This window comes from Kosakonia sp. H02 (genome assembly GCA_030704225.1).
Taxonomy (GTDB): Bacteria; Pseudomonadota; Gammaproteobacteria; order Enterobacterales; family Enterobacteriaceae; genus Kosakonia.
Map to the genome: position 1 here is coordinate 575,236 of CP131915.1, position 113,765 is coordinate 689,000.

The 113,765-nt window shown below is 52.9% G+C and carries 115 protein-coding genes, 5 tRNA genes, 7 pseudogenes and 1 other annotated feature (2 of these 128 only partly in view); of the genes and pseudogenes, 66 read left to right on the forward strand and 61 right to left on the reverse strand.

Features of this window, described 5'->3' with window-relative positions; all coding sequences use genetic code 11:
* From acnA to topA, 5 genes are all read right to left on the reverse strand, one after another.
* A protein-coding gene (gene acnA / locus Q5705_02740) for an aconitate hydratase AcnA (protein WLI77502.1) crosses the window boundary here: on the reverse strand, positions 1-2,406 show its 5' portion. The gene continues 270 nt to the left of window position 1, outside the view; the window shows 2,406 of its 2,676 coding nt (coding positions 1-2,406); it begins with the start codon at positions 2,404-2,406; its stop codon lies beyond the left edge, outside the window.
* 173 nt (positions 2,407-2,579) lie between these two features.
* Positions 2,580-2,660, reverse strand: a complete 81-nt coding sequence (gene ymiC / locus Q5705_02745) for a small membrane protein YmiC (protein WLI78952.1) — start codon at positions 2,658-2,660, stop codon at positions 2,580-2,582.
* 327 nt (positions 2,661-2,987) lie between these two features.
* Positions 2,988-3,149 (reverse strand): YmiA family putative membrane protein, encoded by a 162-nt coding sequence (locus Q5705_02750; protein WLI77503.1) that lies wholly within the window; start codon positions 3,147-3,149, stop codon positions 2,988-2,990.
* Positions 3,150-3,465: 316 nt separating this feature from the next.
* Positions 3,466-4,440, reverse strand: coding sequence for an HTH-type transcriptional regulator CysB (gene cysB / locus Q5705_02755; protein WLI77504.1), 975 nt, complete (start codon positions 4,438-4,440; stop codon positions 3,466-3,468).
* Positions 4,441-4,621: 181 nt separating this feature from the next.
* The gene (gene topA, locus Q5705_02760) at positions 4,622-7,219 is read right to left on the reverse strand and encodes a type I DNA topoisomerase (GenBank protein ID WLI77505.1); all 2,598 of its coding nucleotides are present in this window, start codon (positions 7,217-7,219) and stop codon (positions 4,622-4,624) included.
* A gap of 395 nt (positions 7,220-7,614) precedes the next feature.
* On the opposite strand from topA, the gene Q5705_02765 reads away from it, so the two are divergent.
* Positions 7,615-7,866: a YciN family protein gene (locus Q5705_02765; GenBank protein ID WLI77506.1), complete on the forward strand. Its 252-nt coding sequence runs from the start codon at positions 7,615-7,617 to the stop codon at positions 7,864-7,866.
* Positions 7,867-7,899: 33 nt separating this feature from the next.
* Here Q5705_02765 and sohB read toward each other — a convergent pair whose 3' ends face one another.
* A complete protein-coding gene (gene sohB, locus Q5705_02770; protein WLI77507.1) occupies positions 7,900-8,946 on the reverse strand; it encodes a protease SohB in 1,047 nt (348 codons plus the stop codon).
* 226 nt (positions 8,947-9,172) lie between these two features.
* On the opposite strand from sohB, the gene Q5705_02775 reads away from it, so the two are divergent.
* Together Q5705_02775 and cobO are read left to right on the forward strand one after the other, a co-directional pair.
* Entirely contained in the window at positions 9,173-9,928 is a 756-nt protein-coding gene (locus Q5705_02775) for a YciK family oxidoreductase (GenBank protein ID WLI77508.1), read from the forward strand.
* Positions 9,925-10,515 carry a cob(I)yrinic acid a,c-diamide adenosyltransferase gene (gene cobO, locus Q5705_02780; protein WLI77509.1) on the forward strand — a complete coding sequence of 197 codons (591 nt, stop codon included), beginning with the start codon at positions 9,925-9,927 and terminating at the stop codon, positions 10,513-10,515. The genes Q5705_02775 and cobO overlap by 4 nt, the downstream gene beginning before the upstream one ends.
* Before the next feature lie 30 nt (positions 10,516-10,545).
* Here cobO and rluB read toward each other — a convergent pair whose 3' ends face one another.
* The 3 genes from rluB to rnm form a co-directional block, all read right to left on the reverse strand.
* Entirely contained in the window at positions 10,546-11,424 is an 879-nt protein-coding gene (gene rluB / locus Q5705_02785) for a 23S rRNA pseudouridine(2605) synthase RluB (protein WLI77510.1), read from the reverse strand.
* Between the two features lie 98 nt (positions 11,425-11,522).
* Positions 11,523-12,143, reverse strand: coding sequence for an L-threonylcarbamoyladenylate synthase (locus Q5705_02790; GenBank protein ID WLI77511.1), 621 nt, complete (start codon positions 12,141-12,143; stop codon positions 11,523-11,525).
* Positions 12,140-13,024 (reverse strand): RNase AM, encoded by an 885-nt coding sequence (gene rnm, locus Q5705_02795; protein WLI77512.1) that lies wholly within the window; start codon positions 13,022-13,024, stop codon positions 12,140-12,142. The genes Q5705_02790 and rnm overlap by 4 nt, the downstream gene beginning before the upstream one ends.
* Positions 13,025-13,185: 161 nt before the next feature.
* Positions 13,186-13,280, forward strand: a sequence feature (Trp leader region).
* Positions 13,281-13,302: 22 nt separating this feature from the next.
* On the opposite strand from rnm, the gene Q5705_02800 reads away from it, so the two are divergent.
* From Q5705_02800 to trpA, 5 genes are read left to right on the forward strand one after another with little or no spacing between them, the layout of a single operon-like run.
* Complete coding sequence (locus tag Q5705_02800; protein ID WLI78953.1) at positions 13,303-14,865, forward strand: anthranilate synthase component 1; 1,563 nt, start codon at positions 13,303-13,305, stop codon at positions 14,863-14,865.
* Positions 14,865-16,460, forward strand: coding sequence for a bifunctional anthranilate synthase glutamate amidotransferase component TrpG/anthranilate phosphoribosyltransferase TrpD (trpD, locus tag Q5705_02805; GenBank protein WLI77513.1), 1,596 nt, complete (start codon positions 14,865-14,867; stop codon positions 16,458-16,460). Before Q5705_02800 ends, trpD begins: the two co-directional genes overlap by 1 nt.
* A 3-nt stretch (positions 16,461-16,463) precedes the next feature.
* The gene (gene trpCF, locus Q5705_02810) at positions 16,464-17,822 is read left to right on the forward strand and encodes a bifunctional indole-3-glycerol-phosphate synthase TrpC/phosphoribosylanthranilate isomerase TrpF (protein ID WLI77514.1); all 1,359 of its coding nucleotides are present in this window, start codon (positions 16,464-16,466) and stop codon (positions 17,820-17,822) included.
* A gap of 10 nt (positions 17,823-17,832) precedes the next feature.
* Positions 17,833-19,026 (forward strand): tryptophan synthase subunit beta, encoded by a 1,194-nt coding sequence (trpB, locus tag Q5705_02815; protein ID WLI77515.1) that lies wholly within the window; start codon positions 17,833-17,835, stop codon positions 19,024-19,026.
* Positions 19,026-19,835 carry a tryptophan synthase subunit alpha gene (trpA, locus tag Q5705_02820; GenBank protein WLI77516.1) on the forward strand — a complete coding sequence of 270 codons (810 nt, stop codon included), beginning with the start codon at positions 19,026-19,028 and terminating at the stop codon, positions 19,833-19,835. Before trpB ends, trpA begins: the two co-directional genes overlap by 1 nt.
* A 52-nt stretch (positions 19,836-19,887) precedes the next feature.
* Here the strand turns inward: trpA and ompW are convergent, their stop codons facing one another.
* Entirely contained in the window at positions 19,888-20,523 is a 636-nt protein-coding gene (gene ompW, locus Q5705_02825; GenBank protein WLI77517.1) for an outer membrane protein OmpW, read from the reverse strand.
* Between the two features lie 280 nt (positions 20,524-20,803).
* Here ompW and Q5705_02830 point away from each other — a divergent pair, with 280 nt between their 5' ends.
* The 4 genes from Q5705_02830 to yciA all read left to right on the forward strand — a co-directional run bounded on the left by Q5705_02830 (position 20,804) and on the right by yciA (position 23,071).
* Entirely contained in the window at positions 20,804-21,208 is a 405-nt protein-coding gene (locus tag Q5705_02830) for a YkgJ family cysteine cluster protein (protein ID WLI77518.1), read from the forward strand.
* 24 nt (positions 21,209-21,232) lie between these two features.
* Positions 21,233-21,976, forward strand: a complete 744-nt coding sequence (locus Q5705_02835; GenBank protein ID WLI77519.1) for a YciC family protein — start codon at positions 21,233-21,235, stop codon at positions 21,974-21,976.
* Between the two features lie 51 nt (positions 21,977-22,027).
* Positions 22,028-22,570: a septation protein A gene (locus tag Q5705_02840; GenBank protein WLI77520.1), complete on the forward strand. Its 543-nt coding sequence runs from the start codon at positions 22,028-22,030 to the stop codon at positions 22,568-22,570.
* A 99-nt stretch (positions 22,571-22,669) separates the two neighbouring features.
* The gene (gene yciA, locus Q5705_02845) at positions 22,670-23,071 is read left to right on the forward strand and encodes an acyl-CoA thioester hydrolase YciA (GenBank protein WLI77521.1); all 402 of its coding nucleotides are present in this window, start codon (positions 22,670-22,672) and stop codon (positions 23,069-23,071) included.
* A gap of 26 nt (positions 23,072-23,097) precedes the next feature.
* Here yciA and tonB read toward each other — a convergent pair whose 3' ends face one another.
* Positions 23,098-23,820, reverse strand: coding sequence for a TonB system transport protein TonB (gene tonB, locus Q5705_02850; protein ID WLI77522.1), 723 nt, complete (start codon positions 23,818-23,820; stop codon positions 23,098-23,100).
* Positions 23,821-24,029: 209 nt separating this feature from the next.
* Between tonB and Q5705_02855 the strand changes: the two genes are divergently transcribed.
* Entirely contained in the window at positions 24,030-24,326 is a 297-nt protein-coding gene (locus Q5705_02855; GenBank protein ID WLI77523.1) for a YciI family protein, read from the forward strand.
* Positions 24,327-24,369: 43 nt separating this feature from the next.
* Here Q5705_02855 and Q5705_02860 read toward each other — a convergent pair whose 3' ends face one another.
* Positions 24,370-24,708 (reverse strand): SMR family transporter, encoded by a 339-nt coding sequence (locus tag Q5705_02860; GenBank protein ID WLI77524.1) that lies wholly within the window; start codon positions 24,706-24,708, stop codon positions 24,370-24,372.
* Between the two features lie 52 nt (positions 24,709-24,760).
* On the reverse strand, positions 24,761-24,934 hold the full coding sequence (locus tag Q5705_02865) for a YciY family protein (protein WLI77525.1): 174 nt from the start codon (positions 24,932-24,934) through the stop codon (positions 24,761-24,763).
* Between the two features lie 141 nt (positions 24,935-25,075).
* On the opposite strand from Q5705_02865, the pseudogene clsA reads away from it, so the two are divergent.
* Positions 25,076-25,693, forward strand: a pseudogene (gene clsA / locus Q5705_02870) (cardiolipin synthase ClsA).
* Here clsA and Q5705_02875 read toward each other — a convergent pair.
* Positions 25,693-25,818, reverse strand: a pseudogene (locus Q5705_02875) (flagellin FliC). The pseudogenes clsA and Q5705_02875 sit on opposite strands and share 1 nt — an antisense overlap.
* A 244-nt stretch (positions 25,819-26,062) precedes the next feature.
* Here Q5705_02875 and fliD point away from each other — a divergent pair.
* Genes fliD through fliT form a run of 3 tightly spaced genes read left to right on the forward strand, consistent with a single transcriptional unit; the run spans position 26,063 to position 28,265 of the window.
* A complete protein-coding gene (gene fliD, locus Q5705_02880) occupies positions 26,063-27,472 on the forward strand; it encodes a flagellar filament capping protein FliD (protein WLI77526.1) in 1,410 nt (469 codons plus the stop codon).
* A gap of 23 nt (positions 27,473-27,495) precedes the next feature.
* On the forward strand, positions 27,496-27,906 hold the full coding sequence (gene fliS / locus Q5705_02885; GenBank protein WLI77527.1) for a flagellar export chaperone FliS: 411 nt from the start codon (positions 27,496-27,498) through the stop codon (positions 27,904-27,906).
* Entirely contained in the window at positions 27,906-28,265 is a 360-nt protein-coding gene (fliT, locus tag Q5705_02890) for a flagella biosynthesis regulatory protein FliT (protein WLI77528.1), read from the forward strand. Before fliS ends, fliT begins: the two co-directional genes overlap by 1 nt.
* 62 nt (positions 28,266-28,327) lie before the next feature.
* Here fliT and yedD read toward each other — a convergent pair whose 3' ends face one another.
* A complete protein-coding gene (gene yedD / locus Q5705_02895; protein ID WLI77529.1) occupies positions 28,328-28,756 on the reverse strand; it encodes a lipoprotein YedD in 429 nt (142 codons plus the stop codon).
* Between the two features lie 191 nt (positions 28,757-28,947).
* Between yedD and yedE the strand changes: the two genes are divergently transcribed.
* Positions 28,948-30,156, forward strand: a complete 1,209-nt coding sequence (gene yedE / locus Q5705_02900) for a selenium metabolism membrane protein YedE/FdhT (GenBank protein WLI77530.1) — start codon at positions 28,948-28,950, stop codon at positions 30,154-30,156.
* A complete protein-coding gene (yedF, locus tag Q5705_02905; protein WLI77531.1) occupies positions 30,153-30,383 on the forward strand; it encodes a sulfurtransferase-like selenium metabolism protein YedF in 231 nt (76 codons plus the stop codon). The genes yedE and yedF overlap by 4 nt, the downstream gene beginning before the upstream one ends.
* A 74-nt stretch (positions 30,384-30,457) precedes the next feature.
* On the opposite strand, the gene fliE is transcribed toward yedF, so the two are convergent.
* Positions 30,458-30,772 (reverse strand): flagellar hook-basal body complex protein FliE, encoded by a 315-nt coding sequence (gene fliE, locus Q5705_02910; protein WLI78954.1) that lies wholly within the window; start codon positions 30,770-30,772, stop codon positions 30,458-30,460.
* Positions 30,773-30,995: 223 nt separating this feature from the next.
* Here fliE and fliF point away from each other — a divergent pair, with 223 nt between their 5' ends.
* The 14 genes from fliF (at position 30,996) to rcsA (ending at position 42,599) form a co-directional block, all read left to right on the forward strand.
* Positions 30,996-32,705 carry a flagellar basal-body MS-ring/collar protein FliF gene (fliF, locus tag Q5705_02915; GenBank protein ID WLI77532.1) on the forward strand — a complete coding sequence of 570 codons (1,710 nt, stop codon included), beginning with the start codon at positions 30,996-30,998 and terminating at the stop codon, positions 32,703-32,705.
* Positions 32,695-33,693, forward strand: coding sequence for a flagellar motor switch protein FliG (gene fliG / locus Q5705_02920; protein ID WLI77533.1), 999 nt, complete (start codon positions 32,695-32,697; stop codon positions 33,691-33,693). Before fliF ends, fliG begins: the two co-directional genes overlap by 11 nt.
* Positions 33,686-34,408: a flagellar assembly protein FliH gene (gene fliH / locus Q5705_02925; GenBank protein WLI77534.1), complete on the forward strand. Its 723-nt coding sequence runs from the start codon at positions 33,686-33,688 to the stop codon at positions 34,406-34,408. Before fliG ends, fliH begins: the two co-directional genes overlap by 8 nt.
* Positions 34,408-35,778: a flagellar protein export ATPase FliI gene (gene fliI / locus Q5705_02930; GenBank protein ID WLI77535.1), complete on the forward strand. Its 1,371-nt coding sequence runs from the start codon at positions 34,408-34,410 to the stop codon at positions 35,776-35,778. The genes fliH and fliI overlap by 1 nt, the downstream gene beginning before the upstream one ends.
* 20 nt (positions 35,779-35,798) lie before the next feature.
* Positions 35,799-36,242, forward strand: a complete 444-nt coding sequence (gene fliJ, locus Q5705_02935; GenBank protein ID WLI77536.1) for a flagellar export protein FliJ — start codon at positions 35,799-35,801, stop codon at positions 36,240-36,242.
* A complete protein-coding gene (gene fliK, locus Q5705_02940; GenBank protein ID WLI77537.1) occupies positions 36,239-37,501 on the forward strand; it encodes a flagellar hook length control protein FliK in 1,263 nt (420 codons plus the stop codon). Before fliJ ends, fliK begins: the two co-directional genes overlap by 4 nt.
* Before the next feature lie 101 nt (positions 37,502-37,602).
* On the forward strand, positions 37,603-38,070 hold the full coding sequence (gene fliL, locus Q5705_02945; GenBank protein ID WLI77538.1) for a flagellar basal body-associated protein FliL: 468 nt from the start codon (positions 37,603-37,605) through the stop codon (positions 38,068-38,070).
* Between the two features lie 4 nt (positions 38,071-38,074).
* Positions 38,075-39,079 carry a flagellar motor switch protein FliM gene (gene fliM, locus Q5705_02950; GenBank protein WLI77539.1) on the forward strand — a complete coding sequence of 335 codons (1,005 nt, stop codon included), beginning with the start codon at positions 38,075-38,077 and terminating at the stop codon, positions 39,077-39,079.
* Positions 39,076-39,492 carry a flagellar motor switch protein FliN gene (gene fliN, locus Q5705_02955; protein WLI77540.1) on the forward strand — a complete coding sequence of 139 codons (417 nt, stop codon included), beginning with the start codon at positions 39,076-39,078 and terminating at the stop codon, positions 39,490-39,492. Before fliM ends, fliN begins: the two co-directional genes overlap by 4 nt.
* A gap of 7 nt (positions 39,493-39,499) precedes the next feature.
* Complete coding sequence (fliO, locus tag Q5705_02960) at positions 39,500-39,874, forward strand: flagellar biosynthetic protein FliO (protein WLI77541.1); 375 nt, start codon at positions 39,500-39,502, stop codon at positions 39,872-39,874.
* A complete protein-coding gene (gene fliP, locus Q5705_02965) occupies positions 39,874-40,611 on the forward strand; it encodes a flagellar type III secretion system pore protein FliP (GenBank protein ID WLI77542.1) in 738 nt (245 codons plus the stop codon). Before fliO ends, fliP begins: the two co-directional genes overlap by 1 nt.
* 9 nt (positions 40,612-40,620) lie before the next feature.
* A complete protein-coding gene (gene fliQ, locus Q5705_02970) occupies positions 40,621-40,890 on the forward strand; it encodes a flagellar biosynthesis protein FliQ (protein ID WLI77543.1) in 270 nt (89 codons plus the stop codon).
* Between the two features lie 8 nt (positions 40,891-40,898).
* Positions 40,899-41,696 carry a flagellar biosynthetic protein FliR gene (fliR, locus tag Q5705_02975; protein ID WLI77544.1) on the forward strand — a complete coding sequence of 266 codons (798 nt, stop codon included), beginning with the start codon at positions 40,899-40,901 and terminating at the stop codon, positions 41,694-41,696.
* 279 nt (positions 41,697-41,975) lie between these two features.
* A complete protein-coding gene (rcsA, locus tag Q5705_02980; GenBank protein ID WLI77545.1) occupies positions 41,976-42,599 on the forward strand; it encodes a transcriptional regulator RcsA in 624 nt (207 codons plus the stop codon).
* A 42-nt stretch (positions 42,600-42,641) separates the two neighbouring features.
* Here the strand turns inward: rcsA and dsrB are convergent, their stop codons facing one another.
* Positions 42,642-42,830: a protein DsrB gene (gene dsrB / locus Q5705_02985; GenBank protein WLI77546.1), complete on the reverse strand. Its 189-nt coding sequence runs from the start codon at positions 42,828-42,830 to the stop codon at positions 42,642-42,644.
* 128 nt (positions 42,831-42,958) lie between these two features.
* On the opposite strand from dsrB, the gene yodD reads away from it, so the two are divergent.
* Both yodD and Q5705_02995 read left to right on the forward strand, forming a co-directional pair.
* Complete coding sequence (gene yodD / locus Q5705_02990; protein ID WLI77547.1) at positions 42,959-43,189, forward strand: YodD family peroxide/acid resistance protein; 231 nt, start codon at positions 42,959-42,961, stop codon at positions 43,187-43,189.
* Between the two features lie 218 nt (positions 43,190-43,407).
* Entirely contained in the window at positions 43,408-44,238 is an 831-nt protein-coding gene (locus Q5705_02995; protein WLI77548.1) for a mannosyl-3-phosphoglycerate phosphatase-related protein, read from the forward strand.
* On the opposite strand, the gene dgcQ is transcribed toward Q5705_02995, so the two are convergent.
* The 3 genes from dgcQ to Q5705_03010 all read right to left on the reverse strand — a co-directional run bounded on the left by dgcQ (position 44,202) and on the right by Q5705_03010 (position 47,189).
* Entirely contained in the window at positions 44,202-45,911 is a 1,710-nt protein-coding gene (gene dgcQ, locus Q5705_03000; protein ID WLI77549.1) for a cellulose biosynthesis regulator diguanylate cyclase DgcQ, read from the reverse strand. The two genes, Q5705_02995 and dgcQ, sit on opposite strands and share 37 nt — an antisense overlap.
* Positions 45,912-46,016: 105 nt before the next feature.
* Entirely contained in the window at positions 46,017-46,199 is a 183-nt protein-coding gene (locus tag Q5705_03005; protein ID WLI77550.1) for a DUF2158 domain-containing protein, read from the reverse strand.
* Between the two features lie 78 nt (positions 46,200-46,277).
* Positions 46,278-47,189, reverse strand: coding sequence for a DUF808 domain-containing protein (locus Q5705_03010; protein WLI77551.1), 912 nt, complete (start codon positions 47,187-47,189; stop codon positions 46,278-46,280).
* Positions 47,190-47,401: 212 nt separating this feature from the next.
* On the opposite strand from Q5705_03010, the gene yedA reads away from it, so the two are divergent.
* Positions 47,402-48,313: a drug/metabolite exporter YedA gene (gene yedA / locus Q5705_03015; protein ID WLI77552.1), complete on the forward strand. Its 912-nt coding sequence runs from the start codon at positions 47,402-47,404 to the stop codon at positions 48,311-48,313.
* Here yedA and Q5705_03020 read toward each other — a convergent pair.
* The 4 genes from Q5705_03020 to Q5705_03035 all read right to left on the reverse strand — a co-directional run bounded on the left by Q5705_03020 (position 48,288) and on the right by Q5705_03035 (position 50,123).
* Positions 48,288-48,782, reverse strand: coding sequence for a very short patch repair endonuclease (locus tag Q5705_03020; GenBank protein WLI77553.1), 495 nt, complete (start codon positions 48,780-48,782; stop codon positions 48,288-48,290). The genes yedA and Q5705_03020 overlap by 26 nt on opposite strands.
* Before the next feature lie 12 nt (positions 48,783-48,794).
* On the reverse strand, positions 48,795-49,493 hold the full coding sequence (locus Q5705_03025; GenBank protein ID WLI77554.1) for a phosphohydrolase: 699 nt from the start codon (positions 49,491-49,493) through the stop codon (positions 48,795-48,797).
* A 34-nt stretch (positions 49,494-49,527) separates the two neighbouring features.
* On the reverse strand, positions 49,528-49,791 hold the full coding sequence (gene drpB, locus Q5705_03030) for a cell division protein DrpB (protein ID WLI77555.1): 264 nt from the start codon (positions 49,789-49,791) through the stop codon (positions 49,528-49,530).
* Between the two features lie 242 nt (positions 49,792-50,033).
* Positions 50,034-50,123 (reverse strand) — tRNA-Ser (locus Q5705_03035).
* Positions 50,124-50,216: 93 nt separating this feature from the next.
* Between Q5705_03035 and mtfA the strand changes: the two genes are divergently transcribed.
* Together mtfA and Q5705_03045 are read left to right on the forward strand one after the other, a co-directional pair.
* A complete protein-coding gene (gene mtfA, locus Q5705_03040; GenBank protein WLI77556.1) occupies positions 50,217-51,014 on the forward strand; it encodes a DgsA anti-repressor MtfA in 798 nt (265 codons plus the stop codon).
* 100 nt (positions 51,015-51,114) lie between these two features.
* Positions 51,115-51,190, forward strand: a tRNA-Asn gene (locus Q5705_03045).
* Between the two features lie 155 nt (positions 51,191-51,345).
* On the opposite strand, the gene Q5705_03050 is transcribed toward Q5705_03045, so the two are convergent.
* The 4 genes from Q5705_03050 to Q5705_03065 are packed head-to-tail and all read right to left on the reverse strand — an operon-like array spanning position 51,346 to position 54,379.
* Positions 51,346-52,122 (reverse strand): SDR family oxidoreductase, encoded by a 777-nt coding sequence (locus Q5705_03050; protein WLI77557.1) that lies wholly within the window; start codon positions 52,120-52,122, stop codon positions 51,346-51,348.
* A 39-nt stretch (positions 52,123-52,161) separates the two neighbouring features.
* The gene (locus Q5705_03055; protein ID WLI77558.1) at positions 52,162-52,950 is read right to left on the reverse strand and encodes an inositol monophosphatase family protein; all 789 of its coding nucleotides are present in this window, start codon (positions 52,948-52,950) and stop codon (positions 52,162-52,164) included.
* 27 nt (positions 52,951-52,977) lie between these two features.
* Positions 52,978-53,397, reverse strand: coding sequence for an RbsD/FucU domain-containing protein (locus Q5705_03060; GenBank protein WLI77559.1), 420 nt, complete (start codon positions 53,395-53,397; stop codon positions 52,978-52,980).
* 52 nt (positions 53,398-53,449) lie between these two features.
* The gene (locus Q5705_03065) at positions 53,450-54,379 is read right to left on the reverse strand and encodes an ROK family protein (GenBank protein WLI77560.1); all 930 of its coding nucleotides are present in this window, start codon (positions 54,377-54,379) and stop codon (positions 53,450-53,452) included.
* A gap of 212 nt (positions 54,380-54,591) precedes the next feature.
* Here Q5705_03065 and Q5705_03070 point away from each other — a divergent pair, with 212 nt between their 5' ends.
* Positions 54,592-56,061: an ROK family transcriptional regulator gene (locus Q5705_03070; GenBank protein WLI77561.1), complete on the forward strand. Its 1,470-nt coding sequence runs from the start codon at positions 54,592-54,594 to the stop codon at positions 56,059-56,061.
* A 31-nt stretch (positions 56,062-56,092) separates the two neighbouring features.
* Here Q5705_03070 and Q5705_03075 read toward each other — a convergent pair whose 3' ends face one another.
* Positions 56,093-57,772 (reverse strand): SgrR family transcriptional regulator, encoded by a 1,680-nt coding sequence (locus Q5705_03075; GenBank protein WLI77562.1) that lies wholly within the window; start codon positions 57,770-57,772, stop codon positions 56,093-56,095.
* 280 nt (positions 57,773-58,052) lie between these two features.
* Here Q5705_03075 and ptsG point away from each other — a divergent pair.
* The 4 genes and pseudogenes from ptsG to Q5705_03095 all read left to right on the forward strand — a co-directional run bounded on the left by ptsG (position 58,053) and on the right by Q5705_03095 (position 62,356).
* A pseudogene (gene ptsG, locus Q5705_03080) lies at positions 58,053-59,578 on the forward strand (glucose-specific PTS transporter subunit IIBC).
* Between the two features lie 77 nt (positions 59,579-59,655).
* Complete coding sequence (locus Q5705_03085; protein ID WLI77563.1) at positions 59,656-60,729, forward strand: Gfo/Idh/MocA family oxidoreductase; 1,074 nt, start codon at positions 59,656-59,658, stop codon at positions 60,727-60,729.
* A complete protein-coding gene (locus tag Q5705_03090) occupies positions 60,726-61,556 on the forward strand; it encodes a sugar phosphate isomerase/epimerase family protein (protein ID WLI77564.1) in 831 nt (276 codons plus the stop codon). The genes Q5705_03085 and Q5705_03090 overlap by 4 nt, the downstream gene beginning before the upstream one ends.
* A gap of 8 nt (positions 61,557-61,564) precedes the next feature.
* The gene (locus Q5705_03095) at positions 61,565-62,356 is read left to right on the forward strand and encodes an alpha/beta hydrolase (protein WLI77565.1); all 792 of its coding nucleotides are present in this window, start codon (positions 61,565-61,567) and stop codon (positions 62,354-62,356) included.
* A 108-nt stretch (positions 62,357-62,464) separates the two neighbouring features.
* Here Q5705_03095 and Q5705_03100 read toward each other — a convergent pair whose 3' ends face one another.
* Complete coding sequence (locus Q5705_03100; protein WLI77566.1) at positions 62,465-62,893, reverse strand: hypothetical protein; 429 nt, start codon at positions 62,891-62,893, stop codon at positions 62,465-62,467.
* An 11-nt stretch (positions 62,894-62,904) separates the two neighbouring features.
* On the reverse strand, positions 62,905-63,135 hold the full coding sequence (locus tag Q5705_03105) for a hypothetical protein (GenBank protein WLI77567.1): 231 nt from the start codon (positions 63,133-63,135) through the stop codon (positions 62,905-62,907).
* Between the two features lie 408 nt (positions 63,136-63,543).
* On the opposite strand from Q5705_03105, the gene Q5705_03110 reads away from it, so the two are divergent.
* From Q5705_03110 to Q5705_03120, 3 genes are read left to right on the forward strand one after another with little or no spacing between them, the layout of a single operon-like run.
* Positions 63,544-64,308: an alpha/beta hydrolase gene (locus Q5705_03110; GenBank protein ID WLI77568.1), complete on the forward strand. Its 765-nt coding sequence runs from the start codon at positions 63,544-63,546 to the stop codon at positions 64,306-64,308.
* Between the two features lie 40 nt (positions 64,309-64,348).
* On the forward strand, positions 64,349-65,023 hold the full coding sequence (locus Q5705_03115) for a heavy metal response regulator transcription factor (protein WLI77569.1): 675 nt from the start codon (positions 64,349-64,351) through the stop codon (positions 65,021-65,023).
* Positions 65,020-66,450, forward strand: coding sequence for a heavy metal sensor histidine kinase (locus tag Q5705_03120; protein WLI77570.1), 1,431 nt, complete (start codon positions 65,020-65,022; stop codon positions 66,448-66,450). The genes Q5705_03115 and Q5705_03120 overlap by 4 nt, the downstream gene beginning before the upstream one ends.
* On the opposite strand, the pseudogene Q5705_03125 reads toward Q5705_03120, so the two are convergent.
* Positions 66,437-66,721: pseudogene (locus tag Q5705_03125) on the reverse strand (zinc-binding dehydrogenase). The gene Q5705_03120 and the pseudogene Q5705_03125 overlap by 14 nt on opposite strands.
* A gap of 387 nt (positions 66,722-67,108) precedes the next feature.
* On the opposite strand from Q5705_03125, the gene Q5705_03130 reads away from it, so the two are divergent.
* Together Q5705_03130 and shiA are read left to right on the forward strand one after the other, a co-directional pair.
* Positions 67,109-69,796, forward strand: a complete 2,688-nt coding sequence (locus tag Q5705_03130) for an AAA domain-containing protein (GenBank protein WLI77571.1) — start codon at positions 67,109-67,111, stop codon at positions 69,794-69,796.
* 180 nt (positions 69,797-69,976) lie between these two features.
* Positions 69,977-71,293 (forward strand): shikimate transporter, encoded by a 1,317-nt coding sequence (gene shiA / locus Q5705_03135; protein ID WLI77572.1) that lies wholly within the window; start codon positions 69,977-69,979, stop codon positions 71,291-71,293.
* A gap of 43 nt (positions 71,294-71,336) precedes the next feature.
* Here shiA and cbl read toward each other — a convergent pair whose 3' ends face one another.
* Together cbl and nac are read right to left on the reverse strand one after the other, a co-directional pair.
* Positions 71,337-72,287, reverse strand: a complete 951-nt coding sequence (gene cbl, locus Q5705_03140; GenBank protein WLI77573.1) for an HTH-type transcriptional regulator Cbl — start codon at positions 72,285-72,287, stop codon at positions 71,337-71,339.
* A gap of 100 nt (positions 72,288-72,387) precedes the next feature.
* Positions 72,388-73,305: a nitrogen assimilation transcriptional regulator NAC gene (gene nac, locus Q5705_03145; protein ID WLI77574.1), complete on the reverse strand. Its 918-nt coding sequence runs from the start codon at positions 73,303-73,305 to the stop codon at positions 72,388-72,390.
* A 329-nt stretch (positions 73,306-73,634) separates the two neighbouring features.
* On the opposite strand from nac, the gene Q5705_03150 reads away from it, so the two are divergent.
* From Q5705_03150 to aztD, 7 genes and pseudogenes are all read left to right on the forward strand, one after another.
* A tRNA-Asn gene (locus Q5705_03150) sits at positions 73,635-73,710 on the forward strand.
* Positions 73,711-73,763: 53 nt separating this feature from the next.
* Positions 73,764-74,250 (forward strand): annotated as a pseudogene (locus Q5705_03155) (hypothetical protein).
* A gap of 204 nt (positions 74,251-74,454) precedes the next feature.
* Positions 74,455-76,428, forward strand: a complete 1,974-nt coding sequence (locus Q5705_03160) for a PhoX family phosphatase (GenBank protein WLI77575.1) — start codon at positions 74,455-74,457, stop codon at positions 76,426-76,428.
* A gap of 278 nt (positions 76,429-76,706) precedes the next feature.
* Positions 76,707-77,444 (forward strand): zinc ABC transporter ATP-binding protein AztA, encoded by a 738-nt coding sequence (gene aztA / locus Q5705_03165; protein WLI77576.1) that lies wholly within the window; start codon positions 76,707-76,709, stop codon positions 77,442-77,444.
* Complete coding sequence (gene aztB / locus Q5705_03170; protein ID WLI77577.1) at positions 77,441-78,298, forward strand: zinc ABC transporter permease AztB; 858 nt, start codon at positions 77,441-77,443, stop codon at positions 78,296-78,298. Before aztA ends, aztB begins: the two co-directional genes overlap by 4 nt.
* Before the next feature lie 31 nt (positions 78,299-78,329).
* Positions 78,330-79,280, forward strand: a complete 951-nt coding sequence (gene aztC, locus Q5705_03175; GenBank protein WLI77578.1) for a zinc ABC transporter substrate-binding protein AztC — start codon at positions 78,330-78,332, stop codon at positions 79,278-79,280.
* Between the two features lie 38 nt (positions 79,281-79,318).
* Positions 79,319-80,572 (forward strand): zinc metallochaperone AztD, encoded by a 1,254-nt coding sequence (aztD, locus tag Q5705_03180; protein ID WLI77579.1) that lies wholly within the window; start codon positions 79,319-79,321, stop codon positions 80,570-80,572.
* A 223-nt stretch (positions 80,573-80,795) separates the two neighbouring features.
* Here aztD and Q5705_03185 read toward each other — a convergent pair whose 3' ends face one another.
* The 6 genes and pseudogenes from Q5705_03185 to hisI all read right to left on the reverse strand — a co-directional run bounded on the left by Q5705_03185 (position 80,796) and on the right by hisI (position 85,031).
* Positions 80,796-81,050: a hypothetical protein gene (locus Q5705_03185; GenBank protein ID WLI77580.1), complete on the reverse strand. Its 255-nt coding sequence runs from the start codon at positions 81,048-81,050 to the stop codon at positions 80,796-80,798.
* Between the two features lie 363 nt (positions 81,051-81,413).
* Positions 81,414-82,598 (reverse strand): FAD-binding oxidoreductase, encoded by a 1,185-nt coding sequence (locus Q5705_03190; protein WLI77581.1) that lies wholly within the window; start codon positions 82,596-82,598, stop codon positions 81,414-81,416.
* 17 nt (positions 82,599-82,615) lie between these two features.
* Positions 82,616-82,975 (reverse strand): hypothetical protein, encoded by a 360-nt coding sequence (locus tag Q5705_03195; protein ID WLI77582.1) that lies wholly within the window; start codon positions 82,973-82,975, stop codon positions 82,616-82,618.
* A gap of 152 nt (positions 82,976-83,127) precedes the next feature.
* Positions 83,128-83,337, reverse strand: a pseudogene (locus Q5705_03200) (porphobilinogen synthase).
* A gap of 32 nt (positions 83,338-83,369) precedes the next feature.
* The gene (gene zigA / locus Q5705_03205) at positions 83,370-84,593 is read right to left on the reverse strand and encodes a zinc metallochaperone GTPase ZigA (protein ID WLI77583.1); all 1,224 of its coding nucleotides are present in this window, start codon (positions 84,591-84,593) and stop codon (positions 83,370-83,372) included.
* Between the two features lie 36 nt (positions 84,594-84,629).
* Entirely contained in the window at positions 84,630-85,031 is a 402-nt protein-coding gene (gene hisI / locus Q5705_03210) for a phosphoribosyl-AMP cyclohydrolase (protein ID WLI77584.1), read from the reverse strand.
* A 140-nt stretch (positions 85,032-85,171) separates the two neighbouring features.
* Between hisI and Q5705_03215 the strand changes: the two genes are divergently transcribed.
* Entirely contained in the window at positions 85,172-85,654 is a 483-nt protein-coding gene (locus Q5705_03215) for a transcriptional repressor (protein WLI77585.1), read from the forward strand.
* 212 nt (positions 85,655-85,866) lie between these two features.
* On the opposite strand, the gene Q5705_03220 is transcribed toward Q5705_03215, so the two are convergent.
* The 5 genes from Q5705_03220 to Q5705_03240 all read right to left on the reverse strand — a co-directional run bounded on the left by Q5705_03220 (position 85,867) and on the right by Q5705_03240 (position 91,248).
* Positions 85,867-86,886 (reverse strand): iron ABC transporter permease, encoded by a 1,020-nt coding sequence (locus tag Q5705_03220; protein WLI77586.1) that lies wholly within the window; start codon positions 86,884-86,886, stop codon positions 85,867-85,869.
* Positions 86,886-87,842: an ABC transporter substrate-binding protein gene (locus Q5705_03225; GenBank protein WLI77587.1), complete on the reverse strand. Its 957-nt coding sequence runs from the start codon at positions 87,840-87,842 to the stop codon at positions 86,886-86,888. The genes Q5705_03220 and Q5705_03225 overlap by 1 nt, the downstream gene beginning before the upstream one ends.
* A 21-nt stretch (positions 87,843-87,863) precedes the next feature.
* A complete protein-coding gene (locus Q5705_03230; GenBank protein ID WLI77588.1) occupies positions 87,864-88,691 on the reverse strand; it encodes an ABC transporter ATP-binding protein in 828 nt (275 codons plus the stop codon).
* Positions 88,692-88,873: 182 nt separating this feature from the next.
* Positions 88,874-89,911: a WD40 repeat domain-containing protein gene (locus Q5705_03235; GenBank protein WLI77589.1), complete on the reverse strand. Its 1,038-nt coding sequence runs from the start codon at positions 89,909-89,911 to the stop codon at positions 88,874-88,876.
* Entirely contained in the window at positions 89,899-91,248 is a 1,350-nt protein-coding gene (locus Q5705_03240; GenBank protein WLI77590.1) for a GTP-binding protein, read from the reverse strand. Before Q5705_03240 ends, Q5705_03235 begins: the two co-directional genes overlap by 13 nt.
* A gap of 327 nt (positions 91,249-91,575) precedes the next feature.
* Here Q5705_03240 and Q5705_03245 point away from each other — a divergent pair, with 327 nt between their 5' ends.
* The 7 genes and pseudogenes from Q5705_03245 (at position 91,576) to Q5705_03275 (ending at position 98,381) form a co-directional block, all read left to right on the forward strand.
* Complete coding sequence (locus Q5705_03245) at positions 91,576-91,764, forward strand: YjfB family protein (GenBank protein WLI77591.1); 189 nt, start codon at positions 91,576-91,578, stop codon at positions 91,762-91,764.
* 103 nt (positions 91,765-91,867) lie between these two features.
* Positions 91,868-92,571, forward strand: a pseudogene (locus Q5705_03250) (TetR/AcrR family transcriptional regulator).
* Positions 92,568-93,545 (forward strand): MDR family oxidoreductase, encoded by a 978-nt coding sequence (locus Q5705_03255; GenBank protein ID WLI77592.1) that lies wholly within the window; start codon positions 92,568-92,570, stop codon positions 93,543-93,545. The pseudogene Q5705_03250 and the gene Q5705_03255 overlap by 4 nt, the downstream one beginning before the upstream one ends.
* Positions 93,546-93,677: 132 nt before the next feature.
* Positions 93,678-95,132 (forward strand): AMP nucleosidase, encoded by a 1,455-nt coding sequence (locus tag Q5705_03260; protein ID WLI77593.1) that lies wholly within the window; start codon positions 93,678-93,680, stop codon positions 95,130-95,132.
* 143 nt (positions 95,133-95,275) lie between these two features.
* Positions 95,276-97,537 (forward strand): type VI secretion system tip protein TssI/VgrG, encoded by a 2,262-nt coding sequence (gene tssI / locus Q5705_03265; GenBank protein WLI77594.1) that lies wholly within the window; start codon positions 95,276-95,278, stop codon positions 97,535-97,537.
* Between the two features lie 7 nt (positions 97,538-97,544).
* The gene (locus Q5705_03270) at positions 97,545-97,964 is read left to right on the forward strand and encodes a hypothetical protein (protein ID WLI77595.1); all 420 of its coding nucleotides are present in this window, start codon (positions 97,545-97,547) and stop codon (positions 97,962-97,964) included.
* Positions 97,965-98,015: 51 nt separating this feature from the next.
* Complete coding sequence (locus Q5705_03275; protein ID WLI77596.1) at positions 98,016-98,381, forward strand: hypothetical protein; 366 nt, start codon at positions 98,016-98,018, stop codon at positions 98,379-98,381.
* Between the two features lie 61 nt (positions 98,382-98,442).
* On the opposite strand, the gene Q5705_03280 is transcribed toward Q5705_03275, so the two are convergent.
* Together Q5705_03280 and Q5705_03285 are read right to left on the reverse strand one after the other, a co-directional pair.
* Positions 98,443-98,518 (reverse strand) — tRNA-Asn (locus Q5705_03280).
* 80 nt (positions 98,519-98,598) lie between these two features.
* Positions 98,599-100,014 carry an EmmdR/YeeO family multidrug/toxin efflux MATE transporter gene (locus Q5705_03285; protein WLI78955.1) on the reverse strand — a complete coding sequence of 472 codons (1,416 nt, stop codon included), beginning with the start codon at positions 100,012-100,014 and terminating at the stop codon, positions 98,599-98,601.
* A gap of 224 nt (positions 100,015-100,238) precedes the next feature.
* Between Q5705_03285 and Q5705_03290 the strand changes: the two genes are divergently transcribed.
* Positions 100,239-100,314 (forward strand) — tRNA-Asn (locus Q5705_03290).
* A 445-nt stretch (positions 100,315-100,759) separates the two neighbouring features.
* Here the strand turns inward: Q5705_03290 and Q5705_03295 are convergent.
* Entirely contained in the window at positions 100,760-101,149 is a 390-nt protein-coding gene (locus Q5705_03295) for a RidA family protein (GenBank protein ID WLI77597.1), read from the reverse strand.
* 141 nt (positions 101,150-101,290) lie between these two features.
* Here Q5705_03295 and Q5705_03300 point away from each other — a divergent pair, with 141 nt between their 5' ends.
* Positions 101,291-102,211, forward strand: coding sequence for a LysR family transcriptional regulator (locus Q5705_03300; protein ID WLI77598.1), 921 nt, complete (start codon positions 101,291-101,293; stop codon positions 102,209-102,211).
* Between the two features lie 103 nt (positions 102,212-102,314).
* Here the strand turns inward: Q5705_03300 and Q5705_03305 are convergent, their stop codons facing one another.
* From Q5705_03305 to fusA, 5 genes are all read right to left on the reverse strand, one after another.
* Positions 102,315-103,340 carry an LLM class flavin-dependent oxidoreductase gene (locus Q5705_03305; GenBank protein WLI77599.1) on the reverse strand — a complete coding sequence of 342 codons (1,026 nt, stop codon included), beginning with the start codon at positions 103,338-103,340 and terminating at the stop codon, positions 102,315-102,317.
* A 99-nt stretch (positions 103,341-103,439) separates the two neighbouring features.
* Positions 103,440-104,420 carry a L,D-transpeptidase gene (gene ldtA / locus Q5705_03310; GenBank protein ID WLI77600.1) on the reverse strand — a complete coding sequence of 327 codons (981 nt, stop codon included), beginning with the start codon at positions 104,418-104,420 and terminating at the stop codon, positions 103,440-103,442.
* Positions 104,421-104,484: 64 nt separating this feature from the next.
* On the reverse strand, positions 104,485-104,787 hold the full coding sequence (locus Q5705_03315) for an XRE family transcriptional regulator (GenBank protein WLI77601.1): 303 nt from the start codon (positions 104,785-104,787) through the stop codon (positions 104,485-104,487).
* 4 nt (positions 104,788-104,791) lie between these two features.
* Positions 104,792-105,145: a type II toxin-antitoxin system RelE/ParE family toxin gene (locus tag Q5705_03320; protein WLI77602.1), complete on the reverse strand. Its 354-nt coding sequence runs from the start codon at positions 105,143-105,145 to the stop codon at positions 104,792-104,794.
* Positions 105,146-105,384: 239 nt separating this feature from the next.
* Positions 105,385-107,487, reverse strand: coding sequence for an elongation factor G (gene fusA, locus Q5705_03325; GenBank protein WLI77603.1), 2,103 nt, complete (start codon positions 107,485-107,487; stop codon positions 105,385-105,387).
* 235 nt (positions 107,488-107,722) lie between these two features.
* Between fusA and Q5705_03330 the strand changes: the two genes are divergently transcribed.
* Positions 107,723-108,034 (forward strand): helix-turn-helix domain-containing protein, encoded by a 312-nt coding sequence (locus Q5705_03330; protein WLI77604.1) that lies wholly within the window; start codon positions 107,723-107,725, stop codon positions 108,032-108,034.
* Positions 108,035-108,053: 19 nt separating this feature from the next.
* Here Q5705_03330 and cobT read toward each other — a convergent pair whose 3' ends face one another.
* The 8 genes in view from cobT to cbiM are tightly spaced (at most 27 nt apart) and all read right to left on the reverse strand, a layout consistent with a single transcriptional unit that may run on beyond the window.
* Entirely contained in the window at positions 108,054-109,112 is a 1,059-nt protein-coding gene (gene cobT / locus Q5705_03335; GenBank protein WLI77605.1) for a nicotinate-nucleotide--dimethylbenzimidazole phosphoribosyltransferase, read from the reverse strand.
* A gap of 27 nt (positions 109,113-109,139) precedes the next feature.
* Positions 109,140-109,880, reverse strand: coding sequence for an adenosylcobinamide-GDP ribazoletransferase (gene cobS / locus Q5705_03340; protein ID WLI77606.1), 741 nt, complete (start codon positions 109,878-109,880; stop codon positions 109,140-109,142).
* Complete coding sequence (gene cobU / locus Q5705_03345) at positions 109,877-110,422, reverse strand: bifunctional adenosylcobinamide kinase/adenosylcobinamide-phosphate guanylyltransferase (protein WLI77607.1); 546 nt, start codon at positions 110,420-110,422, stop codon at positions 109,877-109,879. Before cobU ends, cobS begins: the two co-directional genes overlap by 4 nt.
* Positions 110,416-111,939, reverse strand: a complete 1,524-nt coding sequence (locus Q5705_03350) for a cobyric acid synthase (protein ID WLI77608.1) — start codon at positions 111,937-111,939, stop codon at positions 110,416-110,418. The genes cobU and Q5705_03350 overlap by 7 nt, the downstream gene beginning before the upstream one ends.
* Positions 111,936-112,751, reverse strand: a complete 816-nt coding sequence (locus tag Q5705_03355) for an energy-coupling factor ABC transporter ATP-binding protein (GenBank protein WLI77609.1) — start codon at positions 112,749-112,751, stop codon at positions 111,936-111,938. The genes Q5705_03350 and Q5705_03355 overlap by 4 nt, the downstream gene beginning before the upstream one ends.
* 9 nt (positions 112,752-112,760) lie before the next feature.
* Positions 112,761-113,441: an energy-coupling factor ABC transporter transmembrane protein gene (locus Q5705_03360; GenBank protein ID WLI78956.1), complete on the reverse strand. Its 681-nt coding sequence runs from the start codon at positions 113,439-113,441 to the stop codon at positions 112,761-112,763.
* A complete protein-coding gene (locus Q5705_03365; GenBank protein ID WLI77610.1) occupies positions 113,425-113,706 on the reverse strand; it encodes an energy-coupling factor ABC transporter substrate-binding protein in 282 nt (93 codons plus the stop codon). The genes Q5705_03360 and Q5705_03365 overlap by 17 nt, the downstream gene beginning before the upstream one ends.
* A 1-nt stretch (position 113,707) precedes the next feature.
* A protein-coding gene (cbiM, locus tag Q5705_03370; GenBank protein WLI77611.1) for a cobalt ECF transporter S component CbiM crosses the window boundary here: on the reverse strand, positions 113,708-113,765 show its 3' portion. It continues 677 nt past the right edge of the window; only the last 58 of its 735 coding nucleotides appear in the window; the start codon falls outside the window, past its right edge; the stop codon is at positions 113,708-113,710.

Genomic DNA, 113,765 nt, shown 5'->3' on the forward strand with positions numbered 1-113,765 from the left:
GTGAATACGTTCGAAGGATTCGGCAATGACCACGCGGATCCCCAGCAAACGCGGCCCTTTCGCTGCCCAGTCACGGCTGGAGCCAGAACCATACTCTTTACCCGCAATGACCGCCAGCGGCGTGCCTTCCTGCTGATAGCGCATGGCGGCGTCGTAGATGGATACTACTTCGCTGCCCGGCAGATGCCGCGTCATGCCGCCTTCTATGCCCGGCACCATTTCGTTACGAATGCGGATATTGGCAAACGTGCCGCGCATCATCACTTCATGGTTACCGCGTCGCGAGCCATACGAGTTAAAATCGCGCCGCTCGACGCCATGGCTTTGCAGATAACGGCCTGCCGGGCTATCGGCTTTAATGCTGCCTGCCGGGGAGATATGGTCAGTCGTTACCGAATCGCCCAGCATGGCAAGGATCCGCGCACCGTGAATGTCTTCTACCGGTTTCGGCTCAGCCAGCATCTCATCAAAGAACGGCGACAGGCGGATATAGGTGGAGTCATTCTGCCAGCCATACGTGTCCGAACGTTCAACCTGAATGGATTTCCACTCCTCCGTGCCTTCAAACACTTCGGCGTACTCTTTGCGGAACATATCCGTCGAAACTTGCTCAACGGCACGGGCAATCTCTGCGCTGGAGGGCCAGATATCTTTCAGATAAACCGGGTCGCCTTTGCGATCGTGTCCCAGTGGATCGGTAGCAAGGTTGATGTTCATATTCCCCGCCAGCGCATAAGCGACAACCAGCGGCGGCGATGCCAGCCAGTTGGTTTTGACCAGCGGATGGATACGCCCTTCAAAGTTACGGTTACCGGAAAGCACCGCCCCAACGGTAAGATCCCCCTGGCGAATCGCCTGTTCAATAGGCTCTGGCAGCGGGCCAGAGTTACCAATGCAGGTCGTGCAACCATAACCGACCAGGTTAAAACCCAGCTCATCGAGATACGGCGTCAGTCGGGCCTGCGCCAGGTAGTCAGAGACCACTTTCGAACCGGGCGCTAACGAAGCTTTTACCCACGGCTGGCGTTTCAGGCCAAGTGTGACGGCTTTTTTCGCCAGCAGCCCGGCGGCCATCAGCACGCTGGGGTTGGACGTATTGGTACAGGATGTAATCGCAGCAATCACCACCGCGCCGTCCGGAAGCTGGTATTGGTGGCCCTTCAGTACATAATCAACCGGCTTGCGATCTTTCTGAGCGGTATTGAGTTCGAGTTCAGTGCTCGCCGCAAACGCTTTTGGTACTTCGCCAAGGGCGACACGATCCTGCGGGCGTTTCGGCCCGGCGATGCTGGCCTCAACATCATTCATGTTCAGCTCGAGCGTACTGGTAAAGACCGGCTCGTCGCCCGGGTTACGCCACATGCCCTGTGCTTTGGCGTAAGCTTCGACCAGCGCCACCTGCTCTTCACTGCGCCCGCTCAGGCGCATATATCCCAGCGTGACGTCATCAATGGGGAAAAAACCACAGGTTGCGCCATATTCCGGTGCCATGTTTGCAATGGTGGCACGGTCAGCGAGCGGCAGCGAATCTAACCCGTCGCCGTAGAACTCGACAAATTTACCGACCACGCCATGTTTACGCAGCATTTGCGTTACGGTCAGCACCAGGTCAGTTGCGGTGATGCCCTCACCCAGCTTGCCGGTCAGTTTAAACCCGACCACATCGGGGATCAGCATCGATACAGGCTGGCCGAGCATCGCGGCTTCCGCTTCGATACCGCCAACGCCCCAGCCCAGCACGCCCAGCCCGTTAATCATGGTGGTGTGCGAATCAGTGCCGACCAGCGTGTCCGGGTAGGCCACCCACTCTTTATTCTGTAATTCGCTCCAGACAGCTTTACCGAGGTATTCCAGGTTGACCTGGTGGCAAATCCCGGTTCCGGGCGGAACGACACTAAAGCGGCTAAAGGCTTGCTGTCCCCAGCGCAGGAAAACATAACGTTCGTGATTGCGCTCCATCTCGAGGCGCACGTTTTCTTCGAACGCGTCATCATCGCCGAAATGATCAACAGTAACAGAGTGGTCGATAACCAGATCGACCGGGGATAAAGGATTTACTTTCGCGGTATCGCCGCCAAGACGTTTTACCGCCTCGCGCATTGCCGCTAAATCAACGACGGCAGGAACGCCGGTAAAGTCCTGCATTAATACCCTTGCCGGGCGGTAGGCGATTTCACGATCGGCATGAGCGGTTTTAAGCCAACCGGCCAGGGCGTGGATATCGTCTTCGGTAACGGATTCGTCATCCTGCCAGCGCAGGAGATTCTCAAGTAACACTTTGAGGGACTTGGGTAAACGTGCAATATCCCCAAGTTGTTTTGCAGCCAGCGGCAAGCTGTAGTAATGGTACGTTTTATTCTCAGCCTGCAACGTGTCCTTACTGGCTTCACGTAGGGTCAACGACATGTGCTCCTCCTTAATAACAGGGATTGCTTTACCCTGATGCTCGTCAGGGTCTGTATTAAAGATAACACAAACATATCGTAACGTTTTGATAACAACCCAAATTGCTACAAAAGGCAAAAACAGCTGAGAGGGAGAAAATAAAAAACCCCGCTGATGCGAGGTTTTTCAATTCATTACTGAAGGGCCAGCCAAACGATTTCGCCCCAGATAAGCGCAGAAACGGAAAACGCTGTAAGCCATGACCAATATTTCATTCCGCAATCATTATCCATAAATTTATTACCAGAAAATCTATTCATTTAAACTGAGTCTTTACTCAATTCATTTATGCTGTGTATTAATTAAAGAGTACAAAAGATCGTATCAATGAATAGCGGGATAATTTCCCACATTGATTCTGATGATAAATTTATTGTTTTTTGATGTCGTTTTCAGAGAAGGCGTCAATAAAAGCTTTCTGCTGTGGCGTCAACTTCCAGGAGGCCGGGAGAGTGGTCACAGGTTTGTTTTTCGCTTTCGGTGGCGTGTCATGAAGCTGACATACTTGCTTAACTGGTTCGTATCGACCCGCTATAGCCATTTTAACCCCAAAATTTCCAGACCAGGAACGCGACGACTGCCCAAAACACGGCAGAGCCGAGAAATACCGCCAGCCAGGCTTTACGCTTCAGCTCGGGGTCCCTTTGCGGTTCTTCACTTCCTGTTGGCATTGCTAACCTCGTACAATCGACATCACTTATCATTTTGGACACCAACAATCGGTAGAATTAATCATGAGATGAGACAAATCCTAAAAGAACTTTAGCCGAAAATCCAGTGAATTTACTCACTATGTCCAAAGAAATATTTAATCTTTTGACCAGAAATAAATTATTGAAGTAATAAATTTGCACAGTTGCAATTTAGTTTCTATTTTTGTCACTTAATTGAGACGGTGTCGCTTTAGAATTGTGAAGTCAATCACCCGGAAAGATGATTGTATCAAAGATGATGATAATTCTAATTTGGCTTTAGGGAGCATTATGGGTATCTTTTCGGGCGATAAGATACCCTTCGGCATTATTTCTGCGGCAACTTAATATCTTTAAACATCGCTTCGATATCATCGTTAGAACGTAATGCCACGGCGGCATCAACCACATCACGCGTTAAATGCGGCGCAAAGCGTTGAATAAAATCATACATATAGCTACGTAAGAAGGTGCTACGGCGAAAACCGATTTTCGTGGTGCTGTGGCTGAAAATTTCATGGGCATCCAGCTTCACCAGGTCCGGATCGGACACCGGATCGACCGCCATACTGGCAATCACCCCCACGCCCAGCCCCAGTCGTACATAGGTTTTAATCACATCAGCATCGGTCGCGGTAAAGACAATGCGTGGCGTCAACCCGGCGCGATTGAACGCAGTATCCAGCTCAGAACGCCCCGTAAAACCAAAGGTATACGTCACCAGTGGATATTGCGCTAACTCATCAATACTCACAGATTGCTTCGCCGCCAGCGGGTGATCTGGCGTGACAACGATAGAACGGTTCCAGTGATAGCATGGCAGCATGACCAGATCGTCGTACAGATGCAGCGCTTCAGTCGCGATGGCGAAATCAGCATTGCCTTTCGACACCGCCTCAGCAATTTGCGTCGGTGATCCTTGATGCATATGCAACGAGACGCGCGGGTAACGCTCAATAAAGCCTTTAATCACGTTAGGCAGCGCATAACGAGCCTGAGTGTGGGTGGTGGCAACGTACAGCGACCCTTTATCCGGCCAGGTATGCTCCCCCGCCACGGATTTTATCGCCTCAACTTTCGATAAAACTTCCCGGGCGATACGGATGATTTCCTGCCCGGCCGGTGTCACCTGGGTAAGATGTTTACCACTGCGGGCAAAAATTTGTATACCGAGTTCATCTTCAAGCATACGGACTTGCTTACTGATGCCAGGCTGCGAAGTGTAAAGCCCCTCCGCCGTGGAGGAGACATTGAGGTTGTGATTCACCACCTCAACAATATAGCGAAGCTGCTGTAGTTTCATGACAGACCATCCGAATTGCGCAAACGGGTTATCGCTTAAGACGATTTCATAATAAAAAAGTGAATAGCTATAACAACTATATCATTTATAGCTTCTGTGTATAGCGAGGAACTAAGAATAATAACGCATGAATGAAAAGGGCCGGAAAGACCGGCCCTTAAAGGTAGGTAACTGAAGTCGCTTATTTTTTCGCTTCAACCCACTTGCTGTCGATAAAGAACGCAGACCAGCCGGTGGCTTTGCCGTCCTTCTCAGAAGCGACGTACTGTTGCTTCGTTTTACGGCTAAAGCGGACAATGGTTTTGTTACCCTGCGGATCTTCCTGCGGTGCATCGGCCAGATAACGCAATTTTTCCGGCAGACGATCGCGGAAGCGATACAGCTCTTCCACCAGCGGCGCGCGCGTTTCGCGAGATTTCGGGAACGTGTTGGCGGCAAGGAACACGCCCGCAGCACCGTCACGCAGCACAAAATAAGCGTCTGATTTCTCGCATTTCAGCTCCGGCAACGGCACCGGATCTTCCTTCGGCGGCGCAACTTCACCATTGCGCAGGATTTTACGCGTGTTCTTACAGTCGTCGTTGGTGCAGGCCATGTACTTACCAAAGCGCCCCATTTTCAGGTGCATTTCAGAACCGCATTTTTCACACTCAACGATCGGACCATCGTAGCCTTTGATGCGGAACTCGCCCTCTTCGATTTCGTAACCGTCACAAGTTGGGTTATTGCCGCACACATGCAACTTGCGTTTCGGATCGATCAGATAGCTGTCCATCGCCGTGCCGCACTTCTGGCAGCGACGTTTCGCACGCAGCGCGTTGGTTTCGGCGTCATCGCCTTCCAGCACGTTGAGCACTTCATTTTCCGGCACCAGGTTAATGGTGGTTTTGCAGCGCTCTTTTGGCGGCAGAGCATAGCCAGAACAGCCGAGGAACACACCGGTACTGGCGGTACGAATACCCATTTTACGACCACAGGTCGGGCAATCGATGCTGGTGAGCACCATCTGGTTTGGACGCATGCCGCCCGCTTCCGGATCTTGCTCAGCCTGTTCCAGTTGACGCGAGAAATCGCCAAAGAAACTGTCCAGCACTTTTCGCCACTCGGCCTCGTGGTTCGCCACGCGGTCAAGGCTATCTTCCATCTGTGCAGTGAAATCGTAGTTCATCAGTTCACGGAAGTTCTCTTCCAGACGATCGGTAACGATTTCACCCATTTTTTCCGCATAGAAGCGGCGGTTTTCAACGCGAACATAACCCCTGTCCTGAATGGTCGAAATGATCGACGCATAGGTAGACGGGCGGCCAATACCGCGTTTTTCCAGTTCCTTAACCAGCGATGCTTCGCTAAAACGTGCGGGTGGTTTGGTAAAGTGCTGCGCCGGCGTCAGTTCAATAAGGGAGAGTTCATCGCCCTTATTCACTGCCGGGAGAGTGCGATCTTCATCACCCTTACGCAGCGCAGGCATGACCTTTGTCCAGCCATCGAAGCGCAAAATACGCCCACGCGCTTTCAGGCGGAAATCACCGGCACCGACGGTCAATGTAGTGGAGTCATACTTAGCAGGCGTCATCTGGCAGGCCACAAACTGACGCCAGATCAGCTGATACAGTTTCTGCGCATCCACTTCCATGTCTTTTAACGATTCCGCTAACACGCCAACATCAGAAGGACGAATCGCTTCGTGCGCTTCTTGTGAGTTCTCTTTGCTGGCGTACTGGTTGGCGCTTTCTGGCAGGTATTTTTTGCCAAAATTATCTGCGATATAGCCGCGAACCATGCTTATTGCATCCTGACTCAGGTTAGTTGAGTCGGTACGCATATAAGTGATATAGCCCGCTTCATACAGACGCTGCGCCATCATCATGGTTTTCTTCACGCCATAACCCAGGCGCGTACTGGCAGCCTGTTGCAGCGTGGAGGTAATAAAAGGTGCGCCAGGCTTACTGCTCGTCGGCTTATCTTCGCGATCGAGCACGGTATAACGCGCTTTTTCCAGCAGGCTGACGGCCGCCATGGTCTGTTCGCGGTTAACCGGGCGGAAAGCTTTATCGCCCTCGTGGGTCACCTGCAATGGCAGTGAATCACCGCCTGGCGTTGCCGTTACAGCATCGATTTCCCAGAACTCTTCCGGAACGAAGGCTTTGATTTCGCGTTCGCGCTCAACCACCAGGCGAACCGCCACGGACTGCACGCGTCCGGCGGATAAACCACGGGCGATTTTCTTCCACAGCAGAGGGGAAACCATATAGCCCACAACGCGGTCCATAAAACGACGCGCCTGTTGAGCATTAACACGGTCAATATTCAGTTCGCCCGGCGTTTCAAAAGCCTGACGAATCGCATTCTTGGTAATTTCGTTGAACACTACACGGCTGTAGCGTTTTTCGTCGCCGCCGATCACTTCCCGCAGGTGCCATGCAATGGCTTCCCCTTCGCGGTCAAGGTCGGTTGCGAGATAGATGTGGTCGGCTTTTTCTGCCAGCGATTTCAGCTCGGAAACCACCTTCTCTTTGCCTGGCAGCACTTCATAATGTGCGTCCCAGTTGTGCCATGGGTCGATCCCCATGCGGTTAACAAGCGCGCCCCGCTCATCCTTTTTAGGCTTCTTAGCCGGTTTGGTGGCGGTGGATTCTGCGCTCTTTTTAGGTGCTGAACCACTGGTCGGCAAATCGCGGATATGACCTACGCTGGATTTCACCACGTAGTCATTGCCCAGATATTTATTGATCGTTTTGGCTTTTGCCGGGGACTCAACGATAACGAGAGCTTTACCCATATTCACCTTTACCTAATTAAATTCTTCCAGAAATGCGCCGCCCGTTGCGTCACACCCACTGACAAACAGTCACTATTGCGGCGGCGTCAATGGATATCAACCCCTCAATATTGCCCGTCCCGTAAAAAAGAAGCGTTCAGATGACTGAGATCTCAGGCTTTTTCGCGGCGAAGAGGTGTAGCAAGACGATATTACGGTCGAATGTCAAGCAAATCTGTTGCCAGATTGACGAAAGCGTCACACTGTACCTGATAAAATTTGTTACGCAACTTTATTAGCATGCAATAGCCAATCGCGCCAGCTTGACGGTGACGTAAACCCTTTACAAAGAAAGGGAAAATTTGCCCCTGGACGCCACCGGCGGTAAACTTCGCCAAATTTTGAGGAGGATGAAAATGAACACGACATCTCAACCTATCGATCGGCAGTCTTTGCTTGACCTGGCCAACCAACTCATTCGCGACCATGAAGATACCCTTGCAGGGATTGCGGCGACCGACGTGACCCAACGCAACGGCGTGCTGGTTTTTAGCGGGGAGTTTTATCTTGATGAACAAGGGTTGCCGACAGCAAAAAGCACGGCGGTGTTCAATATGTTCAAGTACTTAGCGCATGAACTGTCCGAAAAATACCATTTAATCGATTAAACAAAAACGCGAGGCACAGGCCTCGCGTTTTGCTTACATCATCGGTTTTTGCCCGCGCTGCCACCAGCGCATTAGCAAGCGATCGATACTTTCGGTCGCACTGCCGGTAAACCGCTCCATCAGTTTTTTACGATGCTGATAGCGAACGCCGATCACTTCGTGATTTTCGATAAGCCCCAGCAGCAGTTCATCACTGGTGCCGACGGCATCGACAAGCCCTTTTTCCAGCGCTTGCGTGCCGTACCAGTGCTCACCGGTCGCCACACTTTCAATATCAAGTTGCGGGCGCATCTGGCTGACGAAGCCTTTAAACAGATCGTGAGTTTCATTCAGGCTTTCGCGGAATTTCTGTCGCCCTTCTTCCGTGTTCTCACCCAACAAGGTCAGGGTGCGCTTAAACTGCCCGGCGGTATGCAGTTCAATATCAATATCTTTACTTTTGAGGAAGCGGTTGAAGTTGGGGATCTGCGCGACCACGCCAATCGAACCGATAATGGAGAACGGGGCCGCGACAATTTTATCGCCGACGCAGGCCATCATATAACCGCCGCTCGCTGCGACTTTATCAACGGCAATGGTCAACGGAATATGTTTATCGCGCAGGCGCTGCAATTGTGAAGCGGCAAGCCCATAACCATGAACCACGCCGCCAGGGCTTTCGAGACGTAAAAGCACCTGATCCTGCGGCTTCGCCACGCTAAGCACGGCGGTTATCTCTTCGCGCAATGAATTGACTTCTGCGGCATCCATACTGCCTTTAAAATCGAGGACATAAACGCGTGATTTGCCACTCTCTTGCGACTCACCCGTTTTCGCTTTGCCTTTTGCGACCTTCGCTTCCGCCTTCAGTTTTTTCTTCTGTGCTTTGTGCCAGAATTTCTGTTGGTGGTGGCCCAGTAAGGCGACGGACATCTCCTCCTGCATCTCTTTATAGTGTTCGCTCAAGCGGGTGATTTTAAGCTCCCCCCGCTGGCGTTTGCGCTGCGTCAAATTAATGACCAGCGTCGCGATAAACGCAATCGCCACCACAACGGTTGCAATTTTGGCTAAAAATAAACCATATTCCGACAGTAATTCCATGCGTACCACCTTGGTTACTTCACTCGACAATCGCACCAGTGTACATGAGCCATACGGGCGCGTCTCGCGCCAGCAAAACATCCAGCCCGCCATGTTGCTGAATTTTTTAACACTCCTGGGTGTAAAGGTTGCGCAACTCTCCCCTTGACTGATTGAAATAGGCGGACGTTTAAGGCATAAAGCCAACACATGAAGGTGATTACAGGCTCCGGCCTGAGGAGACAGTGTGCATTATCAGCCACAACGCGACCTGTTGAATGGCCGCATCATTCTTATCACCGGTGCCAGCGACGGTATTGGAAAAGAAGCGGCTCTGACTTATGCCCGCCACGGCGCCAACCTGATTTTGCTGGGCCGTAACGAAGAAAAATTGCGCCAGGTCTCACAATTAATCAATGACGAAGGGCAGACGGCGCAGTGGTTCACCCTTGATATGGCAACCTGCACGCCCGAAGCCTGCCAGCAACTGGCGGATAATATTGCCGCCATTACGCCGCACCTTGATGGCGTACTACACAACGCGGGTTTGCTGGGAGATATTTGCCCGATGAGCGAGCAAGTTCCGGCGATGTGGGACGAGGTCATGCAGGTGAATATCAACGCGACCTTTTATCTGACTCAGGCGCTTCTTCCTTTATTACTCAACGCGGAAAGTGGTTCTCTGGTGTTCACTTCCTCCAGCGTGGGCCGCCAGGGGCGCGCTAACTGGGGAGCCTACGCGGTTTCCAAGTTTGCCACCGAGGGGATGATGCAAGTGCTGGCAGAAGAGTATCAGAACCGTCTGCGCGTCAACTGTATCAACCCTGGCGGAACCCGCACTAAAATGCGCGCCAGCGCGTTCCCGACGGAAGATCCGCAAAAACTGAAAACCCCCGCCGATATTATGCCGCTCTATTTATGGCTGATGGGCGATGACAGCCGCCGTAAAACCGGGATGAGCTTTGACGCGCAACCCGGACGTAAACCAGGAATTTCACAATGAGCGAAGAACGTTACCAGCAACGCCAGCAGCGTGTAAAAGAACGCGTGGATGCACGCGTTGCCGCTGCGCAGGATGAACGTGGGGTAATTATTGTTTTTACCGGCAACGGCAAAGGCAAAACCACGGCGGCATTTGGTACCGCCACCCGCGCCGTCGGTCATGGCAAAAAAGTGGGCGCGATCCAGTTTATTAAAGGCACCTGGCCGAACGGCGAGCGTAACTTACTGGAACCGTTGGGTGTGGAATTTCAGGTGATGGCCACTGGCTTCACGTGGGATACACAGAACCGCGAAAGCGACACTGCCGCCTGTCTTGCGGTCTGGCAGCATGCCGAACGTATGCTGGCCGATCCCTGTCTGGATATGGTGCTGCTGGATGAGCTGACGTATATGGTGGCGTACGATTATCTGCCGCTGGGAACGGTGCTGAACGCATTGAAAAACCGCCCGACGACACAGACAGTGATCATCACCGGTCGCGGTTGCCATCGCGATATTCTGGAACTGGCGGATACGGTCAGCGAGTTACGACCGGTGAAACATGCGTTCGAAGCGGGCGTAAAAGCGCAAATCGGGATTGATTACTGAGCATTAAAAAGGGGCTTTCGCCCCTTTTTGTTAATCGTTTTTACTACGACCACCACCAGAGCGGCGGTTACCGGCCGGTTGGTTGTGGCGTTTAACAGCGCGACGGATCTGGTTTGCTTTCATGCGACGGCGATCTTTTTCCACCGCCACTTTTGACTGCGTTTCCGCGTCCAGACCTACCAGCTCACGTAGGTAGTTGGTTTGCGCCAGATCCAGCTCCGTCCAGCCGCCGCGTGGCAGACCTTTCGGCAGGGGAATATCGCCATAACGCACACGAATCAGGCGGCTGACCTGGACACCCACCGCTTCCCACAGGCGACGCACTTCGCGGTTACGCCCTTCGGTCAGCGTTACGTTGTACCACTGGTTAATGCCTTCGCCGCCGCTGAATTTGATGGTTTTGAAGGCCGCCGGGCCATCTTCCAGTTGCACGCCGCGAGCCAGATCGCGCAATTTTGCGTCGTCGACTTCACCAAACACGCGCACGGCATATTCACGTTCAACTTCACGGCTTGGGTGCATCAGGCGGTTCGCCAGCTCACCGTCGGTCGTAAACAGCAACAGCCCGCAGGTATTGACATCAAGGCGTCCAACCGCAATCCAGCGCGCCCCACGCAATTTTGGCAGACGGTCGAACACCGTCGGGCGACCTTCAGGATCGTTGCGTGTGCACAGCTCGCCTTCCGGTTTGTAGTACGCCAGCACGCGACAGATCTGCTCGACGGACTCTTTCACCGAAATGAGATGACCATCAATACGGATTTTTAGCCCCGGCGTCACGTCAACACGATCACCAAGCGTAGCGACTTTACCGTCAACGCTGACACGACCGGCTTCAATAATAGATTCGATTTCACGGCGGGAGCCGTGGCCAGCCCGCGCCAGCACTTTCTGTAGTTTCTCGCTCATAGAGCATCCTTAGATGTCGCCTTCACAGGCGTCGAATAGGGTCATCAGTTCGGCGAAGCCGTTGCTGAAATGGCCGCGTAGTATAGCGGCTTGCGCCACTATAAGAAAGGCCTAACATCGCCAACACCTTCACGAACCACCACCGGAGAATCATCTGTCAAATCTATAACCGTTGTCGGCTGTTGACCGAGATAACCGCCATGAATAATCAAATCCACCTCTTTCGCCAACCGCTCTTTGATTTCATCGGGATCTGACTCGGTAAATTCGTTGCCTGGCAACATTAACGAGGTCGACAGCATTGGTTCGTTGAGGTTTTCCAATAGCGCCAGCGCAATCGGGTTCGACGGCACACGCAAGCCGATGGTTTTCCGTTTTTCCTGTAACAAACGGCGCGGCACCTCTTTCGTCCCTTTCAGGATGAACGTGTAATTGCCCGGCGTGTTGTTTTTGATCAGGCGAAACGCCACGTTATCGACGAACGAATATGTTGATAGTTCCGACAGATCGCGACACATCAACGTGAAGTTGTGGCCGTCCGGCAGGTGACGAATGCGGCAAATACGCTCCATCGCCCCTTTATCTTCAAGCTTGCAGCCCAGCGCATAGCCGGAATCTGTGGGATAGACGATAACTCCGCCTTTACGCACGATATCTACCGCCTGGTTAATCAAACGCGGCTGGGGATTATCCGGGTGAATATAAAAAAACTGACTCATACTTCCCTCTTCTCTATAGGGTTCTGCGGCTGCTCCCATTTAAGCCAGACGCCGTCAACACCGGCCGGAAGCCAGAGCTTACGCCCCAATTCGATCCACGGGCAGGGCTGGTGGAAATCCGATCCTTGCGACGCCAGTAAACCGAACTGACGGGCATAAACCGCGAGCTGCGCTCTTTCATTGGGAGCCTGCTGGCATTGGGCAACTTCTATCGCCTCGCCGCCGCTTTGAGCAAAATGCGCCAGCAGTCTTTTCAACCACTTAGCGGACAGATTATAACGCCCTGGATGGGCTATTACCGCCGTTCCGCCAGAATGATGAATCACATCAATGGCTTGTTCTATTGTACACCACTGAGGCGGGACATAACCCGTTTTCCCCCTAGCAAGGTATTTTTTGAAGACATCGGCCATATTGCTCGCCTTGCCCTGCTCCACCAGAAAGCGGGCAAAATGACCGCGCGTCACATTCGCGCCCTGCGCCAGACGCTGCGCGCCTTCCCATGCGCCGGGGATATGAGCCTTCTCCAGCCGTTCGGCAATAAGCTGCGCGCGATCGGTACGACGTTGCGATTGTGCCTGTAAAAAGTCACGCATCGCCGGGTGGGCAATATCAATATTCAGCCCAACAATATGAATTTCGTGATTTTCCCAAACCGTGGAAATTTCCACACCACTGATTAACTGCAAATTCAGCCCGGCGCGGGCAATTTCGGCGCGCGCGGCGGGAATGGCATCCGTGGTGTCATGATCGGTAATCGCCAGCGTTCCGATACGCATCTCAACCGCGCGATGCACCAGTTGTTCGGGGGAAAGAAGGCCATCGGAGGCGCGGGTATGGCTATGAAGATCGTAAATAATGGCGTAATTCGTGTCGCTCAAAGCGGCTCCGTTAATTCATCAGGACATCTGTTTGTGCACTATCATAACGCTCATGCATTATTTTCTAAAATCGCGGCTTGACTTTCTTTCCATGAACCAGTTAACTAGTACGCAAGTTCACTCAACAAGGTATCACGAAAATGAATGCACATTTCTCTTCCAACCGCTGGTGGCGCACTCCCTGACCAGGGCTGTGAAATCACGTGCGCATTCAGCATACCGATACCAGGCCCGCTCACTTAGCGGGCTTTTTTTTGAACAAATTTATGAGAGCGACACTGCAAATGCAAAAACCGGCACTCGAACTTTTAACCAGTCAAGCCAGCTACCGTGGCAATCCAACGGCGCTGTTCCACCAACTCTGCGCCGATCGCCCGGCAACGTTGTTGCTCGAATCAGCGGATATCGACAGTAAAAATGATTTAAAAAGCCTGCTACTGGTAGACAGCGCATTGCGCATTACCGCATTAGGTGACACCGTCACGATTCGCGCATTAACCGCCAATGGCGCAGCCCTGCTCGCTTTGCTTGATAAGGCGCTTCCCGCAGGCGTGGAAAACACCGTTTTGGCAGATGGCCGCGAGCTGCGCTTTCCTGCGGTGAGCAATCTGCTTGATGAAGACGCCCGTCTCTGCTCGCTCTCGGTTTTCGATGCATTTCGCTTATTACAGAGCCTGGTTGATGTTCCCGTTGAAGAGCGCGAAGCGATGTTTTTCGGCGGTCTGTTCGCCTATGACCTGGTGGCCGGTTTTGAAGAGCTGCCCAGTCTGAATCATGACCGCCGCTGCCCGGATTACTGCTTTTATCTCGCCGAAACCTTACTGGTGATCGACCACCAGAAACAGCAGACGCGCATTCAGGCGAGCCTGTTTACCGACGCCGCCAGCGAAAAAGATCGCCTGCTGCAACGCATCAATATGCTGCGCCAGCAGATTGACACCCCCGCCGCGCCGCTGCCGGTTGAGACCGTTGAACATATGCGTTGTGACTGCAACCAGAGCGATGAAGAGTACGGCAATATTGTGCGTAAAATGCAAAAAGCGATCCGCGCCGGGGAAATTTTCCAGGTCGTGCCCTCACGCCGTTTCACCTTGCCCTGCCCGTCACCGCTTGCGGCTTATGAAGTGCTGAAAAAGAGTAACCCAAGCCCCTATATGTTCTTTATGCAGGATGAAGATTTCACCCTGTTTGGCGCTTCCCCGGAAAGCTCGCTGAAATACGATGCCAGCAACCGTCAGATTGAAATTTACCCTATCGCCGGTACGCGCCCGCGCGGTCGCCGCCCGGATGGTTCACTCGATCGCGACCTCGATAGCCGCATCGAGCTGGACATGCGAACCGATCATAAAGAGCTCTCCGAACATTTGATGCTGGTTGACCTGGCGCGTAACGATTTAGCGCGTATCTGTACCCCTGGCAGCCGCTACGTTGCCGATCTGACAAAAGTCGATCGCTATTCTTACGTGATGCATCTGGTCTCCCGTGTGGTTGGCGAGCTACGCCAGGATTTAGATGTCCTGCATGCTTATCGTGCCTGCATGAATATGGGCACGCTGAGCGGCGCACCGAAAGTACGCGCCATGCAGCTGATTGCCGAGGCGGAAGGTTCACGTCGGGGCAGCTACGGTGGCGCAGTCGGTTATTTTACCGCCCATGGCGATCTGGATACCTGCATTGTTATCCGCTCCGCCTGGGTTGAGGACGGTGTGGCAACGATACAGGCCGGTGCAGGCGTGGTACTGGACTCCGTACCGCAATCTGAAGCCGACGAAACACGCAATAAAGCCCGCGCGGTTCTGCGCGCTATCGCCACCGCACACCACGCACAGGAGACGTTCTGATGGCTGATATTCTGCTGCTCGATAATATCGACTCTTTTACTTACAACCTGGCGGATCAGCTGCGTGCAAGCGGGCACAATGTGGTGATTTATCGCAACCATGTTCCGGCCCAAACCTTAATCGACCGGCTGGCGACCATGCAAAACCCGGTACTGATGCTCTCGCCAGGCCCTGGTGCGCCGTCCGAAGCGGGTTGTATGCCGGAATTACTGACGCGCATGCGCGGAAAATTGCCGATTATCGGCATCTGTCTGGGTCATCAGGCGATTGTTGAAGCGTATGGCGGTTATGTGGGTCAGGCGGGGGAAATCCTGCACGGTAAAGCGTCCAGTATCGAACATGATGGCCAGGCGATGTTTGCTGGTTTAAGCAACCCGCTGCCCGTTGCGCGTTACCACTCGCTTGTCGGCAGCAACATTCCGGCCGGGTTGACCATTAATGCGCATTTTAATGGCATGGTGATGGCAGTTCGCCACGACGCCGATCGCGTTTGCGGTTTCCAGTTCCATCCTGAATCCATCCTGACGACGCAGGGCGCGCGTTTGCTGGAACAGACGCTGGCCTGGGCGCTGCAAAAGCTGGAACAGACCAATACATTGCAACCGATTCTGGAAAAACTCTACCAGGCGCAAACCTTGAGCCAGCAAGAGAGCCACCAGCTTTTCTCTGCCGTGGTTCGCGGAGAATTGAAGCCAGAGCAACTGGCAGCGGCGCTGGTCAGTATGAAAATCCGCGGCGAGCATCCGCAGGAAATTGCCGGTGCGGCAACCGCGCTGCTGGAAAATGCAGCGCCTTTCCCACGCCCTGACTATGCTTTTGCTGATATCGTCGGTACCGGCGGCGACGGCAGCAACAGTATTAATATTTCCACTGCCAGCGCGTTTGTCGCTGCGGCGTGCGGGCTGAAAGTCGCGAAACACGGCAACCGCAGCGTTTCCAGCCGCTCGGGTTCATCGGACTTGCTGGCCGCTTTTGGCATCAATCTGGATATGAATGCCGATAAATCCCGCGCGGCGCTGGATGAGCTGGGAGTCTGCTTCCTGTTCGCGCCGAAATACCACACCGGTTTTCGCCACGCGATGCCCGTGCGTCAGCAGTTGAAAACGCGCACCCTGTTTAATGTGCTTGGGCCGTTGATCAACCCGGCGCATCCGCCACTGGCGCTGATTGGCGTTTATAGCGCAGAACTGGTGTTGCCGATTGCCGAAACCCTGCGCGTTCTCGGTTATCAACGTGCAGCGGTGGTACACAGCGGCGGCATGGATGAAGTGTCACTTCATGCACCAACCGTGGTGGCAGAGCTTAATGATGGAGAGATCAAAAGCTATCAGTTGACGGCCGCAGACTTCGGCCTGACGCCTTATCATCAGGACGCGCTGGCTGGCGGCATGCCGGAAGAAAACCGTGACATTCTGACACGCTTATTACAAGGTAAAGGCGAGCCCGCGCATGAAGCCGCCGTGGCCGCCAACGTGGCGATGCTGATGCGTTTACACGGTGAAGAAGATTTACAGGTTAACGCGCAAAAAGTACTGGATGTGCTGCACAGCGGGGCAGCCTACGACAAAGTCACCGCACTTGCGGCAAGAGGGTAAAAAATGCAGACCGTTTTAGCGAAAATCGTCGCCGACAAAGCCGTATGGGTTGCGGCGCGCAAGGAGCAACAACCGCTGGTCAGTTTTCAAAATGAAGTGGAGCCCAGTTCGCGCCGTTTTTACGATGCCCTGCGCGGTACGCATACCGCGTTTATCCTTGAGTGCAAAAAGGCTTCGCCATCGAAAGGCGTGATCCGCGATGACTTCGATCCGGCGCGGATCGCCAGCGTTTACCAGCATCACGCGTCGGCCATTTCCGTGCTAACCGACGAGAAATATTTTCAGGGCAGTTTCGATTTTCTGCGCATCGTCAGCGGCATCGCCCCGCAACCGATTCTGTGCAAAGACTTTATTATCGACGCGTATCAAATTTACCTGGCGCGTTATTACCAGGCGGATGCCTGCCTGCTGATGCTCTCGGTGCTGAATGACGAGCAATATCGCCAGCTTTCAGCGGTAGCACACAGCCTCAATATGGGTGTGCTCACCGAAGTGAGCAACGAAGAAGAACTGGAGCGCGCCATTGCGCTGGACGCCAAAGTGGTCGGCATTAATAACCGCGACCTGCGCGATCTTTCCATTGATTTGAACCGCACGCGCCAGCTTGCGCCGCGTCTCGGTGCAGGTGTTACGGTTATCAGCGAATCCGGGATCAATACCTACGCCCAGGTGCGCGAATTGAGCCATTTTGCCAACGGGTTTCTGATTGGTTCCGCCTTAATGTCCCAGGACGATCTCGATGCCGCCGTCAAACGCGTATTATTAGGTGAAAACAAAGTCTGTGGCCTGACCCGCCCGCAGGATGCACAAGCTGCGTATCAAGCTGGAGCCATTTATGGCGGGCTGATTTTCGTTCCCTCTTCACCCCGTGCTGTCAATGACGAGCAGGCTCGCGAGGTCATGCAAGGCGCGCCGCTCCACTATGTCGGCGTGTTTCGTAACGCGCCAGTTGAAGACGTGGCCGCTAAAGCCGAAAAACACGGTCTGTTCGCCGTGCAGTTACACGGCCAGGAAGATCAGGCTTATGTCGATGCCTTGCGCGCCGTGCTTGCGGCAAAGACACAAATCTGGAAAGCGCTCAGCGTCGGCGACACGCTCCCGCCGCGTAACTTGCAACAGGTGGATAAATACCTGTTCGACAACGGCCAGGGCGGTAGCGGCAAAAGCTTCGACTGGTCTCTGCTGGCTGGCGAATCCCTCGATAATGTGTTGCTGGCAGGCGGTTTAGGTGCAGACAATTGCGTACAGGCGGCAAAAGCTGGCTGTGCCGGACTTGATTTTAATTCAGGCGTGGAGTCGGAACCGGGTATTAAAGATGCCAGCAAACTGGCCTCGGTTTTCCGCACACTGCGCGCTTATTAAGGAATAAGAGATGACGACATTACTGAATCCGTACTTTGGCGAGTTTGGCGGGATGTATGTCCCCCAGATCCTGATGCCTGCCCTGCGCCAGCTTGAAGAGGCGTTTGTCAGCGCCCAGAGCGATGCTGAGTTCCAGCAACAATTTACCGATTTGCTGAAAAACTATGCCGGGCGTCCGACAGCGCTGACCAAATGCCAGAATATCACCGCCGGTACGCGCACTACGCTCTATCTCAAACGGGAAGATTTACTGCACGGCGGCGCGCACAAAACCAACCAGGTGTTAGGCCAGGCTCTGCTGGCAAAACGGATGGGCAAAACCGAAATTATCGCCGAGACCGGCGCGGGACAGCACGGTGTAGCCTCGGCGCTTGCCAGTGCCCTGCTCGGCCTGAAGTGCCGCATCTATATGGGCGCAAAAGATGTTGAGCGCCAGTCGCCGAACGTCTTTCGTATGCGTCTGATGGGTGCAGAAGTGATCCCGGTACACAGCGGCTCTGCAACGCTGAAAGATGCCTGTAACGAAGCGCTGCGCGACTGGTCTGGCAGCTATGAAAAAGCGCATTACATGCTGGGAACCGCGGCAGGCCCGCACCCGTTCCCGACTATCGTGCGTGAATTCCAGCGGATGATTGGTGAAGAGACCAAAGCACAGATCCTTGAAAAAGAAGGGCGGCTGCCGGATGCAGTCATCGCCTGTGTGGGCGGCGGCTCTAACGCCATTGGCATGTTCGCAGACTTTATCGACGAAGCGTCCGTTGGGTTAATCGGTGTCGAACCGGCGGGTCATGGCATTGAAACAGGCGAACACGGGGCACCGCTGAAGCACGGTCGCGTGGGTATCTATTTCGGTATGAAATCGCCGATGATGCAGACCGAAGAGGGGCAGATTGAAGAATCTTACTCTATTTCCGCCGGGCTCGATTTCCCGTCGGTTGGGCCGCAGCATGCCTATTTAAACAGTACCGGTCGCGCCGATTATGTCTCGATCACGGATGATGAAGCGCTTGATGCCTTTAAAACGCTGTGCCGTCATGAAGGGATTATCCCGGCGCTGGAGTCCTCCCACGCACTGGCCCATGCACTGAAAATGATGCGCGAAGATCCGCAAAAAGAGCAGCTACTGGTGGTTAACCTTTCCGGGCGCGGCGACAAAGATATTTTCACCGTTCATGACATTCTGAAAGCGCGAGGCGAAATCTGATGGAACGCTATGACAACCTGTTTAAGCAGCTTAACGCGCGCCGGGAAGGTGCCTTTGTTCCCTTCGTTACGCTGGGCGATCCCTCGCCGGAACAGTCGCTGAATATTGTAGATACATTGATTGAGGCGGGTGCAGATGCGCTGGAATTAGGCATTCCATTCTCCGACCCGCTGGCCGACGGCCCAACTATCCAGAGTGCTACCCTGCGCGCTTTTGCTTCCGGCGTTACCGTCAGCCAGTGCTTTGAAATGCTGGCGGCGATTCGCCAGAAACACCCTGCCATTCCCATTGGTCTGCTGATGTATGCCAACCTGGTATTCAGCCGCGGTATTGATGAGTTTTATGCCCAGTGCGAGAAAGTCGGGGTCGATTCGGTGCTGGTCGCTGATGTGCCGATTGAAGAGTCTGCACCGTTCCGCCAGGCAGCACTGCGCCATAATATTGCGCCGATTTTTATCTGCCCGCCGAATGCGGACGATGATTTGCTGCGCCAGATAGCCTCTTACGGTCGCGGTTATACCTATCTGCTGTCTCGTGCAGGCGTAACGGGTGCGGAAAACCGCGCCGCGCTGCCGCTGCATCATCTGGTGGAAAAACTGACTGAGTACCATGCGGCGCCGGCATTGCAGGGCTTTGGTATTTCAGCGCCGGATCAGGTGTCGTCGGCCATCGAAGCCGGTGCAGCGGGCGCAATTTCCGGTTCTGCGATTGTGAAAATTATCGAGAAGAATCTGGACAACCCAACAGCCATGCTGGGTGAGCTGAAAGCATTTGTGCAGAGCCTGAAAGCGGCAACTCTGGCACGTTAATCGTGAATGAAAGTGGAAACTGGTCTTATCACGGCCAGTTTCCGCTGTTGCTTTAAAAACGGTAACCCGCCGAGAACATAAATACCCACGGATCGAGACGCGTATGGACGGTTTGCTGCTCGCCACCCGCTTTAAAGCGCACATCGGTATCGATATCCATCCACCACACCGACATGTTAATCAGCCAGTCGCGGTTGATTAAGTAATCCACACCCGCTTGCCCGGCGACGCCCCACGAATCTTTCAGGCTCAAATCAGAGAGACCCGCCTCTTTGCCGGTATCGTTAAATTTCTCATCAAAGAAGGTGGTGTAGTTCACACCGGCCCCGATGTACGGGCGCACTTTGCTCTGGGAATCAAAGAAATACCACTGTGCCATCAGCGAAGGTGGCAGATGTCGCACGGTTGCAATATCACCGGTTGGCCCGGTACCCACGCGGTGGCGGAACGGCGTTGCGGCCAGCAACTCAACACCCACATTATCGGTCGCCATCCATGTCATGGTGATACCAAGCTGGGTGTTATTACTGACATTAAAACTGCCCAGACTGCCTAATACGTTATCGGAACCTTCTGTTGGGCGAACGGTGGCCGAACCGGCTCGAATGAAAAACTCGCCTGCTTCGTGCGCGTATGCGCCCCCGGAGATACTGCTCAGGATCAATGCTGCCACGGCTAACTTCTTCATATCCACTCCATGTTTGAGGTTTTATCGCGCCGTGAATATACCCACTATTGAGTACAAAGTGATCTAATGCAGATCACACTTGACCCTGTAATTTAACATTCATTGATCTGGGTTAATTTTCGCTAACCCATACACTCATTAACTTTTGTTATTGCATCAATTTTTGCTTTGTGAAGGGGTTAAAAATATACCTCTGCAACCCTCTTGTGCCCGCTATGCGCCAGCGCTAATTTAACGGCCTGACTAACAATGTTGATGCGTCGTTAAGTGCAGGTGTGCCATGAGCGATCTCAATCCGTGCATGTCGTGCGGAGCCTGTTGTGCGTATTTTCGTGTCTCTTTCTACTGGGCTGAAGCGGATGACGCTGGCGGCCCTGTCCCGGCTCAATTCACTGAGCCACTCACGCCTTTTTTGCGCTGTATGCGCGGAACGAATCAGAAGCAAAGCCGTTGCGTGGCGCTGGAAGGCACGCCGGGCGTGTCGGCCCGTTGCAGCATTTATGAAGGAAGGCCTTCACCGTGCCGTGAATTTCCCCTGTCCGGAGAAGGCGGCAAGGTGAATGAAGCCTGTGATCGCGCCCGCGCCCGCTATGGTTTGCCGCCTCTTTACAAAGATATGCTTATCCATACAAGCAGTGATGCTGCCACTGAGGGTGTATTCGGGGTACAATTGCCCGCCAATTAACACCGCTATACTCAAGGAGAGTGCATGTCTATCACGGCGAAGTCCGTTTACCGTGACACGGGGAATTTTTTTCGTAATCAGTTCATTACGATTTTACTGATCGCATTATTGTGTGCCTTTATCACCGCGATGCTTGGGCATGCGTTTTCGCCCAGCGAAGAGCAACTCTCCATTCTGTCTGAAGGTGATAACCTGGCGGGCAGCGTCGGCCTGTTTGATCTGGTGCAGAATATGACACCGGAACAACAGCAGGTGCTGCTGCGTGCGTCGGCGGCATCGACTTTTTCCGGCCTTATTGGCAATGCGATTCTGGCAGGCGGCGTGTTGTTGCTTATTCAGATGATCTCTGCCGGCCAGCCAGTCAGTGCGCTGCGAGCCATCGGTGCCAGCGCGCCAGTGTTGCCAAAGTTATTCCTGTTGATCATGCTTACCACCTTTATCGTGCAGATCGGCATTATGTTTATCATCGTGCCTGGCGTGATTCTGGCGATTTTGCTGTCTTTCGCTCCGGTGATGCTTGTCCAGGATAAGATGGGTATTTTCGCGGCAATGCGTAACAGCATGCGGCTGGGCTGGGCCAATATGCGCCTGGTCGCACCGGCGGTGATGGGCTGGTTGCTGGCTAAAACCGTGTTATTGATGTTCGCCCATCACCTGGCGGTCTTTACGCCGGAAGTCGGCGCGGTTATCGCCAATACCGTCAGTAACCTGATTTCGGCGGCGCTGCTCATTTACCTGTTCCGCCTCTATATGTTGATGCGTGCATGATTGTCCCGGTTGCCCGCACGCGCGGGTAGCCCCTTATGATGGAATCGTAGAATGAAGCAGTTTCTTGATTTTCTCCCGCTGGCGCTCTTTTTCGTGGTGTATAAGCTTTACGATATTTTTGCCGCGACCAAAGTGCTGATCGTTGCGTCAGCGATCGTGCTGATCTATTGCTGGATCCGCTATCGCAAAGTGGAAAAAGTAGCGCTGATTACGTTTGTGCTGGTCGCCATTTTTGGTGGCCTGACGATTAAATTCCACGATGTGGAGTTTATTAAATGGAAAGTGACGGTGATTTACGGTCTGTTCGCTGTCGCGCTGCTTTTTAGCCAGCTGGTGATGAAAAAAACGCTGATTCAGCGCATGCTCGGTAAAGAGTTATCCCTACCGGACGCTGTATGGGCAAAACTGAATATCGCCTGGGCGCTGTTCTTTATTGCATGTGGACTGGCGAATATCTATATCGCTTTCTGGCTGCCGTTCGACGTGTGGGTCAATTTTAAAGTCTTTGGCCTTACCATCATGACGCTGGTATTTACCGTGCTGAGCGGTGTTTATATTTACCGGCATATGCCCGCACAGGATGACAAATCCTGACCCGCTAAGCCAGGCTAAACGCCTGGCTTTTTTCTTTCCGAACGCCCCGCATTCGTAGTAGCATCCCGCCAGAAATCCCTCATCACAGAAGAGATAACAATGACTACTCCGTCAGTTGCGCCTCAGGGCGAACTTGTTTTACGCACATTAGCAATGCCAGCAGATACCAACGCCAACGGTGATATTTTCGGCGGCTGGTTAATGTCTCAAATGGATATGGGCGGTGCTATTCAGGCCAAAGAAATCGCCCATGGTCGGGTGGTCACGGTTCGGGTGGATGGCATGACGTTTCACCGCCCGGTCGCCGTCGGCGACGTGGTGTGCTGCTACGCCAGCTGTGTGAAGCGCGGGAATACTTCCATTACTATCAATGTCGAAGTGTGGGTGAAAAAAGTCATGTCTGAGCCGATTGGTCAACGCTATAAGGCCACAGAAGCACTCTTTATTTATGTAGCCGTGGATAACGACGGGAAACCGCGTCCGCTGCCATCGCAGCCGTAAAAAAAGCCTCCGGACGGAGGCTTCTCTTATTCCATTGTCGTGCCGCCATTCAGGCGGAAGACCACGTTCACTATCAGCCCTGAGCCCGGCTTGCCGGGTTCGTAGCGCCATTTGCGCATGGCGGCTTTCACTTCACGCTCAAACATGTTCGACGGTTGCGCGGAGAGGATCTCGACGTTTTCCACACGGCCATCCGGGGTCACATCAAATTTCACTTTTACCCGACCTTCAATGCGCAGCGCCTGCGCACGCGGCGGATACTGCGGCTGGTTGCGGCTTAACGCGCGCGGGCCGGTCGGAACAGACGGTGCGGGCTTGCTGGCGGGCGACGGCGTTGGGTTTGCCACCGTGCGCGCAGGCGTATTGTTTTCGAACGGCGAGGCCGGGCGCGGTTCAACCGGTTTTGCTTCACGCTTCGGTTGCTCAACTTTTTTCACCGGTTTTGGCTTCGGTTTCGGCTTTGGTTTGGGTTTTTCAATCACCACGGGCGCTTCTTTCGGCGGCTCGGGAATAGGCTCCGGCTCGGGTTCCGGTTCGACAACCGGTTCCGGCGGCTGGACCACCTGCGGCGGCTCAAGATCGGCAGGCGCAACCATGGTGATAGAAATAGGCTGTGCGGGTGCGGGCAGTTCAACAACCTGATGTACCGACGTATAAAGCAGACCCGCCACCACGGCTCCGTGAATGGCGACGGACAACAGCGTCGGCCAGGGAAAGCGGCGAGGTAAATCAAGGGTCATTGAAGTCATAATCGTGTCAGTTAAAAAACCAGAGCTAGATTTTAAATGCAAATAGCAATCATATTCAACAAGCCATCTGCTTACAGGAAAAATTAACGGGCAAAATGAGTAAAAAAACGCAGCTCACGCAGAGAATATTGCCTGACGATATCTTTGCATTGCAGTCAGTACACCTTTCACATACGTTATGGCTTTCTGATAAGTAAGGAGCATGCTCTGTGCTGTACGTTATTTTTGCTGAAGATATTGCCGATTCCCTGGAAAAACGCTTATCCGTGCGCCCGGCTCACCTGGCACGGCTGCAACTGCTGCACGATGAAGGCCGTTTGTTGACTGCGGGGCCAATGCCCGCCGTTGACAGTAACGATCCTGGTGCGGCGGGTTTTACCGGCTCTACCGTTATCGCAGAGTTTGAATCACTGGAAGCAGCAAAAGCCTGGGCGGAAGCCGATCCGTATGTTGCCGCCGGGGTTTACCAGAATGTGACGGTGAAGCCGTTTAAAAAAGTGTTCTGATACATCGCGGGGCAACACGAACGCCGTTGCCCCCTCTTCCTGCTTAATGCCCAACGCTTTTCGAAAACAAATTAATAATTATTACCCCGGCGATAATCAGCCCCATACCCAGCATTGCGGGTAAGTCCAGCTTCTGCCCATGGACCAGCCAACCCACAATACCAATCAGCACAATCCCGGCACCGGACCAGATAGCATAAATGATGCCGGTTGGAATACTGCGCATCGGGATGGTCAGGCACCAGAATGCAATGCAATACCCCGCGATACTGATGATGCTGGGGAGCAGACGGGTAAAACTGTCGGAGGATTTCAGCGCCGTGGTGGCAATCACTTCCATGACAATCGCGATACCAAGAAAAATCAGGGCTTCTTTATTCATGTCGTTTGTCACTTTCCTTAACGACCGCGGGCACCATTTCGGTGCCCGGGCTTCAGATATCGTAAATGGCAAACAGCAGCACATTACGATGGCGGTTGACGCCGCATTTCCTGATGGCATGGATGCGCATGTTACGGCGAGACTGCGCTTCCAGCCAGCGCGCTTTACGGCGTCCAACCTGCCGCAGCATACGCCAGCGCCCAACTTCTGTTCGACTACGCTTCATTTCTCTAACCTGACACTCAACAGAAGCGGTCATTATAGTGCGTCAGGCCCGGCAGGCCAGCGCTTTTCGGCGTTTTTATTTGCCAGATGAATCCTTATGCGTAAACTCAACTGACACAGATTTTAAAAAGGATTTTTTTCAATGTCTGCTTTTTACACCGTGATGAGTTGGCTGATTGTCTTAGGTTACTGGCTACTGATTGCTGGTGTAACCCTGCGCATTCTGATGAAACGCCGGGCAGTGACCTCGGCGATGGCATGGTTGTTAATTATTTATATTCTGCCGCTGGTGGGCATTATTGCTTACTTGTCCCTTGGTGAGCTGCACCTCGGTAAACGGCGGGCGGAGCGCGCCCGCGCCATGTGGCCTTCCACCGCCAAATGGCTCAACGATCTCAAGCAATTCAAACGTATTTTTGCCGATGAAAACAGCAGCGTTGCCGCTTCTCTGTTTAAACTGTGCGAGCGTCGCCAGGGCATTGCCGGGGTAAAAGGCAACCAGTTGCAACTTCTGACCTCCACCGACGATGTTATGCAGGCGCTGATCCGCGATATTCAGCTCGCCCGGCATAATATCGAGATGGTGTTCTATATCTGGCAGCCCGGCGGCATGGCAGACCAGGTTGCCGAATCGCTGATGGCGGCTGCGCGGCGCGGCGTACACTGCCGTTTGTTGCTGGACTCCGCAGGCAGCGTGACATTTTTCCGTAGCCCCTGGGCGTCAATGATGCGCAATGCCGGGATTGAAGTGGTCGAAGCATCTTTGGCACTGTTGATACGCAGACCGGAAGACAGACGCTCGATAGAGGTGCCCAGAGATGACTGAGATTTGTTCAGGTTGTTCTGGGTCAACAGTGACAGGGTGTTAGTATTAATAACAGCCATGATAGTTATCCTTCATTAATAAAGTTATCGGATTCAGGCATCTGCCTACGGCTTTCTTACCGTTAACCTGATTATCGACAGCCTCAGAACAACCTTTAGAAAAAAAGATCATTTTTTTAAAGCGATAAACTGCCCGTGATTCTCCCTCTTTATTCCGCCATTGTTTTAAAAAAAACCTTCTAATCTTTTCGACGTCGCTGCCGATACTCTCCACAGTGATTGTCTAAAACTGAAGGATGAAAAAATGGCAAGTGTTAGTTCACTCGGCGCAGGCACAAGCTTGGATCTCAATACGTTGTATAACAATTTGCAGACAGCTGAACAGACCAAGCTGACGCCTATTACTACTCAGCAGACATCGTATAAAGCAAAACTGACGGCCTGGGGCGTAGTACAAACCTCCCTGACCAAGCTGCAAACCGCCGCTGATGCACTGAAGAACACCTCGGCGATTGCAGGAACGAAAGTATCAAGTACCAATACGGCATTCAGTGCCGCACTGGATAACGATGCGGCGGCAGGAACGTACTCCGTTGAAGTCACCTCGCTGGCCGCATCGCAGTCATTGCTGAGCCCGAAAGTAGCCAGTAAAGACACCGATCTGGGTGATAGCAGTCTGAGTTCTCGTACCATTACTATTACGCAACCGGGGCAAAAAGACCCGATGACCGTGACGCTGGCAAGCGATAAGACCAGCCTTGCGGATATGCGCGATGCGATTAACGCCCAACAGGGCAGCGTCACCGCCAGCATTATTAAAGCGGATGACAACAGCTATTACCTGGCGCTGACCTCACGCGACAGCGGTACAACTAACCAGATGACGATCACCACGGATGATACGGAACTGGCGAAGTACATTAGCTATGATTCGACCAACACCGGCAGCGCCAGCAATACCATGACGCAGCAGGTTGCCGCGTCTGATGCGAAGGTGAAAATTAACGGGATTGAGATTACCCGTAGCAGCAACACCATCACCGATGCGCCGGAAGGGGTAACGCTGACGCTGGATAAGCTGACCACCAGCGCGGAAACGTTGTCAGTGACCAAAGATAATGCGCCGATGATAGCTGCGGTACAGGCGTATGTGGATGCTTACAACTCCCTGCAAACCACCATTGCCAACCAGACCAAATACACGGCGGTGGATCAGGGTAGTGACGCGCAGGACAGCTCAAACGGGGATCTGATAGGCGACGCGACGCTGCGTAACATTCAGACGCGTCTGCGCTCGCAGTTATCCACTGTACAGTCAGACGCGGGCAGTTTTACCGTACTATCGCAACTGGGTATTACCCAGGATTTATCTGGCAAACTGACCGTTGACAGCACCAAGCTTGATAAGGCGCTGAGTGAAAAATCCGCCGACGTGGTGTCGTTTTTGTCGGGTGACGGTAAAACCACCGGCTTTGCGACCGAGACCAGCAACCTGCTGAAAGAGGTATTAGGTACTGACGGTAGCGTACAGAACGCCACCGACGGGATTAACAAAACGCTTAAGCAGCTTGCCGACCAGTACACCTCGGTGAATGACCAGATCACGGCGACAATGGCGCGTTACAAAACACAGTTTACAAGTTTAAGTCAGTTAGTTTCTTCCCTGACCAACACAGGGAACTATCTGACTCAGCAGTTTAATGCTTTGAGTTGATAAACCATTAGTTGAGGTTGGACATGTATACGAAATCGGGAACTCAGGCTTATGCTCAGGTCGGCGTCGAAAGCGCCGTCCTGAGTGCAAGCCCACATCAACTCGTGGTGTTACTTTTTGATGGCGCGTTAAGCGCCATGAAAAAGGCCGCGATCCTGATTGAACAGGGAGATATTCCCGGTAAAGGACAGGCGCTTTCAAAGGCCATTAATATCATCACTAATGGTTTGCGCGCCGGGCTTGACCACAAAGTCGGTGGCGAGCTCGCTGCAAACCTGGACAGTCTTTATGACTACATGACACGACGTCTTTTACAGGCAAATCTCCATAATGACCTCGCCGCCATTGATGAAGTCTCGATGTTGCTCAACAACATCGCTGACGCCTGGAAAGAGATAGGCCCCAATAATCAAAACGCGCGGGACACTTACTAATGGAAGCAAATTTCGGGTTGCTCCACCACTATCAGCAGCTGTTGGTTACCAGCCGTACCATGCTTAGCCTCGCGAAGGAAGGGCGTTGGGATGAACTTATTGAACATGAGCTGGGGTACGTAACTTCTGTGGAGTCATTGACACAATTCCAGGATTCGACCGATGCTGCGCCGCATATGCAGGCGCAGATCCGTCCCCTGCTCAAGCAGATTCTGGACAATGAAGTCATATTGAAACAATTGTTAAACCAGCGAATGGACGAGCTGAGGACATTGGTTGGTCAAACTTCCCGACAACATAACCTACATTCGACATATGGACGTCTTTCTGGAAATATCCTGTTCCCCAATGAGATCTGACTCTCATTAGCGGCGGGTGCTGCGGTTTCCCCCTCACCCGCCACGCTTTGCTCTCTTTCCTGTTAATTCCTGCTTTCTGATGACCCGTTGATATCCAGACCCGCTTTTTCCAGCGCTTGCTGGCACTCTACGGTCGGGGCGTCCACGCGCTTAAGGGTCAGTCCGTCGAACTCGAGGATGTTATCTTCGCGGCTCAGGCGGTACACGTCGCGTTTTTGCGTCACGTTATAAAAGGTATCGCCATCCAGCATCAGTTTGCCCGGTACGGCAATCACCCGCTGCCACTGGCGGCAATCAAGGGTGTCACCCTGCGGCGTAACGATAAGGCTGGCTATCGCTTCCGGGCTGACCAGGCTGCTCTGCGGCCCGGCTGATTGCCAGTAACCCGCTAATCCTGCCGGTGCCGGGTGTTTGACCACCGCCTGATAATTATCCACCTGAACACAACCGCTCAGCAGCAGCATCGCGCCGAGAATCACTCGCTTTTTCATTCTTTATCCTGCTCGCGAAAAGAAACGATTGTGGCATTAAAGCCCGCGCATCGCCACCCTTTCGCCTGCGCGGTTAAGTTTGATCTGCACCAGGTTTTTACCGTTTTGTGCATCGGTTTTCGCCCCCGGACGTGTATCATCCGCCTTCTTTGTAAGACTTTTCCACCTTCTGAGTTCAGAGGTTTATTCCTATGTCATGGCAACATTTCAAAGACCGCTTTTTGATAACGTTCTGGTCACCTGTTCCGGCGGTTATCGCGGCGGGCATTCTCTCTACCTATTATTTTGGTATTACCGGCACTTTCTGGGCGGTCACCGGCGAATTTACCCGCTGGGGCGGTCAGCTTTTGCAGATGGCGGGCGTGCATACCGAAGAGTGGGGCTACTACAAACTTATTCATCTTGATGGCACACCGCTGACACGCATCGACGGCATGATGATTATTGGCATGTTCGGCGGCTGTTTCGCTGCCGCGCTGTGGGCCAATAATGTGAAGCTGCGTTTCCCGCACAGCCGCATCCGCATTGCCCAGGCGATTATCGGCGGTATCATTGCCGGTTTTGGCGCGCGCCTGGCGATGGGCTGCAACCTTGCAGCGTTCTTTACCGGCATTCCGCAGTTCTCCCTGCATGCGTGGTTTTTCGCTATCGCCACGGCGATTGGCTCGTGGTTTGGCGCGCGCTTCACCCTGCTGCCGCTGTTTCGTATTCCGGTGAAAATGCAGAAAGTCTCTGCCGCCTCACCGCTGACGCAAAAGCCTTCCCAGGCGAAACGCCGTTTTCGCCTCGGTATGCTGGTGTTTGCCGGGATGGTCGGCTGGGCGTTACTGACGGCAATGAACCAGCCGAAACTGGGGCTGGCGATGCTGTTTGGCGTTGGCTTTGGTTTGCTGATTGAGCGGGCGCAAATCTGTTTTACCTCCGCCTTTCGCGATATGTGGATAACCGGGCGCACGATGATGGCAAAAGCAATCATCTTCGGCATGGCGGCGAGCGCCATCGGTATCTTCAGCTATGTGCAGTTGGGGATGGAAGCGAAAATCATGTGGGCCGGGCCAAACGCGGTGATTGGCGGTTTGCTGTTCGGCTTCGGGATTGTGCTGGCGGGCGGCTGTGAAACTGGCTGGATGTACCGCGCTGTTGAAGGCCAGGTACATTACTGGTGGGTCGGTCTCGGCAACGTGATTGGCTCAACTATTCTGGCGTACTTCTGGGATGACATTTCCCCGGCGCTCGCCACAAACTGGGACAAAATCAACCTGCTGAACACCTTCGGCCCGCTCGGCGGTTTGCTGGTGACCTATCTGCTGTTACTGGCCGCGTTTTTGTTTGTCGTTGGCTGGGAGAAACAGTTCTTCCGCCGCCGTGCAACTACCACCACCATTAAGGAGACCGCATGAGCATAGTGCCTGATTACCGCCTCGATATGAGCGGCGAACCCTGCCCGTACCCGGCGGTGGCAACGCTTGAAGCGATGCCGCAGTTGAAAAAAGGCGAAATCCTTGAAGTGGTGAGCGATTGCCCGCAGTCGATTAACAATATTCCGCTGGATGCGCGTAACCACGGCTACACGGTGCTGGATATCCAGCAAGACGGGCCAACCATTCGCTATTTGATTCAGAAATAGACCCCGAACAGATAAACGTAAAAAAACCAGGGCGGATTCTTCCGGCCTGGTTTTTTTCGTGCTCGCGCGTCGAGTTACATCTGCATATTCATCACGTCCTGGTAAGCAGACACCAGTTTGTTACGCACCTGAATCCCCATTTGCAACGAGACAGATGATTTTTGCAGATCGGTCATCACGTCATTCAGCGCCACGCCCGGCTCGCCGAGCGTAAATTTTTCTGCCTGGGTACGCGCGGCGTTTTGCGTGTCGCTGATGCGATCCAGCGCCGCATGCAGTTGCCCGGCAAAGCTGATAGTCGGTTCGCTTTCCACGCTCTGATTGCGCGCAATCCCGGCAGTTGCCTGCAACTGACTGACGACGCTCTCAATGCCCTGTATAGCCATTATTTTCCCCGGATGGTTTGATACCTGGACAAGGTTACCAGTTTGTCAATGGGATAATGGCGGTAAATAGCAGCAAAAAACCAGGTTATTTGAGGCATAGAAAAATCCGTTTCATCAAATAATGGCATCGCCATGTTAATGGACATTTGTCGAGTTTGCCGACCCGGGAGTCTGTTTTGTTTCACAACTCAAATAACAATACCCACCCAGAGTTACGAGGTGCGCAATGAGTGCGACTGCAACAACTGCACCGCAGAATAAATCTCTTGAGTGGATCAACCGCTTACGCGCGAACCCCAAAATTCCTTTGATGGTGGCCGCAGCCGCTGCCGTTGCCATTGTTGTCGCTATGGTGCTGTGGGCGAAATCGCCTGACTATCGCACCCTTTATAGCAACCTGTCCGATCAGGACGGCGGCGCGATTGTTACCCAGTTAACGCAGATGAATATCCCCTACCGCTTTGCTGACGGGAGCGGCGCAATTGAAGTGCCTGCCGACAAGGTGCACGAGTTGCGCCTGCGTCTCGCCCAGCAGGGTTTGCCGAAAGGCGGCGCGGCGGGCTTTGAACTGCTGGATCAGGAAAAATTCGGTATCAGTCAATTCAGCGAGCAGGTGAACTACCAGCGCGCGCTGGAAGGCGAACTGGCCCGCACCATTGAAACCCTGGGTCCGGTCAAAGGCGCGCGCGTTCACCTCGCGATGCCGAAACCTTCATTATTTGTCCGTGAACAAAAATCCCCTTCCGCGTCGGTTACTGTGAATTTGCAGCCGGGCCGTGCCCTTGATGACGGCCAGATCAGCGCCGTGGTGCATTTAGTCTCCAGCGCCGTTGCGGGCCTGCCGCCGGGCAACGTGACCGTGGTCGATCAAAGTGGTCGTCTGCTGACGCAATCCGGCGTGGCCGGTCGTGACCTGAATGACGCGCAACTGAAATATACCGCCGACGTTGAAAGCCGTATTCAGCGACGCATTGAAGCCATCCTCGGCCCGATTGTCGGTAACGGCAACGTTCACGCGCAGGTCACCGCGCAGCTTGATTTCGCCAACAAAGAGCAGACCGAAGAGCAATACACGCCGAACGGCGGCGATCCGGCGCAGGCAGTACTGCGTTCTCGCCAGGTTAACAGCAGCGAGCAGATTGGCGGCCAGTATCCTGGCGGCGTACCGGGCGCGCTCTCGAACCAGCCGGCGCCGGCAAACACCGCGCCGATCTCAACACCGCCTGCGAACCAGCAGAATGGCCAACAAAATGCGCAGGGTCAGGCGCAGCAAGGCCAACAGACGACCAGCACCAACACGGCGACAAGCGGCCCGCGTAATACCACGCACAACGAGACCAACAACTACGAAGTCGATCGCACCATTCGCCACACCAAAATGAACATTGGTGATATTCAGCGCCTCTCGGTTGCCGTAGTGGTGAATTACCGCACGCTGGCCGATGGCAAAACCGCCGCGCTGACGGCCGATCAACTGAAACAGATTGAAGATTTGACCCGCGAAGCAATGGGCTACACCGAAAAACGCGGTGACAGCCTGAACGTGGTGAACTCACCGTTCAACGCCACAGATGATGTTGGTGGTCAGCTCCCGTTCTGGCAGCAACAGTCGTTTATCGACCAGTTGATCTCCGCAGGACGCTGGTTACTGGTACTGCTGGTGGCATGGCTGCTGTGGCGTAAAGCGATTCGTCCGCAACTGTTACGCCGTCAGGAAGAAGCGAAAGCGGCTCAGGAAGCGGCACAAGCGCGGGCAGAAATCGAAGAGTCCGTGGAAGTCCGCCTCAGCAAAGACGAGCAGCAACAGCAGCGCCGTTCTAACCAGCGCCTGAGCGCTGAGGTGATGAGCCAGCGTATTCGCGAAATGTCAGATAACGATCCGCGCGTCGTGGCGCTGGTCATTCGCCAGTGGATGAGTAACGAACATGAGCAATAATCTTTCCGGAACGGACAAAAGCGTCATCCTGCTGATGACCATTGGCGAAGACCGCGCGGCAGAGGTGTTTAAGCACCTCTCCGCCCGCGAAGTCCAGCACTTGAGTACCGCGATGGCTGGCGTACGTCAGATCTCCAACAAGCAGTTGATGGACGTATTGCAGGAGTTCGAGAACGAAGCAGAACAGTTCGCGGCGCTGAATATCAACGCCAACGACTACCTGCGTTCCGTGCTGGTGAAGGCACTCGGCGAAGAGCGTGCCTCCAGCCTGCTGGAAGATATTCTCGAAACACGCGATACCACCAGCGGCATCGAAACACTCAACTTTATGGAGCCGCAGAGCGCAGCCGACCTTATTCGCGACGAGCACCCGCAGATTATCGCCACCATTCTTGTGCACCTCAAACGCTCGCAGGCCGCCGATATTCTGGCGCTGTTCGATGAGCGTATGCGCCACGATGTGATGCTGCGTATCGCCACCTTCGGCGGCGTGCAGCCTGCCGCGCTGGCAGAACTGACCGAAGTGCTGAACAACCTGCTCGACGGCCAGAACCTCAAGCGCAGCAAAATGGGCGGCGTGAGAACGGCAGCGGAAATCATCAACCTGATGAAGACCCAGCAGGAAGAAGCGGTTATTACCGCCGTTCGCGAGTTCGACGGCGAGCTGGCACAGAAAATTATCGACGAGATGTTCCTGTTCGAAAACCTGGTGGAGGTCGACGACCGCTCTATCCAGCGTCTGTTGCAGGAAGTGGATTCCGAATCCCTGCTTATCGCCCTCAAAGGCGCAGAGCCACCGTTGCGCGACAAGTTCCTGCGCAACATGTCGCAGCGTGCGGCAGATATCCTGCGCGACGACCTGGCCAACCGTGGCCCGGTACGCCTGTCCCAGGTGGAAAACGAACAGAAAGCCATTCTGCTTGTCGTTCGCCGTCTGGCGGAGACCGGCGAGATGGTAATTGGCAGCGGCGAGGATACCTATGTCTAACGATTTGCCGTGGAAGGTGTGGACGCCTGACGACCTGGCGTTCCCGCTGGCTGCCGAGTTCGCGCCCCTGATGGCGCAGGAAAAACCGTCCACCCTGGTGGGCGGCGAAGATGAAGAAGACGACGAATTAACCGAACAACAAAAGCAACAGCAGCAGCTGGCGCAAATCCAGATGCAGGCCCACGAAACCGGTTATAACGCGGGTCTTGCCGAAGGGCGTAAAGCCGGTTATGACGCCGGGTTTCAGGAAGGTCTGGCGCAGGGCATGGAACAGGGTCTGAACCAGGCCCGCCAGCAGCAGGCGCCGATCCATGCGCGGATGCAGCAACTGGTGAGTGAATTCCAGTACACGCTGGATGCGCTGGATAGCGTTATCGCCTCACGCCTGATGCAGATGGCGCTGGAAGCCGCGCGTCAGGTGCTCGGCCATACGCCGGTGGTGGACAGCAATGCGCTTATCAAACAGATCCAGATGCTGTTGCAACAAGAGCCGCTGTTTAGTGGCAAACCGCAGTTGCGCGTTCACCCGGACGATTTGCAGCGCGTGGAAGAGATGCTTGGCGCGACCCTCAGCCTGCACGGCTGGCGTCTGCGCGGTGACCCGACGCTGCACCAGGGCGGGTGCAAAGTCTCCGCCGATGAAGGCGATTTAGATGCAAGCGTGGCAACGCGCTGGCAGGAACTGTGCCGTCTGGCGGCACCCGGAGTCGTTTAATGACTGCACGTTTAACCCGCTGGCTGACCACGCTCGATAACTTTGAGCAAAAGATGGCGCAACTGCCGTCTGTGCGCCGTTATGGCCGGTTGACCCGCGCAACGGGGCTGGTGCTGGAAGCGACCGGGTTGCAACTGCCGCTGGGTGCGACATGCATTATTGAGCGTCAGGACGGGCTGGAAACGCGCGAAGTAGAAAGCGAAGTGGTCGGCTTTAACGGCCAGCGCCTGTTCCTGATGCCCCTTGAAGAAGTCGAAGGCATTTTGCCCGGCGCACGCGTTTATGCCCGCAGTGCGCTGGGCGATAGTTTACAGAGCAGTAAACAGTTGCCCCTCGGCCCTGCCCTGCTGGGTCGCGTGCTGGACGGCGCGGGCAAACCCCTCGACAGCCTGCCCGCCCCGGATACCGGCGAAACGGGCGCATTAATCACCCAACCGGTTAACCCACTGCAACGTACCGCCATTGAACACGTGCTGGATACCGGCGTGCGCGCGATTAACGCGTTGTTAACCGTTGGTCGCGGTCAGCGTATGGGGCTGTTCGCTGGTTCCGGCGTCGGTAAAAGCGTGTTGTTAGGCATGATGGCGCGTTACACCCAGGCAGATGTGATTGTTGTTGGCCTGATTGGTGAACGTGGCCGTGAAGTGAAAGATTTTATCGAGAACATCCTCGGGGCCGATGGTCGCGCGCGATCCGTTGTTATCGCCGCCCCGGCGGATGTCTCGCCGTTATTGCGTATGCAGGGCGCTGCTTACGCCACGCGCATTGCTGAAGATTTCCGCGATCGCGGTCAGCATGTGCTGCTGATTATGGACTCCCTGACGCGTTATGCCATGGCGCAGCGTGAAATCGCGCTGGCGATTGGCGAGCCGCCAGCAACCAAAGGTTATCCCCCTTCTGTCTTCGCCAAATTACCGGCGCTGGTGGAACGCGCGGGCAACGGCATTCACGGCGGCGGCTCGATCACCGCGTTTTATACCGTGCTCACCGAAGGCGATGACCAGCAGGATCCGATTGCTGACTCCGCACGCGCCATTCTTGATGGACACATTGTGTTGTCCCGCCGTCTGGCGGAGGCCGGTCATTACCCGGCGATTGATATTGAAGCGTCGATCAGCCGTGCAATGACAGCGTTAATTACCGAACAACATTACGCGCGAGTCCGCAACTTTAAACAGTTGCTGTCGAGCTTCCAGCGTAACCGCGATCTGGTCAGCGTCGGCGCTTACGCGCGCGGCAGCGACCCGATGCTGGATAAAGCCATTGCGTTATGGCCGCAACTGGAAGCTTTCCTGCAACAGGGCATTTTCGAACGTGCCGGGTGGGAAGATTCGATGCAGGCTTTAGAGCTTATCTTCCCGACGGTCTGAGGTAGTGGAGAGCTGACTTTATGACGCAACACAGCGCATTAACGACGCTAAAGGATCTGGCAGAAAAAGAGGTTGAAGACGCAGCACTGAAACTCGGTGAAATGCGCCGCGCCTGCCAGCAAGCCGAAGAACAGTTAAAGATGCTGATGGATTATCAGCACGAATACCGCAGCAGCCTGAATAACACCATGAGCCAGGGGATTGATAACCAACGCTGGCAGAACTATCAGCAGTTTATTCAGACGCTGGAAAAAGCCATTGATCAACATCGACAGCAACTGGCGCAGTGGAACGAGAAGGTTGATATCGCGCTCGGTTGCTGGCGGGAAAAGAAACAGCGCTTACAGGCCTGGCAAACCTTGCAGGACCGGCAAAGCGCCGCAGCACTGCTGGCGGAAAACCGTCTCGATCAGAAAAAAATGGATGAGTTTGCACAGCGAGCGTCACTGAGGAAAACAGAATGATCACCTTGCCAAAATTGTTAGTTACCCCAACTGATGACGCCGCGACTACCGGTGTGCAGGCGGGCAAAGCGGGCGGCGATTCCGCCCAGGATTTCCTCGCCCTGCTGACCGGCGCCATGTCCGGCGTGCAAGGCCAGGAGAGTGACGCGCCCCTGACCCTGGCCGATCTCCAGGCGGCGGCCTTAAACGGCAAGTTCGCCAAAGGCAATCTGGCTGCTGCGACCGGCGACGAAGCACAACAGACGCCGGCACAGAAGCTGGCCGACCTGTTGGCGCGCCAGGCCGCGAAAGGCGATGCCCTTGCCACATCCGAAAGCAGTGAAGAGATGCAGAAACTTTTTGCTGGCCTGACACCCGCCGCTAAAACCGATGTACTGGCCGCGTTAAGCAAAATGGCGAAAGCCAGTGCCAGCGATGAGAAAAGCGACAGCAAAAGTGATGAGCTGGCGGGCCTGAGCGCCTTAATGGCGATGTTGCCGCACCAGCAAGCGGCGCAATTAACCGCAACCGCACAGCCCACCACCGCCAGCGGCAAAGTCGATGTTGCAGCGGCGGCTAACCGCGCGCTGAACAATGGCGCGTTGTCGAAGGCCACCGATGCCGACCTGCCACGTGCCAGCGTGAAAGGTGATGCGGCGAATGCCGCTGCCCTTAACGTGGCTGACGATAGCCAGCAAACGGCAAACTTCGCCGCTACGCTCGCGGTGAAAAAAGATAACGACACCGCCGCGCTGCAAACCACCAATACCACCGCAAGCGTTGCGCCAGTCACCACCTCTGTGAGCGCCGCGCATGCCAGCGCGCCGGTTGCCGCACCGGTGCTTAGCGCGCCGCTCGGCAGCCACGAGTGGCAGCAGAATCTTAGCCAGCATGTGACGCTGTTTACCCGTCAGGGCCAGCAGAGCGCGGAGCTGCGCCTGCACCCGGAAGATCTCGGCCAGGTGCAAATCTCCATCAAGCTTGAGGATAACCAGGCGCAGTTGCAGATGGTCTCCGCCCACAGTCATGTTCGCCAGGCACTGGAAGCCGCCCTGCCGATGCTGCGCACGTCGCTGGCGGAAAGCGGGATCCAACTGGGTCAGAGCAACATCAGCAGCGAAAGTTTTGCGGGCCAGCAACAGCAATCTTCCCAGCAGCAACAGGCTTCACACTCGGGTTCCGGCGAACGTTTTGGCAGCGATGATGGTGAGGCAATCATTACCCCGGCAAGCCTGCAATCTGCGGCTCGCGGTAACGGCGCGGTCGACATCTTTGCCTAAACGCCAGAGGTAGCATGATTATCCCCGTCTTTTCCGCCCTTTGACCGGAGCAGGACACGGGATAATCACCGCATAAGCTGTTAACAGGAAGCCCGTATCAGATGACTGACTCCGCCCTCAACAAAAAACGCAAGCGCTCGATCTGGATCCCGCTGCTGGTTTTAATCACACTCGCGGCATGCGCCACTGCTGGCTATAGTTACTGGCGTATGCAACAAAAACATACGGCTGATGCCAGACTGGAAGCGCCGCCACCGCCAGCGCCTGTTTTCTTCGCACTGGATACCTTTACGGTGAATCTGGGTGACGCTGACCGGGTGCTCTACGTCGGCATTACGCTGCGTCTGAGAGATGACGCGACGCGCGCAAGACTGAGCGAATATTTGCCGGAAGTGCGTAGCCGCTTGTTGTTGCTGTTCTCACGTCAGGACGCTAATCAGCTCGCGACTAACGAGGGCAAGCAGAATCTTGCTACCGCGATTAAAGAGACAATCGCAACGCCATTAGTGCCAGGACAACCGAAACAGGAAGTCACTGACGTTCTTTATACAGCTTTCATTTTGCGGTAAAGACATGGGCGATAGTATTCTTTCTCAGGCAGAAATCGATGCGCTGCTCAACGGCGACAGCGATAAGAGTGATGATCCTAAACCGGGAATGGGCGCCGATAGCGATATTCGCCCCTATGACCCGAATACCCAGCGCCGCGTGGTTCGTGAACGCTTGCAGGCGCTGGAGATCATCAACGAACGTTTCGCGCGTCAGTTCCGTATGGGGTTGTTCAACCTGCTGCGTCGTAGCCCGGATATCACCGTCGGCGCGATCCGCATTCAGCCCTACCATGAGTTTGCGCGTAACTTACCCGTTCCCACCAACCTTAACCTGATCCACCTGAAACCCCTGCGCGGCACCGGCCTGTTCGTGTTCTCGCCAAGCCTGGTGTTTATTGCCGTGGATAACTTGTTTGGCGGCGACGGGCGTTTTCCGACCAAGGTGGAAGGCCGTGAGTTCACGCACACAGAACAGCGCGTGATCAACCGTATGCTGAAACTGGCCCTTGAAGCCTACAGCGATGCGTGGAAGGCGATTCACCCGCTTGATGTGGAATATGTGCGTTCTGAAATGCAGGTGAAGTTTACCAACATCACCACGTCGCCCAACGATATTGTCGTTAATACCCCGTTCCATGTGGAGATCGGCAACCTGACAGGTGAGTTCAATATCTGTCTGCCGTTCAGCATGATTGAACCGCTGCGCGAAACGCTGGTTAACCCGCCGCTGGAAAACTCTCGTAATGAAGACCAGAACTGGCGTGACAATCTGGTGCGTCAGGTTCAGCACTCTGAGCTGAATTTGATTGCCAATTTCGCGGATATTCCCCTGCGCCTGTCGCAGATACTTAAGCTCAAACCCGGCGATGTGCTGCCGATAGAGAAACCCGATCGCATTATTGCTCATGTCGACGGCGTACCGGTGCTTACCAGCCAGTACGGTACGGTCAACGGACAATATGCGTTACGTGTTGAGCACTTGATAAACCCGATTTTGAATTCGCTGAATGAGGAACAGCCCAAATGAGTGATATTAACAATCCGTCCGATGAGAACAGCGGAGCACTGGACGATCTGTGGGCTGACGCGTTGAACGAACAAAAAACCACGCCAGGCACCAAGAGCGCGGCAGACACCGTGTTCCAGCAGCTTGGCGGCGGCGATACTGGCGGCAATGTTCAGGATATCGACCTGATTATGGATATCCCGGTGAAGCTGACGGTTGAACTGGGTCGCACGCGGATGACCATCAAAGAGCTGCTGCGTCTGACGCAGGGTTCGGTGGTGGCCCTTGAGGGGCTGGCGGGCGAACCGCTGGATATCCTGATCAACGGTTATCTGATTGCGCAAGGTGAAGTCGTGGTCGTCGCTGATAAATACGGCGTGCGTATTACCGACATCATCACCCCTTCCGAGCGTATGCGCCGTCTGAGCCGCTGAGGCAAGTATGAAGACACAGGCTACGGTTTCTCAACCGTCCGCCGTTTCCGGTTCGCCACTACTGCAAGTCAGTGGCGCGCTGTTTGGCATTATCGCCGTGATCCTGATGGCGGCCTGGCTTGCCAAACGCTTCGGCTTTGGGGGCAAAATCGCCAGCAGCCGGGGTTTAAAAGTGACCGCCAGCTCCACGGTCGGCCCGCGTGAACGCGTGGTGATTGTGGATGTTGAAGATGCACGCCTGGTGCTGGGCGTTACGCCCACCAACATCAATCTGTTGCACAAACTTCCTCCCGCACCCGTCGACAGTGAAGCCGTGAACGAGAAAAGTGTGGATTTCCAGTCCGTGATGAAGAATTTGCTTAAGCGTTCCGGGAGATCCTGATGCGCCGTTTGTTACCTTTCGCGCTGGCCGGGTTGTGGCTGGTTGCACCTGCCGCGTTTGCGCAGTTGCCGGGGCTTATCAGCCAGCCGCTGGCAGGCGGCGGCCAGTCCTGGTCCCTGCCGGTGCAGACGCTGGTTTTTATCACCTCGCTCACCTTTTTACCTGCCATTTTGCTGATGATGACCAGCTTTACCCGCATCATCATTGTTTTTGGCCTGCTGCGAAACGCGCTCGGCACGCCGTCGGCGCCGCCGAACCAGGTGCTGCTCGGGCTGGCGCTGTTTTTGACCTTTTTCATTATGTCGCCGGTTATCGACAAGATTTATACCGACGCCTATCAGCCGTTCAGTGAAAGCAAAATTTCCGTGGATGTGGCGCTGGAAAGAGGCGCGCAGCCGCTGCGTGAATTTATGCTGCGCCAGACGCGCCAGGCCGATCTGGCCTTGTTCGCGCGTTTGTCGAATAGCCCGCCGATTGAAGGCCCGGAAGCGGTACCGATGCGTATTCTGCTGCCTGCGTATGTCACCAGCGAGCTGAAAACCGCGTTTCAGATTGGTTTTACGATTTTTATTCCATTCCTGATTATCGACCTGGTGATCGCAAGCGTGCTGATGGCGCTGGGGATGATGATGGTGCCACCGGCGACAATCGCTTTGCCGTTCAAGCTGATGCTGTTTGTGCTGGTGGATGGCTGGCAGCTGCTGGTCGGCTCGCTGGCGCAAAGCTTTTACAGTTAGGAGTAAGGCATGACACCCGAATCGGTCATGATGATGGGCACCGAGGCGATGAGAGTTGCCCTTGCCCTTGCCGCCCCGCTGCTGCTGATGGCGCTGATTACCGGCCTTGTGATCAGCATTTTGCAGGCGGCTACGCAGATCAACGAAATGACGCTCTCTTTTATTCCGAAAATTATCGCCGTGTTTGCCACGATCGTGATTGCCGGGCCGTGGATGCTGAATTTGCTGCTTGATTACATGCGTACGTTGTTCAACAACATTCCTTACATCATCGGGTAATCCGGCTTATGTTGAACGTCACCAGCGACCAGTGGGTACACTGGATCAGTATGTATTTCTGGCCGCTGCTGCGCGTGATGGCGTTGATCATGACTGCGCCTATCCTGAGCGAATCGCGTATTCCCCGCCGGGTGAAAATTGGGCTGGGGATTATTATCACTATCGTGATTGCCCCGACGCTGCCGGCCACGCCGGATGTCGAAATCTTCTCTCCGGCTGCGCTATGGTTGGCGTTTCAGCAGATCCTGATCGGCATTGCGCTCGGTTTTACCATGCAGTTTGCCTTTGCCACGATTCGCATGGCGGGCGAGGTAATCGGCCTGCAAATGGGCCTCTCTTTCGCCACCTTTGTTGACCCGACCAGCCATTTAAATATGCCGGTGTTGGCACGCCTGCTGGATATGTTGGCGATGCTGTTATTCCTGACGCTCAACGGCCATTTGTGGTTGATCTCAATGCTGGTAGACACCTTCCACACCTTGCCGATTGGCGGTAATCCGGTCAACAGCAATGCATACCTGGCATTAACGCGGGCAGCGGGGATGATTTTCCTCAATGGGTTAATGTTGGCGCTGCCGGTTATCACGTTGCTGCTGACCATTAACCTTTCGCTCGGTTTATTAAACCGCATGGCGCCGCAATTATCGGTGTTTGTGATCGGTTTTCCCGTTACGTTAAGCGTCGGAATGTTGCTCATGGCAGCAATGATGCCGTTGATTGCGCCATTCTGTGAACGGGTATTCAGTGAAATATTCAATCTGTTAGCTGAAATTGTCAGCGAGCTGCCGCAAAATAGTAATCCCTGATTTTCATACTGGCTTCCCTGAGGATAATCCTAAAGTTAAATTAGAAAAACATAGACCAGGATATATCTGACGCGGTTTATTTGTTTTTAGCGTTCTCACAGAACGCAACATTTACTTTACTTTAAGATGATTCCTGGCAAATTATACCTAACTTTACGGGATAGTGGATTCGCCTGAAGTCTTCATCCTGCACTTCAGTAATATAAGTTGTTTCCTGTATGGCTTCTGAAGCTTCTGGCGGGTGGTGAATTATCGTTACGCATTGAGTGAGGGTATGCCATGTCAACGATTATTATGGATTTATGCAGTTATACCCGGTTGGGATTAACAGGGTATCTGACAAGCCGGGGGATAAAAAAACGAGAAATCAATGATGTGTTAACTGTTGATCAACTCGAAACAGCTTGCACCACGCTTCAGCCATCTGTGGTGTTTATTAATGAGGACTGCTTTATCCATGACCCAAGCAGCAGTCAGCACATAAAGCAAGTCATTAATCAGCATCCCCGTACGCTGTTTATTGTGTTTATGGCCATTGCGAATATTCATTTTGATGAATACCTGTTAGTCCGTAAGAACCTGCTCATCAGTTCAAAGTCAATCAAGCCGGAGTCACTGGATAATATTCTGGGAGATTACCTGAATAAAGAGAGGAAAAGCGTGGGAACCATTAATTTACCCACACTTTCACTAAGTCGCACCGAGTCCAGCATGTTGAAAATGTGGATGTCGGGGCAGGATACAATTCAAATCTCCGATCAGATGAATATTAAAGCGAAAACGGTATCATCACATAAGGGAAATATTAAAAGGAAAATTAAAACGCATAATAAACAAGTGATCTATCATGTAGTACGGCTAACAGATAATGTTACCAGCGGTATATTTGTTAATATGCGTTAAAGCTTATGTTATTTATTCACCCTCCTTTACGGAGGGCGAAAATTAACCATCTAATTCGACAAATACCCCATCCGGGTGGCCTTTTTCATTAAAGAACCAGATACCGAGCGGGTAATCTTCAAGTGAAACCAGGTACATCGTACCTTCATTGAATGCCTCAACAGCCAATACCACTCCCGGACGGCGTGGACCTCCGTCCGTTTTGACCGTAACCCGATCGTTAACCTTCATATTCACTCCTCCTGTCGCATTTACGCCAGTTTAGAACAAAACGCCGCCGCTGGCAGCGCCCCGCACTCTGCCTGCCGTTTTTTTCTACCGTCTATACTTGTTTTCAGGACAGTGAACGAGGTGAGAGCATGAAAACGGCGAGAGAGTATAGCGAAACGGCCAAGCGCGACGTGCAGGTAGACGTTGATGCCCTGCTGGCGGCCATTAACGAAATCAGCGAAAGCGAAGTTCACCGTATTGATGATGACGAAGGTCAGCGCGTAAGTGTTGATGGGCGTGAGTATCATACCTGGCGGGAACTGGCGGAAGCCTTTGAGCTGGATGTGCATGACTTTAGCATCACCGAGGCGAATCGCTAAAGAGGCATCCCGGCCTGAAAAAGGCCGGGATGAAACTTGCTTACGCAAGAAGCACTTAAAATTCGTACATCAGGGAATCTGATGTAAGAACCACTCTATCGACTATGTATTGCAATGACAAGATATATCCATAATACAAATATTTAGCATGCATATAGTATTCATATGAATACAGTTAACCTGCATTGTTTTCCCTTCTGGATGTAAAGGAGCCGAATATGCCGAGCCTGGACGACCCGTTACTGATTTTTACCGATGTCGATGGCACCTTGCTGGATAGCCACACGGGTGAATGGCAGGCCGCTGCTGGCTGGCTTACCCGTCTGCGCGAGCGGCAGATCCCGGTCATTTTATGCAGCAGCAAAACGGCTGCCGAGATGCTTGCGCTGCAAAAAATCTTGCAGTTGCAGGGGTTGCCGTTTATCGCGGAAAACGGCGCGGTGATCCAGCTTGCCGAAGAGTGGCAGGACAACGAGCACTATCCGCGCATTATGACCGGTGCGCCTCATAGCGAAATCACCCAGGTTCTTACCCAGTTACGTAAAAAGTACGACTGGAAATTCACCACGTTTGATGAACTCGACGAACATGTGCTGGCGGAAGTGACCGGCCTGCCGCTGGTGCAAGCGAGCCTTGCTAAGTTGCAGGAAGCGTCGGAAACGCTGATTTGGCGCGATAACGATGCGCAGATGGCGGCCTTTGATGAAGCGCTCTCCCGATTAGGCCTGCGGTTTGTACAGGGCGCGCGGTTCTGGCATGTGCTGGATGAGCGCGGCGGAAAAGATCAGGCGGTAAACTGGCTGACCCGGCAATATCGCCATTATCAGGGCAAACGCGCCTTGACGGTGGGACTGGGCGACGGTCCGAACGATGCTCCCCTGCTGGATAGCGTGGATTACGCGATTGTGGTGCGAGGCCTTAACCGCGAAGGCGTTCAGCTACGTCAGGATAAGCCTGAGCGGGTGTACCATACCGAGCTGGAAGGCGCGGCGGGCTGGCGCGAAGGGTTGGATCATCTGTTCGGGGTTTCATCGGCGGCGCAAACCTGATTGCGCCCGTTGTTTTTCGCCCGGTATAAACGGCGGTCAGCGACCGATTGCAGATGTTCAAAATCGTAATTGTTCTCTCCAAAGGCATCGCTGACGCCGAATGAGGCGCTGATACGCATCGTCGTATGCTTGTGGATCAAAATCTCTTTGCCACCGATGCGCTGGCGAATGTGTTCGGCAATCTGGGTTGCCTGTTCCAGCGTGCTGCCCGGTAACAAAATACAAAACTCCTCCCCACCGACGCGTCCGGCCACATCCTGCTCGCCGAGAGTGCCAGAGATAAGCCCGGCAGTATGCGATAACACCCGATCGCCGGCCTGGTGGCCGAAGCGGTCATTGACGCTTTTGAAATGATCCAGATCGACCTGAATAACCGCAAAGGGCAGTTTTTGTGCCCGCGCGAGTTGCGACAGCGCTTTCGCTCGTTCAAACAGTGCGCCACGGTTGCACAGGCGTGTAAGCGGGTCGTACCACGCCTGCCATTGCAGAGTGCTTTGCATGCTGTACATGTTTTTGACCATCCGGCGGATAACGCCCCAGGCGACGACCAGCATCGCCATAAACAGCAGCCACAGTACCGCCATCACAATGCTGATACGGCCAAAATCCCCGGTTATGCCTTCGCGCAGGGTATGGATGCGCAGCAACGTGCCGCCAAAATGTTTCAGCTTTTGCCAACTGACATAACGCGAGCCAAGCCGCAGCCCGCCGAGGGTATCCTGTGCCATTTGCGCGTCGAGCAAGGCGCGCTCTTTAGACGTAAACGTGCCTTCCACCGCATCGGTCGGTAACGTGCTGGTGAGCAGCCTGAAGTTGATATCGTAGAGTTGATATTCGCCCCGCTCCTGCCCGTGCGCGCCCTGCCGGGCGCTGGTCAATAACAGATTGATGGCATCGACCGGGAAGCTCATCACCAGCACGCCAAACCAGTAGCCGTGATAATCAAGCGGCACGCTGGCCGTGACGTTGCTCCCGCTCGCGCTTTCCGGGGCCGAATCGGCAAACCAGCGCACACCACGGGCACGATTTTCCTGAAGTTGTTGCCCGCTAAACCACGGGCGCATCAGTAAGTGATAGTACGTCGGGACAATCGCCTGTTCGTTGCTGACGGTGTCGGTGGTAATGAAAAAACCGGCACGCGAGACGTACCAGGCGCGGCGCGGCAGCATCAGGGCGTGGGAAGAGAGACGGAACAGGTAACCCAGTTCAATGGCGGCGGTCAGTTCATTGTGCAGGTCGTCATTATCGCGGTTGAGCAACCTGGTTTGCGTGACGAAATAGTCAGAGACGCCGTAAACAGGCAGCGTTCTGGCGTTATCCACGCCGATTTGCCACTGCGGCAGCGCACGCTTTTGTTCAAACTCTTCGCTCCGTTTCTTCAGGATGTTCAAACCCAGCGGCGTTTGCAGCGCGGCCTCCATCGTATGGCGGAAAAAGAGCAGCCTGCCGATGCCGACCTGCATTTGCATATCCAGCGCGTTGCTGACATTTTCCAGCGCACTGCGCTGACTGGTGGCATAGGCACCCTCCAGCACAATCACTTCACGCCAGGTGAGCACCGTCGAGGTGACCATAACGATGACAAAACAGAGGTTCACCACCCATGTCGGATTGAAATAGCGCTTGCCGTGGTGATGAGGCCCGGACACGTTTACGACACTGGACTGCCGCACAGTGGCTCCCTGATAAGTTATGGTTTGCTGTTTTGGTCACGCGCCTGAATCCGTGCGGCGGTTGTTTGCAAGAAAAACGCCCAGCAAAGCCGGGCGTTTCGATGGTTATGCTTGTTCGTGAATTATCCGCCCGTCGCCAGGCATCAGTTCATCTTCACGAAAGGCTTCCCGTTTGACCCCATAGCCGTCATACCACCGACACTCCACCATACCGCTGGCGTAACCAGTGACAATCATGCGCGGACCACCATTTTTAGCCTGAACTTCATCGCTGACCACAAAGACCATTACTGCCTCCTGTAGCAGGGTGAAACTTTTTCACCTTAGACGAAGTTTGTTTACTTTGCGTAATGCGAACGGGAGATTTTATGCTTCCTTGCCGCGTAAACGCGCAATCCCTTTCACGATGGCCACCACAATCGCGCCGATAATAAAGCCGATCAGCAAGTTAGCCACCATCGGCGTTAACGCTTGCAGCAGCGCATTTTGCGTGCCGGCAAAATGTTCAATGGCGTGATGTAACGGCGCAATGCCGTGGACCACAATCCCGCCGCCCACCAGAAACATCGCCAGCGTCCCGACGACCGAGAGGATCTTCATTAGCCACGGGGCAATAATTAACAGCCCTTTTCCCAGCCCCTGCGCCAGCGCGCCGTTCTTCTCCACCAGCCAGTAACCCATATCGTCAAGCTTGACGATAATGCCCACCAGGCCATAAACGCCGATGGTCACCAGCAGCGCAATGCCGGAGAGGATCAGCACCTGGTTGAGCAGCGGCGCGTCGGCAACGATGCCGAGCGTAATGGCGACAATCTCCGCCGACAGAATGAAGTCTGTGCGTATTGCGCCTTTGATTTTGTCTTTTTCAAACTGCTTAGGATCCTGCGCCGCCAGCGCTTCTAACCGCTTCTGGCGCGCTTCGGGGCTCTCTTTGTGCTTGCGTGCTTCAAAGGTATGAAGCACTTTTTCCACCCCTTCAAAACACAAAAACGCGCCGCCGAGCATCAGCAAGGGGGTGATCGCCCACGGAATAAAGGCGCTTATCAGTAGCGCGAGGGGAACCAGTATGACTTTATTCAGTAACGAGCCGCGCGCCACGCCCCAGACTACCGGTAATTCACGGTTGGCGCGCACGCCGGTCACTTGCTGCGCATTGAGCGAGAGATCGTCACCCAGTACGCCCGCGGTCTTTTTCGCGGCGACTTTGCCCATCACCGAAATGTCATCCAGCAAGGTGGCAATATCATCGAGTAAGGTTAATAAACTACTTCCTGCCAAAATGTCGTCCTTATTGATTATGCTGCGCAAGCCCGCCCAGCGATGGTCGAAAGCCGAAGAGTATGCGGTAAAAGATAGCAGGCGAAAACCATCTCGTAGCATCTGCAAAAAAGAGTCAACAAAAATTTAACAGTTTCCACACGATTATCCCCTCGCAAGGCGGATAGTTTTAGCGTTAACTATAAGCCTCGTATCTTTTGCCGTGGTGGGTTATGCGTTTCAGGCAAGTTTTACCGCTTATTGGTGCGCTGTTTGCGCTCTATATCATTTGGGGTTCCACGTACTTTGTTATTCGTATTGGCGTTGAAAGCTGGCCGCCGTTTATGCTGGCCGGCACGCGCTTTTTCTGCGCCGGAGTTGTACTGACGGCGGTGTTACTGCTCACCGGGCATAAACTGCCGCCGCTGCGACCGCTGCTAAATGCGGCGCTGATTGGTGTGCTGCTGCTGGCCGTCGGCAACGGTTTTGTCACCGTCGCTGAGCATCAAAATGTCCCTTCCGGCATTGCCGCCGTGGTCGTGGCGACCGTTCCCCTGTTTACCCTTTGCTTTAGCCGTTTCTTCGGCATCGCAACGCGAAAAATTGAGTGGCTGGGCATCGCCATTGGTCTGGCGGGCATTGTATTGCTCAATAGCGGCGGCAATTTGAGTGGAAACCCATGGGGCGCGGGACTGATTCTGGTGGGTTCACTAAGCTGGGCGTTTGGCTCGGTGTATGGTTCTCGCATTGAACTGCCTGCGGGCATGATGGCGGGCGCAATTGAGATGCTGGCTGCGGGGGTTGTGCTACTTGCGGCGTCCGCGATAAGCGGCGAGCACCTGACCGCCGTACCGCCGCTTTCTGGCTTCTTTGCGGTGGGTTACCTGGCGCTGTTCGGCTCGATTATCGCCATCAATGCTTATATGTATTTAATCCGCAACGTGACGCCCGCCGTGGCAACCAGCTACGCCTACGTCAACCCGGTGGTCGCCGTGCTGCTCGGCACCGGTTTTGGCGGCGAACATCTCTCGCCAATAGAGTGGCTGGCGCTGGGCGTGATTATTATGGCGGTGGTGCTGGTGACGCTGGGTAAATACCTCTTCCCGGCGCGCCCGACGGTTACGCCGTGCGAGGCGGAGAAGTAATCGACAGAGCATGAATGCCCTGGGTGTCGATCTGCGCGGTTTGTTGCCCCTCGCAGATCCACTCTTCCAGCCTTTCACCGAGCGCGTTATCGCTTAGCTTCAGCTTTCCACGCAGCGCACATTCCCAGACAATCAGCACCCGCCAGCCCTGTTCAAGCAACAGGGTGCAGTCGCGCGCGTCCCGCGCAACGTTTTTGCCGATTTTTTCCAACCAGAAGTCGGTGCGTGTGGCCGGGACTTTAAAGAGATAACAGTTGTGACGGTGCCAGAAGCAGCCGTGGGTAAAAATAACGCAGCGGTAGGCATCAATAATAAAATCAGGACGCCCCGGTAAGGTGGCGTCCTGTACGCGAAAGTCGAGCCCCAGTGATTCAAGGCATCCGGCAAGCCGTTTCTCGATGGCGGTATCGCGCGTGGCGATGGCACGCATATTTTTGCTGCGCGTCTCTTTATTGTGTACATCCGCCATCTTGTTTCTCCGTCAGAACAGGTGCGGGCTGAAGCGGCGCAGCACCTCATCATCAAGATGTTGATGTTCGCCCTGCAACTCGGCACTCAGTTTCGCCATGTAGTGCACCAGAAAATCCGCATTATGCTGTGCCAGCTCACGCCCTTTGGCGGTTTGCATGGACGCGGGTAGTTTTAGCAACTTGCAGCGGAAATGATCAAGGGCGAAACGCTTATCGTCCAGTTCGCGCTGCGCCGCAAAGGGATCGTCACCATCAAACAGCGCAGCGCCCATTGAGCCGGAGACGGCAAATACCCGCGCCAGGCCAATCGCACCGAGGGATTCCAGCCGATCGGCATCCTGCACGATTTTCGCCTCCAGCGTTTGCGGCGCAATGGCCGCGCTGAAGCTATGCGCTTCAATAGCGTGACGCACAGCATTTAATGAGGATTCGGGGAAGTCGGGAAAATCGCAGGTGAGGATTTCAGCGGTTTTTTCTGCCGCCCGTTGTGAAGATTGATGCCGCTGCGGGTGGTTTTTCGCAAAGCTGACAATGTCATGGAAATAACAGGCGGTCAGCACCACCAGCGCATCAACCTGCTGGTCTTGCATCAGCGTTTGCGCCGTTTTCCATACCCGGCGAAAGTGGGAAACATCGTGGGCGGCATCAGCCTGATTAAAGTGTTGGGTCATCCATACATCGAAGCGCTGTTGCCAGCCGGGTAAATTCATTCTTTTCTGCCTTATGACAAGTAAACCGGGTGCGTCAGGTATCCGCATCGCGCGGACGCGTATACCAGGCGATAGCGCCCAGTATCGCACCTACGGCACTCAGTGCAACAATGCCAGAAATAGTGTTCAGCCAACTGCCGACGGAATTTACGGCTCCGTTACCGAACCCGGAAGGCACCTTAGCCTGGCTTGCCAGCCAGAGATCGTTCAGCACCGTCCAGCAAAAATAGAGGCAGTATATCCAGAAAACCCACAGCGCCAGTTTCCCTCCTGCACTTCGAGCCGCACTATCTTCCATAATGTTTTTCCTTATATGGGCAGCGAGTGAAAAGGATGAAATTATTTTTCACATCAATAAGATTACTGACACATCATATCGTCTGTGAATATGTTTAAAAGATATATCAGCCCTTTTGCGGCACGGATGAATTGTATGCTGGTGAAGTTGTTAAAAGAAGGTTATAAAATGTGCAAACGCACGAGCGGGGAAGTAACTGTGACAAGGGTCGTGGAAAGCGAAACGCGTAACTGTTTGAATAATGGCGGAGAGAGGGGGATTTGAACCCCCGGTAGAGTTGCCCCTACTCCGGTTTTCGAGACCGGTCCGTTCAGCCGCTCCGGCATCTCTCCGTTCAGATGGTTGCCATGATGCCAGGTAATTTGGCACTTTAACAGACCCTGTCCCGTTAATTTGGTTCAAGTGGCGAGTTTGCGAGCAAAACGATGATTAAGTGGCCCTGGAAAACAAAGGAATCTGCGGATGACGCAGAACTCCCCTGGGAAGAAGCATTAAACGCCCCGGTATTAGCGAATTTATCGTCAGATGAACAAATCAGATTGGTTCATCTGGCGGAGCGCTTTTTGCAGCAAAAACGATTAGTGCCGTTACAGGGGTTCGATTTAGACGCGCTGAAAAGCGCGCGCATCAGCCTGCTGTTTTGCCTGCCGGTGCTGGAGCTTGGCCTCGAATGGCTGGATGGCTTTCATGAAGTGCTGATCTACCCTGCCCCGTTTGTTGTCGATGATGAATGGGAAGATGATATTGGTCTGGTGCATAACCAGCGCATGGTGCAGTCTGGCCAAAGCTGGCAGCAAGGGCCGATTATTCTCAACTGGCTGGATATTCAGGATTCGTTTGACGCGTCCGGTTTCAATCTGATTATTCACGAAGTGGCGCACAAACTGGATACGCGAAATGGCGATCGCGCCAGCGGTATTCCGCTGATCCCGCTGCGCGAAGTGGCGGGCTGGGAACATGATTTGCGCGCCGCAATGGACAATATTCAGGATGAGATAGACCTGGTAGGCGAAAGCGCGGCCAGCATAGATGCCTATGCAGCAACCGATCCCGCCGAGTGTTTCGCCGTGCTTTCGGAATACTTCTTTAGCGCCCCGGAACTCTTCGCCCCGCGCTTTCCTGCGCTGTGGCAACGCTTCTGCCATTTCTATAAGCAGGACCCGCAAAACCGCCTGCGCGCGCAGCCTGGCGGCTACGGTGAGAGCGCTAATCAGGTTCACTAAAACAGCAATCTGCATTTTAGTTAGCCAGTTGAATCAGCACGTTAATTTTAGTGTTGACACCAAAGTACGGGGCCAGTAGTATGCGCCCCGTTCACACGATTCCTCTGTAGTTCAGTCGGTAGAACGGCGGACTGTTAATCCGTATGTCACTGGTTCGAGTCCAGTCAGAGGAGCCAAATTCTTGTTTTTATGCCTTTTTAAATATTAAGAAGGTCAATTTGAAAGCAAAATCTCCCAGCCCCAACGCAGTAACTGCAAAACTCCTTCCCCAACGTACCGTCACTAAGAAACCTGTAAACAGATCAATCCTTTTGCTCGCTTTTTATCATCCCTAAACAATGGTCCATCCGCCATCAATAGCCAACGTTGCGCCAGTTATCATGGCCGAGGCGCCGGAGGCAAGAAATACGACCGGAGCCGCAATATCGTCAGTCTCAGCAACTCGCCCAAGAGGAATGCGTCCGATCAAAGAGGCTAATACTGCCGGGTCGTTGAGCCAGTGTTGAGTGCTGTCTGTGCGTGTGAAGGTTGGGGCAACAGCATTCACCCGGATATGGTATTGCGCCCATTCAGCGGCCAGACATTTGGTCATGTGGATCATGGCGGCTTTCGTCATGCAATAGACGGGTTCACCAGGCAACGCAACCACACCCGCCTGGGAAGCAATATTGATGATAGTTCCCCCGCCCTGGGTTTTCATGCCACGGGCAACCGCCTGAGCGGCAAAAAAAGCGCCCTTAACATTCAGGAAAAACATTTCATCAAAATCTTCAGCGGTAACGTCCAGTGCGGCGGCGGGATGGCTTAGCCCGGCATTATTGACCAGTATGTCTATTTTTCCGTCTGATAACGTCGCAACCTGGTTAATCGCCTGATTGATAGCGGTCAATGACAACATATCCATCTTAACGGCAAATGCATTGATACCCTGTTGCTGCATCTCTGCGGCGAGCACCTTGCCCTCGGCCAGGTTCCTGCACCCCAGGGCAACCGATGCGCCTGCTTTTCCGAGCGCGATAGCACATGCTCTGCCAATCCCCCGAGTCGCCCCGGTCACCAGAGCAGTTCTGCCCTGCAAAGAAAAAGCGTGGTCAGTTATTTCTGACATAAGATAAAGCCCTCACACAGGGATTCCGCCTGTTTTACGTTAATGACCTAACAACATACTTTTTTCGATGATGTTTTGTAGCTGTGGTGTACAGGCGATGACTTCATTACCGCGCTGCAAGCATTCCGGGGTAAGAAAATGGTTAGTCCAGCCGCCAGCTTCCTGCACGATCAAGACTGCCGCCGCCGCATCCCATGCATTGATATGTAATTCACAGTAAGCATCCTGCCTTCCCATGGCGACGTAGACCAGCCCAAGCGCACCTGAACCGCAACGTTTTACGCTGGCACCCAACGCATTTAATCTGGCATGGACTTTCGCATAACCGTCAAAAGGCACCCGCGCCGACCACCCCAACTCAATGACAGACTCTTCGATGTTAGAAATAGCGCTTACCTTAATGGGCCGTCCATTAAGCGTGGCCCCGCCTGCACGTGTAGCGGTGAAAAGCTCATCCAACATCGGGTCATAGACGATCCCGATCTCAGTATTTCCCCGTTGGACAAAAGCAATTGAGACACAAAAATACGGCACCCCTCTGGCAAAATCGGCGGTGCCATCAATGGGATCAACCACCCAAAGATTGTCGCCCACTTCCCCCCCGTATTCTTCACCTAAAAAATCATCATCAGGGAATGCGTCCGCAAGTCGACTTGCAATTAACTTTTCTACTTCACCATCCGTTTCAGTTAAATAATCCTGCGGGCCTTTGAATTTTAAATTCAGGACATTATCGCGTTCCCGAAAACGCGTCCGTATCAGCATGCCCGCTTCCCTTGCCGTGGCACATGCAGCCAAAAAGCGTAAATGAATATCGGCTTTACTCATATCGACTCCTGTTCACTATCACTGTTTTCATAAAACACCCTTGCGAACCAGGATATTCCCGTAGACGCGTTCTTCCCCGGTGACCACGATAGCAACGGAGCGTGCGGCACGTAATTTGAAATTCGCGGTTGTGAGTGAATCAACCTTGATATCGGGAACATGATTTGCAAATACATTAATAAAATCTTTCATCACAGGAAGGATTTCATCGGGTTGATCTGTTTTTTGCATTCTGACCACCGCCTCTGGTTTTTTATCCACAGGCAATACCGTCAGGATAGCGTCCACGAGTGCGGGCGCGTTGACTCCTTCATAACGAATAACTTTAGGCCCGGCGGTTGTGGCCGCATAATTTCTGTCAACAATGGCAATATCTTCGCCATGCCCCATCGAGCACAACACCGCGAGTAATTCCGGCCCGAGTAACGGATTAATATTTTTAAGCACAGTGCCTCCAGTTATTTCGTGATTATTATGGTGACCCTATTCACTGGTCTGTTCAGTCAAGAAGGGTTTCTGATAATTTCACCGCGCCATACAGTACGCTTTGCCAGCCGTGTCTCGCCCACCGTAGTTCTGGTGAAATATTTACCCGGGCGAAAGGATTATCACTGCTGAGCAATGATTCCAGGCGTTGTTTAGGATAATTTTTCATTGCTACAACGCCCCCACCCAGTATCACAACTGCCGGGGATAATATCGCTATGGCGCTTTCTACCACTAATGCCTGGTAATGGATAAAGTCATCAAGTGCGGTGGCCAGGGTTGTATCGTTATGATTGATAGTGAATATGTCATCAATAGGCTGTTTATATTTTGCGGCGATGGCTGCCAGTGCCCGGCCAGAAGCGTAATCCTCAACATATTCCTTACGGTCAGCACGCCGATGAGATAACTCGTTGAAAACGGGCATATGGCCTATTTCCAGTGCCCATCCCTCGCCCCGCAGAGGTTGTCCATCAATAAGCATTGCAGCACCAATACCCGTACCAAAAAAAATACCTAACACGGGGCGAGCCTGTAATGTCGGCTCATTACTATATTCACCCAATAACGCCAATATGGCGTCTCTCTCCAGTATGACGGGGATGTTGAGTCGGTTCACAAGTTCTGTCTGTAGACGTAACCCCGACATTTCCGGAATATTGGGCAGGTGCAGAATAAGATCGCCATCTTTAGCCAGAAAACCGGGCACAGTGACGACCATCACCTCAGGCATGATCCCTGTTTTGTTTATCACCCTTCTTATTTCATTTTCCAGACAGGCAATGGAATCCCCGGTACGCAACAAAAGCGTCGCGAGGATATGCGAGAACGATAAAGGCAGGCCCTGTTCCAGGTAACCAAATTTGACATGCGTACCACCGATATCAATCACTAATATGTGCGTGAATCCTGATTTTTTTGAAGGTGCTGATGGATGACTCATATCGCCCTCCGGCGCGAACAATTGGCGGCTATCACAGACAGAATAATCGCGCTATGCAGTTTTTAACCTTCAACGTATAGTCACGCTATCTTTTTTGTTTTTACCCTCAGCAAACTTAAAAGTAAACAATAAAAATCCTTATAAATCATAAATATAAATGCAATAAGACGGCAATCAGGATGCATTTAAGATGCAATAAAAGGTATAACCTGATGACAAAACAACAGAAACTGCAAGCGGCGGTTGAAAAACTTGAAACGCGAAAAAAATCGGCACAGTTGCGCGCCCTTTTGCCTGATATTGAAAAACGCATTGCGGCGGGTACAAGCATTGCCGATATCGCCCGGGCCTTAAGCGACAATGGTTTACCCATTACGTTAGCCACCCTGAAAAGTTATTTATATCGGGCGCGTAAAGCGGCACGCAAAGCCCCCTCTGATGGGGGTGACCCCCAGAACAGCTTTGACGTAGAAAGCAGCGTGACCAGAAACCCAGGTGTGTCATCCCGGTTATATCAATCGCCTGCGTCTACTCAACCCTCCCGCAATATCAATACGGTTCGTTGCCTGCGTCAGCTCAGACGTGGCGATATTTTCACCCGTGCCGAATTGTCGCGAATGCTGGGGTTAACACGTGCAACAGTAGGTCGGGCCATCAATGAATTGATCGCCGATAAGCTGGTACTGGAAACGGATTTACAAATGGAGGAAGGACGCCCTGGCCGACCTGGGGCCGGTATTCGTCTTAACCCTCAGGGGGCATATGCTATTGGTATTGATATTTCCAGCAGCGCCCTGACGGGTATTTTGATCGGCCTGGGCATGCAGGTGATAGAGAAAATAATATTACCCATCGAATCATTAAAAAACGATCTCCTGAAAATGGTCGAGCTTATTGCACAAATCCCGGCGCGATTGCTCTTTTTATCTGGCATAACCTCCCAACAGCTTCAGGGTATCTGCATATCGGTGCCGGGCCTTATCGATAAAACAGGCCGGGTAGTGGTTGCACCTTTTCTGCATTGGCGTGATGTTCCCCTTCAAACACTACTGGCCGCCCGCCAGGAGCTGGTATGGCCGATTATCGTCTGTAACGATGCCGTTGCTTTTGCCAATGCTGAACAATCCCGCTCAAATAAAACTGATGTTAAAAATATGCTCCTTATCCTGCTGGCTGAAGGACTTGGCGGCGCGGTCATACAGCACGGGCAAATAGTCAAAGGCGCCCACGGATTTGCGGGGGAATTCGGTCATATGATCATGTCAGACAAGGTCTCCGCCGCATCAGAAACGGCATTCGAAATGCTGGCTGGCTATCAGCGTTTTTATCCCTGGCTGCCCGAAAACGCCACGATTGAGGAGCAGATGGCATGGATTGCAGATCCTGCGAATAGGCGCACTATTCCTCAGCTTCCGCGCATTCTCGATAAATGGGCTGAGGCGCTATCGGCGGGTTTACTTAATTTGATCTATTTATTCGACCCTGAAGAAATAATTCTTGGCGGCCCTTTAAGCAGCCTATTTCCATTAATTGCCTCTCAGGTTCAGGTGATGTTGAAAGAAAATATACTGTATGGCTACCAAATCCCGCCGATACTTGTCACCCAGTTCGGCGCGGATGGCGCGGCTATCGGAGCCGCGTCCATGGTTCTGAGCAACCTATTCTCGCTGCCCGTCATGTGACGAGAATAAGCGTCAGGCGAAATCTACTCACTTAATCCGACCACAACTGGCTGAAATCGGGCCAGCCGAGAGTGTTGAGATCGCGCCAGCTAAAGGATTTTTCGCTTTTCAGCTCCAGCCAGTGGTGGAACAGTGGGATCAGCCATCGCTGGCTGGTTAACGCGCTAAAGAATGTTTCGATACAGGCTTTGTTGTCCGCAATATCGATATTCATCAGGTCCGTTTGTAGCTGTTGGTAAGCGCTGGCGTATTGTTCCGGCAATTTTTTAAATACCGGGTCCGGCGAGAGCCAGTCAAGGAATGAATGGGAAGAGAGGTTATCGACCATAAAATTAGTGAGCCATAAATCCGCACGGATATTTTGCATGCTCGAAAATTCAGAGAATGGCAGCACCAGTACCTCTACCTTGTAGTTATACCGCTTAAGGATCATCGCCATTGCTTGTGATAATTTCACCAGCTCTGGCTGCTGGTAAGTCGCAATAACAATCTTGCGGTTAACGACATAGGGTGAAGCGATGGTGCCAAAATCGACGCATTTATGGTTCCACTCCGGCAACATGCCCTGTGCCAGCGACAGTATACTGCCATACTCTTCAGGCAAATCACTATTATCAAGTATTTCAATAGGTTGAAGTATTTTATTAATAAATTTACGTGATTCCGCCGCGGCAAACGCCCCTTGACTGTCGATCAATAAAAAGCAGCAGCCGTGTTCCAGCTTACGCTCTTTAAGGGTATCGGGATCATTCGTTTCTTCATCGTGCAGGATTGGAATAAAGCTCATGCTGATACGTTTTGGCGCCCAGGTAAATATATCGATTTCACTGAGCATCGGCCTTGCCTGGTGATAATGGCTATTGCGACGCAGCGTTAAAAATCCCTCGTCATTGCTCGCCACAGAAAAAGGCCCGGTACATTTCATTATGTCGTTATGGCGCTCATAAATAAGCGCAGGCTGGGTTGCCAGTAGAAACTCCATATATTTAACCGGTATGTGAGTTTTTATAATAATCCGGTAATCACCCGCCACGTCTATTGTGTTAATCACCCGAAATAGCGACATAAACCAGGGAGCAGAACGCGCCCGTTCAAGGCATTTTTTTACATCGTGGGATTTCACCGCCGTACCGTCTGAAAACATCGCCGTTGGCTTTAAAAAAAACTCCCAGTGGGTGTCGTTCTCATTGTGGCTCCAGTAATGGGCTAAATCGGGAACAATCTCCATCCGTACCGGATCGTAGCGGGTTAATCCGCTAAGACACTGGCGCAGCAGGTGCCGCTCTGTACGGCGCAGCGGTTTTAACGGGTTCAGCTCATCAAGATTACGGTAATACGGAATGCGAACTTTGGTTTCGCTCCCATTCCCTGAGGCACCAAATTTGTACTGGATGATCCTTTCCAGCAGATGTTTTTCGGTACCGATAAATTTCAACACCTTGCCCACATCCTGGCTGGCCAGCAATTCATTAACGCTCTGATTGAAGAGCGAATCAGGCGTTACCAGCAGCCGTAATGATGAACTGTTTCCGCGTCCTCGCTTTGCCTGCCATACCAGCCATTCGTTCTCACGCATACGGTTAAGCATATTGCGCGTATTACGAATTGAGCAGCCAAACAGATCCGATATTTCCGCCATCTGCACATGCGCTGACTGATTAACCCCGTAGCGGGCGTGAAGTTTACGGAAATACCCTTCCAGAATTGTCATTGTGTTTGCCGTCTAAAAAAGATGCTGTTCCCGTTTTAGCGGTAAATTTGCCCAAAAATCTGTGATGAGGCTCATAAATATTCCTGTTTTGCATCAAAACAGGAACTGTTTTTTCTTAAAAACGACTGTTTTTTATTAACCAAATTCAAACATATCCTGTTTACGCAGTGTAGCGATCATTTTGCTCTCTGCCTGTTATGAACAGGTATTCCCTACATCAGCAGGAACGGTTTTCCCCCCTGACTGAATAAAAAAATAATCCAGTCGCAGGAATTTATCTATGAATACATTCAACATCTTACAGAAGTTACAAGCCATCGGCCGCTCCCTGATGATCCCCATTGCTATCCTACCTGCGGCGGGGATTTTGTTAGCGTTCGGCACCAGTTTTCAGGACCCAAATATTGTCGCATCACTGCCTTTTCTGGATGCTCTATGGCTCGTTCATACGCTTAAACTGATGTCTGAGGCCGGTGGCGTGATTTTCGCAAACCTGCCGCTTTTATTCGCCGTGGGTGTGGCCGTTGGTTTATCCAAGACCAGGGGATTGCCGGGCTTTCCGCTATCGTCGGTTTCCTGATCATGAATGTCACCATCGGTCAGTTTCTGGGGATTACGCCGGAGGCGGTCGCCACCAACCGCGACTATACGCTGGTACTGGGTATTCCCTCTTTGCAGACCGGGGTATTTGGCGGGATCGTGATGGGGATACTCGCCGCCTCGATGTACAAAAAATACTACCGCATTTCACTGCCATCGTGGCTCGAGTTCTTCTCCGGTAAACGCTTTGTACCGATTATCACGTCATTTATCGCACTGTTTATCGGCATCATCATGGCGCTGATATGGCCCTCCGTGCAGCACGCCATTAACGGCCTTTCTAACCTGATGTTAGGCCAGGGCCAGGGATTCTCCGCCTTCCTGTTTGGCTTTGTTGAACGCTTACTGATCCCCTTTGGCTTAAATCACGTCTGGTGGCCGACTTTCTGGCTGCAATTTGGTGAATATGTGAATAAAGCCGGACAGGTCATTCACGGCGATCAGCTGATCTTCTTTGCCCAGTTGAAAGATCAGGTGCCGATCACTGCCGGGACATTTATGGCGGGCTTAACACCGATCAAAATATTCTGCGTTCCGGCTATCGCACTGGCGATTTACCGCTGTGCAGATGAGAAAAACAAGGGCCGTGTAAAAGGCATTATGCTTTCAGGTGCCATTACCTCCATCGTGTGCGGCATTACCGAACCGGTCGAGTTTTCCTTCCTTTTTGTAGCCCCGGTGTTATACGGCATTCACGCCTTCCTGGCCGGGATCGTCTTCCTGCTGATGCAGCAATTGCAGGTACATATCGGCCTCTCCTTCTCCGGTGGCCTGATCGACTTCCTCTTCTTCGGGATTATGCCAAAAGAGACCAACTGGATAATGGTCTTCCCGGTGGGGCTCGCCATGGCAGTGGTTTACTACTTTCTCTTTAGCTTCGCCATTCGCCGCTGGAACTTGTTAACACCAGGCCGCGAAAAGGATGAGGCAGAAAACGCAGAAACGACTTCCGGCGGGGCTAACGATCTGGTTACCGGCATTATTGCCGCCTATGGCGGGCTAGCGAATATGACCGCCATTGAAGCCTGCATGTCGCGGCTGCGTATCGATGTGCTGGATAAGAGTCTGGTGAATAAAGAGGTGCTGAAAAAACTGGGCGCGGCCGGAATTGTTGAGGTCGGAGCCAATATTCAGAGCGTCTTCGGGATGAAGTCAGATCGTCTGAAGGAGGAAATTCGGGCGCTGAAAGTCCAACAGGCAAGTTGATGATTCATCACCCCGGGATACGCGTCTTCGTATCCCGGGAGTCACATTTTAACTGTTAACGATTTGAGGGAATAAGAATGTTTACTGAGCAACGTCAACTCCGCATCGGTGTTCTTGGGTGCGGGCCAATTTCACAAGCGGCGCATTTCGAATCCTGTACCAAGGCCATCAATGCTGAGCTTTACGCCATCTGCGATAGCGCCGATGACCTGCGTGAACGCATGAAGGCCATGTGGGCGCCGAAAGTGGCCTATTCCGACTATCAGGCCATGCTCGACGATGACAATGTGGACGCGGTCATTATTGCCACCACGGACGCGTTCCACGTACAACTGGCACTGATGGCGCTGAAAGCCGGTAAGCATGTGCTGTGTGAGAAACCGCTTGGCATCACCGTTGAAGAGTGTGAGGAACTGGTGCAGGTGGTCAAATCGTCCGGCTGCGTTTTCCAGGTCGCACATATGAAGCGTTTTGATGGCGGTATTCAGGCGGCGCACGACTTTATCACCCATGAGATGGGCGCACTGGTGGCCTATAAAGGCTGGTACGGTGACAACAGCCACCGTTACACCGTGACGGATGCGGTACAACCTAAAATGATCACCAGTGCGGCAAAACGCAAACCCGCCGTTGACCCCAAATCCGACCTCCAGCGCTATTACATGCTCGCCCACGGTAGTCATCTGGTTGACACCGCCAGCTATCTGGCCGGTGAAATCACCGAGGTGGAAGCGCGCTTTATTCAGCGCGGCGGCGTGCACTGCTGGTTTATGGATGTTGCGTTCGCCAACGGCACGCTCGGTCATCTCGACCTGAGCGTGGGCGTACGGATGGACTGGCACGAAGGATTCCAGATCTACGGCGAGAACGGCAGCGTACTCGGCAAAACGTACAATCCCTGGCTGTTCAAATCGAGCGATGTCGATATTTTCCATGAAAATGGCGCGGTCTGGAGCCGTCCGCTGGCGGCAGATGGTCACTTTTATCGTCGCCAGGTTGAGGCATTTGCCAACACCATTCTGAACAATGCTCCTGTCGCAGGTACCACGGTAGAAGAAGGCCTCTACATTGTGAAAACGATGGCGGCAATTGGCGAATCAGTACGATCCGGCCATGCTGTGACCGTGGCAAGCACAAAAGGAGCGGTATGATGTATAAGGGTATTTTTTCCAAAACCTTCGCGACGACAAATGTGGACGACAACTTCCGTACCATCAAATCACTCGGTTACGCTGCCACACAATTTAACTTTGCCAGCGCAGGTCTGCCCTCGCTCCCCACGGCTATTGCGGACGAGAAAATTGAAGAGATTGCCGCTGCGGCCAGGAAGCATGGCGTGCGCATTGAAGCGATCTCCGCCACCTTTAATATGACCCACCCGACTCAGGACGTGATCAATAAAGGTATGGCATCTCTGAGCGTAATTTGTGAGGCCGCCGCACGGCTGGGTTGCCCGCTCGTCACCTTATGTACCGGTACGCTGGACGCAGAGGATCAATGGCGCTTTCATCCCGACAATAATACGCCGCAAGCCTGGCAAAAAATTCGTGAAACAATGGCGCAGGCTTTACAGATTGCCAGCCGCTATGACGTGTCACTGGGCATTGAACCGGAGCTGGCAAATATTGTGAGTAGTGCGGAAAAAGCACGCCAGTTGATCGATGAAATGAAAAGCGACCGCCTGAAAGTCATTTTTGATCCGGCGAATTTGTTCGAGGTGGCGACCATAACCGAACAGCACGCAATAGTGAAAAAAGCACTCGATTTACTGGCCGATGATATCGCCATTGCGCATGCGAAAGACCGTAACACTGATGGCTCGTTTGCCACAGCGGGGAAAGGCGTACTCGATTATCACTTCTATTTAAAACAGCTTAGCGCGTCCGGTTTTAATGGCTGTGTGGTCACGCACGGGCTGGCAGACAGCGAAGCGCAGGATGTATCGCTGATGCTGGATAAGCATCTACACATCCTTTAAGGGGTGCTATGTTGAAGACATTCACACACCAGAACCTCACGCTGCGCTACTACGACAGTGGTGGCTCAGGCCCACTGCTGATTTTCCAGCACGGGCTGACGGGCGATCACGGCCAGACCACCAGCACATTTGTCGCACCAGACTATCGCCTGATAACCCTTGAATGCCGGGGCCACGGCCAGTCGGAACTGGGCGACTCAGAGGCGCTGAGCATCAAGACCTTTGCCTGCGATCTGCTGGCATTGATGGACCACCTGGGCCTTGAAAAGGCCGCGCTGGCGGGAATTTCGATGGGCGCCGCCATCGCTGCGCACCTCGCCAGTGTGCACCCTGAACGCGTAACATCGCTGACCCTGGTTCGTCCTGCGTGGCATGACAAACGCAGCCCGCTCAATATGAATGTGTACAGCGTACTGGCGGATTATCTGGCGTTATATGGTGCTGATGAAGGTAAAAAAGCGTTTGAACAATCGGAGACATTCCAGGTCATTTTGCATCAGTCACTGGACAACGCAAACTCGCTGCTTAATACCTTTGCGATGCCAGTGGAAAAAACGCTGCACTTACTCCGCCGGATTGCCTGCTGCGAGCCTGGGTTTAATGCCGGAGCAATTAAATCCGCTGGAATTCCGGTGGAAGTGGTTGGCACCACCCTCGACGTGATTCACCCGCTCAATACCGCAAAGGCGATTGCCCAGGATTTAGGTTTATCGCAGACTTTTGAGGTTTACCCCAAATCACTGAATAAGGAAAAGCATATCGCCGAAATCACGGAGATCATTACCCGTAATATCCTCTGACTTTATTTAAGGGGTAATTGGCGCTTACCCCTTCTTATTGCTAACGGGCAGGCTCGTTCAGGGACTCTTAAACAAGAGTTGCTCAAAAGCGGAGGAGCCTGAGTCGCCTCAGTTCCGCCAGTTAATCATCTCGTCTAATCCAGCGACCAACGCAGGGAAGTAACTTTCATCAATGCCAAAGTAATCTGTGACGACAACACTTTCCGCCGGATTCTCTGGTCTGAGGATCAATTCCAGACCGACAGCACTGCCTGAAGATACAGGCAAAAAATGCATATTTAACTGATTTTCAGTGCTGTCAAAAACGATCCCTGAGTGGGCATTATTATTAATGAGGCTTGTGTGTAATCCCCTAAGGCTTTCCTTTAAATCAATAAGCTCACCGACAAGAAAGGTCGCCTGGTACTGAGTTTTCAATTCAGGAAGCTGATATTCAACGAAAGTAGTGATCCTGTCATAGGGCGGAGCATCAGGTACATTTTCTCTTTCAAACGGAGAAATCCTCAATGTCCTTGTTCCGCTAACGATCTCAATCATGATTCCCCCGCTTATTTGTACAAAAAATGAGTAATGGTCCAGTCTTTTTCACGGACGATAACTTCCAGTGTGTATTTCTTAGTAACGGAGTAACCGATGCACATGCCGCTTTCATCATCAACAATCGGTTTTGAATTATGAGGCATATGGCGGGGACGGAGTTCAAAGTACTCGCCTGGTGGCAGGCTGGACTGGAAAGAGTAATAACCGCCGTGCTCTTCCATGGTTAATCCCATTGTCATTATTATGGTTTCCCTGTTCGTTTTAGTTGCAGTAATGATAATGCGCTTCAGCGGAGGGTTCTACTTCATGTTAGATGGCATTGAGTCCATTAATTTATTCTAGCCATCTCAATGGACACGCCCGTTCTGGCGCTTTGAATGCTGCGCTGGCAGCTTTGAATATCCCAACGTGCTGATTGTGTTCCTGAATGAACTGACGACAGAAGACTGAACACCCGGAAATCTCAAAAAGTACGTGAAACTAAAACGGGTATGCTTGCATTTTTGCTTTTCTGCATCGTCTGTGGCTCCCCTCCGCGCTCAAGCCGCCCGTCATTTTTTTGTCATAACTGGCTCACCGTCTTGTCAGAACCCGCTCGCTACACTCACGCCTGTATCGAGAACACATCCCTGTGAGAGGAAATGAGCATGAAACTGAAAAGCAAAGCTGTACTGAGTATCGTCGCCGCAACCCTGATGATGGCAGGCGTTAGCCAGGCTGCCCTGGCAAAACCGGTGAAAAACATTGTCCTGGTGCACGGAGCCTTTGTTGATGGCTCGGGGTGGCGACCGGTCTATGACATTCTGAATCGTGATGGCTACAAGGTGACGCTGGTGCAGGAGCCGTTAACCTCGTTCGCCGACGATGTCGCCGCAACCAAGCGCATTCTGGACAGGCAGGACGGCCCGGTCATTCTGGTCGGCCACAGTTACGGCGGCGCGATTATTACCCAGGCCGGTAATGACCCCAAAGTTGCCGGGCTGGTTTACATCGCCGCTCATGCGCTGGATGCCGGCGAAAATCGGGCTGAAGTCAGCAAAAAATATCCCAACAGTGCACATCCTTTTATCAAGACATCTGACGGCTATGTGATGCTGGATCCGCAATACTATCCTGGCGATTTTGCCGCCGATCTGCCGCGTGAGCAGGCTCAATTTGAAGCGCAGGCGCAGATACCCACCTCGCCAACGTCGCTTGCGGCGGTCGTGAAGGAAGCCGCCTGGAGAACCAAACCAAGCTGGTATATGGTGGCTAAGTCGGACAAGATAATTAACCCCGATCTTGAACGGATGTACGCTAAACGCGCCAAAAGTTACACCGTCGAAGTAGAAGGTAGCCACGCCATTTTTCAGTCTCGTCCCAACGAAGTCGCGAAGCTGATTGAGCAAGCGGCCAATAGCGCGCAGAAATGAGTGATCGCCGCTGCGCAGGGAAATACGTCCAGGAGCCATGATGAAAATATTGGTGATAGAAGACGAACCCAAAGCGCGTGAGTATATGCGCAGCGGATTAACCGAGTCCGGTTATGTGGTTGATGTCGCTATAGATGGCCAGGAGGGGCTGTTTATGGCGCAGGAACACTATTACGATCTCATCGTGCTGGATGTCATGATGCCCCGGATGAATGGCTGGGAGGTGATGGCGCAGCTGGATAAACAGCTCGACACGCCGGTGATTTTCCTCACCGCCAAAGGCACCTTAGAGGACAAAATCAAAGGGCTGGAACTCGGCGCCGATGATTACCTGGTCAAACCATTTTCTTTTGCCGAGCTACTGGCGCGTATCCGCACCGCCCTGCGCCGTGGCGGGCAGGCAAAGCGCGAAGAACAACTTGAGGTTGGCGATCTGCGCCTGAATATCACCACGCGCCGGGTGGAACGGGCTGGCGTGCGCCTGGATCTGACCAACAAAGAGTTCAATTTATTGCAACTATTTATGCTCAACGCCGGCCAGGTGCTGACCCGAACCCTGATTGCCTCGCGCGTCTGGGATATGAATTTTGACAGCGATACCAACGTCGTCGATGTGGCTGTACGCCGCCTGCGCCAAAAAGTGGATGCGCCCTTTGCCGTTCCACTGATTCATACCGTGCACGGCGTGGGTTATTGCTGTGAGGAGCAGCAATGAGAAATCTGGCAATCAGCACCCGGTTATCACTGATGATGGGGGTCGCCGTTCTGGTGGTGTTGATCGGGGTGGGTACGGCGCTTTATCGCTCTCTCTGCCAGCAGCTCAGCATTCGTGACGACACCGCCTTACTCAACCGTCTGGATCAGATCCGCACGCTGGTGCTTGACGAAGATGTCCAGCAGATCATCCGCAAAAAGCCACACTTGTTTACCAATATGCTGGGCAACACCGAATCACTGCTGGTGCTGCGTTTTCCCGGCCACCCCCCGCTGATTGAAGTGAATTCCACTCAGCGTCCGTTGCCAGAGCTGATGCCCGTGGTTGCCAGCCAGCCGCTTAAGCTCACCGATGTCCATCACCAGCAGACACAAAATGGCGTTCCCTTTATCTCAGCAGCGGCGTTGGCGATGACGGGTCAACCTGCGCGTCAGCTCGAAATTATTACCGGCAGGCTGATGACCGAGCGGACACAAATGCAGGCGAGTTACCTTCGCCAGATTATCCTGATTACTCTGTGTGCCGCGCTGGCGGTAATTGCCCTTAGCGCACTGCTGGCCCGGCGCAGCCTGCGACCTTTGCAGCGTCTGGCCCGCGAAACATCCGCCATTGGCGTGCGCCACCTGGGGCATCGCATCGCGCTGCACAACACCCCCGCTGAGTTGCGGCCACTGATTAGCGCGTTTAATCAGATGTTGGACAGGCTGGAGACCAGCTTTCAACAGCTCAGCCAGGTCAGCGCTGATATGGCCCACGATCTGCGCACGCCAATCAGTAATTTACTGGGGCAAACCGAGATCGCGCTGACGCAAAAGCGTACCGAAAGCTATTACACCGGCCTGCTGGGTTCTAATTTTGAAGAGCTGGTGCGCCTGTCGACCATGATCGACAAAATGTTATTCCTCGCCCGGGCAGAAAATGCCAGCCAGGCGATTAACAAGGCGCTGATATCCCTTGAGCAGGTTCTCTGTCCGCTGGCGGATTATTTTGAAGGCCCGGCAGAGGAACGGCACATCACCCTGCGCTTTTCGGTTGCAGGAAATATCATGGCCGACGCCGACCTGCTCCAGCGCGCCATCGCTAATCTGTTAGCGAATGCTATCCGCTACGCTGACAGCCATAGCGAAATACAGATTGAGGCACGCCACCAGCCCGACGGCGTGTTGCTTAGCGTCACCAATGACGGCGAGGCGATCCCCCCTGAGCAGCAGGAAAGACTATTTGACCGCTTCTGGCGTGCAGACAGCGCACGCCACGCGTCGCAAAACAGCAGCGGGCTGGGTCTTTCAATTGTTCGCAGTATTATGCAACTGCACCAGGGGCGCTGTGGCGTAAATTGCGAACAGCACCAGACGCGCTTCTGGCTGCTCTTTCCCCATGCCAGCCCCGTTTCCGGTCAGATTAAGGATGCTTTCAGTCAACGATAAAGACGATCTTGCCCTGAATATTCCCTCGGGATGCCCGTTCGTGTGCTGCCGCAGCGTCCGACAGAGGATACGTACTGTCTGTCACCACGCGCAATGTGCCGTTTTCAAGCAACCGCCCTGCTTCGGCAAGTTGTTTTCCGCTGGAGCGAACCTGTTTTGATGACACCGTAATACCGCGACGGGCGGCTTCATTGTGTCCGGAAAAGCCCAGCGGGTTAACCAGGTAAAGCAACCCGCCAAGTTTGATGATAGTCAGAAAACGTTCCATATTCGGGCGGCAGTGCGCGATAACCCTCGCGCAGATAAAGATCCGGTGGGTTGATGCTCGCCGCATGTACGCAAACCCGACAGTACGCGCCTTTTTGAACCTGTTATTTGACTCGCATAACAGCATCCAGCCAGCCTGCTATTGATTTAAATGTGTGGGTGAGGAGCAGATGTTAGCCATACAGTTTGGTATTGCGTTATTTAAAGATCCACCTGGGCTTTAACCTGATTCTGTGAAGCACCAGCACAAATTCACATCAATTATGCGGTCAATTCAAAAACGGGTAGTAGATCCTCATGTCTTCAGCGCGTTAATCTGCCTGCACATAATTACTTTCCCTCTTGCTGCGGATATAGCTTTTTGCTTTCGCGAAACTCATGGAGTTGAGAAATGGTCACCGTCTTCGTTGATGGAGAGAATAAAACCGCAAATATTGTCGACTGGACTCTGTATTCGGATAAAAACGGCTGTGTGCAATTGGCTTGCCATTTCCGTTCCGGCAAAAAATACATCCGCCCTTTTAGTGCTTGTCGCGTCGAACCCACCCTCCCGTCTGCCAGCAAAAAATTCATCAAAAAAGGCCAGTCGGATGTCCAGGTTATTGAGAACGCGCAGGTTGTTGGCAATAAGTATGTCCTGATTAACTACCCCAACTCTGCACGCTGGTATGTCTTCAAACAGGACGATGTTCAGCTCCTCGCTGAAACGCAACTGAAACAGGGCACTGTTTTTTCTTATTTCCGTGATATTGCCGAGCAGCGCTGGCAGGATGCCCGCGAGGATAAAAAAATCATTCCGGAAAATACCCTCCGGCAATTAGACAAAATCATCGCCGACCCGGAAACCGTCCTGGAAGCGTATTGCAATGGCAAAAATGCCGTACGCAACGGGCTTGACAGCTATATCTACCCTTTTGGCCTGAATGAAAGCCAGATGCAGGCTGTCGAAAAAGCATTCAGTGCGCAAATTTCCGTAATTGAAGGGCCTCCTGGCACCGGAAAAACGCAAACTATTCTTAATATTCTGGCGAATATCCTTCTGCAAAATGGTCGCGTCGCCATCGTCTCGAACAACAACACCGCCGTAGACAATGTTTATGAAAAGTTAGCGAAAGTGAATCTGGATTATGTTGTGGCAAAACTCGGAAGCGCTGATAACCGCGTGAAGTTTTTCGCCGCCCAGCCGGAAAAACCCGACGCGTCCCCCGATCCTGCGCCTACAAAAGAATCCTTACATGCGCAGATAGCTCAGTTAAAACAGTATTTACGCGTGCAAAATGAGGTCGCACAACTGCGAGCCTCGATAGACGAGTTACGCATTGAAGAAAAATACCTCAGCCAGTGGCTTGTAGGTGAAGGCATCGAAAACTTGCCGGATGTAAAGCGTTACGGTTTTACTCAACAGAAAATGACCGATCTGATGGCATTCCTTCAGTCACTTGCTGAAGATGGCCTCAGTTGGCGCAACCGGCTGGCGCTGTTATTTAAGTTTGGCATGGTCAGAACGGCGTCGTTAAACACCGCCGCAAAGCGTCAGGTAATATTTTTTGCCCTGCAACGTCACTATTACGCCACGCGTTTGCAGCAGGCGTGTGATGAACTGACAGAAAAAGATCTGTTTTTAACCCGCAACGATGTCGCGACGATGCAAGAGCGCGTTACATCAGGATCGCTGGCATTTATTCGTCAACATCTGGAAAAGTCCATCAGGCAGGGTGCGGATGTAGATGACGAGAACTATCGCAATAAATTTGAGGAATTCGCCAGTCGTTACCCCATTATGGGCAGTAGCACGCATTCCATAATCAATTCTCTGGCTCCCGGTGTGTTACTGGATTACGTCATCATTGATGAAGCCTCGCAACAAGATATCGTTCCGGGGATCCTGGCATTCGCCTGCGCCCGAAACGTTATTGTTGTGGGTGATCGTAAACAGCTTCCCCATGTTCCGGAAAAGACGGACCTCCCTGCTCCCGCGCCGCATTACGATTGTGCCAGTAAAAGCCTGCTGGACTCACTTTTTGGCCTGTATGGCAACGCACTGCCAGTAACATTGTTGAAAGAACATTATCGTTGCCATCCCAAAATCATTCATTTCTGCAATAAACAGTTTTACGACAACCAATTGATTGTGATGACTCGCGACAAGGGCGAATCAGCTCTTTCGTTAATCGTAACGGCCAAAGGTAATCATGAACGACGTAAAAGCAATCTGCGTGAACTGGAGTCACTGATGGCGCTGGATTGGGATAGCACGACCAACCGGGGTTTCATTGCGCCGTACAATGCCCAGGTCAACCTTTCGCAGCGCACATTACCCGCTGAATTTATTAGCTCAACGGTGCATAAATTCCAGGGGCGTGAATGTGAGGAGGTTGTCTTTTCAACGGTTATCGATAAAAAAGCCGACGCCAAAGCGCTCGAGTTTGTTGATGACCCACATTTGATCAATGTCGCCGTCTCGCGGGCGCAAAAACATTTCACTCTTGTCACCGGAGATAATGTCTTTGCGGGTAACAATAAGCATATCGCCGCACTGGTTCGCTATATGACCTATTACGCCGATGATTCCGGGGTGCATTACAGCCCTGTCGTTAGCGCTTTCGATTTGTTGTATGAGGAATACGATCGTTCGTTAGAAAAACTCAACGCGCGACTTAACCCGAAAGATTCGCCGTATCGCTCTGAACAAATTGCCATGCGGATAATTAAAGACGTGCTTGTGCAACCGGCTTATGCCGCGATTACTGTTCACCAACAGATCCTGTTGAGGCAGTTGGTGACCAATTTCGATAATCGCTTTAACGAACGTCAGAAAGAATTTATGACCCAGGGCGCAAGCTGCGATTTCGTTTTTTATTATCGCGTTGGAAAACAACCTTTCGCCGTCATTGAGGTCGATGGACATTATCATGACACGCACGAACAACATGAACGCGATGTATTGAAAGAGGCCATTTTGACCGCGAGCGGGATTCGCTTGCTGAGGCTCAGAACCATTGATAGCAAGATTGAATCTAAAATCACCTCATTCCTGCTGGGAAGCATGCAGAATAATCGCATCGAATTAGCGGGTTGATACGAGTTTTTATCTACCCCGCAGGCGGTTAACAACGCAACTGTACAAAAGGGTTTTCACCTGTGGGTTGTCGCTGTAGTCTCAGTAGCGGCTTAAATTTTGCTGCGTACGATGTGAGTAACCTTTCCCCCATTTTAATAACTAAAAATTCTGGAAATCTGAGGACCGAACAGGACAACTATGGACTCCACGCTCATTACAACCCGCCCCGATGAGGAGACTCCTTCCTTTAACCGTGCCCGCCGTGCTGCCTGGGGCAGCTTCGCTGGCGCGGTAGTCGACTGGTTCGATTTTTTACTCTACGGCATCACCGCAGCACTGGTGTTTAACAGCGAGTTTTTCCCGCAAATCGACCCGGCCATGGGCACGCTGGCCGCCTTCGCCACCTTTGGCGTCGGCTTCTTATTCCGCCCGCTCGGCGGCATTGTCTTCGGCCATTTTGGCGACCGTCTGGGCCGCAAACGGATGCTGATGATGACCGTCTGGATGATGGGCATCGCCACCGCCTGTATCGGTATTCTCCCCTCGTTCGCCACCATTGGCTGGTGGGCACCGGCACTGCTGGTCATTCTGCGCGCTATTCAGGGGTTTGCTGTGGGCGGCGAATGGGGCGGTGCGGCACTGCTGGCCGTGGAAAGCGCCCCCGCCGGGAAAAAAGCCTTCTACAGTAGCGGCATTCAGGTCGGTTATGGCGTTGGTTTGCTGCTCTCGACCGGGCTTGTGTCGCTTATCAGTAGCCTGACCACCAACGAACAGTTCCTCAGTTGGGGCTGGCGTCTGCCGTTCCTGTTCAGCATTGTGCTGGTGCTGGGTGCATTGTGGGTGCGTAACGGGATGGAAGAGTCTGCCGAGTTCGAACGCGCGCAGGCTGAACAGCCGAAACAGGTGAAAAAACGCCTGCCGGTATTTGAAGCGCTGGCTCGTCATCCAGGGGCATTTTTGAAAATTATCGCCCTGCGCCTGTGCGAACTGCTGACCATGTATATCGTGACCGCCTTTGCGCTTAATTACTCGACGCAAAACTTAGGCCTGCCGCGCGAGCTGTTCCTGAATATCGGATTATTGGTCGGCGGCGTCAGTTGCCTGACTATTCCCTTGTTCGCCTGGATGGCGGATCGCTTTGGTCGTCGGCGCATCTATATTACCGGCGCGCTAATCGGAGCGCTCAGCGCCTTCCCTTTCTTTATGGCGCTGGAAGCCCGCTCGATTGTCGTTGTGGTTATTTTCGCGCTGCTGCTGGCAAATATCGCCCACGATATGGTGGTCTGCGTTCAGCAACCGATGTTTACGGAAATGTTCGGCGCGAGTTACCGCTATAGCGGCGCGGGTGTGGGCTACCAGGTTGCCAGTGTGGTCGGCGGTGGTTTTACGCCGTTTATTGCCGCCGCGCTGCTGACCTTCTCCGGCGGCGAGTGGCATACCGTGGCTATTTACCTGATGGTGGGTTGTCTGCTCTCAGCCATCACGGCAATTTTTATTAAACCGCAGCCTCGTTAACCAAAAACACAAAGCCTGCTTTGCGGCAGGCTTTTTTTTACGCTCAGATTTGGTAATCAATCACCGCGTCGTCTGGCTCCATCACCTGACGTTTAATATCCTCAACCGACAAACCGGCGTTGCACAACTCAATAAAGCGCCAGACATAGTTACGTTGTAACTGACCGCGTTTTAACCCCAGCCAGACGGTGTTGGCATCAAACAAATGCCGCGTATCCAGGCGCACCAGCTTCCCTTCCTCGTTCTCGCCGCCGGATTGCTCCGCCACCAGCCCCACGCCCAGCCCCAGCTCGACATAGGTCTTAATGACATCGGAGTCCTGCGCGCTTAACACCACATCAGGAATTAACCCCTTGCGACCAAACGCTTCATCAATGCGGGAACGCCCGGTGATCCCCTGGCGATAGGTAATCAGCGGCCAGCGGCTGATCTCCTCCAGCGTGAGCGGTGAAGCCTGCGCCAGGGGATGATCTTGCGGCACCAGCAAACTGTGATGCCAGCGAAACCACGGGAACGCAGCCAGCGAACTGTCATTACTGAGGCGCTCACTGGCAATGCCAATATCCGCCCCGCCGTTATGCAGCAGCGATTCGATTTCCTGCGGCGTGCCCTGAATCAATTCAAGACGGACTTCCGGGAACAACGCGCGGAACGATTTGATCACCGACGGCAGGCTGTACCGCGCCTGCGTATGCGTGGTGGCAATGGTCAGGACACCGGATGTGTCATTGGTGAAGAGGTCGGCGAGCCTGCGAACATTGCTCGCCTCATTAAGAATGCGCTCGGCAATCACCAGCAGCGCTTTGCCTGGCTCCGTCATACCGAGCAGACGCTTGCCACGGCGGATAAAAATCTCAATCCCCAGCTCTTCTTCAAGCTCGCGGATATGCCGACTCACGCCAGACTGAGACGTGTAAAGCATGTTGGCGACCTCGGTCAGGTTGTAATCCCGCCGTGCCGCCTCGCGGATAATTTTAAGTTGCTGGAAATTCACCCTTCGCTCCTGACCATCAGACATGACGTTATTGTTAAAGTCTGAGGCCAGGCAGAACAAATAATAAAAACCAGCATCTTATTCTTTTAAGGAATAATGCCTAGCTCACCAGTTGCAACTCGTGGTTTTCCATCGATGGGCGGCTCACCAAAGACATCAGAATATCTTTGACTGCCTGCGCCTGCGGCGACAACGTGCCGCGCGCAGAAACATTCAGCGCCAGCGGCAGGTTCATCGACGGTGTGGTGATACGCGCCATCCAGCCATTCGTCGCGCTGCACAGCGAACGCGCGGCAGATTCTGGTAATACCGTTACGCCCATTCCGCTGGCAATCGCTGCCGTTAACGTCGCAATAGATTCAATTTCACCGATGATCTTCGCGGTCAGACGACGCAAGGAGAACGCCTCATCGACGCGCAGACGCACGGCGCTATAATCACGCGGCAGGAACAGATTCATCTCGGCGACCGCCGTCAGATCGACGCTCTGCCCCGGGCAATCCCGCGTTCCCACCAGATAGAGATCTTCTTTCAACAACGGCAGGCTATTAATCCCCGCCCCTGGCGCGCGCTCATACAGCACCGCCATATCGAGTTGCCCACTTAACAGTTTATCGTTCAGCACGCTGCCGCTGTTTTCATGCAGATAAACCATGACTTCAGGTAACTCGTTACGCACCGCCTGTAATAGCGGCATGGTGACCGACGAAGCCGCCGTCCCCGGCGCAAGGCCGATAGAGACCTGGCCGCGCAAACACTGGCCAACATTGTTCACTGCCAGTTGTGCTTGTTCACACTGGCGAAGAATGGTGCGTGCGTGGGTATAAAGAATTTTGCCCGCTTCCGTGGGCGTAACGCCACGCTTGGTGCGGATCAGTAGTTGCTGATCCAACTCGCCTTCCAGAGTGGCAACTTGTTGGCTCAGCGCGGGCTGCGCAATATGTAATACTTCGGCTGCCTGAGTCAGGCTTCCAATATCGACGATTTTCACGAAGTATTTCAGTCGTCTTAAGTTCATTTTGCCTCCTGTACGGATACCAGTGCCAACGCCGGATGTTATGTCTCAGGAGGTTTTGCAATATGCTTGCCAGTTTTCATCACCAGAACTTATTGATGCTAACAGGCTGGATAATAAGAGATTCTAATCACCACAGGGTAAATTATTACTGAAACAGCGGTTTGCTTAATGCCCCATAAGGGGTAAGTTGCACCAAATCAGTGCAAAGCGGCGATAACTGGCTGGCAGACAACCAGATTGCCCAAATTGTCAGCAAACGAACCCACAGAGGCGATCCACCCTTTGACAAGCCTGAAGCTCATCGATAATATGCGCCCCGTTCACACGATTCCTCTGTAGTTCAGTCGGTAGAACGGCGGACTGTTAATCCGTATGTCACTGGTTCGAGTCCAGTCAGAGGAGCCAATTTCCTGTATTCATGCCTCCGTCCGAATCCTCATCTGCTGTCGATCCAACGGTATCTTAAGTACCGTATTAGCGGTAAGGAAACCCGCATTGCATGGGTTCCTCCTGCCTGCCATCTCCCTTTCTGACGCCAGGCAGTAACGTGAAGGTGTCCGCAAAATGCTGGCACTTAACATCAACCCGGCACAGCAGCGTGCTACTGAGTGCAGCTCACGCAGACAGGAAACAACGTTTAAAGCAGTGGCGCTGGCGTGGTACAGGAGCAATAAACAGTGGTCGCAGAATACCGCTGACTGCCTGCTCGCCAGCCTGAACAATCATGTCTTTCCGGTTATCCAGTATCAGAACTTAAACCCCGTCATTTCATTAGCCTGCTGGAAGTTGCATCCCGCACGCGAAGCCATTACCGGTATTCGTTATTCCGGACGCGGCGCAAAAATGCGCCCCCCGCATATCGTTCCGCTCTCGCGCCAGGCTTTTGCCATTCTGAAACAGGTTGAGAATATTTCCAGTGATGGTGAGCTGGTCTTTCCGGCCGATGCTTCAGGAGAACCGCTGAATTGTCCGGCATAATAAAGCCGTCTCCGCTTAGGTGGGGACGGCTTTATTTATCAGTAATACAAAAATGCCAGTGAACTTTTTCTCCTGAACTTCCGTTATTTCTGATGTTATAAATTTGTAACAAATATTTTTTATACTGACCTGTATTGCCACGCAAATCTATGGAAATTACAGGAAAACGATATGAGCAGACCCCTTAAATCGGTGTTTAAAAAGGAACACAGCGATGAGATCAGTAACCACAGCGTGAACCCCGTCTTTTCTGAGGTAGTCAGCGCTTTTATGTCCCGTCGCCGCTTTCTGCAAATGGGAATGGTGGCGGGCGCTGCCGTCTCCTTTCCTTATCTAGTCAAGCCAGAAAACGCCTTCGCGGCGAAGGCAAATCCCTCAGCATTATCTAAAGCGGTGTCGCTGGGCTTCACCAGCATTCCCGTTTCGACCGCAGACACTGTCACCGTGCCGGAAGGCTATATCGCCCGTCCGTTTTATCGCTGGGGCGATGCTGTGGGCATAAAGGGCAATCTGCCGGAATTTAAATTCGACGCCAGCAACACCACCGACGAACAGGCGGCGCAGGCCGGTATGCACCATGACGGCATGGCCTGGTTTAGCCTGCCGCAGGGCGAAGAGAACCCGGCACACGGTCTGCTGGCGCTCAACCATGAATACATTGATAACGGTATGCTATTTAAAGACGGTACCGCCAACTGGGATCTTGATAAGGCCCGTAAGGGTCAGAATGCGATGGGTATATCAGTTATCGAGGTGAAAAAAGATAACGTGGGCTGGCAGGTGGTCCGTCCCTCCAGCTTTGCTCGTCGCATAACCGTCAATACACCCATGCAACTGAGCGGTCCGGCGCGTCATCAGGCGTTGATGAAAACCGCCGCCGATCCGCAAGGCGAAGTGGTACTGGGCACCATGCAAAACTGCGCCAATGGTCAAACCCCGTGGGGAACGTACCTGACCTGTGAAGAGAACTGGTCGGATATTTTTGTTAAAAAAGCGCAGCGTAACGTGCTGGAGAAGCGCTACGGCATTAGCGATAGCGATGAATCCTACCGCTGGAACGAGGTTGACGAACGTTTCAGCGTCGATAAAACGCCCAACGAGCCGAACCGCTTTGGCTGGGTGGTGGAGATTGACCCCTACGATCCGACTTCCACGCCGCGCAAACATACCGCATTAGGTCGCTTTAAGCATGAAGGTGCTGCCGTGACGCTGGCGGGGGATAATCGCGTTGTGGTCTATATGGGCGACGATCAGAAATTTGAATACATCTATAAATTCATCTCCGAGAACAAATATGACCCTGGCGATCGCAAGGCAAATATGCAGTTGCTGGAGTCAGGCACGCTCTATGTCGCCAGATTCAATGACGACGGTTCCGGCGACTGGCTGCCGCTGATCTTCGGTGAAAATGGCCTTGATCAAAGCAAGGGTTTCGACAATCAGGGCGATCTTCTGATCAAAACGCGCCTTGCTGCCGATACGGTGGGCGCAACAAAAATGGACCGCCCGGAATGGATAGCCGTTGATACCCATGCGAAAGGCAGCGTGTATTGCACGCTCACCAACAATTCCGATCGCGGTAAAGAGGGCAAGGCCACGGTAGACGCAGCCAACCCGCGCGCCAACAACCAGTTCGGCCACATCATGCACTGGCGCGAAGAGAGTGCAGACCCCGCCTCAGCGAAATTTACGTGGGATATTCTGGTGCTCGCCGGGCGTACTGACAGTGACGATCCTAAAGCGAAAGGCTCCATGCAGGGGGCAGAATTCGGTAGCCCTGATGGGCTCTCCTTCGATCACCGCGGCGTGCTGTGGATCCAGACTGATGTCTCCTCCAGTACGATTAATAAAAAGGCGTATGAAGGGATGGGGAATAACCAGATGGTGGCGACCCTGCCCGGCACCAATGAGTATCGCCGCTTTTTGACCGGGCCACGCGGGTGTGAAATTACCGGTATCGCCTTTACGCCGGACAACCGTACGCTGTTTATTAATATCCAGCATCCCGGCGAAGGCGGCGACGACATTACCGATCCGAGCAACCCTCGGGCTATCTCCAACTGGCCAGATTCCAGATCAGACGGACGACCACGCTCTTCAACAGTCGTTATCACTAAATCAAATGGCGGGATAATCGGTACCTGATGCATCTGGTGCCCTTTTGGGCACCATTTTTTATGGCAACAGCTTGATCCTCCCAACATTCCCCAGGTATCAAATAGTTAATCTCGCTGTTATCTGAGGGAATTAACCTTAACCTTTTATGTTTTCTCTTACTCGCTGAAACGATTATCAATTTTAACCCTACCTTAAGCCTGGCTTCGTACATGCACGTTCCTTATCAAAAAATCGATTAAACGTTTACATTACAATTGTTATGTTATAACGTTGCAAAAAGTAACTAATTATGTGGAATGGATGTCATGCACGACTACTCTTTGCGTTTTGCAAATCTGGCGCTGGGTTATGAGGGTTTACCTGCGATACAAAATATTACCGGGACGATACAAAAAGGGTCCCTTACTGCCATCATTGGCCCTAACGGTTCTGGTAAGTCAACACTGCTTAAAGGTATCGCAGGGATTCTGGCTCCGTTAAGTGGCTCCTGTACCGTAGAGCCAAAGGCGCGCATTGCCTATCTGCCACAGATATCGGAATTGGATCGCACTTTCCCTGCAACCGTTTCAGATTTAGTTTCCCTGGGTTTATGGCCTGAAAGAGGGTTATTCCGTCACCACAGAATTGAGGATCGTAAACGGCTTACTGATGCATTGGGGTCAGTAGGATTAGCAGGGTTTGAAAAAAGACAGCTTAGTGCATTATCCGGGGGGCAGCTTCAACGCGCGCTCTTCGCACGGGTCATTCTTCAACAGGCAAACATCATCCTGCTTGATGAGCCTTTTAATGCCATTGACGCCACCACTATTGATGACTTGCTTGTGCTGATAAACCGCTGGCACGCTCAGAAGCGTACTGTCTTAGCTGTCATGCATGATATCGGTCTGGTTAGAAATCATTTTCCACAGGCCATTTTGTTAAACGGTGAATTAGTGGCATGGGACGAAACAGAACAAGTTCTGCGCCATACCTCACTTCAACCGACACAGAATATGGGCACAGCAGGTGTTTTGCCTGGGCAACATGAGGCTACACATTCATGAGCTGGCTTCATGAATGGGTTCTCGCACCTTTTGTCGGCTTCGGTTTTATGCGCCGGGCGCTTTATGGTTCATTTCTGCTTTGTTTAAGCGCTTGCCCGGTTGGCGTTTTTTTAACATTACGCCGTATGAGTCTGGTTGGTGATGCCATGTCACACGCTATCTTGCCCGGTGCTGCATTTGGCTTCTTACTCTATGGATTAGATATATTACCGATGACTATTGGTGGGCTTGTCGCAGGGCTGATAGTTGCTATTTTTGCAGGGGCGGTTTCCCGCTTAACAGTGCAAAAAGAAGACGCTTCAATGGCGGCTTTTTATTTAATCTCACTCGCAGTCGGCGTGCTCATTGTATCGCTTCGAGGCTCAAGTGTGGATCTTATGCATGTCCTGTTTGGCACTGTGCTTGCACTCAATCACGAAGCGCTGTTGTTAATTTTCTCTGTCGCGCTGCTCACACTTCTGCTGGTTTCTATATTCTGGCGCGCACTTATTGCTGAGTGTCTTGACCCTTTATTTCTTCGCTCAGTTTCACGACTGGGATCGCCAGTCCATTTTATTTTCCTGGCCCTGGTGGTACTGAATCTTGTCGCCGGTTTTCAGGCACTCGGCACTTTACTCTCTGTCGGGGTAATGGTCTTGCCAGCTGTGACGGCTCGTTTCTGGACGAGACGTGTAGCGACAATGTGCATAGCCTCTGTCCTGACAGGAATGCTTGCATGTATAAGTGGTTTGTTATTTTCATTTCATTTTTCACTACCTTCAGGACCGTCAATCATATTATCTGTGGGAATTATGTATCTTGTCTCTGCTGCTGCCATGATGGTGAAAAACATCCGCTTAAAAAAACTTCGTTAATCTTTTCACTACAAATCGAGGGAATTATTTAATGAGAAAACCCGGTTTTATGTCTTTATGTATCCTGACGACATCTATACTTTTTTTATTTTTTACTTTCCCGGCGAAAGCGAAAATTAATGTCATAGCAAGCTTTTCTGTTATTGGCGATATGGCAAAAAATATCGGTCGGGATCGCATCGAACTGCGTACTATTGTCGGCCCTAATAGCGATGCTCATGTTTATGAGCCCTCTCCTGCTGACGCGATCGCTATGTCTAAAGCGGATGTCATACTGGTAAATGGTTTACAACTTGAAGGCTTTATTTCACGGTTGATCGAGGCAAGTGAAACCTCCGCACCGGTAATTGAAACAACAAAAGGAGCAAATATTCTCCAGGACCCGGCCGGCGGACACTATCACTTTTATGACGGTAAAGCGGTCTTTCATGCTGCACCGTTTGATCCACATGCCTGGCAATCAGTAGGGAATGCCAGAATATATGTGAAAAATATTGCAGAAGCCTTTTGCGTACAAGATAAAAGTAATTGTGATTTTTATCAGGCTAATGCCCGTGCTTATGATGCAAAACTTGCGGCTCTGGAAAATAAAATTATTAAGACTGTCGCTACGATCCCACAAGAAAAGCGTACTGTCGTCGTAGGCCATAATGCATTCAAATATTTTGAACAGGCATATGGTATACATTTCCTTTCCCCTCAGGGTATATCCACCGAATCAGAGGCCTCTGCCGCTGACGTTGCCGGCATACTTAAGAAAATAAAAGAAAATAACGCATCAGCGGTTTTTTCTGAAAATATTTCCAATCCACGTCTGGTTGAACAAATTGCCAGAGAAGCTGGCCTTAACGTGGCTGGCGTGCTTTATACAGATGCCTTGTCAGAACCAGGAGAACCGGCTTCTACCTACCTGGAAATGATGGAACATAACGTAACGGCGATTGCGACAGCGGCGAGCAATAGCCGTAATGCCCAGCCATAAATACCCGCCGATCAGTTTTATATATGATGGAGAACATTATGAAGAAACGCTTATTATCTACTTCAATCTCAACGCTGCTTTTGGGCCTTTCTGTGATGCCTGCTTTCGCAGATGAAGACGTAACCGCATGGCGTCTGTTCGTCGCCGATCATGATAAACCCGTTGTGAATGTTATTGATGCACTGGATGGAGATAAGCTCGCAACATTTAATGTTAAAGGCCCTGCAAATTTATCTCGCAGCGAAAGTGGTGCCACAATTTTCGCTATCCAGGGTAGTGCTGGCGTAGTATCCACAATCGCTTCAGGCATTGCTTTCCATGATCACGGAGATCATGCAGACATTGATATTGACGCTCCCAAACTATTACCGCTGGAACTAACGGGTAAAAAACCTGGTCATTTTGTTGAACGTCAGGGCAAAATTGCCCAGTGGTTTGACGGGGAAGATAGCGCGCAAATCCTGGGTGAAAGCGCCGTTCTTAAAGGTCAGAAGAATATAACTAAAGTAAATGTTGTTGCACCACATCACGGCGTTGCTGTTCCTTACGATAATTATGCTGTCGTATCCATTCCCAACCCTGATGATGCTTCAAAACGACCTGTCGGCGCTCGCGTGGTGGACCTGCAAGGTAAAAAAGTGGGTGATGATGCCTTATGCCCCGGACTTCACGGCTCAGCCGGCTCGGGTGATACTTTTGCCCTATCATGTGAGACTGGCCTCCTGCTGATTACGCAAAAAAATGCGGCACCGGTTATCAGGCACCTTCCCTACGCGAAAACGTTGCCAGAGGGAAGCACATCGACCTTGATCGGTGGTAAGGGAATGCAATATTTTATCGGTAATTATGGGCCAGACCGGATTATTCTGGTCGACCCTACCGAATCGGATAGCTTCCGTTTGATTCAGTTGCCTACCCGTCGAGTCCATTTCGTTGTAGACCCGGTACGCGCGAAATTCGCCTATGTGTTTACAGAAGACGGAAAGCTTAATCAAATAGATGTCCTGAAAGGGGAAATTTCGCAGTCAGTGCGTGTCACTGATCCCTATTCAATGGATGGCCACTGGAATGATCCACGGCCGAGAATCGCAGTCGCTGACAATAAAATTTACATCACCGATCCGTTGAAAAGTAAAATTATTGTGTTAGACGCTACTTTTTTTAAAAAGACCAGTGAAATTAGCGTCGAAGGGCAGCCATTTAATATTGTTGCAGTCGGCGGTTCAGGAAAAGTACATGGTGAACATCACGATCATGAAGCTCATCATCATGATGATGACCACGCTCATTAATACTTGTAAAACCTAACAACGCCTTTCACAGTAGATCTGCTGATAGCAGATCTACTTTCTGGCTTTAATAATCTTTTTGAATTTGCCCTGGGAATAACATCCATGAATATCAAATTCCCTTTCATACTATTCACCCCACTTTACAGCATTTACTGCTCTAGTTGATTACACCAGAATCTTTTCAGCTTTCAGCTCTTACAAGTAATATATTTATTTAACTCTCTCAAAGCTTTTGACTACGCAACATTGAACAGAAAGGGCAATTGCATCCAGGTACTGCCACAGCAGCACAGGTTCCTAAAGTCGTCGTCTGGAACTGCCTGCTATGCTGGCTGTAAAAGTTACTGATGATGCTGTCTTCTGTTGTGCGCAACTGCTTTCCTGAAAGATCTGAACCAGTCGTATCTTTCGCCTGAAATGCCAGAGCCGGAGTCGAAGCCATTGTCAGGGAGAATGCAACTATCTTACTGATTTTCATGTTAACCTCTTGTTAAATCTTCCCCTGAAATTACAGTATGAGAAAACTCATAACAACCAGTTATCTTTCGGTATGCGGAATATGAGCCAGGATGTTATAAAATAACATAACACACCCACAAAAAAATGATACTATTGGGTAGTGATGTTCCTCTACAGAAGGCGTTCTGGCTGACTGTAACCAATGCGTACGCGGGCTATAATGGCCAGATATAGCCTGACATCACACACCTTGTCGTATTTTTGCAAGCTTAAACGCTTCAGGCCTGCCCATGTTGGACAGGCTTTTTGTTAATGCCGCTGAACAGGATCTAGTTTATTAGCTTTCTGATCCTCATTTCAGTGGTGAACATCGACTGAAAAATTACTGTGCGGCCGGGAAACGTAACGTAGAAAAAGCAGGAAAATCCTTTGCCGTTTTCCCAAGTAATCTTTCAGGAGAGAAATCACTCAAAAGCGAAGAACGCTTGTCGTGGAGAACCTCTTCCGCGCAAAGCCGTCCGATCAACGGCCCCAGAGTCATACCACTGTGCGTCACCATGAGGTAGATTCGTCGCTTAGCAGAGATATAACCAAGCCCTGGAAGTCCATCTGCCGGTCGGGAACGCTGCCCAACAGCTATACGTTCCAGCTGTGCCATTTCCATATTATTAAATAGCTTCCGTAGCCTTTTGTGCATTTCTTCACCGATATAGCTATCTACCGGTGCCGGGTTTGCAGGATTGGCAAAGCTGTCAAGGTCGGGACATTGAAGCAGTAATCGCCCCCCTCCTTCTGGCCGGACATTTAACCCTGGTGTGATTAAATTCGCCTGTAACTGGGTTAACACCGGGCGCGTATAGCCCAGAAAACCACATGCGATTTTATTCGGCTGGTTCGGATCGATCATTGCCAGTTGCTGCCCAAGTAGCGAAGCAAGTTCGGCAGACCATCTTCCCGCTGCAATGACTATACTGTCTCCCTGCCAACGTTCGCCATTGGCAAGGCTTATCTCTGCCCTATTTTTTTCTTCAGTTAACTCTGTCACTTCGCTATGTGTTTTCAGTTCGGCGTTATAAACATGAAGCTCGGACACCAGCCATGCCATAAAAACGGCAGGTACCAGTAAGCATTCACCTGGAAAATACCAGATATCTCCGGCATGAGATCCCACGCGGATTTCAGGAACTTTGCCCTTAAGTTCATCTGCGGAAAGGTTCTGAACAGGATAGTTCAGTTCCAAAAGACGGCTAACCCGGTCTTGTAACCGTTTTTGCTCTGGCGCACCAGCCGCCCATTCATAAGTCCCTGTCGCTTTTAGCCATTGACCTTCTGTAGTTCGTTCCTGGTGTAGCCGGATATGCTCGTCAATCGCCAGGGCATTGAGATGATGATAACTTTCTGGTGTTTTGCCATTTGAATTAATCCAGGCAAAAGTCGTGCTGCTTGTCCCCGCCCCCACATGGCTACGCTCAAAAACAGTGACTTTTGCTCCCTGTTGCGCCAGGGAGCGGGCCACGGACAGGCCGAGTACGCCAGCACCAATAACTGCTATTTTTTTGACCGACATGCTTTTCCTCCTTTTTATCAGCTTCCTGACGTTGGGCTTTCTTGTGGCTTATCGCCAGGTTCATTCAATACGATTTCCATTGAAGGGGCTGATGTAAGCTTATTTTTATATTCAGCCGATATGTCAGGAAGGCTGGTAAACTGACCATCAAGAAAAAGAAAATCTATCTTATTGGCAATATCCTCCAGCGCTTCAATTTCTGTTTTGAGGTTTTCCCCCTTTTCCTTATTGCCATCCAGAAGCCAGTTAATGGTGCCGTTTTGCTTGGTTAATCCACCAAGATCAATGACATGACCATCGATATTCTGTGCAAGAATGCGGTTTTCACACAGGAAAAGTAGATAAGGCATACGGTCCTGTTTACTGGTTTCGACCATAACTGCTTCCTCCAGATTATTGGGCTGATACAAACGATTCGTCAGAATTCGCAATAAAGATAAGAATTAAAGTATAGAAATTCTCGCTGATTATGACGTTTACTCTCAGCGGTGCTCCTGCTTAGCGACTAAGGAATTTTGTAAACAGGGAATCAATATTCCCGTTTATGTTGATTAAGCAACTGGGCTACTGTGTTGGCAAAATAAGTCAGTATTCCATCCGCCCCGGCGCGTTTGAAGCACATAAGTGATTCAAGCACCGTTTGCTCTTCGTCGAGCCAGCCATGTCGGAAAGCGGCCATATGCATCGTATATTCCCCTGAAACCTGATAGGCAAAGACTGGTACTGCAAAAGTTTTCCTGGCTTCCCTACCATGTGTCGTATACCTTCGATTCATTCTTCGAACCAGGGCTCAACAGGATCGGAATAATGCCGCCACTTTTGAGGCCCTTCTGCCATTTCTGCATCCGTTAACAGGGCGGAATCCAGTCTGTTGCGCAGTTCTGCTTCGTTCATCTCCATGCCAATAAAAACCAGCTCCTGACGCGCATCTCCAATGCCGTCCATCCAGTGAGACATAATGAACTTCAGCGATTCATCATCCTCCGGCCAGCGTTCTTTCGGCACACTTGCCCACCACATGCCGCCCAGCCCCTGACGCGACACGCCACCGGCCTGTGACCAGGAGCCTGCAAATTCCGGACGGCTGGCCAGCCAGAAATAACCTTTTGATCTGACGACCCCGTTCAGTTCATTTTCCATCACCTGCCAGAAACGGGTCGGATGAAAAGGCCGGCGGGCGCGAAAGACAAAGCTGGTGATCCCGTATTCTTCTGTCTCCGGCGTATGTTCGCCCCTGAGTTCTTTAAGCCAGCCGGGTGCCTGAGCGGCCTGCTCGAAATCAAACAGCCCGGTATTAAGTATGTTGCCCAGCGGAACCTGTCCAAACTGTGAAACAACGATTCTGGCCCGTGGATTAAGCGAGCGTAAAATCGCCATCAGTTTTTCTTTTTGCGCTTCACTGATAAGGTCAACTTTATTAAGGACCAGCACATCACAGAATTCAATCTGATCAATCAGCAAGTCAACAACGCTCCTTTCATCACCTTCACCTAACGATTCTCCGCGTGACTGAATGCTGTCTTCCGAACCGTAGTCTTTCAGAAAATTGTACGCATCCACCACAGTGACCATGGTGTCAAGGCGGGCCACCGTCGAAAGGCTTTCACCGTCATCGCCCGCAAAGGTAAATGTTTCAGCAACAGGCAGAGGCTCAGATATACCGGTGGACTCAATGACAAGCTGATCAAAACGCCCTTCTTTTGCCAGACGATTAACTTCGAGAAGAAGATCTTCGCGCAATGTGCAGCAAATGCAGCCGTTGCTCATTTCAACCAGTTTTTCATCAGTCCGGGAGAGTTCTGCACCACCTTCCCTCACCAGGGCAGCATCAATATTCACCTCAGACATATCATTAACAATGACAGCAACACGACGGCCTTCCCGGTTGTTCAGAATATGGTTAAGCAGGGTTGTTTTCCCTGCTCCCAAAAATCCCGAAAGTACGGTAACCGGCAGGCGTTTATCGCCATGAAAATTTGCACTGACTTCGGACATTACCTTACATCTCCTCAGATATTCGTTGTGTTCGGATTAACCAGGATCGTTGAGCACGGTTAGCTCATCGCCTTTAATGGCGTTGTAAAAACAACTCCGCCGACCTGTGTGGCAGGCTCCACCTTTTTGATCCACAAGCAGTAGTACCGCATCTCCGTCACAATCCAGACGGATATCATGTACTTGCTGAACGCAGCCGGAGGTCTCACCTTTTCGCCAAAGGCATGATCGGGATCGCGACCAGTACCAGGCTCTGCCACTCAATAAGGTTTCATCAAGAGCCTGTTGATTCATCCAGGCAAGCATCAACACCTCTCCAGTGTCATATTGCTGTGCAATCGCAGCGATCAATCCATGAGAATCCCAGGGTATTGATGCCAGGATATCTTCAAGTTTAAAAACTGCACCTGCATGGGCTTTTTCCAGTAAGAGAAACATTGGCACCTCACTTATCATGTGTTATGTTATAACGTAACAATCAGGTTTGCCAGTTCTTCTTTACTTACATGGCACTATCAAAACATCAGTAGATTTCCATCGTTTCAGGACAAGAAAAGATAAAAATTACAGGAGGCCCGGTGAGTAATAGCCCATATTCTCTAAGTACAAGGGACACTGCATTATCGTCTACGGATTGTTCCGGGCTGCGAGAGTTGATTGAGAGTAAGAAAATACGAATCACACCGCTCCGGGAGAGAGTTTATAATTTCGTCAGTCATGCTAAAGAAAAAGGTATTAGCGCATACCAGATCCTGGAATTAATGAAGAAATATAATCCGAATGCAAAACCGGCTACGGTTTATCGTTCTCTGGATTATTTGCAACAGGCAGGGATTATCGTAAAAATAGAGTGCTGTAGCAAATTTATCAAAAAAAATAATTTATCCTCTGATGTTGTGACTCTTTTTTTGATTTGCTCAAATTGTGGAACAATAATTCAACATATTGACCACCTCATTCATACTTACATTGAGAAAAAAGCAATAGACTATGGTTGTGCTGTACAAAAAAAAGATATTGAAGTTAAAGTGATTTGCCCTGATTGTCGAGGAAAGGGTTAAATCACCAATACGAATAATTATTTAAATCGAGCCAGGCAATAAATAAATTTTAAAATATCTAAAAGTCATCACACTATTACCTCACACCATAATAAATATAACCATCAACAAGGAGTGTCGGGTGGTTTCATAATTGGCGTCAACAACCTCAACCTTCACAATGAATAAAAGACGTCAGTGCCTGTTTTTATATTTCACTGCTTTAAATGATCTTAACAGGCCGTATTTCTGGACGAATTACGTGCGAGTAACATAATAATAAACAACCCTCCAATGCCCGCCGTGATAATGCCAATTGGTAGTTCTTGCGGTGCCAGTATCGTCCGGCTGACTATATCACCGCCACACAATAATATTGCACCCCAGACACCACACAAAGGTAACAACAACAGATGCTTAACTCCTGCAAAATGCCGACACAGATGAGGCACCATTAAGCCAACAAATCCAATCACGCCGGTTAATGCCACCATCAACGATGTTGCCAGTGCGCAACAAAGAAAAATCTCGATGCGCAGACGACTCACGTTAATCCCCAGCGACAACGCTGTCTGTTCTCCTGCCAGCACACCATCCAGAGAGCGCCACCGCAACAGGACAAAGGCAAACAGCAACACCAGGCTGAACACTGCGAAAGGCAAATTATTCCAGGTGGCTAATCCCAGACCACCCAGTGACCAGAACAGCACGGAGCTGGCGGCTCGCTGATCGCCTGAAAAAATGAAATAACTGGTCAGCGCCCCGAACAAAAAAGAGATGGCAAGACCGCAGAGAATTAGATGCTCGGCTCCGCGTTGCTTTTTAAAATGAAACAACAGCATTACTGCTATGGCGGAACACACACCACCAACAAACGCCGATACGGGGAGCGTTAATACACCGAGTCGATCACCAAAACGGGTGATCACCAGCACCGCTCCCGCTGACGCGCCGGAGGATAGTCCGAACAAAAAAGGATCGGCCAGATCGTTACGGGTGGTAGTTTGTAACAACGCCCCCACCATTGCCAGTCCCGCCCCTGTCAGCACAGAGAGCAACATCCTCGGTACGCGTAAATCCGTCACAATTCTGCTGACCATGGCAGATACCGGCTCATCCACCAGCTTCAGTGCTCCCAGCACCTGCATTAGCGACAGTGAGACTGTCCCTCTGGTAATACTGAATAACATCAACCCAATCAGCACTACCATCGCTCCCCACATCGCCCAGAGATAACGGTACGACATGAGCATCACTTCGCCACTGTCGGGTACATTGCCCGCGCGAGTTTTTCCACTGCATGAACATTGGCTGGCCCCGGTGTCAGTTCAGCATATTGTAATTTCAGGTATCGATGATGCTGAACAGCCGGAGTCAGTTTCATTAGCGGATGATTCTCAAGAAAATGACGCAGTGCATCCGCACCGCTGCCCGTCTGGTAATCCAACAAAATAATGAAGTCCGGCTCAGTAGCGGCCACGCTTTCCCAGGAAGTCGTTCCCCAACTGGTATCCAGCGTCTCCATTACATTTTTACCGCCAGCCGCCTCAATGATTGCCGTAGGCATCGCATATTTACCACTGGTAAACGGTTTATCCTCGCCTGAGTCGTAGACGAACACCTTTAAAGGACGAGTGCCTGCCGCTGGCTTCGGCAGTTCGTTCAACCTCTTTTTCCAGCCGCTGACCAGGGTCTGTGCTTCATTGCGTTTGCCAAAAATCTTACCCAGCGTGAGGACATCGTTATACAGCAGATCCATCGTGGCTTTATTTTTGTGCGCAGTGGTGAACACACAGCTTTCACTCAGAACGAAAGTCTTGATTCCATATTTGCTTAACGTATCCGGCGTCACTTCGCCGCCTACTTTCATTCCATAGTTCCAGCCAGCGAAAAAGAAATCAGGTTCGGCTGCCAGCAATGTTTCCAGAGTGGGATATTTGGGTGCCAGTTCTGGGATCGAGCCCATCGCCTTTTTAAATTCCGGCGTCATTTTGTACCAGCCACTAATACCGGTCAGCCCAACAATACGATCCTGCAAATGCAGTGCAAACGCCATTTCTGACATATTAAGGTCGTTGATCACAGCCCTTTTCGGCGGACCGGCGAATGTTACAGGAGTCCCACAACTTTCAATAGTGACAGGAAAATCAGCAGCACTGGCTACTGAAGCGGACAGTATCGCCAGCAGGGATATAAACAATTTTTTCATCACTGACTCTCAGAAAGTAATTTATGCACAATGCGGCACTTCAAAAATACGCAACGCCTTTCCTGTATGGGGATGCGGTACGGTAAAACTGGTCAAGCCAAAGACGGGATAAAGGTATTCTGATACCAATACCCTCTCCGGTGTGTCACAGATCACTGATTGCCCCTGCGACAAGAGGAGAACACGGTCAGCAAATGATTCTGTCAGTGTCAGATCGTGCAATACCGCCACGACGGTAATTCCCTTGTTTTTTACAAGGGAAAGTAGTTCCTCGCGCCCGGGAGGATCGAGATGATTGGTGGGTTCATCGAGTAATACCAGGTCGGGCGTCTGTGCCAGTACCCGTGCCAGCGCTGCCCGTTGTCTTTCGCCGCCGGAAAGCGATAAAAGTGACCGCCTGCGTAGCCGTTGTAATCCGGTTTCTTTAATGGCATTTGCTACAATCGTGTCATGTACATTACGCGGTACATCCCCGGCATGAGGGATACGCCCCAGCGCTACATAATCCTCAAGGGATAATCTCGTATCAGGTGTATCATTCTGGGCCAGAACAGCAACCAGCCTGGCCCGCTGTTGACGGGATAAAGCAGACATAGAGCGGCCCCGCAGAAGAATGTCACCGTTTAGATGGGTCAGTTCCTGACTAATTGCTCTCACGAGGGAAGTTTTACCACTGCCGTTAGGCCCGATAATGGCCAGACATTCTCCTGCTTTGACCGCAAAATGGACGTCTGAAAGCAACGTCCCGCCGCCCGGCCGCGACAGAGAATGGATATTAACGCTGAGAATACTTTCCAGCGTATCAAAATCATCTTTTTCTATCAGATTACTTACGGTATTGCGCTTCACGGTGTTCCTTCTTGATTTCTGTACTGGCAATGAGGACGTCACCGACATCCTGTTCGCTCAAATCGTTCACGATGACGCACATCGAAGCTGCGGCTGGGGTGTCTGCATTAACAAATTTTTAACCGCGTTGTTTTACCTGGACTAAGAAAACCATTCAGCGGTTCTCTCTTTATTTGCTTCTCTCAGTCGTGACCGGTCAGCCGCAACAATTTGACTGTTCCATCCGCATAACCTGCGGTCAGATATTCCCCCTCCGGATGCCAGCGCAGCGCGCTAACTGCTTCGTCATCAACCAGAATCGCCAGTTCCTGCCGTGTTCCAGCATCATAAAGGAACAGGATGCCGTCCTCCGCACCGCTGGCAAGCCATTGACTGACGGGACTGAACGATAGCGCCGTAATTGTTCCCAGATGTACCGGCAGGTAATCAGGCTCAGTGCCTTCCGGCCCCTCGCCACTGCAATCCCAGATCAGCATTTCCTCCCCAGCACCAGTAGCAAACAACTGCCCATCATGGCTCCAACAGAGATGACGCACCTTTGAGTTATAACCACTCATCTGGCACGATTTTTCTACAGATTTCGCCCAAAGCAGCACGATACCTTCCTGGCTGCCTGCTGCTATCCACGCACCATCCGGACTGGCGGCCAGACTGAGTAATGATCCTTTCCAGGAATAATTTCGTATTGGCTCTGCTTTGCCAGGTTGCCAGTGGCTGACCTGACCGTAACTCGACGTCACAATACTGCCGTCAGCCATCCATTCCAGCCCTGTCAGCGTGCTGTCCACAGGTTCAAAAGCCTGCTTAAGTAACCCCCGGTCATCCCACAGTTTGAGTTGCTTACCGGCAATGCTGGCGAGCATACCACCAGATGACCAGGCCAGTTTTTCCACCCAGCCCCGCCCCGCTTTCCAGCATGCGGAGGGTTCGCCGGTTACCGGCTCCCATATCACAATAGAATCATCCTGGCCCCCGCTGGCGAGTTTCTGCCCGTCCGGCGACCAGGCCAGCGCCGTCGTGCCTAATTCATGTGCTGAATGCCGCCATAGCACACGACCGTCATCCCCCGAGTAAAGCGCAACCTCGCCATCTGCACTAGCGCAAGCCAGTAATCGCCCAGACGGCGACCAGGCTAACAGGTTGATATAGTCATTAGCATTCGTCGCCCACAATGGAACCAGCTGCTGTCGAAATTCAGTACTACCTGTCACGCCAGACATGCCTGTACTCCCCGGATCAACATCTGACGATCCAGATTGCGACCAATAAAGACGATCTCACTGCGTCTTGGTTCTCCGACTTTCCATTCACGATCAACATTGACATCCATCAGCATATGAACCCCCTGAAAAACCACCCGCTGGTCTTTTCCTGCCAGGTTCAGGATGCCCTTGGAGCGGAAGATATCCTGTCCCCGCGATGACAATAGCAATCGTAACCAGTTGTTCAATTTATATTCCGATAACGCACCTTCCACGGTAATACCTACGGACGTCACTTCCTCGTCATGGCTGTGTGCTGCGCTGAAGGCGCGGGATATGACAGGTTTTTGCGCCACATTATTGCAGTACAGCGCCAGCTCAAACTCTTCGGGCAGATGCTCGGTTACCAGTGCATAGTTTCCCTCTTCGGGGATCGCTATTCTCAGCGTCTGTGCTCCGGTTTCAGGGACCAGAAGCGATACAACACGAGGTGAAGGAACCAGTTCAACATCCACTTCCCCCCGCAAACTGTCACGGGAAAATGCGTTATCAGCCTGCGCGATAAGCTGCATAAAGGTGTGTTCGTTGCTTTCAGGTACGGCAGTAAACAGAACATCGATGGACGGATCAGGCCCGGTGGTGTAATGCAGTTCGGTTACGCCCGCCGATAAATGCCAAATGCCTGCCCACTCAAACGGATATTCAGGTTCCAGAAACTGTGGACGTTCCTGCAAGACGCGCTGTAAATCAAACCCACCGACATCCAGCACCGTAGGGATATCAACTTCTGCATTCACGGTGCGTTGGATACGCGCCAGGGCGTTCATGCTGCGCAGGCGAACCTCCAGTTCGTCCAGTTCAGCGGGCGAGACAAGATCGGCCTTATTCACCAGGAGAACATCGGCAAATGCGATTTGTTCGCAAAGTTCACTGCTGTCGTCCAGATGCAAACCGGCATGTTTGGCATCCACCACTGTGATGATACCGTCAAGACGAAGTGCAGAACTAACTTCATCATCAACGAAGAAAGTCTGTGAAACCGGCCCGGGATTGGCCATCCCGGTGGTTTCGATCAGAATACGGTCAAACTTATCGCGTCGGCGCATCAGACGACTCAGGATACGAATCAAATCGCCCCGCACTGTGCAGCAGATGCAGCCATTATTCATCTCAAAGACTTCTTCATCTGTATTGATAACCAATGCATCATCTATACCGATTTCACCGAATTCGTTCTCAATAACCGCCACCCGCAGGCCGTGCTGCTGGCTGAGTATATTGTTCAGTAGTGTGGTTTTGCCTGATCCCAGAAACCCGGTCAGAACGGTAACGGGAATACGATTATCTGTATTCATGCTAAGCCTTCTTTTCATTCCGCTCATGGTTGATATGTTATAACATAACAATAAGTGGTTAAGCTAATCTGTATTTTGATTCGGGGAAAATCATGGCAACAAATCCTCCCGAAATTGGCATTGAATCATTACCAGTAAAGAGAATCAGTGTAGCAGCCGTCACAAAACCGTAAGGTCGATAACTAACGTAACGGTTTGAATGGACAGTTATTTTAGCGCGGCCGGCGCTGTCGCGCCTAAAGTTTCACCGCCTCTTGCCGATACCCTGGTGTAGCTTTATGTAAAGCTGCAATGAATATATTTGTTCCACAACAAAGGATGATCGACATGGACCCGGTACAGATCGCATCATTAGCCAGCAGCCTTGATTCTTATCAGCTCGATAACCAGGTGAACACCCTGGTGCTGAAAAAGGCGCTGGATACGCAACAATCCATTGCGACCGATCTGATTAATCAGATCCCGCAGTTGCCTTCCAACCCGGCCATCGGTCGTAATATCAACACGACTGCCTGATTGGGTTTGCCCGCTCTGCGCGGGCATTTTTTCTTCCCCCTTGCTTGCATCCCCTGCCAAATCGGCGTAGTGTTTGGCGAATTAAAACCAATCGGTCTAAATTATGAATGGCGCAAGCGCAATGCAACCCAGGCTCCGCCGTGGGCGGCCACCAAAAGTAGAACGTGACTTTACCGACACCCGCCAGGCGCTGATTCGCTCAGGCCTCGAAGTGCTCACCGAAACCGGTTATCTGTCGGCGGGCATTGATGCGGTGATTAAAAATATCGCCGTGCCAAAAGGCTCGTTCTATCACTGCTTTAAGAGCAAAGAAGAGTTCGGCATGGCCGTGCTCGCTGCCTACGGCGCTTTCTTCGCCCATAAACTGGACACGTTTCTTCTCAATACTGAACACGCGCCGCTGCAACGGCTGGACGCCTTTGTGCAACACGCGGGTCAGGGAATGGCGAAATACGCTTTCCGTCGCGGTTGCCTGGTCGGAAACCTGTTACAGGAAACCCCACTTTTGCCGGAAGCCTTTCCTGAACGGCTCAAGGCAATCCTCGCAGACTGGGAAATGCGCGTTGCCCGCTGCCTGAGCGAGGCAAAAGCCTGCGGCGACCTGGCGCAGACAGCGCAACCCGACGCGCTGGCGAGCGTGTTCTGGTCCGGCTGGGAAGGCGCTGTGATGCGCGCGAAACTGTTTCGCAGCACAGAGCCACTGAACCAGTACTGGGCGTTCTTTCGCCACACATTAGATAAATAACACCTGCAAAGCTGGCATCACGCCGAAATCCACCTCATCCGACGAGGAAAACGCAGTTATGAAAGCATTAGTTCTGGAACAGAAAGAGAAACAAACCCTGGCAGAAGTGAAAGATATCACCCTGTCCGCACCTGGCGAAGGCGATGTCCGGGTCGATATCGACTGGTCCAGCCTTAACTACAAAGACGCGCTGGCCATCACCGGCAAGGGCAAAATCATTCGCCAGTTCCCGATGGTGCCAGGCATCGACTTTGCCGGTCGCGTCAGTGAAAGCCGCGATCCGCGCTTTAGTGCAGGCCAGGCGGTGATCCTCACCGGCTGGGGCGTGGGCGAAAACCACTGGGGCGGCCTTGCGGCGCAGGCCTGTGTAAAAGGCGACTGGCTGGTGCCGTTGCCGGAAAATTTAAGCGCGCGCAATGCGATGATTATCGGCACCGCCGGGTTCACCGCCATGCTCTGCGTGATGGCGTTACAGGACGCTGACATTAAGCCGCAGGACGGCACCGTGCTGGTAACAGGCGCAAGCGGCGGCGTGGGGAGCACGGCGGTGGTGCTGCTAAAAGCGCTGGGCTACACCGTTGCCGCCGTCACCGGGCGCGAATCCACCCATGATTTTCTGCGTCAACTCGGTGCGGATGAGATTGTGCCGCGCAGCGATTTCGCCGACACGCGACCGCTGGAAAAACAGCTCTGGGCGGGCGCTATCGATACGGTGGGAAGCCACGTGCTGGCGAAGGTGCTGGCGCAGACGAACTACGGCGGCTGCGTGGCGGCCTGCGGTCTGGCGGGCGGCTTCGATCTGCCAACCACCGTGATGCCATTTATCCTGCGCAATGTGCGCTTGCAGGGCGTGGATTCGGTAATGGTGCCGACGGCGCAGCGTAGCGCGGTGTGGGTAAACCTGGCGCGGATCCTGCCGGAAAGCTACTACCAGCAGGCCGCGACAGAAATCTCTCTTGAGCAGGCTCCGGCCACGGCAGCCGATTTCCTCAATAATAAGATTCAGGGACGCACGCTGGTGAAAATCCACGCTTAACCCTGCCTTCCGGCGTGCACAGGCGCGCCGGTGCTGCTCCCCGTTTCTTCTGAATCTACCGCCCGCAACTTTCGTTTCACAAATGCGTGACATATTATCGGGTACAGCCGTAAAGCAGATAAGGAGATAAAGATGAATAACAAGGGTGTAAATCTGACCCCGGAAGAGGCGCTGGATCAGCTGGAGGCGCTGTATGACCGTTCCGTCGATGCCCTTCGCCAGGCGATCGGCAATTACATTGAGAACGGTCAACTTCCCGACGCCGACGCCCGCGCAAAAGGGTTGTTCGTCTATCCCCAGTTATCAGTCAGTTGGAACGGCAGTGCGGGCAACCCCTCGAAAACCCGCGCCTATGCCCGTTTTACTCATTCGGGCCGCTACTCCACCACCGTCACTCGCCCGTCGCTGTTTCGCCCCTATTTACTCGAACAGTTGACCTTGCTGTGTCAGGATTACGGCGCACAAATCGACGTGGAATTATCCGCCCACGAAATTCCCTACCCGTACGTGATTGACGGGTCAGAACTGACGCTGGATCGCTCAATGAGCGTGGGTTTAACACGCTTTTTCCCGACCACCGAGCTGGCGCAAATTGGTGATGAGACGGCCGATGGCCTGTTCCACCCCACTGAGCTTTATCCGCTGTCGCACTTCGATGCACGCCGTGTGGACTTCTCGCTGGCGCGGCTGCGCCACTACACCGGGACGCCGGTCGAGCATTTTCAGCCGTTTGTGCTGTTCACCAACTACACCCGCTATGTCGATGAGTTTGTCCGCTGGGGATGCAGCCAGATCCTCGACCCGGACAGCCCGTACATCGCGCTCTCCTGCGCCGGGGGTCACTGGATAACCGCCGATACGCAAGCACCTGAGCAGGCCATTTCCGATCTGGCGTGGAAAAAACATCAAATGCCGGCCTGGCATTTAGTCACCGCCGACGGCCAGGGCATTACGCTGATTAATATCGGCGTTGGCCCGTCGAATGCGAAAACCATCTGCGATCATCTGGCGGTATTGCGCCCGGATGTCTGGCTGATGATTGGTCACTGCGGCGGCCTGCGTGAAAGCCAGCAGATTGGCGATTACGTGCTGGCGCATGCTTATTTACGTGACGATCACGTGCTGGATGCGGTGTTGCCACCGGATATTCCCATTCCGAGCATCGCCGAAGTACAACGTGCGCTGTATGACGCCACCAAAGAGGTGAGCGATATGCCCGGCGAAGAAGTCAAACAGCGCCTGCGCACCGGCACAGTGGTCACCACTGACGATCGTAACTGGGAGCTGCGCTATTCCGCCTCCTCTCTGCGCTTCAACCTGAGCCGCGCCGTGGCGATTGATATGGAAAGCGCCACCATTGCCGCGCAGGGTTACCGCTTCCGCGTGCCCTACGGCACATTACTTTGCGTTTCCGATAAACCGCTGCACGGTGAAATTAAACTTCCCGGCCAGGCCAACCGTTTTTATGAAGGGGCGATTTCCGAGCACCTGCAAATCGGTATTCGCGCTATCGACCTGCTGCGCGCCGAGGGCGATCGCCTGCACTCACGCAAACTGCGCACCTTCAACGAACCGCCTTTCCGTTAACCTCACATCCTGTGCCGCTGCGTTCCCCGGCGGCACGTACCTACCAGAATTTGTAGTCAGAACTTTCTTAAAAGCCCCTCACTTCGGCGAACACAGCAAAGCCAGGATGGTAAAGTAACGCCAAAAAACAGGGATCTTGAACGATGCAGACACGAATATCGGTAAACCTTCCTGAAGGTCAAGGGCTTCGCTTCTGGAAACTGACAGGCCGCGAGGCGGTGTCAGAACCCTTTATCTGGACATTAACCTTGCTGGGCGAAGACGCGCGCATCAACCGCAGCAATCTGCTGGGCAAATCCGTTACCGTTACCCTTCCAACGCAAAATAGCCTCTCTTCACGGTATTTAAACGGCAAAGTGACCCGCGTGGCGGTCAGCCCGGTGGAGCTTTCCGGAACGCGTTATGCCGCCTATACCCTCACCGTTGAACCCGATCTGTGGCCGATGAAACTCGATCGCAATATGCGCATTTTCCAGAGCAAAACCGTGCCGGAAATTGTCAAAGAGGTGCTGAATGAGCACCAGGTTCACGTTGATGACAAGCTGACAGAGAACTTTCGTGTCTGGGATTACAGCGTTCAGTACCAGGAGAGCAGCTTCGACTTTATTAGCCGCTTAATGGAACAGGAAGGCATCGCGTATCACTTTCGCCACAGCGCGGACAGCCACACGCTGGTGCTGACAGATTCCGGTTCGCAATATCAGCCCTTTGAAGGCTATGAGGTTATCCCCTATCACCAGACCGCAACGGGCGGCACGACTAATGAGGAAGGCATCAGCCAGTGGTCGATGGAAAACCGCGTCACGCCGGGTTTATACAGCCTGGATGATTACGATTTCCGCAAGCCGAATGCGTGGTTATTTCAGGCGAGACAGAACGCCGCCGCTCCGCAACCGGGCACAGTGGATGTATACGACTGGCCTGGACGCTACGTGGAACACAGCCAGGGCGAAAGCTATGCCCGTATCCACCAGGAGCGCTGGCAGGTTGAGCATCAGCAGACCTACGGCACAGCAACGGCCACCGGCATTGCGCCAGGACATACGTTCCAGTTGATCAATGCCCCGTTCGCCGATGATAACGGCACCTATCTCGTCACTGATACGAATTACTTTTTTGAAGAGAACCAATATTCGACATCCGACAGCGGCAGCAGCGAACATCACACCGATTTTACGGTGGTTCCGACATCGATTGCTTATCGACCGGCACGGAAAACCGCCTGGCCGCGCACTTACGGCCCGCAGACTGCCCGCGTGGTCGGCCCTGCGGGTGAAAGTATCTGGACCGATCGTTACGGCCGCGTAAAAGTGAAGTTCCACTGGGATCGCCAGGCGAAAGGCGACGATACCAGTTCGTGCTGGATCCGCGTCTCCAGCGCCTGGGCCGGCCAGGGGTTTGGCGGCGTGCAAATTCCGCGCGTCGGCGATGAGGTGGTGGTTGATTTTATTAACGGTGATCCTGACCGCCCGATTATTACTGGCCGCGTATATAACGAATCAAGTATGCCGCCATGGGAACTGCCCGCCGCCGCAACGGTGATGGGCTTTATGACACGCAGTAAAGATGGTCATAAAGACAACTCCAGCTACCTGTTCTTTGAAGATAACCCCGGCAGCGAACTGGTCGATCTGCATTCCGAAAAAGACATGAATATTTCGGTGGAGAACGATAAAAACGTCAATATTGACGGGACGCGCACCACGACCATTAAGCGTGAGCAGAAAGATGAAGTCGTCGGCGATGCGACGTTCTACTACCACGAAAAGCGCACCACCACCGTAGATAATACAGAAACCAAAACCTTCAATAATGGCGAGCACACCACCATTAAGAAAGGTCGCACGCTGGATATTGATAACGGTGATACGGTGACGGTGAAAGAGCGCCGTGATACGACGATTGATGGCACGGAATCTCACCACGTTACGAAGAAGATCACCGAGCACTACGATGAAGGCCAGCAAACCGTTATCGCCAGTAAAGGCCGGAACGAAACCATTGATGGCGGTGTGGTGATTAATGTTAACAGCGGCAACTGGGAGCAGAATGTTAATGGTGGAACGATAACGTTTTTCAGCCCTCACGACATTAATATCACCAGTGAAACGGCAGTGAATATCAATGCCCCAAAAGCGTTATTCCAGCCCAAAGTGCATTCACTCACCATTACGGCATTTAACGAAAGCTTTACCGGTCACAACCTTTCCGCATCGGTTGTGTCGAATACCCTTGCGGGTATGTCTAACTCGGTTAACTTAGCATCCGCATCGTTTAAATTGAAAGATTGGTCGAAAACGGTATTTAAGGCCAAAACCAGTAATATCACGGTAAACCTGGAGATGGTGAAAATAACCAATTCGGTAACAAACATTACTAATAATTCATTATTTATCATTACGTGAGGGTAGTATGTCCGCCAAAGGTTTCTTCGCCAGTCTGTCAACGCTCGAATTAGCGAGCATGATCTTCTCGATCGCGGTGACAGTTGCATTTGTGATCTGGATTTTTTTTGGTTTTAGGGGCAACTCTACCAGTATTCGCGCTGCTCAGGTTTTCCTCAAACGCGATCGCTGGCCGGGGGAGCTCCACAAATCCCAGATTGAGTCCTGGCAGCAGACGAATACCATGTACGGCAATGATTATTTCTTCGACATTTTTTTCTATCTGGACAATACGCTGCTTTCTGCAAAAGCGCTGGTTGCGCCAGGCCAGATGCATCTGCTGAGAAAAGGACTGCCCATTGTGGTGAAAAAAGGGGAGAAAAATCGGATTGCCATTATGCAAATTGGGGCCCCGCAAAATGAGACCCCGGCTTACCACAACATGTAATCAAATACCTTGCTGGAAGTAAGCTCTGGCAAGGCTAGTTTAAGAGCAAATATGGACATTATTCCCACTATCTCTATGTGGTTTGCGATTATTGTCGGCACGATCGTCATGTCCGTGATGTTTATCGGCATACGTAATTCAGTGATTTCTTCACGGGAAAATGAAGTAATAAAGCGCACCGGTACAGAAACCACGGCGCTTATTACCCATGCAGAGCAGGTTAATCACACTGAAGGTGGATTGATAGTGAAGTTGACGCTGGAATTTGTGGCTGACGGTGAAAAAATTAACGCACAGAAAGAGATCATTGTACGCGTTATCAATATTGACGAGTTCAAAGCAGGAAGAGAAATCACAATTCGTTACCGGGAAGAGCGGCCCACAGCGTTTATCGTTATGGGAAACGCAACTAACTGAGCAGTTTCCGATGATGTACCCAAAAGCAAAAAGCCTGCTCGTAAGCAGGCTTTTCTAAATCTGGCTCCTCTGACTGGACTCGAACCAGTGACATACGGATTAACAGTCCGCCGTTCTACCGACTGAACTACAGAGGAATCGTGTGAACGGGGCGAATATTAGCGGTGCCCCTGGTGCTTGTCAAAGCCTGATTTCACATTTCAGCGCGTTTGCCGAATTATTCTCCACCCTGTGCAGAAATGGCGCTTTTTTTCGGCTTTGGATACTTCCACAGCCAGCGGCCACTGACCATTCGCCAGTAAAAAAACGCGCCGCGCACGGCCCAGTCAAGGAACATCCCGAGCCAGACACCGACCACGCCCATCCCCAGCACAATACCCAGCGTATAGCCAGCAACCACACGACAGCCCCACATGCCCAGCATCGAAACCCACATAGCAAAGCGGGCATCGCGCGCCCCTTTTAACCCGGCAGGCAGCACCCAGGAGGCCGCCCAGATGGGCATAAACGCCGCGTTTAGCCATAAAAGTACTTTGACCACCTCTTTTACATCCTCTTCCCGGGTGTAAAACGCAGCAAACAGCCCGGCAAATGGCGCAGTGCCCCAGGCAATCACCGTCAGTAAAAGGGTGGAAAGCCAGAACACATGGCGCAACTGGCGTTCGGCCTGGGCAATCTGCCCTTTGCCAAGGCGCTTGCCGGTGATAATGGTCGACGCCGAGCCCAGCGCGTTACCAGGCAGGTTAATCAGCGCCGCCACGGAAAAGGCAATAAAGTTACCGGCGATAACATTGGTCCCCATCCCGGCGACGAACATTTGCGTCAACAGTTTACCGCCGTTAAACAATACCGACTCAATACTGGCGGGAATACCAATCCCCATTACTTCCCAGATGATGCCGAAATTAAGTTTCTCAACATAACTTTTTAACGGGATCTTTAACGCCGGGTTGAAGCCAATCATCAGCACCCAGACAATCGCCACCGCGCCGATATAACGCGAAATCGTCAGCCCAAGCCCGGCACCGGCAAACCCCATGCCCTTCCAGCCGAAAAGGCCATAAATCAGCACGCTGCTGATAATGATGTTGAGAATGTTCATCCCGCCGTTAATCAATAGCGGGATTTTAGTATTCCCTGCCCCGCGCAGCGCGCCGCTGCCAATCAGCGCAATCGCCGCCGCCGGGTAGCTCAGTACCGTCAGTTCGAGGTAAATAAGCGCCAGGTCTTTCACCTCTTGCGTAGCCGCTCCGGCAATAAAGTTGATAATTTCGGTGCCGAAGTAGTGGATAACCGCCGCTAAAACAACGGAGAACAGCGTCATGATCACCAGCGACTGCCGCGTCGCCGCCCTCGCCCGCTCGCCATCCAGTTTGCCAAGACTAAAGGCAACGACGACCGTCGTACCCAGATCGATCGCGGCAAAAAAAGACATCACCACCATATTGAAGCTGTCTGCCAGGCCGACGCCCGCCATCGCTTCTTTACCAAGCCAGCTCACCAGGAAAGTGCTGAGCACGCCCATCATCAGAACGCAGGTGTTTTCCAGAAAGATAGGTACAGCAAGGGGGGTGATTTCTCGCCAGAACAGAACTCGGTAGCTTTTACGCTTTCTATACCAGGGCGTGCGCATGACAGCCTGGCGAAGGGGGGTGACGACGTTCAAAATGGTCCTTAGCCGCAAAAGATGAAATTACATTTCAAATGATGGGGGAGAAATCCTAATCCTGCAAAGCAATTCCACTGAAATCGTTGTGAATACATGCAAATTGCTGATGGAATCGGCAGTTGACTCGCCTTACCAGAAATGAGGTTTGACAAAAGATTTTTCGCCGCTAAGATAAGCCTCCACACGATTCCTCTGTAGTTCAGTCGGTAGAACGGCGGACTGTTAATCCGTATGTCACTGGTTCGAGTCCAGTCAGAGGAGCCAGATTTAGAAAAGCCTGCTTACGAGCAGGCTTTTTGCTTTTGCGCAGCGGGTGATCGCGCAGTGTTTATACCCCTTTATTAACCCCTGTCTGATATTGATTCAACAGTTTAAAGTCTCCGTTACCACGGTCTGTATCTGCTGGTCAAACGCGCCCTATGGCTTCATAACGATGCGGCCAAGCGGTTTCGCTGTCTCGGCGAATTAGTGGGCCACGGCAATGACCGTCGCGCCTGCTTGTGAGGCAAGCTGAACGGCCGCGAGACCCACGCCGCCCGCTGCCGCTTGAATAAGGACGGTTTCTCCGTGCCGGAGCATGCCTCGTGTGAAAAGACAATGAGATGCGCGGTTCCAAAAGAAATCGGTAACACCGCCGCTTCTGCCGCATCCACCCCATCGGGTATAAGCCAGGTTCGTTCCGCGGGCACAGCCCAACGTTCCGCAACGCTCAGGGCAGCCTGGCAATCACCTTAATCTCAAACTGGAATCCGTAAAGCCACGTCACGCCGACCCCGGTCAAAGAGGGGTAAGGCGCTTCCCCCCAATATTCTGGCAGGACACTCCAGATAGCGTCGAGGTTCGACTCGGGATCGACAACGAAAAGGGTAATGTCAACCACGTCATCGAACGTGCAGCCCGCAGCCGCGAGAACAGCATTAAGGTTATCAAATGCCAGCCTGACCTGCGCTTTTAGATCCGGTTCAGGCGAACCATCCTCGCGGCTACCAACCTGCCCTGAAACAAACAAGAAGCCGTTAGATTTGATGGCGGGTGAATACCGGTTGCGCTCATAGAGCACCTGCCGCCCGACGGGAAAAACTGCTTCGCGTGTTGTCATGTTTGTACCTTTGCAATGGGGCGAAATCTGCCCAATGAATATAAAAGCACTTTACAGGTGCTGGATCGGGTGGATAAACAAGCGACTTTGTCCATCATTGTTTGTAAAATCCAAACAATCTGTGAAAAGAGAGGATAAGGAATGGATCGTTTCGATGCGATGCGCGCCTTTGCTCGTGTGGTGGAGGCAGGTAGCTTCACAAAAGCTGCCCAAACACTTCATATGAGCAAAACCACGGTGACACAACTTATTCAGCAGTTGGAAGCGCGCCTGCGCGTCAAGTTGCTCCATCGCACCACCCGCAAGCTCGGTGTCACTCCCGATGGAGCGGTCTACTACGAGCGCGTCATCCGCCTCCTGGCGGACATGGATGATGCTGAAAATAGCCTGTCCAGTGCGGCGATTACGCCCAGGGGACGGCTACGGGTGGATGTGCCCAGTCCGCTGGCCCGCCTCGTCCTGGTGCCGGCGCTACCGGCTTTCCACGCGCGCTACCCTGATATCCAGTTCGACATGGGCGTGAGTGACCGGGCGGTGGATCTGATCGGCGACAATGTGGATTGCGTCCTGCGCGGTGGCGAAATCAACGACCAGTCCCTGATCGCGCGCCATGTCGGCGATTTGCAAATCGGTGTTTACGTCGCACCGAGTTATGTGGAACGCCTTGGTGCCCCTGCGCATCCGCGAGAGCTGGAAAACACCGACCATCGCATAGTGGGATTCTTGTCCTCACGCACCGGTAAGATTGATCCTCTGGTACTGCACGGTGAGAGTGAACATATTGAAATCAAGAGCAGCTATGTGCTTGCAGTGGATGATGGCAATGCTTACCTCGAAGCTGGGTTAGCTGGCTTAGGCGTGATTGCGCTGCCAACCTATATGGCGGCAGCACATCAGGCTTGTGGCGCCTTGATTCCGTTATTTGAACAATGGCGTATTAATCCAATGCCCCTGTACCTGGCATTTCCGCCGAACCGCCATGTCAACGCCAGACTGCGCGTTTTTATTGACTGGATCATTGAATTGATGCAGCAGCATGTCCCCAATTCCAACAATAAGTAACTCCATCCCAGCCCCCTGATTCGCTCCTCAGCGTCGATTAGCGATCATTGTGCTGGTCGTGACAAAAAAGGAAATTCAGGTTTAGTTTGATTATCAGCCAGTGTTAATCACGCCAGCCCATCGCCGGGGCAACATGTTTCAAAATGGCTTCGATCACGTGCGTGTTGTACTCCACGCCAAGCTGGTTCGGCACGGTCAGCAATAACGTATCCGCTTCGGCAATCGCCTCATCTTTTTTAAGTTGCTCAACCAGCTTGTCCGGCTCGGCGGCGTAGCTGCGGCCAAAGATGGCGCGGGTTTTCTCATCCAGAAAGCCCACTTTGTCTTCTTCATCACGCGTACCGCCGAAATACGCCCGGTCCCTGTCGTTGATCAGGGCAAAAATACTGCGGCTGACCGACACGCGCGGTGTGCGCGTATGCCCGGCTTCTACCCAGGCTTCGCGGTAGGCGCGGATCTGCTTCGCCTGCTGAATATGAAACGGCTCGCCCGTTTCATCATCTTTCAGCGTGGAGCTTTGCAAATTCATCCCCAGTTTCGCCGCCCAGACCGCCGTGGCATTCGAACCAGCGCCCCACCAGATACGCTCGCGTAAACCTTCAGAATGCGGCTCCAAGCGCAACATGCCCGGCGGGTTCGGGAACATGGGTTGCGGGTTTGGTTTCGCGAACCCTTCACCACGCAGCACATCCAGCAGCACTTCAGTGTGACGACGCGCCATATCAGACTCGGTTTCGCCCTCGGCTGGCTGATAGCCGAAATAGCGCCAGCCATCAATCACCTGCTCCGGTGAACCACGGCTGATACCCAGTTGCAAACGCCCGCCGGAAATCAAATCTGCCGCGCTGGCGCTTTCCGCCATATACAGCGGGTTTTCATAACGCATATCGATAACGCCGGTGCCAATCTCGATGTTGCGGGTTTTCGCGCCAATGGCGGCCAGCAACGGGAACGGAGAAGCAAGCTGACGGGCAAAATGGTGCACCCTGAAATAAGCACCGTTAGCGCCCAGTTCTTCAGCGGCCACAGCCAGATCGATGGATTGCAGCAGCGCATCAGCGGCAGAGCGGGTGCCAGATTGCGGTGAAGGCGTCCAGTGGCCAAAGGATAAAAAACCAATCTTTTTCATGACGTAACCGTCCTTCGTTCAGTGAAATTTTGTATGCCTCTTACTTTACGCTTTACGTCAGGAGAAGAAATAACATTGATTTAACAATATGGTTCAAATTTATTGAGTAAGCCACAGGCCCTCGTTTTGCGACATCTGCCCCGTTGCGGCCGTTTCACTTTCCGCCGACGCACTGATATTCACCGGCATCCCGGAGCGGCGTTCCAGCGCCATCGTCGTCCGGCTGGCATCAATCCCCTCGCCTTTCATTAAGGCGCTCAATACCGGTGTGGCCGGCAGCGGGACTTTGTTGCTGGACTCAAACTCGGCGCGGTTGCGCGACAGCGGTTCGTGGACTTCCACCCAACTGCTGCCATCCGGTTCGGTGGTCACTTTTACAGGCTGATCGATAAGCTGCACGCGCGTCCCGACCGGGACATTATCAAACAGATATTTAATATCCTCAGCGCGCAAACGGATACAGCCCTGGCTGACGCGCAGCCCGATGCCGAAATTCGCATTTGTTCCGTGAATGGCATACAGCCTGCCAATATAAATCGCGTACAGCCCCATCGGGTTATCCGGCCCGGCCGGGACAAACGCGGGTAACGTTTTGCCCTCTTTGGCATATGCTTTGCGCGTATTCGGCGTCGGTGTCCAGGTCGGCCCTTCCTGCTTACGCTCTACGGCGGTAACCCAGTTGCGCGGCGTTTCACGTCCGGCCTGGCCGATGCCAATTGGCATGATTTCGACCGTATTACCCTCTTTCGGATAGTAGTAGAGACGCATTTCCGCCACGTTAACCACAATCCCTTCGCGCACCGTTGCCGGCAGAATGACCTGCTGCGGGATCACTAATTGCGAGCCTGCTTTTGGCAAAAAGGGATCGGCGTCCGGGTTCGCTTCCAGCATATTGCTCAAGCCCTGGCCATATTGCGCGGCGAAAGCCTCAAGCGGAAACGTATTGTCGTGCGGAACGGTGATGGTTTGCGGGCTACCCACCAGGCGGCTACCTTCTGGCGGCAATGGGTAACTCACCGCCCGCGCTGGCTGGGCAGAGAACAGAAGAACACAACAGCAAAGCAGTATGACTCGACGCATAATATCCTTCCCTCGGGCGCTGCGGATCTCTGCTAATCATAGTCTGCTTCTATGGTTATGGTGATCAGAGGGCAAAGCCGTAATGAGAACCATCGGGCAATTCGATATCGATCCGCAGTTTACTGCCTGTCGCTTCAACGTAGCGCTTCAGTGTCGATAACTTAATGTCTCTCCCCTGCTTTTCCATTACGGCCACGGTAGGTTGCTTTAGCCCCAACTCTTGCGCCATTTCGATTTGCGTTTTTTGTACACGCTCACGTAATTCAGCAAGGTGGATGTTAAGCAGCATCTCCTGTGCCTGTGCCTGCGCGGTCGCGACAACCTCAGGCTTTTGTTCTGCAATCAGTTGTTCCAGCGTTTTACTCATCGCGTTAATTCCTCTTATTGATCTTTTGCAGGTGGAGCATTAATTCACGGTCTGCAATGGGGATCATCACATCATAGAAACGTTTTTCATGACCAACTTTGTTCCCTGCGCAAAGCAAAATACCTGAGCGACGTGAATCAAAGGCAAAAAAAATTCGCAGCGGATCGCCCCGGCTTTGTACACGTAACTCTTTCATATTGTTATAACGGGAACCTTTGATAGTATCTGCGTATGGTCTCGGCAATAGCGGCCCTTTAGCGCGCAATACCATCAAGGCGGCCAGCACACTGGCCCGATCGTTATCCCCTAATGATGAAAACCAGTCATCAAACGTTTCGGTCATTTCTATTTGCCACACAGTTCACCCCAGAAATATAGTGCATTTGCTATATAGTTTCAAATCTATATCTGGATTATGCCGTGACGAAAGTACCGTTGCATGTCTGCAAAATTGATAATGGAAGCAGGGTTCCAGGCTTTGAATGAGTGTGATACGAAGTTGCCTTCGTTTTGCGCGTTAGCTCGACGCCAGGTGACAAAAGTCCCAACCAAACAATAAAAAACCCTGCCGGAGCAGGGTTCAGGTTCAATGAAGATTTATGCTTTGTTGCGACTGGCGATGATATCGTCCGCCACATTGCGCGGCGCTTCCGCGTAGTGGTGGAACTCCATGCTGTAAGTTGCCCGGCCCTGCGACATCGATCGCAGCGTGGTAGAGTAGCCAAACATTTCGGCCAGCGGCACATCGGCGCGGATTATCTGGCTGCCGAAGCGCTCTTCCATGCCCTGCACCATGCCACGACGGGAGGAGAGATCGCCCATAATATTCCCGGCGTACTCTTCCGGCGTTTCCACTTCCACGTGCATCACCGGCTCCAGAATGGCCGGATCCGCTTTGCGTGCCCCCTCTTTAAAGCCGAAGATCGCCGCCATGCGGAAGGCCATTTCCGAGGAGTCGACATCGTGATACGAACCGAATGTCAGGGTCGCTTTCACATCGACCACCGGGTAACCCGCCAGCACGCCGCTATTCATGGCTTCGCGCAGCCCTTTTTCCACCGACGGAATATACTCGCGCGGCACCACGCCGCCTTTGGTCGCGTCTTCAAACACAAAACCGCTTCCCGGTGCCTGGGGTTCGAGAGTCAGTACCACATGGCCGTACTGCCCTTTCCCCCCCGACTGGCGGATAAACTTACCTTCGATGTCTTTCACGGTTTTACGCAACGTTTCGCGGTAGGTCACCTGCGGACGGCCAATATTGGCTTCGACGCCAAATTCGCGCTTCATGCGATCGACAATGATCTCCAGATGCAATTCACCCATCCCGGAGATAATGGTCTGACCGGACTCCTCATCCGTGTGCAGGCGAAAAGAGGGATCTTCCGCCGCCAGCCGTTGCAGCGCGATACCCATTTTCTCCTGGTCCGCTTTGGTTTTTGGCTCGATCGCCAGCGAAATCACCGGCTCCGGGAACTCCATGCGCTCAAGCGTGATCACCTTGTCCGGGTCACTTAACGTGTCGCCGGTGGTGACATCTTTCAGCCCGACACAGGCGGCGATATCGCCCGCGCGCAGTTCGTCCACATCATGGCGATCGTTGGCATGCATCTGCACAATACGCCCGATGCGCTCTTTCTTGCCTTTCACCGGGTTGTAGACGGCATCGCCTTTTTTCAGCACGCCCGAGTAGACGCGGATAAAGGTCAACTGGCCGACATACGGGTCGCTCATCAGTTTAAACGCCAGCGCCGAGAACGGTTCGTCATCATTGGGATGGCGTTCCGCCGCATTGCCTTTTTCATCCACGCCCTGAATAGCCGGAACATCCAGCGGCGACGGCATCAATTCCACCACCGCATCGAGCATGCGCTGCACGCCTTTGTTTTTAAAGGCACTGCCGCACAGCATCGGCTGGATTTCACCGGCAACGGTGCGTTTTCGCAGCCCGGCGATAATTTCCGCTTCATCGAGATCGCCGGTTTCCAGGTATTTATCCATTAACGCTTCGCTGGCTTCTGCCGCTGCCGAGACCATTTTCTCGCGCCACTCCTGCGCGGTTGCCAGTAAATCTTCCGGCACCGGAGCGTAGCTGAATGCCATGCCTTGCGTGGCATCATCCCAGATGATTTCGCGCATTTTGATCAGATCTACCACGCCGGTGAAATGCTCTTCGGCACCAATCGGAATAACGATCGGCACCGGATTGGCTTTCAGGCGGTCGATCATCATCTGCACCACGCGGAAGAAATCCGCGCCGGGGCGATCCATTTTGTTGACGAATGCAATGCGCGGCACGTGGTATTTATTGGCCTGCCGCCAGACGGTTTCCGATTGCGGCTGCACGCCACCCACGGAGTCATAAACCATCACCGCGCCATCCAGCACACGCATGGAGCGTTCCACTTCGATGGTGAAATCCACGTGCCCTGGGGTGTCGATAATGTTGATGCGGTGCGGTTCAAAACCGCGATCCATACCGGGCCAGAAGCAGCTGACCGCCGCGGAGGTAATGGTAATTCCGCGCTCTTGCTCCTGCGCCATCCAGTCGGTTGTTGCCGCGCCATCGTGTACTTCACCCAATTTGTGGCTCATACCCGTGTAAAACAGGATGCGCTCAGTGGTGGTGGTTTTACCGGCATCGATATGCGCGGAGATACCGATGTTGCGATAACGTTCGAGGGGGATGGGTCGGGGCATGATGCGTCCTTAGTCATTTGACTGTCAGTTGGCGGCCGAAAGTAGCCGCAGTGCGTTTAACGGCGTCTATCTTAGTACAACTGTACGAGTATATTCGAACTATTTTTGCTATTCTTTCGATTGGTTAAGCCACGCTTGAGGTCGTGGCTTTAGAAAGGCAGTTTGCGTATAGTACCGGCGCGTATAGTACGGCCGCTGCTTGCGTAAGCAGCGCAATCGCCCACACAGGAACAGTATGATCGCTAACCACCCCGAACGTGAGCAATTTCGCCTGGAAAATGTGCTCTTTGCCCTCGGCAATCCCCTGCGTCTTGCAATAATCAAGCGCCTTGCCGATGGCAGTGAACTGAGCTGCAAATCGCTGCGCCCGCAGGATGTGGCGAAATCCACCATGACGCACCACTGGCGCGTATTGCGCGACAGCGGCGTGGTATGGCAGCGCCCGCAGGGGCGAGAAAATATGATTTCGCTGCGCCGGGAAGATTTGGATATCTGCTTCCCGGGCTTGCTGGATACGCTGTTGCAGGTGATGCAACAGGAAGCGTGAGTTGCCATCCGGCAAAAATCTATTTCGTCTCCGGCAACACAATATTGCTCCCCGCCAGCGTTCCCATCTGGTTATAGATGGCGCATGCCGCATCCACCAGTTGCATCGCCAGCGCCGCGCCGCTGCCCTCACCTAAGCGCATCCCCATATTGAGATAGGGATCAAGGCCCAGGTGTTCGAGCGCGATCCGCGCCCCTTTTTCGGCGGAAAGATGCGACGGAACCAAATAGGGTTTCACCTGTGGCGCAATGCGACACGCCGCCAGCGCCGAGGCATAAGAGAGAAAACCATCCAGCACCACCGGTAAACCGCAGGACGCAGCACCCAATATCACGCCGGTCATTCCCAACAAGTCGTAACCGCCGACTTTCGCCAGCACATCCAGGCCATCGGTCGCATCAGGCTGATTAACGGCAATTGCTTTGCGCACCACCCGGGCTTTATGCCCAAGCAGGCTTTCCGGCAGATTTGCGCCGATACCCACAACAGATTCAGGTTCTTCACCGGTGAGTACGCTAACTATCGCCGCTGCTGGCGTGGTGTTCGCCATGCCTAATTCACCGACGCCAAACAGCTTCACACCATGTGTCGCCAGTTCGCGGGTATAGCGCACCGTCTCCAGCAGCAGTTCCTGTGCCTGCTCCGGGCTCATCGCCGGTCCGGTAGCGATATTGCCGCTGCCGCGCGCGACTTTCATATTGATAAGCCCTGGAATCGGATCGGCGTCGATGCCAACATCCAGCACATGCACTTTCGCCCCGGCCTGCGCCGCCAGCACGCACACGCCGGTGGTTGCCCGGGTCATATTTGCCGCCTGAATGGCCGTCACCACCTGCGGCGACACCGCCACGCCTTCATGCCAGACGCCGTGATCGGCGCACAGCACGATAATCGCCTTTTCGCCCACCTCCGGCGCGCCGTGCAAACCCGGCATGCCCGCCAGTTGCACCGCCAGCGCTTCCAGCCGCCCGAGGCTGCCAACGGGTTTCAGTAAACCATCCAGGTGACGCTGTGCGTTTGCCATCGCCTCGTCATCGGGCGCGGGGATACCTGCCAGTAATGCCGTTAATGTCTGCATGCTGTTTCTCGTTATGTTGCGGGCTGTTTATAACAGCGCCAGAAGAAAAATCAGTTCGCCAAGCTCAATTGCCGCGCCCAGCGTGTCCCCGGTCTGCCCGCCGAGGGTGCGCTTGAGCATCCCGCCGAGCGCAAAGATCAACAGCATCGTCACCAGCAGCGCAATAACGCCTTTTATCCCCAGCAGCCCTGCCACCACCAGCGCGGTGATGAGCAGCGTAATCAGCGTATCTTTGCCGGTGACTTTACCGATAAACAGATTCCCCAGCCCTTCTTCCCGGGCGTAGCGGTGACCGAACATCAACAGCACCGAGCAGCCGCGCCCGACCGCACAGGCCGCCGCCAGCGCGGCGATCATCGGTGTGTCGCGCAGTTGCAGCTCGCTAAGGGTAAGGATTTTCGCCACCAGCACAAACACCAGCGCCAGCCCACCGTGAGTGCCGAGGCGGCTGTCGCGCATGATTTCAAGCATCCGCTCGCGCCTGCGGGCGGAAAACACGCCGTCGCAGGTGTCGGCCAGGCCATCAAGATGAAAACCACCGGTCAGCAGCGCCAGCGCGAGCACGCCAAACAGCGCCGCCAGCGGTACGCCGCACCAGGGTTGCAGAATCACCAGTACGCTGCCACTTAGCGCGCCGAGCAGCAGCCCAACCAGCGGAAAGGTGATAATACCGCGCACATAATCAGCGACATCCAGCCCCTGCACCCAACGGCCAGGCACCGGCAAACGGCTGATAAACGACAGCGTGGCGAAGAACAACTTGATCATTTGATTTTGACTCCAATCCCGCTCACCACCAGCCAGACCTCATCGGCGGCCTGCGCCAGACGCTGGTTAACGCGCCCGGCAATATCGCGAAAGTGCCGCGCCAGGCGGTTTTCAGGCACGATCCCCATGCCCACTTCATTGGTCACCAGCACCACCGGTGACGGGCAGACAAAGCAGGCTGCGATCAGCGCCTCTATCTCATTCTGCACCTGTGCTTCCAGCGCGGCGTAATCCCAGTTATCCGGGTCGTCTCCTGCGCCAGAAGCAAATAACAGATTGGTGACCAGCGTGGTAATGCACTCCAGCAGCACCGCTTCATGACGATCATTATGTGGCGTGATGATCTCGCTAAGTTGCTGCCAGCGCTCTTCGGTGCGCCAGTGCGCCGGGCGGCTATCGCGGTGATGCTGAATACGCGCCGCCATCTCGTCGTCAACGATTTGCGAGGTGGCGATATACAACACGCGTTGCGCGTGGTTGACCAGCGATTCGGCGTGGCGGCTTTTGCCACTGCGCGCACCGCCGGTGACAAGGGTTAACATGCCGGCTCCTGATGTTGCTGCATAATCTGATAAATACGATGAATGTCCACATGCTTGCGCATGGCGTCGGCAAGGATATCAAACTGCTGCGCTTTGTAGTCGGCATAATCGAGCGTGATATCAAGCGCAGGCAAGCCTTTGCGCTGGCGCAGGCCGTTAATCACCGCGCGGGTAAATGCATCGCTGTCGAACAAACCGTGCAGATAGGTGCCGAACACCAGGCCATCTTCGCTAACCGCGCCGTCGGCCACGCGCTGCCCCGCTTTTTGCAGCCACAGCGCCGGGCGACAGCCGCTGCGCAAGGTGGTTTCTCCCATATGAATCTCATACCCGCGCAGCCCTATGCCGCCGCAGCCCTGCATCCAGCCGGGGAGAGACTCCTGCATGTTCGCCTCGACAAGGGTGGTCGTTTTATCCGTCGCGAACCGCGTGACGGTATCGAGCAGCCCCAGCCCCGGCATCTGCCCAAGCCCCGATTCCACCTCATCAATAATCGTTTCGCCGAGCATCTGGTAACCGCCGCAGATGCCAAACACCGGCACGCCCGCGCGGTGACCGTCGATCACCGCTTTCGCCAGCCCGCTTTCGCGCAGCCAGGTTAAATCACCCAGGGTATTTTTGCTTCCCGGCAGAATAATCAGGTCGGCAGACTGCAACTCGTCAGGCGAGCGAACGTAATGCACACGCACATCCGGCTGGGCGGCGAGCGCGTTGAAATCGGTAAAGTTAGAAATATGCGGCAACTGGACCACAGCGATATCGATGGCGCGTTCGCCGGTGCGCTGGTATTTACCGCGCTGCAACGCCACGCCATCTTCATCTTCGAGATCAACCTCCAGCCACGGCATCACGCCAATCACTGGCACGCCGGTGAGGTCTTCAATCTGTTTGATGCCGGGCGTGAGGAGCGCAACGTCGCCGCGAAATTTATTGATGATCACCCCTTTCACCCGCCAGCGCTCGTGTTCCTGCAACAGCGCCAGCGTGCCGTAAATCGCAGCAAACACACCACCGCGATCGATATCCGCCACCAGAATGACCGGGCAACCGGCCATTTCCGCCATCCCCATATTGACGATATCGCGGTCACGCAGATTGATCTCTGCCGGGCTGCCCGCCCCTTCGAGCACCAGCGCGTCATACTCCTGCGCCAGGCTTTGATAGACGCTGATAATTTGCTGGCGCAAACGCGGTTTGTAGTCGTGATAGCTTACCGCGTCCATATCGCTGGCGACTTTGCCCATCAACACCACCTGCGCTTTACGATCGCTGGTGGGTTTTAGCAGCACCGGATTCATGCGCACGTCCGGCAAAATGCCCGCTGCTTCGGCCTGAAAAATCTGCGCGCGGCCCATCTCCTGGCCGTCCGGTGTGATGCCGGAATTCAGCGCCATGTTTTGTGATTTAAACGGTGCGGTTTTCAATCCGTCCTGGTGAAAGATACGGCACAACCCCGCCACCAGAACGCTTTTGCCCACGTCCGAGGCGGTTCCTTGCAGCATAATGGCCTGCGTCATGACGCCTCCTTAACCGGCATCGCCCGCATGCGGGCATAAAATTCGTCTTCGCTTTTGCACAACGGCAACCCCAGCTCGCTGTGCAGTTTGACCAGCCACGGCTGCGTCAGCCCGGCCTCTTCCATTAACGCCCGGCGGGCGAACACCTCGCCAGGCGTGCCGTGAGTCAGCAGTTCACCGTGATGCAACACATACACCGCGTCACAGATTTCATAGATTAAATCAATGTCGTGGCTGGAAATCACCACATGATTGCCCTGTGCGACAATGCGGCGAATGATGTGCATCATCTGCGCGCGACCCGCGGGATCCAGCCCGGCGGTCGGTTCATCGAGCAGCAGGTATTGTGCCTGCAACACCAGGGCACCGGCGATAGCCACCCGCTTTTTTTGCCCGTGGCTCAGGCACTGAATCGGCTGATGGCGAAAAGATTGCGCATCCACAAGCGTTAACGCATCGTCAACGCGACGCGCAATTTCCGCTTCCGGCACGCCAATATTGCGCAGGCTAAACGCAATATCGCTGTCGATATCGGTATAGAAAATTTGCTGGTCGGGATCCTGAAAAACGGTGGTTATCTGCTGGCGCAGCGCCAGCAGCCCGCGCTTACTGTAATCAAGCCCTTTGCCCTGCCAGCGCACTGCACCTTTTTGCGGGCGCAAAATACCGCAGAGGTTCATAAACAGCGTTGATTTGCCGCAGCCGTTGGCGCCCACCAGCCCGGTCACCGGCTGTTGAGAAAAATCGAGCGTTAACCCTTTGAGCGTCGGTTCATCCTGGTAACTGAACCACAGGTTATCGGTGACCAGCATGCAACATCCTTACAGGTGAAAATCACCCTGATAAAGTTTGACATCCAGCGTCGTCGCCATCGCTTTGTAGCGCAGCAACACGCGGGTAAACAGCAGGCTCACCAGCATCGCAAGCGAATGGTAACCCTGCGGCAAAGTGCGGTAACCAAAACGCAACGTCTGCGCGCGGTGAATCGCCGCCGCCTCTTCCAGCAAAATAAAGATAAACCGCCAGGTGAGCAGGATTTGCTCCGTCAGCAGGCGCGGCACGTGAGCGCGTTTGAGCAGCACGATCAGTTGCGGGAAAGGCAGATTAAGCACCAGCCAGAACGTGGCAGAGAGTGCTGCAAGGCTGCGCCACAGCGTACTGTTCGCCGCCGCCAACCCTTGTGGCGTGACGCCCAGCCAGACGCTGCCAATCTGCACGCTAACCAATAGCTGCTGCGGTTCGCGCGTGAAGCTAAACAGGATGGTCACCACGCCAATCAGCAAAAAGCCCATCGGGAGCGCCATCCAGCGCAGCCAGCGCCAGAACGAGACGCGCAGCAGCCAGCAGGTAAACGCCGCCAGCAGCACCAGCAATATCCCCTGCCCGACGGGCGGCAGGGAAAAGGCCAGCACCATCATCAGCAGCCAGCAAAAAAACTTCCGCTCGGGTGCAACGGAAAACCAGCGGCTCTGGTAGCTCAGGCGGTCAAGACCGTTCGCTATCACGCTGTCTGCCTTTCATATAACCCAGGATGTAAAAAATCACCGCCGCGCCAATCGAGCCCTGCAAGGTAAACAGCAGGCTTTCGATTTCGCCGCTTGCCGGTTCATACAGCGGCTGGAACCACGGCTGGTAATGGGGCGCGACAACCTGGATCTGGCTTTCGGCTTCCCCGTCGGAGCCGCCATATTCGCCACCGTGATTGATAAAGAACGGCAGGATCACTAATGCGATCACCATCGCCAGCAGAATCAGTGTCTTTTTCATGTCAATGCCCCTGTGCGGTAATCAGCTGTCGTTTGGTGAGCTGGTCGTAAATCATCACC

Excerpts from the sequence above, each read along its gene's own strand:
- tonB (WLI77522.1), bottom strand. The coding sequence starts at position 23,820 with ATGACTTCAATGACCCTTGATTTACCTCGCCGCTTTCCCTGGCCGACG.
- Q5705_03100 (WLI77566.1), bottom strand. The coding sequence starts at position 62,893 with ATGATTGAGATCGTTAGCGGAACAAGGACATTGAGGATTTCTCCGTTT.
- rluB (WLI77510.1), bottom strand. The coding sequence starts at position 11,424 with ATGAGCGAGAAACTACAGAAAGTGCTGGCGCGGGCTGGCCACGGCTCC.
- aztD (WLI77579.1), top strand. The coding sequence starts at position 79,319 with ATGAAGAAACGCTTATTATCTACTTCAATCTCAACGCTGCTTTTGGGC.
- Q5705_03300 (WLI77598.1), top strand. The coding sequence starts at position 101,291 with ATGGATCGTTTCGATGCGATGCGCGCCTTTGCTCGTGTGGTGGAGGCA.
- ymiC (WLI78952.1), bottom strand. The coding sequence starts at position 2,660 with ATGAAATATTGGTCATGGCTTACAGCGTTTTCCGTTTCTGCGCTTATC.
- fliH (WLI77534.1), top strand. The coding sequence starts at position 33,686 with ATGTCTAACGATTTGCCGTGGAAGGTGTGGACGCCTGACGACCTGGCG.
- aztC (WLI77578.1), top strand. The coding sequence starts at position 78,330 with ATGAGAAAACCCGGTTTTATGTCTTTATGTATCCTGACGACATCTATA.
- cobU (WLI77607.1), bottom strand. The coding sequence starts at position 110,422 with ATGTTAACCCTTGTCACCGGCGGTGCGCGCAGTGGCAAAAGCCGCCAC.
- fusA (WLI77603.1), bottom strand. The coding sequence starts at position 107,487 with ATGCCCCGACCCATCCCCCTCGAACGTTATCGCAACATCGGTATCTCC.
- Q5705_02830 (WLI77518.1), top strand. The coding sequence starts at position 20,804 with ATGAGCGATCTCAATCCGTGCATGTCGTGCGGAGCCTGTTGTGCGTAT.
- Q5705_03065 (WLI77560.1), bottom strand. The coding sequence starts at position 54,379 with ATGAGTCATCCATCAGCACCTTCAAAAAAATCAGGATTCACGCACATA.
- Q5705_03025 (WLI77554.1), bottom strand. The coding sequence starts at position 49,493 with ATGAATTTACCCGGCTGGCAACAGCGCTTCGATGTATGGATGACCCAA.
- aztA (WLI77576.1), top strand. The coding sequence starts at position 76,707 with ATGCACGACTACTCTTTGCGTTTTGCAAATCTGGCGCTGGGTTATGAG.
- yedA (WLI77552.1), top strand. The coding sequence starts at position 47,402 with ATGCGTTTCAGGCAAGTTTTACCGCTTATTGGTGCGCTGTTTGCGCTC.
- Q5705_03095 (WLI77565.1), top strand. The coding sequence starts at position 61,565 with ATGTTGAAGACATTCACACACCAGAACCTCACGCTGCGCTACTACGAC.
- Q5705_03185 (WLI77580.1), bottom strand. The coding sequence starts at position 81,050 with ATGAAAATCAGTAAGATAGTTGCATTCTCCCTGACAATGGCTTCGACT.
- yedF (WLI77531.1), top strand. The coding sequence starts at position 30,153 with ATGAGCATAGTGCCTGATTACCGCCTCGATATGAGCGGCGAACCCTGC.
- fliT (WLI77528.1), top strand. The coding sequence starts at position 27,906 with ATGGAAGCAAATTTCGGGTTGCTCCACCACTATCAGCAGCTGTTGGTT.
- ompW (WLI77517.1), bottom strand. The coding sequence starts at position 20,523 with ATGAAGAAGTTAGCCGTGGCAGCATTGATCCTGAGCAGTATCTCCGGG.
- fliQ (WLI77543.1), top strand. The coding sequence starts at position 40,621 with ATGACACCCGAATCGGTCATGATGATGGGCACCGAGGCGATGAGAGTT.
- fliJ (WLI77536.1), top strand. The coding sequence starts at position 35,799 with ATGACGCAACACAGCGCATTAACGACGCTAAAGGATCTGGCAGAAAAA.
- trpA (WLI77516.1), top strand. The coding sequence starts at position 19,026 with ATGGAACGCTATGACAACCTGTTTAAGCAGCTTAACGCGCGCCGGGAA.
- fliM (WLI77539.1), top strand. The coding sequence starts at position 38,075 with ATGGGCGATAGTATTCTTTCTCAGGCAGAAATCGATGCGCTGCTCAAC.
- Q5705_02995 (WLI77548.1), top strand. The coding sequence starts at position 43,408 with ATGCCGAGCCTGGACGACCCGTTACTGATTTTTACCGATGTCGATGGC.
- fliN (WLI77540.1), top strand. The coding sequence starts at position 39,076 with ATGAGTGATATTAACAATCCGTCCGATGAGAACAGCGGAGCACTGGAC.
- Q5705_03355 (WLI77609.1), bottom strand. The coding sequence starts at position 112,751 with ATGCTGGTCACCGATAACCTGTGGTTCAGTTACCAGGATGAACCGACG.
- Q5705_03195 (WLI77582.1), bottom strand. The coding sequence starts at position 82,975 with ATGGTCGAAACCAGTAAACAGGACCGTATGCCTTATCTACTTTTCCTG.
- Q5705_03295 (WLI77597.1), bottom strand. The coding sequence starts at position 101,149 with ATGACAACACGCGAAGCAGTTTTTCCCGTCGGGCGGCAGGTGCTCTAT.
- cobT (WLI77605.1), bottom strand. The coding sequence starts at position 109,112 with ATGCAGACATTAACGGCATTACTGGCAGGTATCCCCGCGCCCGATGAC.
- Q5705_03285 (WLI78955.1), bottom strand. The coding sequence starts at position 100,014 with ATGCGCACGCCCTGGTATAGAAAGCGTAAAAGCTACCGAGTTCTGTTC.
- Q5705_03130 (WLI77571.1), top strand. The coding sequence starts at position 67,109 with ATGGTCACCGTCTTCGTTGATGGAGAGAATAAAACCGCAAATATTGTC.
- nac (WLI77574.1), bottom strand. The coding sequence starts at position 73,305 with ATGAACTTAAGACGACTGAAATACTTCGTGAAAATCGTCGATATTGGA.
- Q5705_03050 (WLI77557.1), bottom strand. The coding sequence starts at position 52,122 with ATGTCAGAAATAACTGACCACGCTTTTTCTTTGCAGGGCAGAACTGCT.
- Q5705_03075 (WLI77562.1), bottom strand. The coding sequence starts at position 57,772 with ATGACAATTCTGGAAGGGTATTTCCGTAAACTTCACGCCCGCTACGGG.
- yedE (WLI77530.1), top strand. The coding sequence starts at position 28,948 with ATGTCATGGCAACATTTCAAAGACCGCTTTTTGATAACGTTCTGGTCA.
- topA (WLI77505.1), bottom strand. The coding sequence starts at position 7,219 with ATGGGTAAAGCTCTCGTTATCGTTGAGTCCCCGGCAAAAGCCAAAACG.
- fliS (WLI77527.1), top strand. The coding sequence starts at position 27,496 with ATGTATACGAAATCGGGAACTCAGGCTTATGCTCAGGTCGGCGTCGAA.
- Q5705_03105 (WLI77567.1), bottom strand. The coding sequence starts at position 63,135 with ATGACAATGGGATTAACCATGGAAGAGCACGGCGGTTATTACTCTTTC.
- Q5705_02765 (WLI77506.1), top strand. The coding sequence starts at position 7,615 with ATGAACACGACATCTCAACCTATCGATCGGCAGTCTTTGCTTGACCTG.
- Q5705_03260 (WLI77593.1), top strand. The coding sequence starts at position 93,678 with ATGAATAACAAGGGTGTAAATCTGACCCCGGAAGAGGCGCTGGATCAG.
- fliI (WLI77535.1), top strand. The coding sequence starts at position 34,408 with ATGACTGCACGTTTAACCCGCTGGCTGACCACGCTCGATAACTTTGAG.
- Q5705_03255 (WLI77592.1), top strand. The coding sequence starts at position 92,568 with ATGAAAGCATTAGTTCTGGAACAGAAAGAGAAACAAACCCTGGCAGAA.
- trpB (WLI77515.1), top strand. The coding sequence starts at position 17,833 with ATGACGACATTACTGAATCCGTACTTTGGCGAGTTTGGCGGGATGTAT.
- Q5705_03110 (WLI77568.1), top strand. The coding sequence starts at position 63,544 with ATGAAACTGAAAAGCAAAGCTGTACTGAGTATCGTCGCCGCAACCCTG.
- Q5705_03235 (WLI77589.1), bottom strand. The coding sequence starts at position 89,911 with ATGTCTGGCGTGACAGGTAGTACTGAATTTCGACAGCAGCTGGTTCCA.
- fliD (WLI77526.1), top strand. The coding sequence starts at position 26,063 with ATGGCAAGTGTTAGTTCACTCGGCGCAGGCACAAGCTTGGATCTCAAT.
- Q5705_02750 (WLI77503.1), bottom strand. The coding sequence starts at position 3,149 with ATGATAAGTGATGTCGATTGTACGAGGTTAGCAATGCCAACAGGAAGT.
- fliF (WLI77532.1), top strand. The coding sequence starts at position 30,996 with ATGAGTGCGACTGCAACAACTGCACCGCAGAATAAATCTCTTGAGTGG.
- trpD (WLI77513.1), top strand. The coding sequence starts at position 14,865 with ATGGCTGATATTCTGCTGCTCGATAATATCGACTCTTTTACTTACAAC.
- yedD (WLI77529.1), bottom strand. The coding sequence starts at position 28,756 with ATGAAAAAGCGAGTGATTCTCGGCGCGATGCTGCTGCTGAGCGGTTGT.
- Q5705_02840 (WLI77520.1), top strand. The coding sequence starts at position 22,028 with ATGAAGCAGTTTCTTGATTTTCTCCCGCTGGCGCTCTTTTTCGTGGTG.
- hisI (WLI77584.1), bottom strand. The coding sequence starts at position 85,031 with ATGTTTCTCTTACTGGAAAAAGCCCATGCAGGTGCAGTTTTTAAACTT.
- yodD (WLI77547.1), top strand. The coding sequence starts at position 42,959 with ATGAAAACGGCGAGAGAGTATAGCGAAACGGCCAAGCGCGACGTGCAG.
- Q5705_03085 (WLI77563.1), top strand. The coding sequence starts at position 59,656 with ATGTTTACTGAGCAACGTCAACTCCGCATCGGTGTTCTTGGGTGCGGG.
- aztB (WLI77577.1), top strand. The coding sequence starts at position 77,441 with ATGAGCTGGCTTCATGAATGGGTTCTCGCACCTTTTGTCGGCTTCGGT.
- Q5705_03245 (WLI77591.1), top strand. The coding sequence starts at position 91,576 with ATGGACCCGGTACAGATCGCATCATTAGCCAGCAGCCTTGATTCTTAT.
- fliL (WLI77538.1), top strand. The coding sequence starts at position 37,603 with ATGACTGACTCCGCCCTCAACAAAAAACGCAAGCGCTCGATCTGGATC.
- Q5705_03120 (WLI77570.1), top strand. The coding sequence starts at position 65,020 with ATGAGAAATCTGGCAATCAGCACCCGGTTATCACTGATGATGGGGGTC.
- ldtA (WLI77600.1), bottom strand. The coding sequence starts at position 104,420 with ATGCGTCGAGTCATACTGCTTTGCTGTTGTGTTCTTCTGTTCTCTGCC.
- Q5705_03005 (WLI77550.1), bottom strand. The coding sequence starts at position 46,199 with ATGGTCTTTGTGGTCAGCGATGAAGTTCAGGCTAAAAATGGTGGTCCG.
- Q5705_03090 (WLI77564.1), top strand. The coding sequence starts at position 60,726 with ATGATGTATAAGGGTATTTTTTCCAAAACCTTCGCGACGACAAATGTG.
- Q5705_02790 (WLI77511.1), bottom strand. The coding sequence starts at position 12,143 with ATGAGTCAGTTTTTTTATATTCACCCGGATAATCCCCAGCCGCGTTTG.
- dsrB (WLI77546.1), bottom strand. The coding sequence starts at position 42,830 with ATGAAGGTTAACGATCGGGTTACGGTCAAAACGGACGGAGGTCCACGC.
- Q5705_03275 (WLI77596.1), top strand. The coding sequence starts at position 98,016 with ATGGACATTATTCCCACTATCTCTATGTGGTTTGCGATTATTGTCGGC.
- mtfA (WLI77556.1), top strand. The coding sequence starts at position 50,217 with ATGATTAAGTGGCCCTGGAAAACAAAGGAATCTGCGGATGACGCAGAA.
- Q5705_02860 (WLI77524.1), bottom strand. The coding sequence starts at position 24,708 with ATGAATAAAGAAGCCCTGATTTTTCTTGGTATCGCGATTGTCATGGAA.
- Q5705_03055 (WLI77558.1), bottom strand. The coding sequence starts at position 52,950 with ATGAGTAAAGCCGATATTCATTTACGCTTTTTGGCTGCATGTGCCACG.
- zigA (WLI77583.1), bottom strand. The coding sequence starts at position 84,593 with ATGTCCGAAGTCAGTGCAAATTTTCATGGCGATAAACGCCTGCCGGTT.
- Q5705_03220 (WLI77586.1), bottom strand. The coding sequence starts at position 86,886 with ATGCTCATGTCGTACCGTTATCTCTGGGCGATGTGGGGAGCGATGGTA.
- Q5705_03330 (WLI77604.1), top strand. The coding sequence starts at position 107,723 with ATGATCGCTAACCACCCCGAACGTGAGCAATTTCGCCTGGAAAATGTG.
- Q5705_03315 (WLI77601.1), bottom strand. The coding sequence starts at position 104,787 with ATGAGTAAAACGCTGGAACAACTGATTGCAGAACAAAAGCCTGAGGTT.
- rcsA (WLI77545.1), top strand. The coding sequence starts at position 41,976 with ATGTCAACGATTATTATGGATTTATGCAGTTATACCCGGTTGGGATTA.
- trpCF (WLI77514.1), top strand. The coding sequence starts at position 16,464 with ATGCAGACCGTTTTAGCGAAAATCGTCGCCGACAAAGCCGTATGGGTT.
- cysB (WLI77504.1), bottom strand. The coding sequence starts at position 4,440 with ATGAAACTACAGCAGCTTCGCTATATTGTTGAGGTGGTGAATCACAAC.
- Q5705_03115 (WLI77569.1), top strand. The coding sequence starts at position 64,349 with ATGAAAATATTGGTGATAGAAGACGAACCCAAAGCGCGTGAGTATATG.
- sohB (WLI77507.1), bottom strand. The coding sequence starts at position 8,946 with ATGGAATTACTGTCGGAATATGGTTTATTTTTAGCCAAAATTGCAACC.
- Q5705_03350 (WLI77608.1), bottom strand. The coding sequence starts at position 111,939 with ATGACGCAGGCCATTATGCTGCAAGGAACCGCCTCGGACGTGGGCAAA.
- Q5705_03240 (WLI77590.1), bottom strand. The coding sequence starts at position 91,248 with ATGAATACAGATAATCGTATTCCCGTTACCGTTCTGACCGGGTTTCTG.
- yciA (WLI77521.1), top strand. The coding sequence starts at position 22,670 with ATGACTACTCCGTCAGTTGCGCCTCAGGGCGAACTTGTTTTACGCACA.
- fliK (WLI77537.1), top strand. The coding sequence starts at position 36,239 with ATGATCACCTTGCCAAAATTGTTAGTTACCCCAACTGATGACGCCGCG.
- cobO (WLI77509.1), top strand. The coding sequence starts at position 9,925 with ATGAGCGAAGAACGTTACCAGCAACGCCAGCAGCGTGTAAAAGAACGC.
- cobS (WLI77606.1), bottom strand. The coding sequence starts at position 109,880 with ATGATCAAGTTGTTCTTCGCCACGCTGTCGTTTATCAGCCGTTTGCCG.
- shiA (WLI77572.1), top strand. The coding sequence starts at position 69,977 with ATGGACTCCACGCTCATTACAACCCGCCCCGATGAGGAGACTCCTTCC.
- tssI (WLI77594.1), top strand. The coding sequence starts at position 95,276 with ATGCAGACACGAATATCGGTAAACCTTCCTGAAGGTCAAGGGCTTCGC.
- Q5705_02865 (WLI77525.1), bottom strand. The coding sequence starts at position 24,934 with ATGAAGCGTAGTCGAACAGAAGTTGGGCGCTGGCGTATGCTGCGGCAG.
- Q5705_03270 (WLI77595.1), top strand. The coding sequence starts at position 97,545 with ATGTCCGCCAAAGGTTTCTTCGCCAGTCTGTCAACGCTCGAATTAGCG.
- fliR (WLI77544.1), top strand. The coding sequence starts at position 40,899 with ATGTTGAACGTCACCAGCGACCAGTGGGTACACTGGATCAGTATGTAT.
- Q5705_03160 (WLI77575.1), top strand. The coding sequence starts at position 74,455 with ATGAGCAGACCCCTTAAATCGGTGTTTAAAAAGGAACACAGCGATGAG.
- Q5705_03070 (WLI77561.1), top strand. The coding sequence starts at position 54,592 with ATGACAAAACAACAGAAACTGCAAGCGGCGGTTGAAAAACTTGAAACG.
- Q5705_03365 (WLI77610.1), bottom strand. The coding sequence starts at position 113,706 with ATGAAAAAGACACTGATTCTGCTGGCGATGGTGATCGCATTAGTGATC.
- drpB (WLI77555.1), bottom strand. The coding sequence starts at position 49,791 with ATGGAAGATAGTGCGGCTCGAAGTGCAGGAGGGAAACTGGCGCTGTGG.
- Q5705_03190 (WLI77581.1), bottom strand. The coding sequence starts at position 82,598 with ATGTCGGTCAAAAAAATAGCAGTTATTGGTGCTGGCGTACTCGGCCTG.
- fliG (WLI77533.1), top strand. The coding sequence starts at position 32,695 with ATGAGCAATAATCTTTCCGGAACGGACAAAAGCGTCATCCTGCTGATG.
- fliO (WLI77541.1), top strand. The coding sequence starts at position 39,500 with ATGAAGACACAGGCTACGGTTTCTCAACCGTCCGCCGTTTCCGGTTCG.
- Q5705_02835 (WLI77519.1), top strand. The coding sequence starts at position 21,233 with ATGTCTATCACGGCGAAGTCCGTTTACCGTGACACGGGGAATTTTTTT.
- Q5705_03225 (WLI77587.1), bottom strand. The coding sequence starts at position 87,842 with ATGAAAAAATTGTTTATATCCCTGCTGGCGATACTGTCCGCTTCAGTA.
- fliP (WLI77542.1), top strand. The coding sequence starts at position 39,874 with ATGCGCCGTTTGTTACCTTTCGCGCTGGCCGGGTTGTGGCTGGTTGCA.
- Q5705_03305 (WLI77599.1), bottom strand. The coding sequence starts at position 103,340 with ATGAAAAAGATTGGTTTTTTATCCTTTGGCCACTGGACGCCTTCACCG.
- Q5705_03020 (WLI77553.1), bottom strand. The coding sequence starts at position 48,782 with ATGGCGGATGTACACAATAAAGAGACGCGCAGCAAAAATATGCGTGCC.